Source organism: Streptomyces sp. NPDC042259 (assembly GCF_055582085.1).
Window position 1 is genome coordinate 109,915 of the sequence record NZ_JBVJDW010000001.1, and the last position, 115,343, is coordinate 225,257.

89 protein-coding genes and 1 tRNA gene (2 of these 90 only partly in view) are annotated in these 115,343 nt (G+C 71.0%); 35 read left to right on the forward strand and 55 right to left on the reverse strand.

Annotated features, from left to right (window positions below):
* The 5 genes in view from tkt to pgl are tightly spaced (at most 34 nt apart) and all read left to right on the forward strand, a layout consistent with a single transcriptional unit that may run on beyond the window.
* A protein-coding gene (tkt, locus tag ACZ6MA_RS00575) for a transketolase (RefSeq protein ID WP_469429898.1) crosses the window boundary here: on the forward strand, positions 1-1,746 show its 3' portion. Its footprint begins 342 nt before the window's first position; 1,746 of the gene's 2,088 nt are visible here — the last part of the coding sequence; its start codon lies beyond the left edge, outside the window; it ends in the stop codon at positions 1,744-1,746.
* A 34-nt stretch (positions 1,747-1,780) separates the two neighbouring features.
* On the forward strand, positions 1,781-2,896 hold the full coding sequence (gene tal, locus ACZ6MA_RS00580; RefSeq protein ID WP_469429900.1) for a transaldolase: 1,116 nt from the start codon (positions 1,781-1,783) through the stop codon (positions 2,894-2,896).
* 1 nt (position 2,897) lies between these two features.
* The gene (zwf, locus tag ACZ6MA_RS00585; protein ID WP_469429901.1) at positions 2,898-4,424 is read left to right on the forward strand and encodes a glucose-6-phosphate dehydrogenase; all 1,527 of its coding nucleotides are present in this window, start codon (positions 2,898-2,900) and stop codon (positions 4,422-4,424) included.
* Positions 4,421-5,491, forward strand: coding sequence for a glucose-6-phosphate dehydrogenase assembly protein OpcA (gene opcA, locus ACZ6MA_RS00590; protein ID WP_469429903.1), 1,071 nt, complete (start codon positions 4,421-4,423; stop codon positions 5,489-5,491). The genes zwf and opcA overlap by 4 nt, the downstream gene beginning before the upstream one ends.
* Positions 5,488-6,270, forward strand: coding sequence for a 6-phosphogluconolactonase (gene pgl / locus ACZ6MA_RS00595; protein ID WP_469429905.1), 783 nt, complete (start codon positions 5,488-5,490; stop codon positions 6,268-6,270). Before opcA ends, pgl begins: the two co-directional genes overlap by 4 nt.
* Positions 6,271-6,430: 160 nt before the next feature.
* Here pgl and pgi read toward each other — a convergent pair whose 3' ends face one another.
* From pgi to ACZ6MA_RS00655, 12 genes are all read right to left on the reverse strand, one after another.
* Positions 6,431-8,083 carry a glucose-6-phosphate isomerase gene (gene pgi, locus ACZ6MA_RS00600; protein WP_469431137.1) on the reverse strand — a complete coding sequence of 551 codons (1,653 nt, stop codon included), beginning with the start codon at positions 8,081-8,083 and terminating at the stop codon, positions 6,431-6,433.
* Positions 8,084-8,276: 193 nt separating this feature from the next.
* Positions 8,277-8,612, reverse strand: coding sequence for an RNA polymerase-binding protein RbpA (locus tag ACZ6MA_RS00605; RefSeq protein ID WP_003957010.1), 336 nt, complete (start codon positions 8,610-8,612; stop codon positions 8,277-8,279).
* 159 nt (positions 8,613-8,771) lie between these two features.
* Positions 8,772-9,002 carry a preprotein translocase subunit SecG gene (gene secG, locus ACZ6MA_RS00610; RefSeq protein WP_184730779.1) on the reverse strand — a complete coding sequence of 77 codons (231 nt, stop codon included), beginning with the start codon at positions 9,000-9,002 and terminating at the stop codon, positions 8,772-8,774.
* Between the two features lie 162 nt (positions 9,003-9,164).
* On the reverse strand, positions 9,165-9,941 hold the full coding sequence (gene tpiA, locus ACZ6MA_RS00615; protein ID WP_469429907.1) for a triose-phosphate isomerase: 777 nt from the start codon (positions 9,939-9,941) through the stop codon (positions 9,165-9,167).
* Positions 9,942-9,947: 6 nt separating this feature from the next.
* Positions 9,948-11,159 carry a phosphoglycerate kinase gene (locus ACZ6MA_RS00620; RefSeq protein WP_469429909.1) on the reverse strand — a complete coding sequence of 404 codons (1,212 nt, stop codon included), beginning with the start codon at positions 11,157-11,159 and terminating at the stop codon, positions 9,948-9,950.
* Positions 11,160-11,279: 120 nt separating this feature from the next.
* Positions 11,280-12,284 carry a type I glyceraldehyde-3-phosphate dehydrogenase gene (gene gap, locus ACZ6MA_RS00625; RefSeq protein WP_356450756.1) on the reverse strand — a complete coding sequence of 335 codons (1,005 nt, stop codon included), beginning with the start codon at positions 12,282-12,284 and terminating at the stop codon, positions 11,280-11,282.
* A gap of 353 nt (positions 12,285-12,637) precedes the next feature.
* The gene (gene whiA / locus ACZ6MA_RS00630; protein WP_215083160.1) at positions 12,638-13,645 is read right to left on the reverse strand and encodes a DNA-binding protein WhiA; all 1,008 of its coding nucleotides are present in this window, start codon (positions 13,643-13,645) and stop codon (positions 12,638-12,640) included.
* Positions 13,636-14,685 carry a gluconeogenesis factor YvcK family protein gene (locus ACZ6MA_RS00635; protein WP_469429912.1) on the reverse strand — a complete coding sequence of 350 codons (1,050 nt, stop codon included), beginning with the start codon at positions 14,683-14,685 and terminating at the stop codon, positions 13,636-13,638. Before ACZ6MA_RS00635 ends, whiA begins: the two co-directional genes overlap by 10 nt.
* Positions 14,682-15,614, reverse strand: a complete 933-nt coding sequence (gene rapZ, locus ACZ6MA_RS00640; protein ID WP_466899547.1) for an RNase adapter RapZ — start codon at positions 15,612-15,614, stop codon at positions 14,682-14,684. Before rapZ ends, ACZ6MA_RS00635 begins: the two co-directional genes overlap by 4 nt.
* A gap of 139 nt (positions 15,615-15,753) precedes the next feature.
* Positions 15,754-17,802 (reverse strand): excinuclease ABC subunit UvrC, encoded by a 2,049-nt coding sequence (uvrC, locus tag ACZ6MA_RS00645; protein ID WP_469429914.1) that lies wholly within the window; start codon positions 17,800-17,802, stop codon positions 15,754-15,756.
* A gap of 163 nt (positions 17,803-17,965) precedes the next feature.
* Complete coding sequence (locus ACZ6MA_RS00650; protein WP_469429916.1) at positions 17,966-18,832, reverse strand: hypothetical protein; 867 nt, start codon at positions 18,830-18,832, stop codon at positions 17,966-17,968.
* 4 nt (positions 18,833-18,836) lie between these two features.
* The gene (locus ACZ6MA_RS00655; protein WP_469429918.1) at positions 18,837-19,463 is read right to left on the reverse strand and encodes a papain-like cysteine protease family protein; all 627 of its coding nucleotides are present in this window, start codon (positions 19,461-19,463) and stop codon (positions 18,837-18,839) included.
* A 228-nt stretch (positions 19,464-19,691) separates the two neighbouring features.
* On the opposite strand from ACZ6MA_RS00655, the gene ACZ6MA_RS00660 reads away from it, so the two are divergent.
* Positions 19,692-20,636: a hypothetical protein gene (locus ACZ6MA_RS00660; RefSeq protein WP_469429920.1), complete on the forward strand. Its 945-nt coding sequence runs from the start codon at positions 19,692-19,694 to the stop codon at positions 20,634-20,636.
* A 48-nt stretch (positions 20,637-20,684) separates the two neighbouring features.
* Here the strand turns inward: ACZ6MA_RS00660 and ACZ6MA_RS00665 are convergent, their stop codons facing one another.
* Complete coding sequence (locus tag ACZ6MA_RS00665; RefSeq protein WP_469429922.1) at positions 20,685-21,107, reverse strand: Rieske (2Fe-2S) protein; 423 nt, start codon at positions 21,105-21,107, stop codon at positions 20,685-20,687.
* Between the two features lie 121 nt (positions 21,108-21,228).
* Between ACZ6MA_RS00665 and ACZ6MA_RS00670 the strand changes: the two genes are divergently transcribed.
* On the forward strand, positions 21,229-22,164 hold the full coding sequence (locus tag ACZ6MA_RS00670; protein ID WP_469429923.1) for a carbohydrate kinase family protein: 936 nt from the start codon (positions 21,229-21,231) through the stop codon (positions 22,162-22,164).
* A 300-nt stretch (positions 22,165-22,464) separates the two neighbouring features.
* On the opposite strand, the gene uvrA is transcribed toward ACZ6MA_RS00670, so the two are convergent.
* Positions 22,465-25,452 (reverse strand): excinuclease ABC subunit UvrA, encoded by a 2,988-nt coding sequence (gene uvrA, locus ACZ6MA_RS00675; RefSeq protein ID WP_469429924.1) that lies wholly within the window; start codon positions 25,450-25,452, stop codon positions 22,465-22,467.
* 247 nt (positions 25,453-25,699) lie between these two features.
* On the opposite strand from uvrA, the gene ACZ6MA_RS00680 reads away from it, so the two are divergent.
* The 3 genes from ACZ6MA_RS00680 to ACZ6MA_RS00690 all read left to right on the forward strand — a co-directional run bounded on the left by ACZ6MA_RS00680 (position 25,700) and on the right by ACZ6MA_RS00690 (position 28,666).
* Complete coding sequence (locus tag ACZ6MA_RS00680; protein WP_469429926.1) at positions 25,700-26,398, forward strand: maleylpyruvate isomerase family mycothiol-dependent enzyme; 699 nt, start codon at positions 25,700-25,702, stop codon at positions 26,396-26,398.
* 9 nt (positions 26,399-26,407) lie between these two features.
* Entirely contained in the window at positions 26,408-27,064 is a 657-nt protein-coding gene (locus ACZ6MA_RS00685) for an MBL fold metallo-hydrolase (protein ID WP_469429928.1), read from the forward strand.
* A 318-nt stretch (positions 27,065-27,382) separates the two neighbouring features.
* A complete protein-coding gene (locus tag ACZ6MA_RS00690; protein ID WP_469429930.1) occupies positions 27,383-28,666 on the forward strand; it encodes an MFS transporter in 1,284 nt (427 codons plus the stop codon).
* A 131-nt stretch (positions 28,667-28,797) separates the two neighbouring features.
* Here the strand turns inward: ACZ6MA_RS00690 and ACZ6MA_RS00695 are convergent, their stop codons facing one another.
* The 4 genes from ACZ6MA_RS00695 to uvrB all read right to left on the reverse strand — a co-directional run bounded on the left by ACZ6MA_RS00695 (position 28,798) and on the right by uvrB (position 34,969).
* The gene (locus tag ACZ6MA_RS00695) at positions 28,798-29,784 is read right to left on the reverse strand and encodes a TerC family protein (protein ID WP_469429931.1); all 987 of its coding nucleotides are present in this window, start codon (positions 29,782-29,784) and stop codon (positions 28,798-28,800) included.
* A gap of 177 nt (positions 29,785-29,961) precedes the next feature.
* The gene (locus ACZ6MA_RS00700; protein ID WP_469429932.1) at positions 29,962-31,974 is read right to left on the reverse strand and encodes a TerD family protein; all 2,013 of its coding nucleotides are present in this window, start codon (positions 31,972-31,974) and stop codon (positions 29,962-29,964) included.
* Positions 31,975-32,090: 116 nt separating this feature from the next.
* On the reverse strand, positions 32,091-32,669 hold the full coding sequence (locus ACZ6MA_RS00705) for a TerD family protein (RefSeq protein WP_469429934.1): 579 nt from the start codon (positions 32,667-32,669) through the stop codon (positions 32,091-32,093).
* A gap of 167 nt (positions 32,670-32,836) precedes the next feature.
* Positions 32,837-34,969: an excinuclease ABC subunit UvrB gene (gene uvrB, locus ACZ6MA_RS00710; RefSeq protein WP_469429935.1), complete on the reverse strand. Its 2,133-nt coding sequence runs from the start codon at positions 34,967-34,969 to the stop codon at positions 32,837-32,839.
* Between the two features lie 215 nt (positions 34,970-35,184).
* Between uvrB and ACZ6MA_RS00715 the strand changes: the two genes are divergently transcribed.
* The 4 genes from ACZ6MA_RS00715 (at position 35,185) to ACZ6MA_RS00730 (ending at position 40,865) form a co-directional block, all read left to right on the forward strand.
* Positions 35,185-36,120, forward strand: a complete 936-nt coding sequence (locus tag ACZ6MA_RS00715) for a glycerophosphodiester phosphodiesterase (protein WP_469429936.1) — start codon at positions 35,185-35,187, stop codon at positions 36,118-36,120.
* Positions 36,121-36,483: 363 nt separating this feature from the next.
* Positions 36,484-37,098, forward strand: coding sequence for a methylated-DNA--[protein]-cysteine S-methyltransferase (locus ACZ6MA_RS00720; protein ID WP_469429937.1), 615 nt, complete (start codon positions 36,484-36,486; stop codon positions 37,096-37,098).
* A 98-nt stretch (positions 37,099-37,196) separates the two neighbouring features.
* Positions 37,197-38,627: a WGR domain-containing protein gene (locus ACZ6MA_RS00725; protein WP_469429939.1), complete on the forward strand. Its 1,431-nt coding sequence runs from the start codon at positions 37,197-37,199 to the stop codon at positions 38,625-38,627.
* A gap of 168 nt (positions 38,628-38,795) precedes the next feature.
* Positions 38,796-40,865, forward strand: coding sequence for a TerD family protein (locus ACZ6MA_RS00730; RefSeq protein WP_469431139.1), 2,070 nt, complete (start codon positions 38,796-38,798; stop codon positions 40,863-40,865).
* Between the two features lie 87 nt (positions 40,866-40,952).
* Here ACZ6MA_RS00730 and ACZ6MA_RS00735 read toward each other — a convergent pair whose 3' ends face one another.
* The gene (locus ACZ6MA_RS00735; RefSeq protein ID WP_469429941.1) at positions 40,953-42,146 is read right to left on the reverse strand and encodes an SWIM zinc finger family protein; all 1,194 of its coding nucleotides are present in this window, start codon (positions 42,144-42,146) and stop codon (positions 40,953-40,955) included.
* A 10-nt stretch (positions 42,147-42,156) separates the two neighbouring features.
* On the reverse strand, positions 42,157-45,033 hold the full coding sequence (locus ACZ6MA_RS00740) for an SNF2-related protein (protein ID WP_469429943.1): 2,877 nt from the start codon (positions 45,031-45,033) through the stop codon (positions 42,157-42,159).
* 276 nt (positions 45,034-45,309) lie between these two features.
* Here ACZ6MA_RS00740 and ACZ6MA_RS00745 point away from each other — a divergent pair, with 276 nt between their 5' ends.
* The gene (locus ACZ6MA_RS00745) at positions 45,310-45,627 is read left to right on the forward strand and encodes a DUF6343 family protein (RefSeq protein ID WP_469429945.1); all 318 of its coding nucleotides are present in this window, start codon (positions 45,310-45,312) and stop codon (positions 45,625-45,627) included.
* A gap of 303 nt (positions 45,628-45,930) precedes the next feature.
* On the opposite strand, the gene coaE is transcribed toward ACZ6MA_RS00745, so the two are convergent.
* From coaE to rpsA, 3 genes are all read right to left on the reverse strand, one after another.
* A complete protein-coding gene (gene coaE, locus ACZ6MA_RS00750; protein ID WP_469429946.1) occupies positions 45,931-46,539 on the reverse strand; it encodes a dephospho-CoA kinase in 609 nt (202 codons plus the stop codon).
* 25 nt (positions 46,540-46,564) lie between these two features.
* A complete protein-coding gene (locus ACZ6MA_RS00755) occupies positions 46,565-47,509 on the reverse strand; it encodes a PAC2 family protein (RefSeq protein WP_469429947.1) in 945 nt (314 codons plus the stop codon).
* Between the two features lie 299 nt (positions 47,510-47,808).
* Positions 47,809-49,323 (reverse strand): 30S ribosomal protein S1, encoded by a 1,515-nt coding sequence (gene rpsA / locus ACZ6MA_RS00760; protein ID WP_130877236.1) that lies wholly within the window; start codon positions 49,321-49,323, stop codon positions 47,809-47,811.
* Positions 49,324-49,711: 388 nt separating this feature from the next.
* Here rpsA and ACZ6MA_RS00765 point away from each other — a divergent pair, with 388 nt between their 5' ends.
* Positions 49,712-50,515 carry a class I SAM-dependent methyltransferase gene (locus tag ACZ6MA_RS00765; RefSeq protein ID WP_469429948.1) on the forward strand — a complete coding sequence of 268 codons (804 nt, stop codon included), beginning with the start codon at positions 49,712-49,714 and terminating at the stop codon, positions 50,513-50,515.
* A gap of 192 nt (positions 50,516-50,707) precedes the next feature.
* Positions 50,708-53,275 carry an ATP-dependent helicase HrpB gene (gene hrpB / locus ACZ6MA_RS00770; RefSeq protein ID WP_469429950.1) on the forward strand — a complete coding sequence of 856 codons (2,568 nt, stop codon included), beginning with the start codon at positions 50,708-50,710 and terminating at the stop codon, positions 53,273-53,275.
* Positions 53,276-53,414: 139 nt separating this feature from the next.
* On the opposite strand, the gene ACZ6MA_RS00775 is transcribed toward hrpB, so the two are convergent.
* The 4 genes from ACZ6MA_RS00775 to polA form a co-directional block, all read right to left on the reverse strand.
* Positions 53,415-53,606 carry a hypothetical protein gene (locus ACZ6MA_RS00775; protein ID WP_469429951.1) on the reverse strand — a complete coding sequence of 64 codons (192 nt, stop codon included), beginning with the start codon at positions 53,604-53,606 and terminating at the stop codon, positions 53,415-53,417.
* Between the two features lie 104 nt (positions 53,607-53,710).
* The gene (gene pgfA / locus ACZ6MA_RS00780) at positions 53,711-54,679 is read right to left on the reverse strand and encodes a cell envelope lipid trafficking protein PgfA (RefSeq protein WP_469429953.1); all 969 of its coding nucleotides are present in this window, start codon (positions 54,677-54,679) and stop codon (positions 53,711-53,713) included.
* A 14-nt stretch (positions 54,680-54,693) separates the two neighbouring features.
* Complete coding sequence (locus tag ACZ6MA_RS00785; RefSeq protein WP_469429954.1) at positions 54,694-54,828, reverse strand: SPW_0924 family protein; 135 nt, start codon at positions 54,826-54,828, stop codon at positions 54,694-54,696.
* A gap of 190 nt (positions 54,829-55,018) precedes the next feature.
* On the reverse strand, positions 55,019-57,676 hold the full coding sequence (gene polA / locus ACZ6MA_RS00790; protein ID WP_469431140.1) for a DNA polymerase I: 2,658 nt from the start codon (positions 57,674-57,676) through the stop codon (positions 55,019-55,021).
* A gap of 233 nt (positions 57,677-57,909) precedes the next feature.
* Between polA and ACZ6MA_RS00795 the strand changes: the two genes are divergently transcribed.
* The 7 genes from ACZ6MA_RS00795 (at position 57,910) to ACZ6MA_RS00825 (ending at position 67,010) form a co-directional block, all read left to right on the forward strand.
* A complete protein-coding gene (locus ACZ6MA_RS00795) occupies positions 57,910-60,192 on the forward strand; it encodes an FdhF/YdeP family oxidoreductase (protein ID WP_469429956.1) in 2,283 nt (760 codons plus the stop codon).
* An 85-nt stretch (positions 60,193-60,277) separates the two neighbouring features.
* Entirely contained in the window at positions 60,278-60,751 is a 474-nt protein-coding gene (locus ACZ6MA_RS00800; RefSeq protein WP_469429957.1) for a PaaI family thioesterase, read from the forward strand.
* A gap of 555 nt (positions 60,752-61,306) precedes the next feature.
* Positions 61,307-62,524 carry a branched-chain amino acid ABC transporter substrate-binding protein gene (locus ACZ6MA_RS00805; protein ID WP_469431141.1) on the forward strand — a complete coding sequence of 406 codons (1,218 nt, stop codon included), beginning with the start codon at positions 61,307-61,309 and terminating at the stop codon, positions 62,522-62,524.
* A gap of 121 nt (positions 62,525-62,645) precedes the next feature.
* A complete protein-coding gene (locus tag ACZ6MA_RS00810; RefSeq protein WP_469429958.1) occupies positions 62,646-63,575 on the forward strand; it encodes a branched-chain amino acid ABC transporter permease in 930 nt (309 codons plus the stop codon).
* Positions 63,576-63,580: 5 nt separating this feature from the next.
* Positions 63,581-65,395, forward strand: coding sequence for a branched-chain amino acid ABC transporter permease (locus ACZ6MA_RS00815; RefSeq protein ID WP_469429960.1), 1,815 nt, complete (start codon positions 63,581-63,583; stop codon positions 65,393-65,395).
* 5 nt (positions 65,396-65,400) lie between these two features.
* Positions 65,401-66,297, forward strand: coding sequence for an ABC transporter ATP-binding protein (locus tag ACZ6MA_RS00820; protein WP_469429962.1), 897 nt, complete (start codon positions 65,401-65,403; stop codon positions 66,295-66,297).
* Positions 66,294-67,010: an ABC transporter ATP-binding protein gene (locus tag ACZ6MA_RS00825; RefSeq protein WP_469429963.1), complete on the forward strand. Its 717-nt coding sequence runs from the start codon at positions 66,294-66,296 to the stop codon at positions 67,008-67,010. The genes ACZ6MA_RS00820 and ACZ6MA_RS00825 overlap by 4 nt, the downstream gene beginning before the upstream one ends.
* A 58-nt stretch (positions 67,011-67,068) precedes the next feature.
* On the opposite strand, the gene ACZ6MA_RS00830 is transcribed toward ACZ6MA_RS00825, so the two are convergent.
* Complete coding sequence (locus tag ACZ6MA_RS00830) at positions 67,069-67,728, reverse strand: ANTAR domain-containing response regulator (protein WP_469429964.1); 660 nt, start codon at positions 67,726-67,728, stop codon at positions 67,069-67,071.
* Positions 67,729-67,827: 99 nt separating this feature from the next.
* On the opposite strand from ACZ6MA_RS00830, the gene ACZ6MA_RS00835 reads away from it, so the two are divergent.
* A tRNA-Leu gene (locus ACZ6MA_RS00835) sits at positions 67,828-67,900 on the forward strand.
* Positions 67,901-68,009: 109 nt separating this feature from the next.
* Positions 68,010-68,780, forward strand: coding sequence for a transcriptional regulator (locus ACZ6MA_RS00840; RefSeq protein WP_469431142.1), 771 nt, complete (start codon positions 68,010-68,012; stop codon positions 68,778-68,780).
* A gap of 9 nt (positions 68,781-68,789) precedes the next feature.
* Here ACZ6MA_RS00840 and pyk read toward each other — a convergent pair whose 3' ends face one another.
* Both pyk and ACZ6MA_RS00850 read right to left on the reverse strand, forming a co-directional pair.
* On the reverse strand, positions 68,790-70,214 hold the full coding sequence (pyk, locus tag ACZ6MA_RS00845; RefSeq protein WP_469429965.1) for a pyruvate kinase: 1,425 nt from the start codon (positions 70,212-70,214) through the stop codon (positions 68,790-68,792).
* A gap of 155 nt (positions 70,215-70,369) precedes the next feature.
* Positions 70,370-71,071, reverse strand: coding sequence for an SIMPL domain-containing protein (locus tag ACZ6MA_RS00850; protein ID WP_469429967.1), 702 nt, complete (start codon positions 71,069-71,071; stop codon positions 70,370-70,372).
* Positions 71,072-71,252: 181 nt separating this feature from the next.
* On the opposite strand from ACZ6MA_RS00850, the gene ACZ6MA_RS00855 reads away from it, so the two are divergent.
* Together ACZ6MA_RS00855 and ACZ6MA_RS00860 are read left to right on the forward strand one after the other, a co-directional pair.
* Positions 71,253-73,058, forward strand: coding sequence for a bifunctional metallophosphatase/5'-nucleotidase (locus ACZ6MA_RS00855; RefSeq protein WP_469429968.1), 1,806 nt, complete (start codon positions 71,253-71,255; stop codon positions 73,056-73,058).
* Between the two features lie 267 nt (positions 73,059-73,325).
* Entirely contained in the window at positions 73,326-73,871 is a 546-nt protein-coding gene (locus ACZ6MA_RS00860) for a hypothetical protein (RefSeq protein WP_469429970.1), read from the forward strand.
* A gap of 99 nt (positions 73,872-73,970) precedes the next feature.
* Here the strand turns inward: ACZ6MA_RS00860 and ACZ6MA_RS00865 are convergent, their stop codons facing one another.
* From ACZ6MA_RS00865 to ACZ6MA_RS00915, 11 genes are all read right to left on the reverse strand, one after another.
* Positions 73,971-74,591, reverse strand: coding sequence for a LysE family translocator (locus ACZ6MA_RS00865; protein WP_469429972.1), 621 nt, complete (start codon positions 74,589-74,591; stop codon positions 73,971-73,973).
* Between the two features lie 25 nt (positions 74,592-74,616).
* Positions 74,617-75,411 (reverse strand): indole-3-glycerol phosphate synthase TrpC, encoded by a 795-nt coding sequence (gene trpC / locus ACZ6MA_RS00870; protein ID WP_469429974.1) that lies wholly within the window; start codon positions 75,409-75,411, stop codon positions 74,617-74,619.
* Between the two features lie 47 nt (positions 75,412-75,458).
* Complete coding sequence (gene trpD, locus ACZ6MA_RS00875; RefSeq protein ID WP_469429976.1) at positions 75,459-76,472, reverse strand: anthranilate phosphoribosyltransferase; 1,014 nt, start codon at positions 76,470-76,472, stop codon at positions 75,459-75,461.
* 114 nt (positions 76,473-76,586) lie between these two features.
* Complete coding sequence (locus ACZ6MA_RS00880; RefSeq protein ID WP_469429978.1) at positions 76,587-78,698, reverse strand: oxidoreductase; 2,112 nt, start codon at positions 78,696-78,698, stop codon at positions 76,587-76,589.
* Between the two features lie 58 nt (positions 78,699-78,756).
* Entirely contained in the window at positions 78,757-79,458 is a 702-nt protein-coding gene (locus tag ACZ6MA_RS00885) for a YggS family pyridoxal phosphate-dependent enzyme (RefSeq protein ID WP_469429980.1), read from the reverse strand.
* Between the two features lie 23 nt (positions 79,459-79,481).
* Positions 79,482-80,174, reverse strand: coding sequence for a B3/B4 domain-containing protein (locus ACZ6MA_RS00890; protein ID WP_469429981.1), 693 nt, complete (start codon positions 80,172-80,174; stop codon positions 79,482-79,484).
* A gap of 20 nt (positions 80,175-80,194) precedes the next feature.
* Complete coding sequence (gene pdxH / locus ACZ6MA_RS00895) at positions 80,195-80,827, reverse strand: pyridoxamine 5'-phosphate oxidase (protein ID WP_469429983.1); 633 nt, start codon at positions 80,825-80,827, stop codon at positions 80,195-80,197.
* A gap of 88 nt (positions 80,828-80,915) precedes the next feature.
* Positions 80,916-82,151: a hypothetical protein gene (locus ACZ6MA_RS00900; protein ID WP_469429984.1), complete on the reverse strand. Its 1,236-nt coding sequence runs from the start codon at positions 82,149-82,151 to the stop codon at positions 80,916-80,918.
* Between the two features lie 399 nt (positions 82,152-82,550).
* Positions 82,551-83,165: a phosphoribosylanthranilate isomerase gene (locus ACZ6MA_RS00905; protein WP_469429985.1), complete on the reverse strand. Its 615-nt coding sequence runs from the start codon at positions 83,163-83,165 to the stop codon at positions 82,551-82,553.
* 137 nt (positions 83,166-83,302) lie between these two features.
* Entirely contained in the window at positions 83,303-84,730 is a 1,428-nt protein-coding gene (locus ACZ6MA_RS00910) for a lysine N(6)-hydroxylase/L-ornithine N(5)-oxygenase family protein (RefSeq protein WP_469429987.1), read from the reverse strand.
* Positions 84,727-86,148, reverse strand: a complete 1,422-nt coding sequence (locus tag ACZ6MA_RS00915) for a pyridoxal phosphate-dependent decarboxylase family protein (protein ID WP_469429989.1) — start codon at positions 86,146-86,148, stop codon at positions 84,727-84,729. The genes ACZ6MA_RS00910 and ACZ6MA_RS00915 overlap by 4 nt, the downstream gene beginning before the upstream one ends.
* A 527-nt stretch (positions 86,149-86,675) precedes the next feature.
* Here ACZ6MA_RS00915 and ACZ6MA_RS00920 point away from each other — a divergent pair.
* Entirely contained in the window at positions 86,676-87,227 is a 552-nt protein-coding gene (locus ACZ6MA_RS00920; protein ID WP_469429991.1) for a F0F1 ATP synthase subunit B, read from the forward strand.
* A 72-nt stretch (positions 87,228-87,299) separates the two neighbouring features.
* Here ACZ6MA_RS00920 and pepN read toward each other — a convergent pair whose 3' ends face one another.
* From pepN to ACZ6MA_RS00940, 4 genes are all read right to left on the reverse strand, one after another.
* Complete coding sequence (gene pepN, locus ACZ6MA_RS00925; protein ID WP_469429992.1) at positions 87,300-89,894, reverse strand: aminopeptidase N; 2,595 nt, start codon at positions 89,892-89,894, stop codon at positions 87,300-87,302.
* A gap of 211 nt (positions 89,895-90,105) precedes the next feature.
* Positions 90,106-90,438, reverse strand: coding sequence for a chorismate mutase (locus ACZ6MA_RS00930; protein ID WP_469429994.1), 333 nt, complete (start codon positions 90,436-90,438; stop codon positions 90,106-90,108).
* An 11-nt stretch (positions 90,439-90,449) separates the two neighbouring features.
* On the reverse strand, positions 90,450-91,340 hold the full coding sequence (locus ACZ6MA_RS00935) for a helix-turn-helix domain-containing protein (protein WP_469429996.1): 891 nt from the start codon (positions 91,338-91,340) through the stop codon (positions 90,450-90,452).
* A 356-nt stretch (positions 91,341-91,696) separates the two neighbouring features.
* Entirely contained in the window at positions 91,697-94,822 is a 3,126-nt protein-coding gene (locus ACZ6MA_RS00940; RefSeq protein ID WP_469429997.1) for an endo-alpha-N-acetylgalactosaminidase family protein, read from the reverse strand.
* A gap of 233 nt (positions 94,823-95,055) precedes the next feature.
* Between ACZ6MA_RS00940 and ACZ6MA_RS00945 the strand changes: the two genes are divergently transcribed.
* Entirely contained in the window at positions 95,056-95,454 is a 399-nt protein-coding gene (locus tag ACZ6MA_RS00945; protein WP_469429999.1) for a VOC family protein, read from the forward strand.
* 41 nt (positions 95,455-95,495) lie between these two features.
* Here ACZ6MA_RS00945 and ACZ6MA_RS00950 read toward each other — a convergent pair whose 3' ends face one another.
* From ACZ6MA_RS00950 to ACZ6MA_RS00970, 5 genes are all read right to left on the reverse strand, one after another.
* Complete coding sequence (locus ACZ6MA_RS00950; RefSeq protein WP_469430000.1) at positions 95,496-96,191, reverse strand: MBL fold metallo-hydrolase; 696 nt, start codon at positions 96,189-96,191, stop codon at positions 95,496-95,498.
* A 108-nt stretch (positions 96,192-96,299) separates the two neighbouring features.
* On the reverse strand, positions 96,300-97,463 hold the full coding sequence (locus ACZ6MA_RS00955) for a sensor histidine kinase (RefSeq protein WP_469430002.1): 1,164 nt from the start codon (positions 97,461-97,463) through the stop codon (positions 96,300-96,302).
* Positions 97,460-98,137, reverse strand: a complete 678-nt coding sequence (locus tag ACZ6MA_RS00960) for a response regulator (RefSeq protein ID WP_469430003.1) — start codon at positions 98,135-98,137, stop codon at positions 97,460-97,462. Before ACZ6MA_RS00960 ends, ACZ6MA_RS00955 begins: the two co-directional genes overlap by 4 nt.
* A gap of 159 nt (positions 98,138-98,296) precedes the next feature.
* Positions 98,297-99,073, reverse strand: a complete 777-nt coding sequence (locus tag ACZ6MA_RS00965; protein WP_469430005.1) for a hypothetical protein — start codon at positions 99,071-99,073, stop codon at positions 98,297-98,299.
* Positions 99,074-99,379: 306 nt separating this feature from the next.
* Entirely contained in the window at positions 99,380-100,183 is an 804-nt protein-coding gene (locus ACZ6MA_RS00970; protein WP_469430007.1) for a S1 family peptidase, read from the reverse strand.
* A gap of 207 nt (positions 100,184-100,390) precedes the next feature.
* Between ACZ6MA_RS00970 and ACZ6MA_RS00975 the strand changes: the two genes are divergently transcribed.
* Positions 100,391-101,263 carry a hypothetical protein gene (locus ACZ6MA_RS00975; RefSeq protein WP_469430009.1) on the forward strand — a complete coding sequence of 291 codons (873 nt, stop codon included), beginning with the start codon at positions 100,391-100,393 and terminating at the stop codon, positions 101,261-101,263.
* A gap of 328 nt (positions 101,264-101,591) precedes the next feature.
* On the opposite strand, the gene ACZ6MA_RS00980 is transcribed toward ACZ6MA_RS00975, so the two are convergent.
* Positions 101,592-102,680, reverse strand: a complete 1,089-nt coding sequence (locus ACZ6MA_RS00980) for a glycoside hydrolase family 113 (RefSeq protein ID WP_469430011.1) — start codon at positions 102,678-102,680, stop codon at positions 101,592-101,594.
* Positions 102,677-104,626 carry a DUF2334 domain-containing protein gene (locus tag ACZ6MA_RS00985; RefSeq protein WP_469430013.1) on the reverse strand — a complete coding sequence of 650 codons (1,950 nt, stop codon included), beginning with the start codon at positions 104,624-104,626 and terminating at the stop codon, positions 102,677-102,679. The genes ACZ6MA_RS00980 and ACZ6MA_RS00985 overlap by 4 nt, the downstream gene beginning before the upstream one ends.
* A 368-nt stretch (positions 104,627-104,994) precedes the next feature.
* Here ACZ6MA_RS00985 and ACZ6MA_RS00990 point away from each other — a divergent pair, with 368 nt between their 5' ends.
* From ACZ6MA_RS00990 to ACZ6MA_RS01005, 4 genes are all read left to right on the forward strand, one after another.
* The gene (locus tag ACZ6MA_RS00990; RefSeq protein ID WP_165451512.1) at positions 104,995-105,159 is read left to right on the forward strand and encodes a hypothetical protein; all 165 of its coding nucleotides are present in this window, start codon (positions 104,995-104,997) and stop codon (positions 105,157-105,159) included.
* Positions 105,156-106,409, forward strand: a complete 1,254-nt coding sequence (locus tag ACZ6MA_RS00995) for a glycosyltransferase (RefSeq protein ID WP_469430015.1) — start codon at positions 105,156-105,158, stop codon at positions 106,407-106,409. Before ACZ6MA_RS00990 ends, ACZ6MA_RS00995 begins: the two co-directional genes overlap by 4 nt.
* 173 nt (positions 106,410-106,582) lie before the next feature.
* Positions 106,583-107,776 carry a non-hydrolyzing UDP-N-acetylglucosamine 2-epimerase gene (gene wecB / locus ACZ6MA_RS01000; protein ID WP_469430018.1) on the forward strand — a complete coding sequence of 398 codons (1,194 nt, stop codon included), beginning with the start codon at positions 106,583-106,585 and terminating at the stop codon, positions 107,774-107,776.
* Positions 107,773-108,444, forward strand: a complete 672-nt coding sequence (locus tag ACZ6MA_RS01005) for a calcium-binding protein (protein WP_469430020.1) — start codon at positions 107,773-107,775, stop codon at positions 108,442-108,444. The genes wecB and ACZ6MA_RS01005 overlap by 4 nt, the downstream gene beginning before the upstream one ends.
* 115 nt (positions 108,445-108,559) lie before the next feature.
* On the opposite strand, the gene ACZ6MA_RS01010 is transcribed toward ACZ6MA_RS01005, so the two are convergent.
* The 3 genes from ACZ6MA_RS01010 to ACZ6MA_RS01020 all read right to left on the reverse strand — a co-directional run.
* Entirely contained in the window at positions 108,560-110,020 is a 1,461-nt protein-coding gene (locus tag ACZ6MA_RS01010; protein ID WP_469430021.1) for a glutamate synthase subunit beta, read from the reverse strand.
* Positions 110,013-114,602, reverse strand: coding sequence for a glutamate synthase large subunit (gene gltB, locus ACZ6MA_RS01015; RefSeq protein WP_469430022.1), 4,590 nt, complete (start codon positions 114,600-114,602; stop codon positions 110,013-110,015). Before gltB ends, ACZ6MA_RS01010 begins: the two co-directional genes overlap by 8 nt.
* 285 nt (positions 114,603-114,887) lie before the next feature.
* Positions 114,888-115,343: the 3' portion of a VIT1/CCC1 transporter family protein gene (locus tag ACZ6MA_RS01020; RefSeq protein ID WP_469430024.1), read on the reverse strand. The gene runs 276 nt beyond the window's last position; only the last 456 of its 732 coding nucleotides appear in the window; its start codon lies beyond the right edge, outside the window — the gene reads right to left on this strand; it ends in the stop codon at positions 114,888-114,890.

The window sequence follows — 115,343 nt, forward strand, 5'->3', positions numbered from 1 at the left end:
CACGGCCACACCCGCGGCGTGGAGACCACCACCGGCCCGCTGGGCCAGGGCATCGCCAACGCGGTGGGCATGGCCATGGCCGCCCGCTACGAGCGCGGTCTGTTCGACCCGGAGGCGCCGAAGGGCGAGTCCCCGTTCGACCACACCATCTGGGCGATCGTCTCCGACGGCGACCTGGAGGAGGGCATCTCCGCGGAGGCGTCCTCGCTGGCCGGCCACCAGAAGCTCGGCAACCTCGTCGCGCTCTACGACGACAACCACATCTCGATCGAGGGCGACACCGCCACCGCGCTGAGCGAGGACGTCCTCAAGCGGTACGAGGCGTACGGCTGGCACGTCCAGCGCATCGAGCAGTCCCCGAGCGGCGACTTCGACATCCAGGCGCTGTACGCGGCGCTGAAGGCGGCGCAGGCGGAGACCGAGCGCCCCTCGATCATCGCCGCGCGCACGATCATCGCCTGGCCCGCCCCGAACGCGCAGAACACCGAGGCCTCGCACGGCTCGGCGCTGGGCGACGAGGAGGTGGCCGCGACCAAGAAGGTGCTGGGCTTCGACCCCGAGCAGACCTTCCAGGTCGACGAGGACGTCTTCGCCCACGTCCGCACGGTCGTCGACCGCGGCCGCGAGGCGCACGCCACGTGGAGCAAGCGGCTGGAGGAGTGGCGCGCGGCGAACCCGGAGCGTGCCGCCCTCTTCGACCGCGTCGACGCGGGCGAGCTGCCCGACGGCTGGGAGAAGGCGATCCCGTCCTTCCCCGCGGGCAAGGACGTCGCGACCCGCAAGGCCTCGGGTGAGGTCCTCAAGGCGCTGGGCGGCGTGATCCCCGAGCTGTGGGGCGGCTCCGCCGACCTCGCCGGTTCGAACAACACGACCATCGACGCGTCGTCGTCGTTCCTCCCGGAGGGCAACCCGCTGCCGGAGGCGAACCCCTACGGCCGCACGGTGCACTTCGGCATCCGTGAGCACGCCATGGGCTCGACCATGAACGGCATCGCGCTGCACGGCAACACCCGCATCTACGGCGGCACCTTCCTGGTGTTCTCCGACTACATGCGCCCGGCCGTGCGCCTGGCCGCGCTGATGAAGCTGCCGGTCACCTACGTGTGGACGCACGACTCCATCGGCCTCGGCGAGGACGGCCCGACCCACCAGCCGGTCGAGCACATGGCCGCGCTGCGCGCCATCCCGGGCCTGAACATGGTCCGCCCGGCCGACGCCAACGAGACGGCGATCGCCTGGCGCGAGATCACCAAGCGGCACGCCACCCACCCGGCGCCGCACGGTCTGGCGCTCACCCGCCAGAACGTGCCCACCTACGAGGCCAACGAGGGTGTCGCCAAGGGCGGCTACGTCCTGTTCGAGGCCGAGGGCGGCCGGCCGCAGGTGATCCTTATCGGTACCGGTTCCGAGGTCCAGCTGGCCGTCGAGGCCCGTGACGTCCTCCAGGCCGAGGGCATTCCGACCCGGGTCGTCTCGATGCCGTGCGTCGAGTGGTTCGAGGAGCAGGACCAGGCGTACCGCGACGGCGTGCTGCTGCCCGACGTCAAGGCGCGGGTCGCGGTCGAGGCCGGCATCGGTCTGACCTGGCACCGCTACGTCGGCGAGAGCGGCCGGATCGTCTCGCTGGAGCACTTCGGCGCCTCCGCCGACTACAAGGTGCTCTACCGCGAGTTCGGCCTGACCACCGAGGCCGTGGTCGCCGCCGCGCGCGAGTCGGCCGAGCACGTCGACGCCAACCGCCGCTGACGCCCGTCAACAATCAGTAGGAGATGCAATCCCCATGACAGACGCACTCAAGCGCCTCTCCGACGAAGGCGTCGCGATCTGGCTGGACGACCTGTCCCGCAAGCGCATCACGTCGGGCAATCTGGCCGAGCTGATCGACCAGAGCCACGTCGTGGGCGTCACGACCAACCCGTCGATCTTCCAGAAGGCCATCTCCAGCGGTGACGGCTACGAGCAGCAGCTCGCCGACCTCGCCGTGCGCGAGGTGACCGTCGAAGAGGCCATCCGCATGATCACGACGGCGGACGTCCGCGACGCCGCCGACATCCTGCGTCCGGTCTTCGACGCGACCGACGGCCAGGACGGCCGGGTCTCCATCGAGGTCGACCCGCGCCTGGCGCACAGCACGGCCGCCACGGTCGCCGAGGCCAAGCAGCTGGCGTGGCTGGTGGACCGTCCGAACACCCTCATCAAGATTCCGGCGACCCTGGCGGGCCTGCCGGCGATCACCGAGGTGATCGGCAAGGGCATCAGCGTCAACGTCACGCTGATCTTCTCCCTGGAGCGCTACCGCGCGGTCATGGACGCGTACCTGGCCGGTCTGGAGAAGGCCAAGGCCGCGGGCCTGGACCTGTCCCTGATCCACTCGGTCGCGTCCTTCTTCGTGTCCCGCGTGGACACCGAGATCGACAAGCGCCTCGACGCGCTGGGCACCGACGAGGCCAAGGAGCTGCGCGGCAAGGCGGCGCTCGCCAACGCCCGTCTGGCCTACCAGGCGTACGAGGAGGTCTTCTCCTCCGACCGCTGGGCCGCCCTGGAGAAGTCGGGCGCCAACAAGCAGCGCGCCCTGTGGGCCTCGACCGGCGTCAAGGACCCGGCCTACAAGGACACGCTGTACGTGGACGACCTGGTCGCCCCGAACACGGTCAACACCATGCCGGAGGCCACCTTGGAGGCTGCCGCCGACCACGGGCAGATCACCGGTGACACGGTGCGCGGCACGTACGAGCAGGCCAAGGCCGAGCTGGACGCGCTGGCGAAGGTCGGGATCAGCTACGACGACGTCGTGCAGGTCCTGGAGGACGAGGGCGTCGAGAAGTTCGAGGCGTCGTGGAACGACCTGCTGAAGTCCACTGAGGCGGAGCTCAAGCGCCTCGCTCCGGAGGCGTGAATTGAGCACAAGCAGCAATCCGCTGCGTGACGCTCAGGACCGACGGCTCCCGCGTATCGCGGGGCCGTCGGGCCTGGTCATCTTTGGCGTCACGGGCGATTTGTCCCGTAAAAAGCTGATGCCTGCCGTCTATGACCTGGCCAACCGCGGTCTGCTGCCGCCGGGTTTCTCGCTGATCGGCTTCGCGCGCCGCGACTGGGAGACCGAGGACTTCGCCCAGATCGTGCACGACGCGGTCAAGGAGCACGCCCGCACCCCCTTCCGTGAGGAGGTCTGGCAGCAGCTGGTGCAGGGCTGCCGGTTCGTCCAGGGCGACTTCGACGACGACGAGGCGTTCGAGACGCTCAAGGACACCATCCACGAACTCGACAAGGCACAGGGCACGGGCGGCAACTTCGCCTTCTACCTGTCGGTGCCGCCGAAGTTCTTCCCCACGGTCGTCCAGCAGCTCAAGAAGCACGGCCTGGCCGACCAGAAGGAGGGCTCCTGGCGGCGCGCCGTCATCGAGAAGCCCTTCGGGCACGACCTGGCCAGCGCCCAGGAGCTCAACCGGATCGTCCACGAGGTCTTCCCGGCCGAGGCGGTCTTCCGCATCGACCACTACCTGGGCAAGGAGACCGTCCAGAACATCCTGGCGCTGCGCTTCGCCAACACGCTCTTCGAGCCGATCTGGAACCGGTCCTACGTCGACCACGTGCAGATCACCATGGCCGAGGACATCGGCATCGGCGGCCGGGCCGGCTACTACGACGGCATCGGCGCCGCCCGTGACGTCATCCAGAACCACCTGCTCCAACTGCTCGCGCTGACCGCGATGGAGGAGCCCGCCTCCTTCGACGCGGACGCGCTGGTCGCGGAGAAGACCAAGGTGCTCGGCGCCGTGCGGCTGCCGAAGGACCTCGGCAGGCACACCGTGCGCGGCCAGTACGCACACGGCTGGCAGGGCGGCGAGGAGGTCGTCGGCTACCTCGAAGAGGAGGGCATCGACCCGCAGTCGAAGACCGACACCTACGCCGCGGTCAAGCTGGAGATCGACAACCGCCGCTGGGCGGGCGTCCCCTTCTACCTCCGCACAGGCAAGCGGCTCGGCCGCCGCGTCACCGAGATCGCGGTGGTCTTCCAGCGCGCCCCGCACTCGCCCTTCGACCACACCGCCACCGAGGAGCTGGGGCAGAACGCCCTGGTGATCCGGGTGCAGCCGGACGAGGGCGTCACCCTGCGGTTCGGCTCCAAGGTGCCGGGCACCTCGATGGAGGTCCGGGACGTCTCGATGGACTTCGCCTACGGCGAGTCCTTCACCGAGTCCAGCCCGGAGGCGTACGAGCGGCTCATCCTCGATGTGCTGCTGGGCGACGCCAACCTCTTCCCGCGTCTGCGGGAGGTCGAACTGTCCTGGGAGATCCTCGACCCGATCGAGCGCTACTGGGACAAGCACGGCAAGCCCGCGTCCTACCAGGCCGGCACCTGGGGCCCGGTCGAGGCCGACGAGATGCTCGCACGAGACGGACGGAGCTGGCGGCGGCCATGAAGATGGACCTCACGGACACCACGTCCAGCAAGATCAACAACGCGCTGGTCCAGGGCCGCCGCGCCATCGGCACCCCCGCCGTCGGCATGGTGCTCACCCTGGTCATCGTCACCGACGAGGAACACGCCTACGACGCGCTCAAGGCCGCCAACGAGGCGTCCCGCGAGCACCCCTCGCGCAAGCTCGTCGTCATCAAGCGGGTCAGCCGCTCGATGCGCGACCGCGCCAAGGCCCGTCTCGACGCCGAGGTCCGGGTCGGCACCAGCGCGGGCACCGGCGAGACGGTGGTCCTGAGGCTGTACGGCGACGTCATCGACCACGCCCAGTCGGTCGTGCTGCCGCTGCTGCTGCCCGACGCCCCCGTGGTCGTCTGGTGGCCGGTGGGTGCCCCGCTCAACCCGGAGAAGGACCCGCTGGGCGCGCTGGCCCAGCGCCGGGTGACCGACACCTACGCGGCCGAGGACCCCCTCGCGGAGGTCTCGGCCCGTGCCGCGCACTACACGCCGGGCGACACCGACCTGGCCTGGACCCGGATCACGCCGTGGCGCTCGATGCTCGCGGCCGCCCTGGACCAGCAGCAGGTCGACGTCGTCTCCGCCGAGGTCGAGGGCGAGGGCTACAACCCGAGCGGCGAACTGCTCGCCATGTGGCTCGCGGACCGTCTCGGCGTGCCGGTGAAGCGGACCGTCTCGGACGGCCCGGGTCTGACCGCCGTGCGGATGGAGACCAAGAACGGCCCGATCGTCCTGGACCGCCCCAACGGCACCCTGGCCACCCTCTGCATGCCCGGTCAGCCGGACCGTGCCGTCGCGCTCAACCGGCGCGAGACCGCGGAACTCCTCGCCGAGGAGCTGCGCAGGCTCGACCCGGACACCACGTACGAGGGCGCGCTGAAGTACGGCGTGGAGCGGCTCTCCGAGCAGGCCGCGAAGCCGGCCGGCGCGTCGGCGTCCGCGCCGGAGGAGGCCGGGAGCGACAAGACCGCCGAGGCCGCCTCGGAAGCGGCTCCGGCCGCTCCCGCCGCTCCGGCCAAGAAGGCGTCCGGCAAGAAGGCGGCGGGCAAGTGAGCGCTCCGCAGATCGTCGTCCACCGGGACAAGGAGCTGATGGCGCAGGCCGCGGCGGCCCGGCTGATCACGAAGATCGTGGACGCCCAGGCCGCCCGCGGTTCGGCCTCCGTCGTCCTCACGGGCGGGCGCAACGGCAACGGCCTGCTCGCGGCCCTCGCCACCGCGCCCGCGCGGGACGCCGTGGACTGGTCGCGGCTGGACCTGTGGTGGGGCGACGAGCGGTTCGTCCCGGACGGCGACCCCGAGCGCAATGTGACCCAGGCGCGCGAGGCACTGCTGGACTCGGTGCCGCTGGACGCCGCCCGGGTGCACCCGATGCCGCCGGCGGGCGGCCCGTACGGCAACGACGTGGACGCGGCGGCGGAGGCCTACGCGGCGGAGCTCGCCGCGGCGGCCCGGCCGGAGGACCACGGGCCGGTGCCGTCCTTCGACGTCCTGCTGCTGGGCGTCGGCCCCGACACGCACGTGGCGTCGCTCTTCCCCGAGCTGCCGGGCGTCCGGGAGACCGAGCGCACGGTCATCGGCGTCCGGGGCGCGCCCAAGCCGCCGCCGAACCGGGTCTCCCTGACCCTGCCGGCGATCCGCGCGGCCCGCGAGGTGTGGCTGCTCGCGGCGGGCGAGGACAAGGCGAACGCGGTGGCGCTCGCGCTGAGCGGCGCGGGCGAGATCCAGGCCCCCGCGGCGGGCGCGTACGGCCGCAGCCGCACGCTGTGGCTGCTGGACGCCGCCGCGGCGGCTCGCCTTCCGCGGGATCTGTACCCTCCGGCGACGTCCTGACGGCTGTTCGCACGACGGCGATGGCCCGGTTCCCCCTTCGTGGGGAACCGGGCATCGTGCGTTTTCCGGGCTCCGCCCGGACCCGGTCCTCAATCGCCGGACGGGCTCGAATTAAGCCCGTCCGGCGATTGAGGACGCGCCCGCAGGCCGAAGATCCGGCCTAGCGCCCGCGCAACGAGCGGTAGCGCGCGACCAGCGCCGCCGTGGACGCGTCCAGGCCCGGCACCTCGTCGCCAGCCGTAAGCGCGGGCTCAACCCGCTTCGCGAGGACCTTGCCGAGTTCGACGCCCCACTGGTCGAAGGAGTCGATGTTCCAGATCGCGCCCTGGACGAACACCTTGTGCTCGTACAGCGCGACCAGCTGACCGAGCACCGACGGCGTCAGCTCGTTCGCGAGGATCGTCGTCGTCGGGTGGTTGCCCTTGAACGTCTTGTGCGGAATCAGTTCCTGCGGGACGCCCTCCGCCGCGACCTCGTCCGGGGTCTTGCCGAAGGCGAGTGCCTGGCCCTGGGCGAAGAGGTTCGCCATCAGCAGGTCGTGCTGGCCGACCAGATCCGGCAGCAGGTCGTCCACGGGCTTGGCGAAGCCGATCAGATCCGCGGGGATCATCTTCGTGCCCTGGTGGATCAACTGATAGTAGGCATGCTGTCCGTTGGTGCCCGGGGTGCCCCAGACGACCGGACCGGTCTGCCAGTTGACGGGGTGGCCGTCGCGGTCCACCGACTTGCCGTTGGACTCCATGTCCAGCTGCTGCAGATACGCGGCGAACTTCGACAGGTAGTGGCTGTAGGGCAGCACCGCGTGGGACTGGGCGTCGTGGAAGTTGCCGTACCAGATGCCCAGCAGCCCGAGCAGCAGCGGGACGTTCTCCTCCGGCGGCGCACAGCGGAAGTGCTCGTCGACCAGGTGGAAGCCGGCCAGCATCTCGCGGAAGTGGTCCGGGCCGATGGCGAGCATCAGGGAGAGGCCGATGGCCGAGTCGTACGAGTAGCGACCGCCGACCCAGTCCCAGAACTCGAACATGTTGGCCGTGTCGATGCCGAACTCGGCGACCTTCTCCTCGTTCGTCGACAGCGCCACGAAGTGCTTGGCGACGGCCTCCTCACCCGCGCCCAGGCCGGTCAGCAGCCAGTTGCGGGCGGAGGTGGCGTTGGTGATGGTCTCGATGGTGGTGAACGTCTTCGACGCGATGACGAACAGCGTCTCGGCCGGGTCCAGGTCGCGCACGGCCTCGTGCAGATCCGCGCCGTCGACGTTCGACACGAAACGGAAGGTCATGTCCCGTGCGGTGTAGGCGCGCAGCGCCTCGTACGCCATGGCGGGGCCGAGGTCGGAACCGCCGATGCCGATGTTGACGACGTTCTTGATGGGCTTTCCGGTGTGGCCCTTCCAGCCCCCGGAGCGCACCCGGTCGGCGAAGACCTGCATCTTCATCAATACGGCGTGCACAGCGGGGATCACGTTGACGCCGTCGGACTCCACGACGGCCGATTCCGGGGCGCGCAGGGCGGTGTGCAGCACCGCGCGGCCCTCGGTGTTGTTGATCTTCTCGCCGCGGAACATCGCGTCCCGCAGCGCGGCCACCCCGGTCGCGGCCGCCAGCTCGCGGAGCAGCCGCAGCGTCTCGTCGGTGACCAGGTGCTTGGAGTAGTCGACGTACAGATCGCCGACGGAGAGCGCGTAGCGCTCGGCCCGCGAGGAGTCCTCCGCGAACAGCTTCCGCAGGTGCACCTCCCCCAGTTCTTCCCGGTGCTTGGCCAACGCGTTCCACTCAGGCGTCTGGTCGAGCCTGCTCCGGCCTTCTGTGTTCATCTCGGACATCAGCCCACTTCTTCTCGTAGCCGCCCCGCCATCCTCCAACCTAATTGATCAGGCTTCGGTATGAAGGGTCCGCCCGTCCCCGGCGCGGTCCCGGGCAGGGGCGGCAGGGGGGACGACGACGGCCCGGCCGCGCACTCTCGGGGAATGCGCGACCGGGCCGCTTCACGTGTTTCGGTGCCGCTGTTCAGATCTCGCCGCGGAGCTTGGCGAGCGCCTCGGCGAGGATCGCCTCGCCGTCGGCGTCGCTGCGCCGCTCACGGACGTACGCCAGGTGCGTCTTGTACGGCTCGGTGCGCGGCGGGTCCGGCGGGTTGTCCCGGTCCTGACCGGCAGGGAAGCCACAACGCGGGCAGTCCCACGTGTCCGGCACCTGCGCGTCGCTGGCGAAGCTCGGCTGCGTCTCGTGCCCGTTGGAGCACCAGAAGGAGATGCGGAGGCGCGGTGCGGACTCGCCCCGCTCGGCCTCCCCCATCGGCCCCGCTCCGACCCGACTTCCTCGGATCGCGTTGCCACTTGCCACGGTCGTAACTCCCTGCGTGATGGTGCTGCGAAGCGACGAGAGGCAGCTCCGCGGCGGGCGCCCCAGTCTACGTAAGGCCCAACGCGCGTCCAGTGCCAGGAGTTACAGCCCGGCCGTGAGGACGCGAGCCCCATGATAGGCCGAGCCGGCGACGGTACGTCAGCTATCGAGCTTCATCAGCAGGCCGAGTGCCACGATGCACGCGAACCACAGCAGACCGACGACCACGGTGATGCGGTCGAGGTTGCGCTCGGCGACCGAGGAGCCGCCGACGGAGGACTGCATGCCGCCGCCGAACATATCGGACAGGCCGCCGCCCTTCCCCTTGTGCATGAGCACCAGCATCATCATCAGCAGGCTGAAGACGATGAGGGCGATCGAGAACCCCATGACCACGGCTTGACCAACTCTCTCGGACTGAAGAATCTCTCGGACTGTAAAACGTGCGGGGCCGGGCGGCGTGAAAACGCCGGTCCCGGCCCCGACAGGGTACGCCGCGGAGCACCCGTCGTCATAGCGGCCGCTCGGCGGCGGCTACGCGCTTGCCGTCCCCTACTGGTCCCGGAACCGGACGATCTTGACGAACTCGTCCGCGTCCAGCGCCGCGCCACCGATCAGCGCACCGTCGACATCGGGCTTGGCCATGATCGCCGCGACGTTCCCGGACTTGACCGAGCCGCCGTACTGGATGCGGACCTTGTCGGCCAGCTCCTGGCTGTACAGCTCGGCCAGGCGGCCGCGGATCGCCCCGCAGACCTCCTGCGCGTCCTCGGGGGTCGCGACCTCGCCGGTGCCGATGGCCCACACCGGCTCGTAGGCGATGACGATCGACTCGGCCTGCTCGGCCGGGATGTCCTTCAGACCGCCGTCGACCTGGGCCAGCGTGTGCCGGACCTGGTTGCCGGCCTTGCGGACGTCCAGGCCCTCGCCGACGCACAGGATCGGGGTGAGCCCGTGCCGGTAGGCGGCCTTGACCTTGGCGTTGCAGACCTCGTCGGTCTCGGCGTGGTACTGGCGGCGCTCGGAGTGCCCGACGGCCACGTAGGCGCACTTGAGCTTGGCGAGCATCGCGCCGGAGATCTCGCCGGTGTACGCACCGGAGTCGTACGCCGAGATGTCCTGGGCGCCGTACTTGATCTTCAGCTTGTCGCCGTCGACCAGGGTCTGCACGGAGCGCAGATCGGTGAACGGCGGCAGGACGGCTACCTCGACGGCGTCGTAGTCCTTGTCGGCGAGGGCGAAGGCGAGCTTCTGGACGTGCGCGATGGCCTCGAGGTGGTTGAGGTTCATCTTCCAGTTGCCCGCCATCAGCGGGGTACGGTCACTCACGTTGGTTCAGTCCTCCAGTGCTGCGAGGCCGGGGAGCGTCTTGCCCTCGAGGTACTCGAGGCTGGCGCCGCCACCGGTCGAAATGTGGCCGAAAGCGTTCTCGTCGAAGCCCAGGATGCGCACGGCCGCGGCCGAGTCGCCACCGCCGACGACGGTGAAGGCGGGGCTGTCGAGGAGACCCTGCGCCACGGCCTGGGTGCCGTTGGCGTAGTCGGGGTGTTCGAAGACACCCATGGGACCGTTCCAGAAGACCGTGCCCGCGTCGGCGAGCTTCTTCGCGTACAGCTCGCGGGTCTTCGGGCCGATGTCCAGGCCCTCCTTGTCGGCCGGGATGGCGTCCGCGGCGACGAGTTCGGGGTGGGCCGGGGCCTTGGTCTTCAGGTCCGGGAAGTCGGCCGAGACGAGGACGTCGACGGGGAGGACGAACTCCACACCACGCTTCTCGGCCCGCGCCAGGTACTCCAGGCAGACCGGGACCTGGTCCTCCTGCAGCAGCGAGATGCCGACCTCGTGGCCCTTGGCCTTGAGGAAGGTGTACGACATGCCGCCGCCGATGAGGATGCGGTCGGCCTTCTCCAGCAGGTTGTCGATGACACCCAGCTTGTCGGAGACCTTGGCACCGCCCAGCACCACGACGTAGGGGCGCGCCACCTCGTCGGTGAGCTTCTTCAGGACGCCGACCTCGGTGGCGATCAGATCGCCGGCGGCGTGCGGAAGGCGCGCCGGGAGGTCGAAGACCGAGGCGTGCTTGCGGTGCACCGCACCGAAGCCGTCACCCACGTACAGGTCGGCCAGGGCCGCCAGCTCGTCGGCGAAGGCACCGCGCTCGGCATCGTCCTTGCTCGTCTCGCCCGCGTTGAAGCGGAGGTTCTCCAGCAGCGTGACCTCGCCGTTCGCCAGTGCGGCAACGGTGGCCTTCGCGCTGTCGCCCACCGTGTCGGTGGCGAACGAGACGCTCTTGCCCAGGATCTCGCCGAGCCGCTTCGCGGCCGGGGCGAGGGAGTACCGGGGCTCCGGGGCGCCCTTGGGACGGCCCAGGTGGGAGGCGACGATCACCTTGGCGCCCGCCTCGGCGAGCTTCGCGATCGTCGGGGCGACGGCGCGGATCCGGCCGTCGTCGGTGATGGTCGTGCCGTCCAGCGGGACGTTGAGGTCGGCGCGGACGAAGACCCGCTTGCCCTCGATGCCGTCCTGGAGGAGTTCGTCGATCGTCTTCATGCAGTGACTCCGGTGACTTCCATAGGGGTCAGTCATGGAACGGGGCCCGCACGACGCCCCATCGCGTCGTGCGGGCCCCGTCCCCTACATCTCGGTGCTGACGTCGCGGTCAGACGGAGATCAGAGCTGGCCGCCGACGAAGACCGTCAGGTCGACCAGGCGGTTGGAGTAGCCCCACTCGTTGTCGTACCAGCCGACGACCTTGACCTGGTTGCCCTGGACCATGGTCAGGGAGGAGTCGAAGGTGCAGGAGGCCGGCCAGTTCACGATGTCGGAGGAGACGATCGCGTCCTCGGTGTACTCGAGGATGCCCTTGAGCTGACCCTCGGCGGCCTTCTGGAAGGCGGCGTTGATCTCTTCCTTGCTGGTCTCGCGGTCGAGCTCGAGGACCAGGTCGGTGACCGAGCCGGTCGGGACCGGGACGCGCATGGCGATGCCGTCCAGCTTGCCCTTGAGCTGCGGGAGGACCAGGGCGGTGGCCTTGGCGGCACCGGTCGAGGTCGGGATGATGTTCTCCGCGGCGGCGCGGGCGCGACGCAGGTCGGAGTGCGGGAAGTCCAGGATCCGCTGGTCGTTGGTGTACGCGTGGACCGTCGTCATCATGCCCTTGACGATGCCGAAGCCCTCGTCGAGCACCTTGGCCATCGGCGCCACACAGTTGGTGGTGCAGGAGGCGTTGGAGATGACGTGGTGGTTGGCCGCGTCGTACTTGTCCTGGTTGACGCCCATGACGATCGTGATGTCCTCGTCCTTGGCGGGCGCGGAGATCAGGACCTTCTTGGCGCCGGCCGCGAGGTGCTTCGCGGCGTCGGCCTTCTTGGTGAAGATGCCGGTGGACTCGATGACGATGTCGGCGCCGAGCTCGCCCCAGGGCAGGTTGGCGGGGTCGCGCTCGGCCATCGTCTTGAAGGTCTGGGAACCGACGGTGATCGAGTCGTCGGTGTGGCTGACCTCCTGCTTCAGCCGACCCAGGATGGTGTCGTACTTCAGCAGGTGGACCAGGGTGGCGTTGTCGGTCAGGTCGTTGACACCGACGATCTCGATGTCCGCGCCCTGCTCCAGCAGTGCGCGGAAGTAGTTACGACCGATACGGCCAAAGCCGTTGATGCCTACGCGGATCGTCACGAACCGATCTCCTCGTTGGTTTGCCGGTCTGGACGCCGGCGAGCTGTATGGGATGTCCCCGACCAACACCGACCCTACCTCTAACCACAGGGCTACGTGACATTGGCGGTGCGGACCGGCCGGGCCGAACGGAGGGCTGCGGTCCGGCTCCGCCGAAGGGCGTACAGCCCAGTCCCCCCAAGGATTTCGCCGCGCCCAGAGGAGGGCCGACCGGCTCGTGTGAGCGGCCCACCGGAGGGGTAGTCGGCTCGTATGAGCGGACCCCGTCGGGGCCCCGCACAAGGCCGCCCCCGACGTCCGTGCGGGACGTCGGGGGCGGCTTCCGGGGTGGGTGCGGCCGGAGGGCGGGCGGCTCAGCCGACCAGGCCCTCGGCCATCTCCTCGGACAGGTCGGAGAGGTCCGACAGGTTCGACTCGGTGCCGGGGATGCCCAGGTCCTGGGCGCGCTTGTCGGCCATGGCGAGCAGCCGCCGGATCCGGCCGGCGACGGCGTCCTTGGTCAGCGGCGGGTCGGCCAGCGCGCCCAGCTCCTCCAGGGAGGCCTGCTTGTGCTCCATGCGCAGCCGGCCCGCGGCGGCGAGGTGCTCGGGCACCTCCTCGCCGAGGATCTCCAGCGCCCGCTGGACCCGGGCGCCCGCGGCGACGGCCGCGCGCGCCGAGCGGCGCAGGTTGGCATCGTCGAAATTGGCCAGCCGGTTGGCGGTGGCCCGCACCTCGCGGCGCATCCGCCGCTCCTCCCAGGCCAGCACCGACTCGTGCGCGCCCAGCCTGGTCAGCAGCGCGCCGATGGCGTCACCGTCACGGACGACGACCCGGTCGACGCCCCGCACCTCGCGCGCCTTGGCCGCGATCTGCAACCGGCGGGCCGCGCCGACCAGCGCGAGCGCGGCCTCCGGGCCCGGGCAGGTCACCTCCAGGGACGAGGAGCGGCCGGGCTCGGTGAGCGAGCCGTGGGCGAGGAACGCGCCCCGCCAGGCGGCCTCGGCATCGCAGGTGGCCCCGGAGACGACCTGGGGCGGCAGCCCGCGGATCGGCCGGCCGCGGCCGTCGACCAGCCCGGTCTGCCGCGCCAGCTGGTCACCGCCCGCCACCACCCGCACCACGTACCGGCTGCCGCGGCGCAGCCCGCCGGGGGCCATCACCACCAGGTCGGAAGCGTGCCCGAAGATCTCCAGGATGTCCTTGCGCAACCGCCGGGCCGCGATCCCGGTGTCCAGCTCCGCCTCGATCACGATGCGCCCGCTGACCAGGTGCAGCCCGCCCGCGAACCGCAGGATCGCCGAGACCTCCGCTTTCCGGCAGCAGGTCCGGGTGACGGGAAGCCGGGAGATTTCGTCCTTCACCGCTGCCGTCATCGCCATGGGCCGATCCTTCCATGCATCCGAAAAATACGGTCGTACGCGGCGGCCAACAGCTCCGGGTCGTGCGTCGGGCAGCCGTCGGGGGAGGCGACCGGCGCCAGCTCGACCGTTGCCCCCAGCCGCTTGGCGGCGTCGGTGAGGCTTTCCCGGTCGGGCACGGCGGCCTCGTCGGCCAGCACCACGTCCAGGGCGAGTTTAGGGGCGTGTCGGGCCAAAACCTCCAAATGACGCTGCGGGGAGAAGCCATCTGTTTCGCCGGGTTGCGGTGCGAGGTTCAACGACAGGACCCGGCGGGCCTTCGTTTCCTGCAGCGCCTGGAGCAGTTCGGGCACCAGCAGATGCGGGATGACGGAGGAGAACCAGGAGCCGGGACCGAGTACCACCCAGTCGGCGTCGAGCACCGCCTCGACGGCCTCGGGCACCGCGGGCGGGTCCTCCGGGACGACGTGCACGGACTGCACGTCGCCCGGGGTGAGCGCCACCGTGGCCTGGCCGCAAACGGTGCTGATGGCGTCGGGCTCGGCCGGATCGTGGCCCCGCACGAGCGCCTGGAGCTCCAGCGGGACCGCGGACATGGGCAGCACCCGGCCGTGGGCGCCGAGCAGCTTGCCGACCAGGTCCAGGGCGCTGACGTGGTCGCCGAGCTGCTCCCAGAGGGCGACGATCAGCAGATTGCCGACGGCGTGGCCGTGCAGGTCGCCCTCGCTGGCGAAGCGGTGCTGGATCACCCGGGCCCAGGTCTGGCCCCAGTCGTCGTCCCCGCACAGGGCGGCGAGGGCCTTGCGCAGATCGCCCGGGGGCAGGACGCCCAGCTCGTCGCGGAGCCGGCCACTGGAGCCGCCGTCGTCGGCGACGGTGACGACGGCCGTCAGATCGCCGGTGATGCGGCGCAGCGCGGCGAGCGAGGCGGACAGCCCGTGGCCGCCGCCGAGGGCGACGACCTTGGGCTGGGCACCGGTGTACGCCCGGCCGTCACGGCCGCGGGCCCGGCCGGGGACGAGTCGGCGTACCCGGCGCAGGCGGGAGGTACGGCCGGTCACTCGCGCCCCATGTCCCGGTGCACGACGACGGTCTCGACGCCTTCCGAGACGAGGCGGTGGGCGAGCTTCTCCGACATGGCGACGGAGCGGTGCTTGCCGCCGGTGCAGCCGACCGCGATCGTCACATAGCGCTTGCCCTCGCGGCGGTAGCCGGCGGCGATGAGCTGGAGCAGCTCGGTGTAGCGGTCGAGGAACTCCTTGGCGCCGGGCTGGTTGAAGACGTAGCCCGAGACCTCCTCGTTGAGACCGGTGAAGGGGCGCAGCTCGGGGACCCAGTGCGGGTTGGGCAGGAAGCGGCAGTCCACCACCAGATCGGCGTCGACGGGGAGGCCGTACTTGTAGCCGAAGGACATGACGGTGGCGCGCAGCTCCGGCTCCTCCTCGCCGGCGAACTGGGCGTCCATCTTGGCGCGCAGCTCGTGGACGTTGAGGCTGGAGGTGTCGATGACCAGGTCGGCGTCGCCCCGCAGTTCGCGCAGGAGGTCGCGCTCGGCGGCGATGCCGTCGACGATGCGGCCGGAGCCCTGCAGCGGGTGCGGCCGGCGCACGGACTCGAAGCGGCGCACCAGGGCGTCGTCGGAGGCCTCCAGGAAGATGACCCGGCGCTTGACCTTCTTGGCGGCCAGGTCCGCGAGGGACTCGCGCAGATTGTCGAAGAAGCGCCGGCCGCGGACGTCCACGACCACGGCGATGCGGGCCACGTTGCCCTGGGAGCGGGCGCCGAGGTCCACCATGGTGGGGATCAGGGCGGGCGGCAGGTTGTCCACGACGAACCAGCCGAGGTCCTCCAGGCACTTCGCGGCGGTGCTGCGGCCCGCCCCCGACATGCCGGAGATGATGACCAGCTCGGGGATTCCCGCTGTCTCGCCGGCCGCGTCCACCGTCGTGCCCGTACTCACCTGTGCTCCGTCTCCGTCGGTGCCGTTCATGCTGTCTTCCCCCGTTCCGCTGACGGCGCCGCGGGTGCGGCTCCGTCTTCCATACTGCGGCCTTGGCGTGCCCAAGGCCCAAACTCCGGGCGTCCTGATCCCGCGCGTCCGAGGACGGGCAGGTGCCGGGTCCCCGCCGTCATTCCGCCGCCTCGTCCATGATCTCGCCCGTCGCGGTGTTGACGGCAGGGGCGGGGGCCGAGGCGGCGAGGGCGGCCGCGATCGTCTCGGCCGTCTTGCGCCCGATCCCGGGTGTCTCGCAGATCTGCTCGATCGTCGCGGCGCGCAGCCGCTTGACCGAGCCGAAGTGCTTGAGCAGGGCCTGCTTGCGCGTGTCGCCGAGGCCGGCGACGGCGTCCAGCGGGCCGGCCTTCATCGACTTGGCGCGCTTGGTGCGCTGGTAGGAGATGGCGAACCGGTGCGCCTCGTCGCGGACGCGCTGCAGGAGGTACAGGCCCTCGCTGGTGCGCGGCAGGACGACGGGGTCCTCCTCGTCGGGCAGCCAGACCTCTTCGAGGCGCTTGGCGAGTCCGCAGACGGCGACGTCTTCTATACCCAGCTCGTCCAGCGCCCGCTTGGCGGCCGCGACCTGCGGCCGGCCGCCGTCGACGACGACGAGCTGCGGCGGGTAGGCGAACCGCTTGGGACGGCCGTCGTCCTCCCGGCCCCCGGCGGGGACGGCACCTTGGGTGACGCCCTCGATCGCGTTCTCCGGCGCGTTCCCCAGCGCGGTTTCCGGGGCTCCTTCGGCCGCTCCCTCGGGGCGCTCCTCCCACTCCCCCGTCTTCTGCTTCTCCGTGAGGTAGCGGCGGAAGCGGCGGCCGATGACCTCGTGCATGGACCGGACGTCGTCCTGTCCGGCGAAGGACTTGATCTGGAAGCGGCGGTACTCGCTCTTGCGGGCGAGACCGTCCTCGAAGACCACCATCGAGGCCACCACGTCCTGCCCCTGGAGGTGGGAGATGTCGAAGCACTCCACGCGCAGCGGCGCGGAGTCGAGCCCGAGGGCCTCGGCGATCTCTTCGAGGGCGCGGGAGCGGGTGGTGAGGTCGGAGGCGCGCTTGGTCTTGTGCAGGGCGAGGGCCTGGCCGGCGTTGCGCTGGACCGTGGCCATCAGGTCCTTCTTGTCACCGCGCTGCGGGATGCGCAGGTCGACGCGGGCGCCGCGGCGCTCGGTGAGCCACTGGGCGACGGGCTCGACCGGGTCGGGGAGGGCGGGGACGAGGACCTCCTTGGGGACCGAGTCGCCCTTCTCCTCCCCGTACAGCTGCTGCAGGGCGTGCTCGACCAGCCCGGCCGTGTCGACGGCCTCGACCTTGTCCGTCACCCAGCCGCGCTGGCCGCGCACCCGCCCGCCGCGCACGTGGAAGATCTGCACGGCGGCCTCCAGCTCGTCCTCGGCGACGGCGATGAGGTCGGCGTCGGTGGCGTCGGCGAGGACGACCGCGTTCTTCTCCATGGCGCGCCGGAGGGCTTCGAGGTCGTCGCGGAGCCGGGCGGCCCTCTCGTACTCCATCTCCTCCGCGGCCTCGTGCATCCGCTGTTCGAGGCGGCGGAGGTAGGTGCCGGTGCGGCCGGCCATGAAATCGCAGAAGTCCTCCGCGAGTTCGCGGTGCTCCTGGGGGGTGACCCGGCCGACGCAGGGTGCGGAGCACTTGCCGATGTAGCCGAGGAGACAGGGGCGGCCGATCTGGGCGGAGCGCTTGAACACCCCGGCCGAGCAGGTCCGTACGGGGAAGACCCGCAGCATCAGGTCGACGGTCTCGCGGATCGCCCAGGCGTGGGCGTAGGGGCCGAAGTAGCGCACGCCCTTCTTCTTCGGCCCGCGCATGACCTGGACGCGCGGGAATTCCTCGCCCATGGTGACGGCGAGCGAGGGGTAGCTCTTGTCGTCGCGGTATTTGACGTTGAACCGCGGGTCGAACTCCTTGATCCAGGAGTATTCGAGCTGGAGCGCCTCGACCTCGGTGGAGACCACGGTCCACTCGACGGAGGCGGCCGTGGTGACCATGGTGCGGGTGCGCGGGTGCAGCCCGGCGAGGTCCTGGAAGTACGAGGAGAGCCGCTGGCGCAGGCTCTTCGCCTTCCCGACGTAGATCACCCGGCCGTGTTCGTCACGGAATTTGTAGACCCCCGGCGAGTCGGGGATCTGTCCCGGCTTGGGTCGGTAGCTGCTGGGGTCGGCCATGTCACACACCCTACTTGCGGGCAGTGACAACGCGGTCGCCCAGCCGCCTCGGCGCGCACCACGGGCCCGCTTCCCGCGGGTTGCGGGGAGCGGGCCCGTGCCGGGCCCCGGTGGGGGGTCGTGCGCGGGGCCCGGGGCGGGACGGCCTTGCGTCGGCGGTCCGTCAGCGGCGGCGCAGCCCGCGGCCCGCCACGGCGGCGGCGCCGAGGACGGCGAGCGCCCCCGCGGCCGTCGCCGCCGAGGCCGCGGTGAGCGGGCCCGTGCCGCCGTCCCCCGCCGCCCGCGCGGCGGCGGGGGACTCCGCAGGGGCGTGCTGCTCGCCGTAGCCGCCCGCCTGGCCCTTCTTCGCGTAGGCGGAGCCGGGCAGCTTGTCGCCGTACGCCCGGTGGACCCGGTCGCGGTAGCGGTCCAGGGTGGTCCCCCCGGCGCCGATCGCCCGGGTGGCGTCGGGGTCGAGGGGCAGCACCCGGTCGCCGCGCTGGACGTACCAGGCGTCGATCTGGGGTTCGCGGAAGACGGTCCCGCCGCCCTTGGCGGCGCCCTCGGCCGCGTAGCGCGTCTCGTCGTCGCCGGTCGCGATGTTGACGACCTTCCAGGTGTCCCCGGCCCGCGCGGTCCACACCGACGCCTTCCGCCCGTCGGCGGAGACGGCCTCGCTGGCGAGGAAGTCGAGCGAGGCCACGGGGGCGCCCGCCGTGCCCGCCACGAACCGCGGGGCGAGCGTGTAGACGGGCACGGTCTTCCCCGCGATCCTCGGTTTGACCTTCGCCGGGGCGACGGCGCCGTCCCGGGCGAAGAAGCGGGAGAGGGTGTCGAGGGTCGCCGGTGCCGTCGCCGCGTCGTGGGCGGCGGCGATCCCGGAGGCCGGCGGGGGTGTGGGGGCCGGCGGGGCGCCGGCCGCCTGCGCGAGCGGGGCGAGGCCGAGGAGGGCGGCGGTGAGCGCGCCCGCGGCCGCCGCACGGGCCGCGATGCCGCGCACGGTGCTCGGCGGTGTCTGTGTCGGGGTGTGCTTCGGGGTCTTCCCGGTCATGACCTCACGCCCCGATCCGGTAGAGCGAATGCGTCCACGAGAACTCGTTGTTGTCGACGTACCAGTCGTGCGCCGCCCAGTTGTAACGGCTGTTGGAGCCCCACGGGTCGCCCCAGTAGACCCAGCTCTTGGCGTCGTCGAAGCCGTACAGGACGTGCATGTGCCCACCGCCGGAGGACCACTGGATGCGGGTTTCGACGGGCCGGCCGGCGTTGATCTCGCCCTGCACGGTCGGGTAGCGCAGCCACCCGGTGACGTACGAGCCGGGGTTGATGCCGGCCCAGCGCAGGGCGGTCTGGACATTGGCCAGGTTGGCCTGGCTGTTGGGGCATTCGGTGCCCTGCTGCCGGTTGAAGGCCGCGTTGCAGAACTGGTTCTGGCTGTAGGCGCGGCCGAGGAAGGTGGCGATGGTGTTGCCGGAGGCGGCCCAGCACCAGTTGCTCTTCTGCTGGACCTGCATGGTGATGGCGAGCCGCTTGCTCGCCTGCGTGCCGGCTCCGTCGCCGGTCGCGGCACTCGCCGTGGTGGGGACGGCGAACAGCGCGGAGGCGAGGAGGACGGCCGCGGACAGGGCCGTCAGCCGTCTGCCGCGTATGCGGGTCGATGTCGGTTGTGCCGAGGCACGGGTCATGGCGTTCCTCCCGTGGCGGGGGGTTGTGGTGGAGGAGCGCGTCCGGACGCTGAGGGGAGCATCAAGGTGTTGTCGGTGACCGGTCAACCAGCTTCAATGCGGAGTGAGACAGCGGTGTGAACAGCTCGAACCGGAAGTGAACGGCCCGTGCCCACACAGGAGGATCACGGCGGTCCCGGCGACCGGAGATCTCTCCACCGCTCGTGAATATTCACTAAGGAGCGGCGGATGGAGTGGAGCGGCACTCAGGCCGAGGCGGCCGAGGCGGAACTCGCGCGGGCGTTGCGCTCGGGCCCGTTCCATCTTGCCCTGCGGACGGCACTGACGGTACGGGGCCTCGCGCTGCACCGAGTACAGCACCGGCTCGCGCAGCGCGGGGTGAAGGTCGGTCTGACGAGCCTGAGTTACTGGCAGCAGGGCGCCCGGCGGCCGAGACGACCGGAGTCGCTGCGGGCGGTGCGGGCGCTGGAAGAGGTCCTGGACCTGCCCCCGGAGTCCCTGACCCGGCTGCTCGCCCCCTCGGCCGCCGAGGAGGCCGGACGGCCCGCGGCGCGGTCGCTGCGCTCCCTGGTGGACGGCCCGCGGGCGGTGGAGCGGCTCCTCGCGGAGCTGGAATCGCCCGCCGACGGCGGGCTGCACACCGTCTGCCATCTGGAGCGGGTGCTCATCGGCGACCGGCGTGAGCTGCGCGGCCGCGACTCCCACCACGTGGTGCGGGCGCACCGCGACGGCGTGGACCGCTATCTGGCCATCCACCGCGGGGACACCGGCTGCGACCCCGGGCGGGTGACCGTGCGGGCGTTCGACAACTGCCGGGTCGGCCGGGTGCGGTGGCACGCCGGGTCGGGTGTCCTCGCCGCCGAGCTGCTCTTCGACGTGCGGCTGCGGTCCGGGGACACCTACGTCTTCGGCTACGGCTTCGACGACGGCACCGGCGGCACGAGCGGTGAGTACGTCCGCGGGTTCAGCTTCGCGGGCGGACAGTACGTGCTCCAGGTCCGCTTCGACGCCGCCGCCCTGCCGGTCCGCTGCCGCCGCTTCACCCAGGCCTCGGCCAACGCGCCCCGCACGGGGCAGCAGGAACTGACGCTGGCGGGTCGGCACCGGGGGGTGCATCTGGTGGAGCAGGGGGTACGCCCGGGAATCCTGGGGATCGCCTGGGACTGGACCTGAGCGGACGGGGGCGGGCGTCAGGCGATCCGGGCGTCAGGCGTCCGGGCGTCAGGCGTCCGGGCCGGCGATCAGCTTGCCGCCGGCGGCCTTGACGGGCACGGCCGGCAACGGGGCGCCGGCCGGCCCCTGGATGACCTTGCCGGTGGTGGCGTCGAAGAGGCTGCCGTGGCAGGGACAGTGGATCCTGCCGTCCTCGACCTTGTCGACCACACAGCCCGCGTGCGTGCACACCGCGCTGAACGCCTTGAACTCGCCCTTGGCGGCCTGGGTGACGACCAGCCGCTGCTCCCGGTAGAGCCGCGAACCGCCGACCGGGACCTCCGAGGGCGCGCCGAGGTCCACCGGGGCGGTGGGCGTCGGGGGGCCCTTGGGCGCCGTCTCGCCCCCGCAGGCCGCCGTGCCGAGCCCGGCGGCACCGGCCAGCGCCGCTCCTCGCAGCACGGTACGGCGGGAGGCTGGCTGGCTGGTCATGGAGGCTCCAACGGCTGAGCTGCGAAGAGGACGCCTCGACGATACCGGCACCCCTTCGTCCGGTTGCGACGTGGCAGGCTGGTCACCCCGATCGGCCTGTCGCAGGAAGGGACGCCCTCTCGTGATCGTCGTAGCCGGAGAAGCCCTGATCGACCTGGTGCCCGGTGGTCCGGGGGGTGACGGCGACCTGCCGGCGCTGCTGCCCCGGCGCGGCGGCGGCCCGTACAACACGGCGGTCGCGCTCGGCCGGCTGGGCACCCCGACGGCCTTCTGCTCACGGATCTCGACGGACGGCTTCGGCGACGCCCTGCTGGACGGCCTGCGGGCGGCGGGGGTGGACGTCTCGTCGGTACGGCGTGGTCCCGAGCCGACGACGCTGGCCGTGGCGGCCGTCGGCGCGGACGGCTCGGCGGGCTACCACTTCTACGCCGACGGCACGGCGGACCGTCTCTTCGAGCTGCCGGGACCGCTGCCGGAAGGGACCGCGGCCCTGTGCCTGGGAACCTGCTCGCTGGTGCTGGAGCCGGGGGCGAGCGCGTACGAGGCGCTGCTGCGGCGGGAGGCCGCACGCGGGCTGTTCACCCTGCTCGACCCCAACATCCGGCCCCGGCTGATCCCCGACGCCGACGCCTACCGGGCCCGGTTCCGCTCCTGGCTGCCCCATGTGTCACTGCTCAAGCTGTCCGTGGAGGACGCCCGGTGGCTGGGCGGTTCGCCGCGGGAATGGCTGACGGCCGGTCCGGCGGCGGTGGTCCTCACGGACGGCGCTACGGGACTGAGCGTGCTGACCGGGGACGGCGAGCGGTACTCCGTCCCGGCGGCGGTCGGGGGCGGGGTCGTGGACACGATCGGTGCCGGTGACACGGTGAACGCCGCGCTGCTGCACCGCCTCGCGGGCCACGGCGCGCTGTCGTCCGCCGCGGTGGCCGGCCTGACCCGGGCGGACTGGCTCGACACCCTGACCTTCGCCGCCCGGGCGGCGGCACTCACCTGCTCCCGCCCGGGAGCGGAGCCGCCGTACGCGGCGGACCTGGAACCTGCCCGCCGAACCAGGTGAACGGCGCTGTGCGTGTGTCCTCAATCGCCGGACGGGCTTGCTGTGCTGTGTCCTCAATCGCCGGACGGGCTTTGGGGGCCGAACGTAGCCACATCCAGCCCGCCCGGGCACGGATTGAGCTGAGCCCAGCCATATCCAGCCCGCCCGGGCATGGGTTCAGCTGAGCCCAGCCATATTGAGCCCGCCCGGGTACGGATTCGGCTGAGCCCAGCCATATCCAGCCCGTCCGGCGATTGAGGACGCGCCCGCAGGGCGCTCACCGCCGCAGGCGGTAAGACGACCCGCGGGCCAAAAACAGGCTCAGGCGCGCCGCGCCGCCTTCTTCGCCGCGCCAGGCGCAGCCTTCTTGGCCGGGGCGGCCGCAGCCTTCTTCGCCGCAGCCTTCTTCGCCGGCGCGGCCTTGCGGCCACCGTTCCCGCGCCCCTTCGTCACGGCCGCGTCGCTCACGCGGTCGCCCAGCAGCTCCCGCAGGAACTTGCCGGTGTGGCTGCCGGGGACCGAGGCGACCTCTTCGGGCGTGCCTTCCGCGACGACGAGTCCACCGCCGCTGCCGCCCTCCGGGCCCATGTCGACGACCCAGTCCGCCGTCTTGATCACATCGAGGTTGTGCTCGATAACGATCACACTGTTGCCCTTGTCGACCAGGCCGGACAGCACCTTGATCAGCTTGCTGATGTCCTCGAAGTGCAGCCCGGTGGTGGGCTCGTCGAGCACATAGACCGTGCGGCCCGTCGAACGCTTCTGCAGCTCGCTCGCGAGCTTCACCCGCTGGGCTTCGCCGCCGGAGAGCGTCGGCGCGGACTGGCCGAGCCGGACGTACCCGAGCCCGACCTCGTGGAGCGTGCGCAGATGACGCGCGATCGTCGGGACGGCCTCGAAGAAGTCCAGCGCCTCCTCGATGGGCATGTCCAGCACCTCGGCGATGGACTTGCCCTTGTAGTGCACCTCCAGGGTCTCCCGGTTGTAGCGCGCGCCGTGGCAGACCTCGCACGGCACGTACACGTCCGGCAGGAAGTTCATCTCGATCTTGATGGTGCCGTCGCCGGAGCAGTTCTCGCAGCGGCCGCCCTTGACGTTGAAGGAGAAGCGGCCGGGCAGATAGCCGCGGACCTTCGCCTCCATGGTCTCCGCGAACAGCTTGCGCACATGGTCGAAGACGCCGGTGTACGTGGCCGGGTTGGAGCGCGGCGTACGGCCGATGGGCGACTGGTCGACGTGTACGACCTTGTCGACCAGGTCGTCGCCGTCGACGCGCGTGTGCCGTCCGGGGACGGTCCGCGCGGCGTTCAGCTCACGGGCCAGGTGGGTGTAGAGGATGTCGTTGACCAGCGTCGACTTGCCCGACCCGGACACACCGGTGACGGCCGTGAGCACGCCGAGCGGGAAGGACACGTCGATGTCCCGCAGGTTGTTCTCGCGGGCGCCGCGCACCGTCAGCCTGCGGCTCGGGTCCACCGGCCGGCGGGTCTCCGGCATGGCGATGGACTTCTTGCCGGCCAGGTACTGGCCGGTCATCGACTCCTTGTTGGTCAGCAGCTCCTTCAACGGACCGCTGTGCACCACCTTGCCACCGTGCTCGCCCGCGCCGGGGCCGATGTCGACGACCCAGTCCGCGATCTTGATGGTGTCCTCGTCGTGCTCGACGACGATCAGGGTGTTGCCCATGTCGCGCAGACGGACGAGCGTCTCGATGAGGCGGTGGTTGTCCCGCTGGTGCAGGCCGATCGACGGCTCGTCCAGCACGTAGAGCACGCCGACGAGGCCGGAGCCGATCTGGGTGGCGAGCCGGATGCGCTGGGCCTCGCCACCGGAGAGGGTGCCCGCGGCCCGGTTCAGCGAGAGGTAGTCCAGGCCGACGTCGACCAGGAACCGCAGCCGCTCGTTGACCTCCTTGAGCACTCGCTCGGCGATCTTCTTCTCGCGGCCGGTGAGCTTCATCCCGCGGAGGAAGTCGGCGCACTCGCTGATCGACATCGCGGCGACCTCCGCGATGGAGCGCCCCTGCACGGTGACCGCGAGCACGATCGGCTTGAGCCGCGTGCCCTCACAGGTCGGGCAGTGCACCTCGCGCATATAGCCCTCGAAGCGCTCACGGCTGGAGTCGCTCTCGGCCTCCGAGTGCCGCCGCTTGACGAACGGCACCGCGCCCTCGAAGGACGTGGTGTACGCGCGCTCGCGCCCGTAGCGGTTGCGGTAGCGGACCTCGATCTGCGTCTTGTGGCCGCGCAGCAGCGCCTTTTTGGCCCGCTGCGGGAGCCCCGCCCAGGGGATGTCCGTGCGGAAGCCCAGCTCCTCGGCCAGGGCGCCGACCAACCGGCTGAAGTAGTCCTTGGTGTGACCGTGCGACCAGGGGCTGATCGCGCCCTCGTCGAGGGACTTGTCCTCGTCGGGGACGATCAGCTCCGGGTCGACCTCCATGCGGGTGCCGATGCCGGTGCAGTCCGGGCAGGCGCCGAAGGGCGAGTTGAAGGAGAAGGAACGCGGCTCCAGCTCCTCGAAGGACAGGTCGTCGTAGGGGCAGTAGAGGTGCTCGGAGTACATCCGCTCACGCTCGGGGTCGTCCTCGGCGAGATCGACGAAGTCGAGGATGACCATGCCGCCGGAGAGACCGAGCGCGGTCTCCACCGAGTCCGTCAGACGACGCTTCGCGCTGTCCTTGACGGTGAGGCGGTCGATGACCACCTCGATGGTGTGCTTCTCCTGCTTCTTGAGCTTGGGCGGCTCGGAGAGCTGGATCGTCTCGCCGTCGACCCGGGCGCGGCTGTAGCCCTTGGTCTGGAGGTCGGAGAAGAGATCGGCGAACTCGCCCTTGCGCTCGCGCACCAGCGGCGAGAGCACCTGGAAGCGGCTGCCCTCGGGCAGCTCGAGCACCCGGTCGACAATCGCCTGCGGCGACTGCCGGGAAATGGGCCGCGCGCACTCGGGGCAGTGCGGCTTGCCGATGCGGGCGAAGAGCAGCCGGAGGTAGTCGTAGACCTCGGTGATGGTGCCGACCGTCGAGCGCGGGTTGCGCGAGGTCGACTTCTGGTCGATGGAGACGGCCGGGGACAGGCCCTCGATGAAGTCCACATCGGGCTTGTCCATCTGGCCCAGGAACTGGCGTGCGTAGGAGGAGAGCGACTCGACGTAACGACGCTGCCCCTCGGCGAAGATCGTGTCGAACGCGAGGGACGACTTGCCCGACCCCGAGAGTCCGGTGAAGACGATGAGGGAGTCACGCGGAAGGTCGAGCGAGACGTTCTTGAGGTTGTGCTCGCGAGCGCCACGGACGATGAGACGGTCTGCCACGCCGGTCGGCACCTTTCTTGAGAGTCGGCTCCGGGGAGCTTCCGAGGGGCTGCGGACAGAGCCGCCGTCCCTCGATCCAGAGTACGGGGGGCCACTGACAATCGAGGGTCGAGCGAGGGCGGGCACCGGAAAGGCGCGGCCCCGCGGTGCCGTCAGCGACCCTCCCGACCATATAGCACGTACATTCGATTTAGGGGCGGGATCGGACACCTTCACCCGAAGGAGTGGCCCGGCTATCGTCGGCGCCATGATTGATCATGTGCACGACCTCGCCTCCGTACGCGAAGCCACCGACCGGCTGCTCTCCGCGATCGGCGCACTGGACAACGCGGCCGTCGCCGAGCCGTCACGGCTTCCCGGCTGGACCCGCGGCCATCTCCTCGCCCACCTCGCGCGGAACGCGGACGCCCTCGTGAACGTCCTGGAGGGCCGCCCCATGTATGTGAGCGGCGAGGCCCGCGAGGCCGACATCGAGCGGGACGCGCCCCGTCCGCTCGACGTCCAGCTCGCCGACCTGCGCGACAGCTCCGCCCGCTTCCTGCGGGCGGCCGACGCGCCCGCGGACTGGAGCCGCACGATCGAGATGCGCAACGGCGTGACCGACTCCGCCGCGCGCGTCCCCTTCCGCCGCCTCGTGGAGGTCGAGCTGCACCACGTCGACCTCGGCATCGGTTACGAACTGACGGACCTTCCCGAGGAGTTCACGGCCCGGGAGATCGAGTTCCTCGCCGAGCGCTTCACCGGCAACCCCGCCGTCCCCGCGCTGACACTGACCGCGACCGGCGGCGCACACGACGGCAAGCAGTGGTCCACCGGCCGGCGCGAAGGCAAGCCCGCCCCCGTCACCGGCCCGCCGGCGGCACTGATGGGCTGGCTCGCCGGACGGTGCGACGGCTCGCAACTGGAAACCGGTGGCGCTCCGCTGCCCGTTCTTCCGCCGCTATAGGGTGATCCCATGACGTACAGCGGAGCGGTAGAGGTCGGCGGACCTGCGGACGTACACGAGTTGGCCGATCTGATGATCTCCAAGGTCGCGGTCGGCCCCATGAACAACAACGCCTACCTGCTGCGTTGCCGGGCGACGGACGAGCAGCTGCTGATCGACGCCGCCGCCGAGCCGCACACCTTGCTCTCCCTCATCGGCGACGGCGGCATCGCCTCCGTGGTGACCACCCACCAGCACGCCGACCACTGGGGCGCGCTGGCCGAGGTGGTGGACGCCACCGGCGCCCGCACCTACGCGGGCCGTGAGGATGTCGAGGGCATCCCGGTGCCGACGGACGTGCCCGTCGAGGACGGGGACACCATCCGGGTCGGCCGCGTGGAGCTGACGGCCCGCCACCTCGTCGGCCACACGCCGGGCAGCATCGCGCTCGTCTACGACGACCCGCACGGCCACGCGCACGTCTTCACCGGCGACTGCCTCTTCCCTGGCGGCGTGGGCAACACGCACGACGACCCCAAGGCCTTCACCAACCTCCTCGACGACGTCGAGACCAAGATCTTCGGCACGCTGTCCGACGAGACCTGGGTCTACCCGGGCCACGGCAACGACACCACGCTGGGCGCCGAGCGCCCGCACCTCGCCGAATGGCGCGAGCGCGGCTGGTGACACCCCCCGGCTCGACGGCCGGGCGCACGAGAACGTCGAGAACGCACTGAACGGTAAGGACCGGCGGCCATGGCCGCCGGTCCTTACCCCTCTGCGCTGCCCGAGGGGGCGGCAGCGCGGAGGTACCGCCAGGGGGGAACCGGCGCGGAGCCGTGATCAGGGCCGGAGGGGGACGGAGGGGGCGCTGTCGGCGCCGTACCGCCGGACCGGCCGAGATCCGCCGCGCCCCGCGCCGTGCTCCCCCACGCCCCGTTGCCTGCCATCTCCATGGAAGTTGGGCATTACATGCAACGAGACCGTTCACCCGATTCACCGTCCATGTTCCGGCTGGCGGCCGCCTCGCTGGCCGGTACCGCCATCGAGTTCTACGACTTCTTCGTCTACGGCACCGCCGCGGCGCTCGTCCTCGGCCCGCTCTTCTTCCCCACCGTCTCCCCCTTGATCGGCACGCTCGCCGCCTTCGGGACCTTCGGCGTCGGGTTCCTCGCGCGCCCGCTCGGCTCCATCCTTTTCGGCCATATCGGCGACCGCCACGGGCGACGCCCGGTCCTCATCGCGTCGCTGCTCCTGACGGGCATGGCGACGGTCGCGGTCGGCCTGGTGCCCACGTACGACAGCATCGGCATCGCCGCGCCGGTGCTGCTGCTCGTCCTGCGTTTCGTCCAGGGCCTCGGGCTCGGGGGCGAGTGGGGCGGGGCGGTGCTGCTGACCGCCGAACACGCGCCCGCCCACCGCCGTGTCCTGTGGTCGAGCTTCCCGCAGGTCGGCCCTTCCGTGGGCTTCGTCCTGGCCAACGGCCTGACACTCACCCTGTCGGCCACGCTCACCGACGCGCAGTTCCTGTCCTGGGGCTGGCGGGTGCCGTTCTGGGCGGCCGGCCTCCTGGCGGCGGCCGGGCTGCTGCTGCGCACCCAGCTCAGCGAGACCCCGGCGTTCCAAGAACTGGCCGCCAGTGAGAACCGTGCCTCGCTGCCGCTGGCCGAGATCGTCCGCGGCCACTGGCGGCTCGTCCTGCTGACCGCCGGCGGCCTCGCGGCCGGCTACGCCGTCTTCTACACGGTCACGACCTGGTCGCTCGCCTACGCCACCGAGCGGCTGCACGTCGACCGCACGGTCATGCTCGCCTGCATCATGGTCGCGGTCGCCGCCTCGGGCGTGGCCACCCCGCTGGTCGCGCTGCTGGGCGACCGCTACGGCCGTCGTCCGCTGTGCCTGATCGGCTGCGCCGCGGTGGTGCTGTGGATGGCCCCGCTGGTGGCCTTGCTGCAGACCGGCCGGCCGGTGCTGATGCTGGTGGGCTTCGTCGTCGCGATGCTGGCCTTCACGACCACGTTCGCCGTGACCGGTGCCTATCTCCCGGAGCTGTACGAGCCCCGGGTGCGCTGCACGGGGGCGGCCGTCGGCTACAACCTGGCGGGCGTCCTGGGCGGCGCCCTCACCCCGCTCGTGGCGACCGCGACGTCCCAGGGCGACGGGCCGCCCTGGGGCGTCGCCGGCTATCTGACCGCGGTCGCCCTGCTGAGCCTCGGCTGCTTCGCGCTCCTGCCGGACACCCGCCCGACGCCGGCCGCCGCCCCAACGGCCGAATACGCTCCCGCGTAGGGATGCCGGACGGGCTGGCTCCGGCCGAGTTCAGCCGAAACCAGCCCATCCGGGGGCACCTCCCAGCGGTAGCCGGGGGAGATTGAGGACGGCGCCCCTGGGGCGCCCGTCGCCATGGGCGGTACGGGCCCTCAGACCAGGCTGCTGTCCTTGCCCTCGGACGGCTCCGCCGCCCCCCGCTTCCTGGAGGCGTAGAGGCTGGTGACGGTCGTGACGACCAGCACCGCGCAGATGACGCCGAGCGAGACCGGGATGCTGATCTCGGGGACCCCCACACCGTTCTCGTGCAGGGCGTGCAGCACGAGCTTGACGCCGATGAAACCGAGGATGATCGACAGCCCGTAGGAGAGGTGGACCAGCTTCCGCAGCAGGCCGCCGATCAGGAAGTACAGCTGGCGCAGGCCCATCAGGGCGAACGCGTTGGCCGTGAAGACGATGTACGGGTCCTGGGTGAGGCCGAAGATGGCCGGAATCGAGTCCAGGGCGAAGAGCACATCGGTGGTGCCGATCGCCAGCATGACGATCAGCATCGGGGTCATCAGACGCTTGCCGTTCTCGACGACGAACAGCTTGGTGCCGTGGTACTTGTCCGTGGACGGGAAGCGCTTCTCGACCATCTTCAGGAAGCGGTTCTCCTCGAACTCCTCTTCCTCCGCGTCGGCCCGCGCCTCCTGGATGAGCTTCCAGGCGGTCCAGATGAGGAAGGCGCCGAAGAGGTAGAAGACCCAGGAGAAGTTGGCGATGATCGCCGCGCCCGCCCCGATGAATCCGGCTCGCAGGACGAGGGCTATCAGCACACCGACCATGAGCACGCGCTGCTGGTAGATCGGCGGAACCGCGAACTTCGCCATGATCAGGACGAAGACGAAGAGGTTGTCGACGCTCAGGGACTTCTCGGTGATGAAGCCCGCGAAGAACTCGCCGGCCGGCTGACCGCCGCCGAAGAGCAGCAGCCCCAGCCCGAAGAGCCCGGCGAGGGCGATCCAGACGGCGGTCCAGATCCCGGCCTCCTTGAGGGAGACCTCATGGGGCTTGCGGCCCCCGATGAAGAAATCGGCGGCGATGAGGGCGCACAGACCAAGAATGGTCAGCACCCACAGGGTCAGGGAGACGTCCACTGTTCCTCCGGCACTCGGTACGGCAACTACCAGCGTCGTCGCTGCCGGAGGAACGCTCCACCCGTACGCGGTCCACGGGCCCTTCCTCCGTACAAAAACAGTACAGGAAGACCCAAGAAACAGTAAAGGAAAGACCAAGTTAGCTGGTCAGAGGCTTTTGCTTATGCCGGACCCGGCCTAGAGGCCATACGCCTGCCGGGCCTGGCCGACCTGCCAGAGCACCTGCCGCAGCACCTCGCTCCCGGCGGGGGCGAGCGAGGGCTCGTAGGTCCAGGCGTGGCCCACCCACGGGTCGGCCAGGTGGTCGGAGGGCACCGGCGTGATCCTCAGCAGGGCACGCCAGAGCGGGTCCAGCACCGGCCCGTAGACCCGGGAGTCCTCCCGGTCGGCCACCATCATCAAGTGCACCCCCACGGCCGGTCCCTCGTCCGCGAGGTAGCGCAGCTGGGTGACGGCCCGGTCGTCGAAGCCGTGCGGGAAGTCGTTGACGATCAGCAGCTGCTCGGCGACGTCGAGGTCCGGCGGCAGGGAGTCGACGGCACCGCTGCGGACCGCCATCTGCACCAAGTCGACCCGCTTGGTCAGCCGGGACAGCAGCGCGGTCACCCCCTGGACGCCGGCCGCCGGCGGCTCCTTCAGGGCCCCGGACCGCAGCAGCGGCGTCAGGGCGGCACCGGCGGCGCCCGCCGGGTCGATGACATGCACCGTGAGGTCGCCGACCGGGTAGGCCGCCAGTAGCCGCGCGGCGTGCGCGACCGCCGTGTCCATGGCCAGCCGGCGCAGCTCGGCGGAGTCGGCCAGGCCGGGGTCCGTGCCGTCCGACCGGCCGCTGTCGATCCACAGCCCGCGCTCCAGCGGCAGCCGCACCAGCATGGGGATCCGCAGATCCGCACGCTCCGGCAGCCGCAGATCACCCAGGCGCAGCGCCATCGGGGTCTCCAGCGGCACCTGGTAGCCCTGCCAGACCGGGCTGTCCCAGCGGGCGAAGGCGGGCGGCAGGGCGTGCTCGACGACCTCGGACTCGGCGGCGAGCTGGGCGAGGTCCCGGTCGAGCGCGGCGCGGGCCTGCTCGACGAGCGCGTCCCGCTTGGCGCGCGCTTCCTGCCGGGCCGCGTCGGCGGCGGGCCCGACCCGGGTGCGCGGGTCGGAGAGCACCCGGTCCAGCTCCTGTTCCAGGCGGGACTCGGCGAAGTCGACCGCGCTGCGGTAGGCGGCGGTGGTGCGGGCCAGGTCCTCGAACATGCCCCAGACCTGGTTGTAGAGCCGCTCGTTCATCGTCCAGCCGCTGGCGTCGCCCGCCACGGGCGGGGCGGGCCGGCCCGGCTCGGCCGGCTGGACCGGGGGCGCCGGCTCCGGCGGCGTCGCCGTGCGACGTCGGGGGTGCTGGTAGCTGACGGGGCCGCCCGCGGCCGGGGGCTGCTGGGCCGCCGGAGTGTCCGCGCGGAGGTCGCCGGGTGCGGCCGTCCCGGGGTCGTGGCCGGGCCGTACGGCCGCCCGGCCGGCGTCCGGGGCACTGTCGGCGCCGTTGCCGGCGCCGTCCCTGGCGCCGTCCCTGGCACTGGCTCCGGACGCTGCCGCGCGGCGCGCGGCGCCGTCCCCCTGGGCCAGGTGGGCCGGCGGTGGGGCGATCGAGCGGGCCATGCCGCCGGTGACGGCCTCCTCGATGGCCTTGGCCGTCTCGGCCGCCCGGGGCAGCCCCTGGTCGGCGAGCATCGCGGCCAGACCGCCCGCGTACCCCTGGCCGACGGCCCGTACCTTCCAGGCACCCTGCCGGCGGTAGAGCTCCAGGGCGACGACGGCCGACTCCGACCGCAGATCGGTCATGGTGTAGCTGGCGACCTCGACGCCCTCCAGCGAGGTGACCGCGACGAAGGGCGCCGCCAGGTCACCGAAGCGGGCCGGTCCGTCCGCACCGGCCGGCAGGGCGAGCAGCACGTTGACGTGGTGGACGGCGTCGGGGACGGCGCCCAGGTCGACGGCCAGCCGGTGGTCGGCGGCCGCCTGTCGGGACACTTCGAGGCCGGGGAGCCGGTGCGAGGCGGGGTGCGCGACCCACGCGGCATCGGCGATCTTGCCGTCGGCGTCACCGAGGGTGGCACCCGCCACCACCGGAGTGCCCGCCGAGATCCTGATCTCCAGGCGGCTCTCGGACAGCGGGTGGTTCTGCCCCCGCACCAGCTCGGCCGTCATCGCCGTTCCCCCTTGTTGTGCCGCGCTCGCCGCGCCGCGCTCGTGTGTGCCGACGGGCCCGGCGGAACTGTCTCCGCCGGGCCCGGTCCTGCCGTCGACTGTCGTGCCGTCGAGCCCTACAGGCTCGCCTGGACCGCCGGGATCAGGTCCTGGAAGGTCCGGCCGTTGGCCGGGGCGCCGATGGCCGTCATCTGCCAGCCGTTGCCGGAGCGGTGCACCTTCGCCATGATCTGCGCGGTGTACTGGCCGCCGCCGTCGAGGGTGTAGCGGGCCAGCTCCTGGCCGGTCGTCTCGTCGACCAGGCGGCAGAACGCGTTCTGCACCTCGCCGAAGGTCTGGCCGGTGAAGGAGTTCACCGTGAAGGCGATCTCGTTGATGTGCACGGGCACGCGCTGCAGGTCGACGAGGATCGCCTCGTCGTCGCCGCCCTGGCCCGCACCGCCGACGCGGTTGTCACCGGTGTGCCGCACCGAGCCGTCGTCGCTGACCAGCTTCTGGAAGAAGACCACGTCGACCGGCTGCTTGTCGGCGAAGAGCAGCGCCGACGCGTCGAGGTCGATCTCCCTCGTGCGCGACCCGAACAGTCCGCGGCGGGGGGCGGCCTGCCAGCCCAGCCCCATCCGTACCGCGGTCAGGGTGCCCCCGTCGGCCTTCTGCAGGCTGATGCCCTGACCCTTGGACAAGTTGACCGTCACGCGCAGTCCCTTCTCGTTTTTCTCTCGTGTTGCCCCGTGACCGCGCGCTCGGCGTGGTCTCCTCCCACGACCCTATGCACTGTCACCGGCCACGAGCACACCCGAGGTGGGGTTTGTGGCGGTCTTGCAACATCTCCCGCCGGCCCGGCCGGCGGGAGCCCCTCCCGTCAGGCCAGACCGGCCTCGCGCATCTGCCGCAGCTCCTTCTTCAGCTCGCCCACCTCGTCGCGCAGTCGCGCGGCGACCTCGAACTGCAGCTCCGCCGCGGCCGCCCGCATGCGGTCCGTCATGTCCTCGATGAGCTGCGCCAGTTCCGCCGCGGGACGGTCCGTCGCGACGACCGGCTTGGCCTTGCCCCTGCCCTTGGCCGCCTTGGCGCCCGCCTTGCCGGAGGCGACCGTGGGGACGGGGGCCTTGCCCTGCTCGGCCTGGCGGTAGCCGGAGCCCAGCAGCTCCTGGGTGTCGATCTCCTCGCGGGCGATCGTGGCGACGATGTCACCGATCTTCTTGCGCAGCGGCTGCGGGTCGATGCCCCGCTCCTTGTTGTACGCGATCTGCTTCTCGCGGCGGCGGTTGGTCTCCTCGATGGCCTTCTCCATCGCCGGAGTGATCTTGTCGGCATACATATGGACCTGACCGGAGACGTTGCGCGCCGCGCGGCCGATGGTCTGGATCAGGGACGTGCCCGAGCGCAGGAAGCCCTCCTTGTCGGCGTCCAGGATGGCGACCAGGGACACCTCGGGCAGGTCGAGGCCTTCCCGCAGCAGGTTGATGCCGACCAGCACGTCGTACTCGCCGGCGCGCAGCTCGCGCAGCAGCTCGATACGGCGCAGCGTGTCGACGTCACTGTGCAGATAGCGCACGGCGATGCCCAGCTCGAGGAAGTAGTCCGTGAGGTCCTCGGCCATCTTCTTGGTCAGCGTGGTGACCAGGACCCGCTCGTCCTTCTCGGTACGGGTGCGGATCTCGTGCACCAGGTCGTCGATCTGCCCCTCGGTGGGCTTGACGACGACCTCGGGGTCGACGAGGCCGGTGGGCCGGATGATCTGCTCGACGAAGCCGTCGCCGCGGGACAGCTCGTACTTGCCCGGTGTCGCGGAGAGATAGACGGTCTGGCCGATCCGCTCGACGAACTCCTCCCACTTCAGCGGCCGGTTGTCCATGGCCGACGGCAGCCGGAAGCCGTGCTCGACGAGGGTGCGCTTACGGGACGCGTCCCCCTCGTACATCGCGCCGATCTGCGGGACGGTGACGTGCGACTCGTCGATGACCAGCAGGAAGTCTTCGGGGAAGTAGTCGATCAGGGTGTTCGGCGGGGAGCCGGGCTCGCGGTCGTCCATGTGCAGCGAGTAGTTCTCGATGCCGGAGCAGGAGCCGACCTGGCGCATCATCTCGATGTCGTACGTGGTGCGCATGCGCAGCCGCTGGGCCTCCAGGAGCTTGCCCTGCTTCTCCATCCGGGCGAGGGTCTCCGTCAGCTCCGCCTCGATCCCCGCGATGGCCTTCTCCATCCGCTCGGGGCCCGCGATGTAGTGGCTGGCGGGGAAGACGTACAGCTCCCGGTCGTCGGAGATGACCTCGCCGGTGAGCGGGTGGAGCGTGGAGAGGGCCTCGATCTCGTCGCCGAACATCTCGATCCGGACGGCCAGTTCCTCGTAGACCGGGAAGATCTCGATGGTGTCGCCGCGCACCCGGAACGTGCCGCGTGTGAAGGCCACGTCGTTGCGGGTGTACTGGATCTCCACGAAGCGGCGCAGCAGCTGGTCACGGTCGATCTCCTCGCCGACCTTGAGCGGCACCATGCGGTCGACGTACTCCTGGGGCGTACCGAGGCCGTAGATGCAGGAGACCGAGGCCACCACGACCACGTCACGCCGGGTGAGCAGAGAATTCGTCGCGGAGTGGCGCAGCCGCTCGACCTCCTCGTTGATCGAGGAGTCCTTCTCGATGTAGGTGTCCGACTGCGGGACGTACGCCTCGGGCTGGTAGTAGTCGTAGTACGAGACGAAGTACTCGACGGCGTTGTTGGGCAGGAGTTCGCGGAACTCGTTGGCGAGCTGGGCCGCGAGGGTCTTGTTCGGCGCCATGACGAGCGTCGGCCGCTGGAGCTTCTCGATCATCCACGCCGTGGTCGCCGACTTTCCGGTGCCGGTGGCACCGAGCAGGACGACGTCCTTCTCACCGGCGCGAATGCGCCGCTCCAGATCGGCGATGGCCGTGGGCTGGTCACCGCTGGGCTGGAAGGGGCTGACGACCTCGAAGGGCGCCACCGTGCGTTCGATCTTTGATACGGGCCGCATGAGACCACCGTACGGCCCACCACTGACAATGGCCGGGCTCCTCGCGTTCGGCCCCTGTTTTCCGGGCGAACGGGCGGCGAAGAGTCGGCAAAGGTCCGCGGCTCGGGGTGTCCGCGGCGTCGCGATCGCGTACTTGTCTTCTGTACATCTTTTCCGTAGACACAGGGCCTGGACGCCACCGCGTCCGCGATCCCAGACGCCGCGAGGAGCCCCCTATGCGCATCCGCCCCGTCTCCACCGTGAGCAGCGCGATCCTCGGATTGTCCCTGCCCGCTCTGCTCCTCGCGGGCCCCGCCGAGGCGCGGCCCGCCGCCTCCGCTGCCGCCGCGCGGCCGAACACCATCGCGATCGGCCACCGGGGCGTACCGGTCGAGGCACCGGAGAACACCCTCGCGTCGATCGACAGAGCCGCCGGGCTGGGTATCGAATGGGTGGAGAACGACGTCCAGCGCACCAAGGACGGCGCCCTGATCGTCATGCACGACACCACCCTGGCCCGGACGACCGACGTCGAGCAGCGCTATCCGCGCCGCGCGCCCTGGAAGGTCGCGGACTTCACGCTCGCCGAGATCCGGAAGCTGGACGCGGGCAGCTGGTTCGACCGGCGGTTCAAGGGCGAGCGGGTGCCCACGCTGCGGGACTACCTCCGGCGGGTGGACCACAACCAGCAGAAGCTGCTGCTGGAGGTCAAGGAGCCCGCCCTGTACCCGGGCATCGAGACGCAGCTGGTCACGGAGCTGCGCCGGGCGGGGTGGCTCGACCGGTGGCACGTGGCGCGAGGGCTGGTCGTGCAGAGCTTCGACGCGAACTCCCTGAAGACCTTCCACCGGCTCCGCCCGGACGTGCGGACGGGCTTCCTGGGTGCCCCCAAGGTCGCGCAGCTGCGCGCGTACGCGTCGTTCGTCGACCAGATCAACCCCAATCACAAGAGCGTCACCGCCGACTGGGTGAAGGCGGTGCACGCGCTGAAGGGCCCGCAGGGCAAGCGGATGACGGTCTCGGCGTGGACGGTCGACGACGGACGGCGTGCGGTGGCCCTCGCGCGCCTGGGCGTGGACGGCATCATCAGCAACGCGCCGCACGTGGTGGAGGAGGCGCTCGACGAGGAATCCGGCATCATCTCGGCCATGGGCTCCGGGGGTGCGTTCTAGGCCGTGTCCGACGGATCCTCGGCTACCGGCCGTCTTTGCCGCCGGCGGCGGCTGGGCGCCCTGCGGGCGCGTCCTCAAGCTCCCCCAGCTACCGCTGGGGCCCCCAGCGGGCTGAAATCAGCCCGTCCGGCGATTGAGGACACAGCACAGCAGCCCGTCCGGCGATTGAGGACACCGCCGCGCAGCGGTGATGCGCACGCCACGGGCCGCAGCGCCCGCCCACATGATCCGCCGGACACGGCCCAGGGCGCGCCGGAGGCCGCCGCGAACCGTCCGGTGGGCCGCTGGGGCCGGGACGGGCCGAGCCCGGGTTCGGGCGGCTGGGGAGCGGACAGGTCCGGGTGCCCGTTCTAGGCTGATGGTGTGACGGACACCGAAGTGACGGACGTGACCGATGTGACGGGCGCCGGGCAGGCGGCGGCGGCCGGGCCGCAGGAATGGGCCTGGGCCACGGTCGGCACCCGCGTCGGCACCCTGGGGATCGCGGCGACGCCGAAGGGCCTGCTGTGCGTCGCCTTCCACGCCGACGGGGCGACGGCGGACGAGACGGTCGACCGGCTGACCCGCCGCCTGGGCTCCGGGCCCGTACCGCCGCCGTCGCCGCACTGCGCGGCGCACGAGGTCCTCGCCACGGCGTCGGCCGAGCTGACGGCCTACTTCGACGGCAGACTGCGCGCCTTCTCCGTCCCGCTGGACTGGTCGCTGGCCTCGGGGTTCAACCGCCTGGTGCTGCGCGAGCTGGCCGCCCACGTGCCCTACGGCACGCTGGCCAGCTACCAGGACCTCGCCGACCGGGTGGGCGAGCGGGGCGCGGCGCGCGCGGTGGGGGTGGCCATGGGCAGCAACCCGCTGCCCATCGTGGTGCCCTGTCACCGCGTCATCGAGAGCAACGGCGGCCTGGGCGGCTTCGGCCCGGGCCTGGCCGCCAAACGGGACCTGCTGGCCCTCGAAGGGATCCTGCCCGAGCCGCTCTTCTGACGGCTCTCCCCCAGGTCAGGGCCGATTGTCAGTGGTGGGCCCTAGCGTTCTCGGCATGTGGAGACCGGCCGTGGCGGCCGGTGGGAGAGGGGCATGTCGTGACGGGGACCAAGACGTATCTGGAGCTGTCCCAGGACGGCGGCGGGGCACACAAGTTCTACGAGGTGACGGTCTCCGGTACGACCGTCGCGGTGCGCTACGGCCGGATCGGCGCGGCGGGGCAGACCCAGACCGCCACGTTCCCCACGGCGGAGAAGGCGAAGGCCGCGGCGGCCCGGAAGATCGGCGAGAAGGTCCGCAAGGGGTACGCCCCCGCCGTGGCCGGCGGCCGCGCGGCCCGCCCGGTGACCCGCCGTGAGGTCACCTCCGCCCCGTCGACCGCCCGCGCCGTCGCCCCGGTGCTGTGGCGGTTCAACACCGGTGCCGCCGCGTTCGGCATCCACATCGGCGAGGACCGTTGCTGGGTCGGCAACCAGTCGGGTGACGTCTACACCCTCGGCCACGACGGGGAGGTGCTGGCGCGCTACCGGCTGCCGGACGGCGTCAAGTGCCTGGTGGCGGACGACTTCTGGATCTACGCGGGCTGCGACGACGGCACCGTGTACGACCTTTCGGCCAAACTTCCCTTCGCCGCCTACGAGATCGCCTCCGACGTCGACATCTTCTGGCTCGACATCCGCGAAGGCGTCCTCGACGTCGCCGACCGCGCCGGCGGGCTGACCGTCATCGACCACGAGGACGAGTACCAGTGGTCCCGCAAGAGCGCCGGGGCGCACGCGTGGATGGTCCGCCGGGACGAGGACGCCGTCTACCACGGCCACACCGAGGGAGTGACCGCCTACGCCCCGGACGGCGGCGGCGAACTCTGGCACACCCGGACGAAGGGCGCGGTGCTCTTCGGCTGGCAGGAGGACACGTCCGTCTACGCGGGCACCAACCACCGCGTCGTCCAGCGCCTGTCGAAGACCGACGGCACCGTCGAGGCCACCTACCTGTGCGACACCGCGGTCTACTCCTGCGCCACGGCTCCCGGCGGCCGCTACGTCTTCGCCGGTGACTCCGCCTCGTCCGTCTACTGCTTCGCCGCGGACGGCACCCGGCTGTGGAAGCTCGGCACGGGCGGCGGCTCGGCGCTGTCGATGCAGTACCTCGACGAGAAGCTCTACATGGTGACCACGGACGGCTCGCTGGTCTGCGTCGACGCCACCGAAGCGGCCGTCACCGCCGCCCGCACCGGCCGTGTCCCGGTCCCCCTGGACGTCAAGTCGGCCGCGGCCGTCCCCACCTACGCCCCGGCCACCGCCGTCCAGACGGTCACCACCGCGACCGCCACGGGCATCGTGGTCGAGTGCGCCCAGCAAGGCGGCCGCCTCCGCGTGCACGTCGTCTCCGACGGCTACGACCCCACGTGGAACGTCCAGTTCCCCCGCCACATACGCCAGCCGGGCGCCCGCTACGTCGTCGACGCCCTCTCGCCCTCCGCGAGTGGCTTCTACCGGGTGCGCGGGGAGATCAAGCGACTGGTCTGAACGCTCCGCGCACGTCCCCCGGCTTCTGGCATATGCCCTTGATTTGACGATCAGCTCGCTAGGATCGCCACCATGCGCGCGGGCTTCGCCCCGCCTCGTCAAAGGGGGGTTCCCGGCCGCGGTGCCGGGCAGCCAACGCTTCACGCCCAGGGGGGCTTCGTGCACGAGATGATCAAGGGCGCCAACGTCGGTCTGGCGGCGCTCAGCGACAACGCGGAAACCATCGTCGTCAGCCTGGGCTGGAGCAGCCCCGACGGTGACGGGGACGCCGATGTGTCGGTGCTGCTGCTCGGCGAGAACGGCAAGGTGCGCGGCAACGCGGACTTCTTCTTCTACAACAACCCGGCCGCCGCGGACGGCAGCGTGCAGTTCCTGGGCCAGACACCGTCGGAGAACGTCAACGAGGACCGGATACAGCTCGACCTGAGCGCCATGCCCACCGATGTCGTCCGCATCGTCGTCTCGGCCAGCCGTCACCAGCGGGCCGCATTCGGCGAGTTGGAAAACCTGCGGCTGACGCTGAGCGACGCCGACGGGGAGGGGATACTCGGCTTCTCCATCACCGACGCGAAGTCCGAGAGCGCCTTCGTGTTCGGGGAGATCTACCGGCGCGGGGACGCATGGAAGTTCCGGGCCGTCGGCCAGGGCTACGACACGGGCCTCGCGGGCCTGGCCACCGATTTCGGCATCGAGATCGACGAGGACGACGACCAGGAAGCGGAGGCTTCACAGGCCCCGGCGGACCTGCTCGCGGAGCCCTCCGTCACCCCCGCCGATACGGCGAGCCCCCGGGCGCCGGGCACGGCGGAAACCGTGAAGGCAGCCCCGGGGCCCACGGTGGAGAAGGCGTCCGCTCCCGCGGCCCCCGCCGGGCCCATACCGCCGGCCGCCCCGGCCCGTCGGCTCCGCACCGCCAAGAAGAAGGTGACGCTGCCGAAGGAGCCCAAGCAGTCACTGGCCGAGAACGACGCCTGGCGCGCCGCCCGGCTCTTCCCGGCGTCCTCCCTCAAGAGCGACCGGGAGCGGGAAGCGCGAGCGACGTCCGTCCTGCTGTCCGTGATGGCCCAGGTGCCTGAATTCGGCCGGCGGCTCACCGCGGGGTTCGGGGCGCCTTCCGGCCGCATGGAGACCTTCACAGAGGTCACCCTTCCGCACGGGGAAAGCCCCAAGCGACCGGACGGCGTCATCCGGGTGGAGCGCGCGGGCAAACTGTGGACCGCCCTGGTCGAGACCAAGACCAACGGCAACGCCCTGAAGGACGAGCAGATCCAGGACTACATGGACATCGCGGCCCGGCGGGGCTACGAGGCCGTGATCACGCTGTCCAACGACGTCGCCCTGGAGGGCAGCCCGCTCGTCCACGTCAAGATCGACGGCCGGCGCAAGCACAAGGTCGCCCTGCGCCACCTTTCCTGGGCCGAAGTCGTCCATCAGGCCCAGATACTGATCCGCCACGAGGGTGTCCGCCAGGAGCCCCACGCGTGGCTGCTGCAGGAACTCCTCCACTACCTCCAGCACGAGAACTCCGGCTGCCACGGCTTCCAGAACATGGGCCCCGCCTGGGTGCCCGTCCGCAACGGCATCGACCAGGAGACCCTCTGCCAGGGCGACGAGCGCGCCGTCCAGGTCGTCGAGAGCTGGGAGCGGCTCATCCGCCAGGTTTGTCTGCGCCTCGGCGGCGAGCTGGGCGAGAAGGTCATCCCCGTCCAGCGCGCCAAACGCGGCACAGACCCGCAGTCCCGCCGCGCGGAACTCGCCGACCATCTCTGCGAGGACGGCCGGCTGGACGCGGAGATCCGCATCGACGGCACGCCCGGCGCCCTGGCCATCGTCGCCGATCTGCGCACCGGACGGCTACGGACCTCCATCGAGATCCCCGCGCCCGAGCAGGGCTACCCGCTCGCCTGGGCCAAACGGCTGGTGAAGCAACTCGCCGAGGCGCCTGCCGATCTGCACGTCCAGACCTTGCTCGACGGCCCCGTCGCGGGACCGCGCGGCACCCTCGAAAAGCTCCGGCCCGAGCCCGGCGACCTCCTTCCGAAGGACAGCGCGCGGATCACGGGCTTCCGGCTCTCGCTGTCCAAGAGCATGGGCAGCGCCCGGGGGAACGCCGAGTCCGGTTTCATCCGGAGCGTCGACGCGGCGGTGGACCGCTTCTACTCCGGCGTGGTCGTCCACCTCGTGAAGTCCGGCCCGAGCAGGCCGAGGACCACATCGGCGGGTCCCACACCCCGCTGACCTGGGAGCCGGGTCGTTCGTCCGGCGCTGAACAAGTCGCCGCAGGCGGCGGGAGGGGCTCGCCGCCGAAGATACGCCGGACGCGGTCTAATCCGACGCTTCGAGCAACTCCACCAGCGCGCCCACCGGGTCCTCGGTGGCCACCCCCGTCGGCCACCAGACGGGGGTGGGGGCCGGGTCGGCCTCGTAGGGGTACCAGCGGGCGTCGTGGCCGTAGCGGAGCTGGATGCCGCGGGATTCGTCCGTCAGGTGGTTGTGCCGGGGGCGGAGTGGGGGGAGGCCGGCCGCGGTGAGGGCGGAGCGGGCGCGGTCGAAGGGGCCGGCCGGGGGGTCCCAGGGGGTTTCCAGGACGGACAGGCCCTCCGGGCCGCCCTGGCGCCAGGCCGCCACCGAGCGGGCCACGTCGGTGGGCGTGCGTCCGGTGCCCGCCGCGAGGGCGCGGTAGAGGGCGCGGGTGGAGGAGGTCAGCCCGGAGGTGGGGTGCGCGGCGGCGAGTCGTACCGCGTCCTGCCAGGGGGTGAGGTCCGGGAAGGGCGAGGCGCCGGTGGTGAGGAAGGCGTGCGCCCGGGTCACCGCGTCCGAGGCGACGAGTTCGAGGGCGTCCGGGTCCAGCGGCAGGTCCCGCGCGGCGGGGAGGGCCGGCGGCGGTCCGGGGTGGGCGGGCACCGGCAGCGGCGGCGGAAGCGGCGGGCGGCCGGCGGTCATCAGGGCCGCGCGGGCGCTGACGCCGGCGGGCGGGGCGGAGGCTTCCCGGGCCGCGTGGGCGGCGTTGCGGCGGGCGAGGTCGTCGAGGAGTTCCCGTTCGTCGCGGCCGCGCATCAGCAGCAGGAGGAAGGAGTCGCCGTCCAGCAGCCGGGCCGTCTCGTAGCAGAGGGCCGCCGCGTGCTTGCAGGGGTGACCGCGGTCGGGGCAGGTGCAGTGCGGGGACAGGTCGCCGGGGCCGGGCAGGAGGCGGACGCCCGCGGTGGCGGCCGCGTCGGCCAGCGCCTGGGGCATGTCCTTGTCGAGGAGTGCCGCGAGCTGGTCGGGGTGGACGGCGACAGCGGCCAGGAAGCGGTCCCAGTCGTCGTCGGAGAGCGTCCGCAGCCCGATGCCCGTGCGGTACGGGCGCGAGCGGCTGCCCTCGACCCGCGCCGTGACCCGGCCCGCGGCGACCGTGATGTCGCGGACATGGCCTCCACGGGCGTAGGAACGGCCCCGGGAGAGCCGGCCCTCGTCGAGGGACATGGTCTCCAGGGCCTCGATCCACGCACGGCCCCACCAGGACGTGGCACCGGTCATCGTGGTCTCCTCATGCCGGCCTCCGCAGGGCGACGAGATCGGCGAGCTGGGCGTCGCTCAGTTCGGTGAGCGCGGTTTCGCCGCCGCTCAGTACTGCGTCGGCCAACGCGCGTTTGCTCTCCAGCATGTCGGCGATCCGGTCCTCGACCGTGCCCTCGGTGACGAGGCGGTGCACCTGGACCGGCTGGGTCTGCCCGATGCGGTAGGCGCGGTCGGTGGCCTGCTCCTCGACCGCCGGGTTCCACCAGCGGTCGTAGTGCACGACATGCCCCGCCCGGGTGAGGTTCAGGCCCGTACCGGCCGCCTTCAGCGAGAGCAGGAACACCGGCACGCCACCGGACTGGAACTCGTCCACCAGCTCCTGGCGCCGTGCGACCGGCGTCCCGCCGTGGAGCAGCCGGGACGGCACGCCGCGCGCCGTGAGGTGCGCGGACAGCAGCCGGGCCATCGAGACGTACTGGGTGAAGACCAGGACGGAGCCGCCCTCGGAGAGGATCGTGTCCAGCAGCTCGTCGAGGAGTTCCAGCTTGCCCGAACGCCCCGCCAGCCGGGTGGCGTCCTCCTTGAGGTACTGGGCCGGGTGGTTGCAGATCTGCTTGAGGTCCGTCAGCAGCTTCATCACCAGGCCGCGGCGCGCCATCCCCGCGGACTCCTCGATGTGCGCGAGGGTCTCCCGCACGACCGCCTCGTAGAGCGCGGCCTGTTCGCGCGACAAGGGGACCGGGTGGTCGGTCTGCGTCTTCGGCGGCAGCTCCGGGGCGATGCCGGGATCGGACTTCCTGCGGCGCAGCAGGAAGGGCCCGACGAGCCGGCCGAGGCGCTCCACCGCCTCCTCCCGCTCGCCCTGGTCCTCGCTCTCGATGGCCCGGGCGTAGCGGGCGCGGAAGTTCTTCAGGGATCCCAGCAGGCCGGGGGTGGTCCAGTCCAGGAGGGCCCACAGCTCGGAGAGGTTGTTCTCCACCGGGGTGCCGGTGAGGGCGACCCGGGCGGGGGCGGGGATGGTCCGCAGGGCGACGGCGGCCCGGGAGTACGGGTTCTTGACGTGCTGTGCCTCGTCCGCCACGACCAGGCCCCACGTGTGCGCGGCGAGCGGGCCGGCGCCGGCGCGCATCGTGCCGTAGGTGGTGAGGACGAAGCCGTCCGTCATCGCCTCCAGGGACCGGCCGGTGCCGTGGAACCGGTGGACGGGGGTGCCGGGCGCGAAGTGTTCGATCTCGCGCTGCCAGTTGCCGAGGAGGGAGGCGGGGCAGATCACCAGGGTCGGGGGCATCGGGCCCGCCATCCGGGACGCGCGGTGCAGGTGCAGGGCGATGAGGGTGACGGTCTTGCCGAGACCCATGTCGTCGGCGAGGCAGCCGCCCAGGCCGAGTGAGGTCATCAGGTCCAGCCAGGCCAGCCCGCGCAGTTGGTAGTCGCGCAGCGTCGCGTGCAGCCCGGGCGGCGCGACCACCGGGTGCGCCCGGCCGGTGATCCGGTCGCGGAGGGCGGCGAGCGCGCCCGTCGGTACGACCTCGGTGCGCTCGCCGTCGATGTCGGCGCTGCCGGTGAGGGCCACGGACAGGGCCTCGGCGGCGTCGAGCCGGCCGAGGCGGCGTGCGCGCGCCTTGCGGACGAGCGCGGGGTCCACCAGCACCCATTGATCGCGCAGGCGCACCACGGGCCGGTGCGCTTCGGCGAGGGCGTCCATCTCCCGCTCGGTGAGCGCTTCCCCGCCCAGGGCGAGCTGCCAGCCGAACTCCAGGGTCCGCGTGGCGTCGAAGAAGGCGGGCTCGTCGGACGCGGTGCCCGGCGCCATCCGGACGACGGCCGTGGCGGTCAGCCCGCGGGCGAGCTCCCGGGGCCAGTGCACGGCGATCCCCGCGCCGGACAAGCGCTGGGCGACGGGCCCCAGCAGCTCGTACAGCTCGTCCTCGGCGAGGGCCAGGACATCGGGCACGGGCCGGTCCAGGAGCCGGGTGAGCGGTGGCCAGAGCCGGGCCGCGCGGCGCAGGGCGAGGACCGTGTCGATGCGGCTGCGCGCGCCGAAGCGCTCTCCCGCCCGCCCCGCCCACAGCTCGGCCGCGTCGGTCAGCAGGGTGGGGTCGGCGAGGCTGTGGACCTGCACCACGACCGCCGCGGGGCAGCCCTCCTCGTCGTAGAGATCATGCGCTCCGAGGTCCAGGCGCAAGGAGATGCGCACCCCGGAGTCCACACCGGCGGCCGCTTCGGCGCACCAGGAGTCGAGGGCCGGCGAGTGGGGCGTGCGGGTCGGGTGGCCCGGGGCCGCGTAGAGGTCCCCGGCCGCGTGGACGGCGGCGGGTGTGCGCGGCAGGCAGTCGGCGACCGCGTCGAGCAGCTCCCGCACGAGCCCCTCTGGGGCGGGCAGCCGCAGGGGGCCGGCGCCCGGCACGGGCACCGCGTGGGCCTCGGGCGGCATCGCGGCGGCGATCGCCCGGACGTGGGTGACGTCCTCGGCGTCCAGCGGACCGGCCCGCCACGCGTCGTACCCGCCCGGGGTGAGCCCCGGCAGGAGGCGTCCCCGCGCGACGAGGCGCGTCGCGTGCAGCACGGCCGCTCCCCAGCAGGCGGCCGCCGGGTGGGCGCGCGGGTCGTGCCGGGCCCCGGCGAGGACCGGCACGGCCTGGGCCAAAGGGAGCACGATCGCGGGCACGGCACGGCGCCGGATACCGCTGCCGTGGGGGCGTACCACCGTCAGTTCCGTGGCCGTGCCCGTGGCCCCCGGTGCGGGCAGGGGGCCGCCGTCGGGCCGCCAGAAGGCGACCGTGGTGGCGCGCGGCGGGTCGGCGGGCAGCAGGATCGCGGCGCAGCGCGCCAGCGGCTCGGCCGGCCCGTCGGCCTCGGCCGGACGCTCGGCCCCGGCCCGCCTCTCGGGCCCGACCGGTCTCACGGGCCCGACCGGTCTGCCGGGCTGGAGGGGGCGGTGGTCCGCCCATGCCCGTGGGGGCAGCCCCTGTGCCACTCGCCCACCGCCTCGCCCGTTCCGTCCGACCCACCGCTGCCCCGATCGCGTGATCGCCGGACTTCCGTGGCCCTGATGGCCACAGGCTTCGAGTCTACGGAGAGGCTCTGACATCACCGGCGGTCGCCCGCCCCGGCCCGGTCGCGAACCCGGTTCCGTCTTCGCCGGGCCGGGTGGATCCTGGAGGGTGGGAGAGGTGCCGTGATGCGTACGGGCAACGAACCGATGACAGCTCGCAGCCCCCTGCGGCTCAGATGTGTCCTGGCGGCGTGGGGCCTGGTCTGCGCGGCGGCCGGTACCGCCGCGTTCACCGCCGCCGGCCGGGTGGGGTGGGCGGTCGCCTGCGGCGTCCTGATGGTGGTGACGGCTGTGGACCTGGCCCTGGTCGTCCGGCACCTCCGGCAGGGACCGCACTACCAGCCGGGCCGTGACGTGCCCCCGTACGAGCCGGTCGAGGAACTCCGGGACACGCGGAGGGACGTGCCGTCACCTCGTCCGTACAGGAACCGACCGAAGCGGTAGCCGTACCCGGCGGGTCGACGGGTACGCACCGCCGCCGCGCGGCGGTTGTCCTCAAGCGCCGGACGGGCTGGATTTGGCTGAGCCTGTCCCCCATGAGCCCGCCCGGGCTGGATTTGGCTGAGCCCAGCCCAATCGAGCACGTCCGGCGCTTGAGGACGCGCCCGCAGGGCGCCTCGCCGCCGCAGGCGGCACCACCGGCCGTCAGCCGAAAACCGCCGGAGGCCTGCGGCACCACCGCTGCGCGGCGGTCGTCCTCAAACGCCGGACGGGCTGAATTTGGCCGAGCCCGGCCGAATCGAACCCCTAAGCCGCGCTGTCCCCCGTCCGCGCGAGCAGTTCCGTCCAGACCTCTTCGACCCGTGGTGCCAGCGCTTCGAGCGGGCCGTCGTTGTCGATGACGAGGTCGGCGACCGCCAGCCGCTCCTCGCGGGTGGCCTGGGCGGCCATCCGGGCCCGCGCCTCGTCGGGGGTCATACCGCGCAGCCGGACGAGCCGGTCGAGGCGGGTGTCCTCGGCGGCGTCGATGACGACGACCAGGTCGTAGAGGGGGGCGAGGCCGTTCTCGGCGAGGAGGGGGACGTCGTGGACGACGACGGCGTCCGGGGCCGCCGCCGCCTCGATCTCGGCGGAACGGGCACGCACGAGGGGGTGCACGATGGCGTTGAGGGCGGCGAGGCGGCCGGTGTCGGCGAAGACGATCGAGCCGAGCTTGGGCCGGTCGAGGGTGCCGTCGGCCGTGACGACGCCAGGGCCGAACTCGGCGACGACGGCGGCCAGTCCGGGCGTGCCCGGCTCGACCACCTCCCGCGCGATGCGGTCGGAGTCGACGATCACCGCCCCGTACGCGGCGAGGAGCCGCGAAACCTCGCTCTTGCCCGATCCGATACCGCCCGTGAGGCCCACCTTCAGCATGGGCCCCACGCTATCGGCCCGGCCGTCAACGGCCGCCCTCGCCCTCCCTGTCGGCGAGGAAACGCTCGAATTCCGCGCCCAGTTCATCGGCCGAGGGCAGTTGCACCGGCTCGGCGACGAGGTTGCCGCGGGACTCGGAGCCGGCCATCGCGTCGTACTGGTGCTCAAGGCCACGGACGAGCGTGACCAGTTCCTCGTCCCCCTCATCGATCTGCCGCTCGATCTCCTCCTGGGTGCGCAGCGCCTCTGTGCGCAGAGCGTGCGCGGCGTTCGGCAGGACCAGGCCCGTGGCGGCGGTGACCGCCTCCAGGACGGTGAGCGCGGCGTCCGGGTAGGGCGAGCGGGCGACGTAGTGCGGGACGTGGGCGGCGACACCGAGGACGTCATGGCCGGCCTCCGCCAGCCGGTATTCGACGAACGACTCGGCGCTGCCGGGCACCTGGGCCTCGTCGAAGTAATTACGGTGACCGGGCATCAGGTCGGTGCGGTTGCCGTGCGGGGTGATGCCGACGGGCCGGGTGTGCGGGACGCCCATGGGGATGCCGTGGAAGTTGACCGAAAGCCGCACGCCGAGGCGCTCCACCAGCTGCCGCACGGCCGCCGCGAACCGCTCCCACTCGACGTCCGGCTCGGGGCCGGTCAGCAGCAGGAAGGGCGCGCCCGTGGCGTCCTGCACCAGGTGCAGTTCGATCTTCGGTGTCTCGTAGGCACTCCAGTGGTCCCGCTCGAAGGTGAGCAGGGGGCGGCGCGCCCGGTAGTCGATGAGCCTGTCGTGGTCGAAGCGGGCGACGACCTGGTGCGGCAGGCCGTCCAGCAGCCGCTCCACGATCTGTTCGCCGGTATCACCCGCGTCGATGTAGCCGTCGAAGTGATAGAGCATGACCAGACCGGCCGAGTCCTGGGCCAGGGCCAGGTCGGCCACGGCGAGCCCCTTGGGCTCCCATTCGTACAAACCCTGCGGATCCAACACAGTGACCGTTCCTCCTCATGTTCCGTATCAGGGAACGCCCGTGGAGGCCCGGCTCATTCCCGTCCGCCCTTGCGTCCCGCAGAAGGAGACGGAGCGTCATGAGGCTGGAATCGCCTCATGAGGTTGACGAGGCATCAGGAGCATTCAAGGGGCGGAAGCGATCAGGGGCGAGCATCGTGGGGCAGCGGCCCGACGCTCCCCTGCCCCACGATGCTCGCCCCTGGACATGCGGTAAGGCCCGCTCCCCAAGGGGAACGGGCCTTACCTCAGTCAGCTGTCAGCTGCTGCCGGTCAGAGCCTCAGCTCTGGCCGCCGGCGAGCTTCTCGCGGAGCGCGGCGAGCGCCTCGTCCGACGCCAGGGCGCCGGAGTTGTCGGCCGACTCCGAGGAGTACGAACCGCCGGAGACGTTGCCGCCGCCGGTCGAGGAGGAGGCACCGGCCGGAGCGGCAGCGCCCTCGGCCGCGGCCTGCTCGTCGGCCTCGCGGGACTTGATGACCTGCGCCTGGTGCTGCTCGAAGCGCTGCTGCGCCTCGGCGTACTGGCGCTCCCACTCCTCGCGCTGCTTCTCGTAGCCCTCGAGCCAGTCGTTGGCCTCGGGGTCGAAGCCCTCGGGGTAGATGTAGTTGCCCTGGTCGTCGTAGGACGCGGCCATGCCGTACAGGGTCGGGTCGAACTCGACCACGGACGGGTCGGCACCGAAGGACTCGTTGGCCTGCTTCAGCGAGAGGCTGATGCGACGACGCTCGAGGTCGATGTCGATGACCTTGACGAAGATCTCGTCGTTGACCTGGACGACCTGCTCCGGGATCTCCACGTGGCGCTCGGCCAGCTCGGAGATGTGGACCAGGCCCTCGATGCCCTCGTCGACGCGCACGAACGCACCGAAGGGAACGAGCTTGGTGACCTTACCCGGGACGACCTGACCGATCTGGTGGGTCCGGGCGAACTGCTGCCACGGGTCTTCCTGCGTCGCCTTGAGCGACAGGGAGACACGCTCGCGGTCCATGTCGACGTCGAGGACCTCGACGGTGACTTCCTGGCCGACCTCGACAACCTCGGACGGGTGGTCGATGTGCTTCCAGGACAGCTCGGAGACGTGGACGAGACCGTCGACGCCGCCGAGGTCCACGAACGCACCGAAGTTGACGATCGAGGAAACGACGCCGGAGCGGACCTGGCCCTTCTGCAGGGTCGTGAGGAAGGTCTGACGGACCTCGCTCTGGGTCTGCTCCAGCCAGGCACGGCGGGACAGGACCACGTTGTTGCGGTTCTTGTCCAGCTCGATGATCTTGGCCTCGAGCTCCTTGCCCACGTAGGGCTGGAGGTCGCGGACGCGGCGCATCTCGACCAGGGAGGCCGGGAGGAAGCCACGGAGGCCGATGTCGAGGATGAGACCACCCTTGACGACCTCGATGACGGTACCGGTGACGATCCCGTCCTCTTCCTTGATCTTCTCGATCGTGCCCCAGGCACGCTCGTACTGAGCGCGCTTCTTGGACAGGATGAGACGACCTTCCTTGTCCTCCTTCTGGAGAACCAGGGCCTCGATCTCGTCGCCGACCTTGACGACCTCGTTCGGGTCGACGTCGTGCTTGATCGAAAGCTCGCGGGAAGGGATGACGCCTTCGGTCTTGTAACCGATGTCGAGCAGGACCTCGTCCCGGTCGACCTTCACGATGACGCCGTCGACGATGTCGCCGTCGTTGAAGTACTTGATCGTCTCGTCGATCGCGGCGAGGAAGGCTTCCTCGTTACCGATGTCGTTGACCGCAACCTGCGGAGTGGTGGCGGTGGTCTCGGTGCTGCTCGTCATGTGGGAAAGGGCTCCGGTACGGACAGTGAGTCGTAGGTACTGCTACGCCGAGAGCCCGTATCGCACTGCCGAAGCCGGACAGCCTTGGAGGCGCCCGTTCCGAAGGCTTCGGACGAATCCGAAGACACCGGGAGCACCTCGACAACCGAGGGGACATACAACAAGTGCGAGCGCGGCCTGCTCTGTCTGAGGCGCGCAGGCCCGCAGCGCAACTTGTAGCATACGGGGGCAGCCGGACAGGGTCAATGCGCGAAGGCGCACACCCGGGACGAAACACCCCATAACCGGCACAACTCATGTGTCGCGTGGCCACGAAGGCCCCGCCGCAGCCCGAAGCTCCCGCTCGGGTGAAGACGAAGAGACTACTGCCAAGGGCGCCACGGTCGAAATGATTGACGAGTACGAGCCGGAAGCGACACGGCGGGACAGCGACGAGACGGAGAGCAGCCGGGCCAGCCGGGGCTGGTGGGACCGCCACGCGGACGAGTACCAGAGCGAGCATGGCGGCTTCCTCGGGGACGACCGCTTCGTCTGGGGCCCGGAGGGCCTCGACGAGGCCGAGGCGGCCCTGCTGGGCCCGGCGGCCGGCCTCAAGGGCCTCGACGTCCTGGAGATCGGCGCGGGCGCGGCACAGTGCTCGCGCTGGCTGGCCGCCCAGGGCGCGCGCCCCGTGGCCCTCGACCTCTCCCACCGCCAGCTCCAGCACGCCCTGCGCATCGGCGGGGACGTCCCCCTGGTGGAGGCGGACGCGGGCGCCCTGCCCTTCGCCGACGGCTCCTTCGACCTCGCGTGCTCGGCCTACGGCGCGGTGCCCTTCGTCGCCGATCCGGTGCGGGTGATGCGGGAGGTACACAGGGTGCTGCGCCCGGGCGGCCGCTGGGTCTTCTCCGTCACGCACCCGATCCGCTGGGCGTTCCCCGACGAGCCGGGCCCCGAGGGCCTCTCGGTCGCGGCCTCCTACTTCGACCGCACCCCTTATGTGGAGCAGGACGAGCATGGCCGGGCCGTCTATGTGGAGCACCACCGCACCCTCGGTGACCGGGTCCGCGACGTGGTCGCCGGCGGCTTCCGACTGATCGACCTGGTCGAACCGGAATGGCCCGCCTGGAACCGTCAGGAGTGGGGCGGCTGGTCCCCGCTGCGGGGGAATCTGATCCCGGGCACGGCGATTTTCGTCTGCGAACGGGACTAGGACCTGTCCGGCCCTTCTTCCAGGTGTGCGCTTGGCCCTGCGGACCGTGGCCTGCGCACCTCCGCTGCGCGGCGGTGTCCTCAAGCGCCGGACGGGCTGATTTCGGCCCCGTCCGGCGCTTGAGGACGAAACGGCGGGTGAGCCGCCGACCCACGATCCGGCCGTGCGCGCTGCTGGGCGAGACTGGGCCGTGTGATCCGGACCGAAGCCCTCGACCGCCTCCCCGTACGCGACGTGCTGCCCGCACTGACCCAGGCGCTGGAGGAGCACGGCGTGGCCGTGCTGTGCGCTCCCCCGGGGACGGGCAAGACGACCCTGGTGCCCCTCGTGCTCGCCGGGCTCACCCGGCCCGGCGAGCCCGTCCGGCGTGTCCTGGTCGCCGAGCCGCGCCGGATCGCCGCGCGGGCCGCCGCGCGGCGCATGGCGTGGCTGCTCGGCGAGAACCAGCCGGGAGGGCGGGTCGGCTTCACCGTGCGCGGGGAGCGCCGGGCCGGCCCACGGACCGTGGTCGAGGTGGTCACGACGGGTGTGCTGTTGCAGCGGCTCCAGCGTGACCCCGAGCTGGCCGGCGTCGACGTGGTCGTGCTCGACGAGTGCCACGAGCGTCATCTCGACGCCGATACCTCGGCCGCCTTCCTCCTCGACGTACGGGACACCCTCCGGCCGGACCTGCGGCTCGTCGCGGCCTCCGCCACCACCGACGCGGAGGGCTGGGCGCGGCTGCTCGGCGGCGCGCCGGTAGTGGAGGCCCCGGGCGTCTCGCACCCGGTGGAGGTGGTGTGGGCCCCGCCGGAGCGGCGGGTCCGGCCGCCGCACGGCATGCGGGTGGACCCCGTGCTGCTGGAGCACGTCGCGGGCGTGGTGCGGCGGGCCCTGCGCGAGCGCGACGGTGACGTGCTGTGTTTTCTGCCCGGCGTCGGGGAGATCGCCCGGGTGGCGGGGCGGCTGGGCGGGGCCGAGGCGCTGGGCGCCGAGGTGCTCCAGGTCCACGGCCGGGCCCCGGCCGCCGTGCAGGACGCGGTGCTGGCGGGTGGCTCGGGTGGCCGGCGGGTGGTGCTGGCGACGTCGGTCGCGGAGTCGAGCCTGACCGTGCCGGGCGTACGGGTCGTGGTCGACGCGGGGCTCGCGCGAGAGCCGCGCACGGACCACGCGCGGGGGCTGAGCGCGCTCACGACCGTACGGGCGTCCCGGGCGGCCGCCCGGCAGCGGGCGGGGCGGGCGGGGCGTGAGGCTCCGGGCGCGGTGTACCGCTGCTGGGCGGAGGCGGACGACGCGCGGCTGCCGCGGTTCCCGGCGGCGGAGATCACGGTGGCGGACCTGACGGCGTTCGCCCTGCAGGTCGCCTGCTGGGGCGAGCCGGACGCGTCGGGGCTGGCGCTGCTCGACCCGCCGCCGTCCGGTGCGATGGCCGCCGCGCGCGAGGTCCTCGTGGCCACCGGCGCGGTCTCGGCGGACGGCCGCCCGACGCCGCGGGGCCGGCGGATGGCCCGGGTGGGTCTGCATCCGCGGCTGGCCCGCGCCCTGCTGGACGGCGCGCGGGAGGTGGGCGCGCGCCGGGCGGCGGAGGTGGTCGCGCTGCTGAGCGAGGAGCCGCCACGCGAGTACGGGGACGACCTGGCGGCCGCGTGGCGCTCGGCGCGGCGCGGCGGTGACGCGTACGCCGCGCGCTGGCGGGCGGAGGCCCGGCGGCTGGAAGGCGCGGCCCGCGGCACGGATGACGACGGCAACGGCGACGGTGACGCGCGGGGTGCCGGCGCGGGCACCCCGCACACCGACGACGCCGTGGCCGGGCTCGTCGCCGCGCTGGCGTTCCCCGAGCGGGTGGCGCGGGCGCGGGGTGAGGGGGCGTACCTCATGGCCTCCGGGACGGGGGCCGAGCTGGGCGAGGGGTCGCGGTTGCGCAGCGCGCGCTGGCTCGCGGTGGCCGTGGCGGACCGCCCGGTCGCGGCCGCGTCGGCCCGGGTGCGGCTCGGCGCCGTGATCGACGAGGGCACCGCCCGGGCGGCCGCCGCGGCGCTCCACGCGCGGGACGAGGAGATCGCCTGGTCCGAGGAGCGGCGCGACGTGGTGGCCCGGCGGGTCGAGCGGCTGGGGGCGCTGGAGCTGGCCGAGCGTCCGTTGCCGTCCCCCGACCCGGAACGCGTCGCGGCGGCCCTGCGGGACGGGCTGCGGCGCGAGGGACTGGAGCTGCTGCGCTGGACGCCGGAGGCGGTCGGGCTACGGCAGCGGCTGGCCTTCCTGCACGACGCGCTGGGCGCACCGTGGCCGGACGTGTCCGAGGCGGCCCTGCTGGAGGGCGCGGACGACTGGCTCGGCTGGGATCTGACCCGGGCCCGCAAGCGGGCCGATCTGGAACGGCTGAACGCCGGCACGGCCCTGGAACGGCTGCTTCCGTGGGCGACCGGTGACGCCGCCCGCCTGGACGAGCTGGCCCCGGAGCGGATCGAGGTGCCGAGCGGCTCCCGCGTGCGGGTGGATTACGGGGGTGCGCAGCCCGTCCTGGCGGTCAAGCTCCAGGAGCTGTTCGGCTGGCAGGAGACGCCGCGACTGGCCGGCGGGCGCGTCCCCCTGCTCGTCCACCTGCTGTCACCGGCCGGTCGCCCGGCGGCCGTCACGGCGGATCTGGCGTCGTTCTGGCAGGGCGGCTACCGGTCGGTGCGGGCGGAGTTGCGGGGCCGCTATCCGCGGCATCCGTGGCCGGAGGACCCGTCCACGGCCGCGCCCACGCGCCGGACCAACGCTCGTCGGCCCGGGGCGTAGGCCTCTCCGGCGGATCATGGGGCGCACCACCGCCGAACGGTGGTGTCCTCAATCGCCGGACGCGCCCGCAGGGCGCCTCGCCGCCGCAGGCGGCACCACCGGCCGGTAGCCGTCGAACCGCCGGCCAGGCGAGAGGCGTTCAGGGGAGGTACCTCTCGATGGCGGCGGAGCCCTGTTCCTCCATGAGGCGCTTGGCGGCCTCGACGCGCTCCGGGGTGACGTCCCGGCCGGACGCCATGACCAGATCCTCGGGATCGAACGGCCGCTCTCCCCCGGTGAACAGCCGCTGGGGCCTGGATGCGGTGGACTGGTCCTTAGGACTCTCCTTCACGGTGAGCCTCCTTGATCGGCGTGCCCCTGCCCGGGGCCCGGCGCTCGGGGTTTTCCTCCATCCTGTGCCCGTTCCCCGACAACCGCACGACGATCTCCGCCGAATCAAGCCCGTCCGGCGATTGAGGACGCGCCCGCAGGGCCCCGGCGAGCAACCTCGAGGGCGACCGACAGCGCCAGCAGAGCCGCGCCCAGGGCCAGGAAGCCCCAGGGGAGATACGTGGTGAGCAGCAGCACCAGCTGCCGCTGGGACTTAACGAGCGCGACGGTGTCGTCGGCGTAGTCCGGGCGCATCTTCACATGGCCGGCGAAGGCGGTGATCGGTTTCTTCTCCGGGTGACCGGTCCAGCGCATCTCCGTCCGGTGGAGTTCCTCGGCGTTGACGGGGGCGCCCGTGGTGGGGTCGACCCAGAACATGCGCTTGGTGGTGTACCAGTTCTCCAGGCCGAGCCGGCGGACCGTGTCGGGGCTGATGCCGAGCGGCAGCGTCCGGGGCAGCGGGACCTTGGTCCAGGGGACGGTCTGCTCGAAGTAGTAGACGTCGAGTCCACGGTAGGTGCGGGTGCCCCGGTAGTGGATGGGCGCGGAGGTGCGGGTCTGCATGTCGAAGTACCGGTAGTCGCGCTTCTCGACGAGGAAGGGCCACTTGTACGCGATGCCGTCGCGGCGTACGGGTGTGCCGTCGACGTGTTCACCGCCCGCGTGCACGGGCTGCTGGGTGTGGCCGTCGAAGACATAGCGCTCGGGGATCCGGGAGACCATCTTTCCGTCGGGCCCCGCTATATAGGTGAGGGTGTCCCAGACGACGGCGTCCCGGCCGGTCTCCTTCTTGACCTTCCTGGCCTGCTCCACGTTGCCCTTGAGGGTCTGGATCACGGTGACCTTGGAGACCTTCTTGGGTTCGAGGGTGGCGTAGTCGACGAGGGTGGCGTCCTTCGCCTCCGTGACGACCGCCTGGTAGCGGCCGGCGGGGACCTTCGCCAGCCGCGGGAAGGCGTACCAGCGCAGCAGCGGCGACAGGGCGGCGAAGAAGACGGCGAGGGCGAGGAGGACCAGGCTCGCTGTGCGGCGCATGACGGGCCTCCCGCTCAGGGGTGCGCGGGAGGGGAGGTCAGCAGGGGTTTCGGCGAGGTCTCGCCGTCGGGCGGGCCGAGGGCGGTGAGGGTGAGGACGAGCGCGAGAGCGGCGGCGAGTCCGATGGCCGCGGCGGCCAGTGCGCGCATGCGCGACCTCCCGGAAGCTGATGGGGCGTCAGGGAAAGCGGGTGCGGGCACCGTAGCAACGCCGGGCACGGAGGGGAACACGCGCCGACGAGGGAACTCCCCCACCGACGCCCCGCCGGCCGACACACCACCGCCCCCTCGTCGGCGCGCGGCGAGGGGGCGGTGACGACACCGGCGAAAGGCGGCCGTGTCAGTGCGCGGCGGACTCCCAGTCCCCACCGACACCGACCGACACGTCCAGCGCCGCACGCAGCTCCACTGCCCCCGCCATCTCGCGGCGGACCAGCTCCTCCACCCGCTCGCGCTCGCCCGGGGCGATCTCCAGCACGATTTCGTCGTGCACCTGGAGCAGCATCCGCGACGTGAGCTTCCCGGCCTCCAGAGCCTCGCCCACCCGCAGCATCGCGATCTTCACGATGTCGGCGGCCGTCCCCTGGATCGGGGCGTTCAGCGCCATCCGCTCGGCCATCTCACGACGCTGCCGGTTGTCGCTGTTGAGATCCGGCAGATAGCGACGACGGCCCAGCATCGTCTCGGTGTAACCCGTGGCACGGGCCTCCTCGACGACCCGCTGGAGGTAATCGCGCACCCCGCCGAACCGCTCGAAGAACGTGTCCATCAACCGGCGCGCCTCGTCCGGCGCGATATTCAGCTGCTGCGACAGGCCGAACGCCGACAACCCGTACGCCAACCCGTACGACATGGCCTTGATCTTGCGGCGCATCTCCGGGTCGACCTCGGTCTTCGCGACCCCGAAGACTTGCGAGGCGACCGTGGTGTGCAGGTCCTCACCGGACGCGAACGCCTCGATCAGCCCCGCGTCCTCGGACAGGTGCGCCATCACCCGCAGCTCGATCTGGCTGTAGTCGGCCGTCATTAGCGACTGGAAACCCTCGCCCACCACGAAGCCCCGGCGAATGGCCCGGCCCTCGTCCGTACGCACCGGGATGTTCTGCAGATTCGGGTCGGTGGACGACAGCCGGCCCGTCGCCGCCACCGTCTGGTTGAACGTCGTGTGAATGCGCCCGTCGGGAGCGATGGCCTTGATCAGGCCCTCGACCGTGGACCGCAGCTTCGACTGCTCCCGGTGCCGCAGCATGATCACCGGGAGTTCGTTCTCCGTCTGGGCCGCGAGCCAGGCCAGCGCGTCCGCGTCCGTCGTGTACCCGGTCTTGGTCTTCTTCGTCTTCGGCAGACCCAGCTCGCCGAACAGCACCTCCTGCAGCTGCTTGGGCGAACCGAGATTGAACTCCCGGCCCGCCGCCGCGTGCGCCTCCCGCACGGCCTGCTGCACGGCCGCCGCGAACTGCTGCTCCATCCGCTCCAGCCAGCCCCGGTCCGCGGCGATGCCCGCCCGCTCCAGCCGGGCCAGCATCGCGCTCGTCGGCAGCTCCACATCCGTGAGCAGCTCCGCCGCGCCCACGTCCTTCAGCCGGCCCGTGAAGGCCTCGCCGAGATCGAGGACCGTACGGGCCCGGCCCATCAGGGCATCGGCCTCCGCCTGCTCGTCGGCACCGAAGGCCAGCTGGCCGTCACCGGCGGCGGCCGTGGCCAGCTCGCGGCCCAGATACTCCACCGACAGCGCGTCCAGGGCGAACGAACGGCGCCCGGGCTTGACCAGGTAGGCGGCCAGCGCGGTGTCCATCGTGACGCCCTCGACCGACCAGCCGTGCTCCGCGAAGACCCGCATGGCGGCCTTCGCGTCATGCATCACCTTGGGCCGGGCGGCGTCCGCGCTCCACGCCGCGAACGCCCGCTCATCGGCCTCGTCCAGCTGCGAGGGGTCGAACCAGACCGCCGGCCCCTCCCCCGTCGCCAGAGCGATCTCGGCGACCCGGCCGCTGCCCTGCGACCAGCTGTCGACCATGGCCAGACCCAGCGGGGCCGCGCCGTGCCCGGCCAGCCACGGCGCCAGCTCCCCCGCGCCCAGCACCACACCGTCCACCTCGGCACCGGCGGCCGGAGCGACCTCCTCCGCCTGCTCCGCCCCCGGGTCCGCCGCCAGCAGCCGGTCCCGCAGGCCCTGGTTACGGATCTCCAGCCGCTCCAGGAACGTCGTCAGCGCCAGCCGGTCGTACGGCTCACGGCACAGATCGTCCGGATGCGTCGACAGCGCCACATCACGCACCATCTCGGTGAGCCGGCGGTTCAGCTTGACGGCCTCCAGATGATCACGGAGATTCTGCCCGGCCTTGCCCTTGACCTCGTCGACCCGCTCCACCAGCTCGGCGAACGACCCGAACTGGGTGATCCACTTGGTGGCGGTCTTCTCCCCGACCCCCGGAATGCCCGGCAGATTGTCCGACGGGTCACCGCGCAGCGCGGCGAAATCCGGGTACTGCCGCGGCGACAGACCGTACTTCTCCTCGACCTTCGCCGGCGTGAAACGCGTCAGCTCCGAGACGCCCTTCGTCGGATACAGCACCGTGACCCGGTCACTGACCAGCTGGAAGGAGTCACGGTCACCCGTGACGATCAAAACGTCGAAACCCTCGGCCTCGGCCTCGGTGGCCAGCGTGGCGATGACATCGTCGGCCTCGAAGCCGTCCACCGCGAACCGCCGCACCGACATCGTGTCCAGCAGCTCGCCGATCAGATCGACCTGCCCCTTGAACTCGTCCGGCGTCTTCGAACGCGTCGCCTTGTACTCCGGGAACTCCTCCGACCGCCACGTCTTGCGCGACACGTCGAACGCCACCGCGAAATGCGACGGCCGCTCGTCACGCAACGTATTGGCCAGCATCGACGCGAAGCCGTACACCGCGTTCGTCGGCTGACCGCCGGACGTCGTGAAATTCTCCGCCGGCAGCGCGAAGAACGCGCGATACGCCATGGAGTGCCCGTCCATCAGGAGCAGACGCGGACGGCCTCCCTCCACTGCCTCGGTGCCGGTCGTCTCGTTCGTCTTCGATGCCTTTGCTGCCACGCCCCCGATCCTGCCACGGCCCACTGACAATCCCGGCCACACGCCCGCCCCCGGCACCCCGCCGGACCGCCTCGGCGACCCGGCCGTCAGCGGGCCGTGACAGGATCGCCCCGTACGACTCCACGTACACCCCGACCCGCTCAAGGGGGAGCGAGATGGCAGGCAAGCCGCCCACAGGCGATCCCGTCCAGGACGCACCCGACGTCGCCGCCCCGCAGCACGCCGCCGCCGGGCTGCCCGCGATCGCCCACACCCTGCGCGTCGCGCAGAAACAGATGGGCGTGCGACGCACCGCACTCACCCTCCTCAAGGTCAACCAGAAGGACGGCTTCGACTGCCCCGGCTGCGCCTGGCCCGAGCCCGACAAGCGCCACGCCGCCGAATTCTGCGAGAACGGCGCGAAGGCCGTCGCCGAAGAAGCGACCCTGCGCCGCGTCACCCCCGACTTCTTCGCCGCCCACCCCGTGGCCGACCTCGCCACCCGCAGCGGCTACTGGCTCGGCCAGCAGGGCCGCCTCACCCACCCCATGTACCTCGCCGAGGACGCCGAGACCTACGAGCCGGTGACCTGGGAGCGCGCCTTCGACCTCATCGCCGAAGAACTGCACGCCCTCACCTCCCCCGACGAGGCCCTCTTCTACACCTCCGGGCGCACCAGCAACGAAGCGGCCTTCCTCTACCAGCTCTTCGCCCGCGAGTTCGGCACCAACAACCTGCCGGACTGCTCCAACATGTGCCACGAGTCCTCCGGCTCCGCCCTCACCGAGACCATCGGCGTCGGCAAGGGCAGCGTCCTGCTGGAAGACCTCTATCAGGCCGACCTGATCATCGTCGCCGGGCAGAACCCCGGCACCAACCACCCCCGCATGCTCAGCGCCCTCGAAAAGGCCAAAGCCGGCGGCACGAAGATCATCACGGTCAACCCGCTGCCCGAAGCCGGCCTGGAGCGCTTCAAGAACCCGCAGAACGCCCGCGGCCTCGCCGGCGGCGGCACCCCCCTCACCGACCTCTTCCTCCAGATCCGCCTCGGCGGCGACCAGGCCCTCTTCCGCACCCTGGGCCGCCTCGTCCTCGAAACCGAAGGCGCCCTCGACACCGACTTCATCCGCGAACACACCCACGGCTTCGAGGAATACGCCCGCACCGCCCGCACCGCCGACTGGGACGAAACCCTGCGCGCCACCGGACTGCGCCGCGAGGAGATCGAGGAAGCGCTCCGCATGATCCTCGCCTCCCGGCGCACCGTCGTGTGCTGGGCCATGGGCCTCACCCAGCACAAACACGCCGTCCCCACCATCAAGGAAGTCGTCAACCTCCTCCTGCTGCGCGGCGACATCGGCCGCCCCGGCGCCGGCGTCTGCCCCGTCCGCGGCCACAGCAACGTCCAGGGCGACCGCACCATGGGCATCTTCGAACGCCCCTCCCCCGCCTTCCTCGACGCCCTCGAGAAGGAATTCGACTTCACCCCGCCCCGCGCCCACGGCCTCGACGTCGTCCGCGCCATCCGCGCCCTGCGCGACGGCGACGCCAAGGTCTTCTTCGCCATGGGCGGCAACTTCGTCGCCGCCTCCCCCGACACCGACGTCACCGAGGCCGCCATGCGCCGCGCCCGGCTGACCGTCCACGTGTCCACCAAACTCAACCGGTCCCACGTCGTCACCGGCGCCCGCGCCCTGATCCTGCCCACCCTCGGCCGCACCGAGCGCGACCGGCAGCGCGGCGGCGACCAATTCGTCACCGTCGAGGACTCCATGGGCATGGTCCACGCCTCCCGCGGCCGCCTGGAACCCGCGAGCCCCCACCTGCTCTCCGAACCCGCCATCGTCTGCCGCCTCGCCCGCCGCGTCCTCGGCACCGAGAGCACCACACCGTGGGAAGAGTTCGAGAACGACTACGCGACGATCCGCGACCGCGTCAGCCGCGTCGTCCCCGGCTTCGAGGACTTCAACGCCCGCGTCGCCCGCCCCGGCGGCTTCACCCTGCCCCACGCCCCCCGCGACGAACGCCGTTTCCCCACCGCCACCGGCAAGGCCAACTTCACCGCCGCCCCCGTCGAATACCCCACGGCACCCGAGGGACGACTGCTGCTGCAGACCCTCCGCTCCCACGACCAGTACAACACCACCATTTACGGCCTCGACGACCGCTACCGCGGCATCAAGAACGGCCGCCGCGTCGTCCTCGTACACCCCGACGACGCCCACGCCCTCGGCCTCGCCGACGGCACCTACGCCGACCTCGTCAGCGAATGGACCGACGGCACGGAACGGCGCGCACCGGGCTTCCGGGTCGTCCACTACCCCACCGCCCCCGGCTGCGCCGCCGCCTACTACCCGGAGACGAACGTCCTGGTCCCGCTGGACCACACCGCCGACACCAGCAACACCCCCGCCAGCAAATCCCTGGTCATCAGGCTCGAACAGACGGACCCGGCCTGAGCGCGGGCGGGGCGACCTGGTAGGACGGTTCCTCTGGACAGGTGGTTCGCACCGCGACCACCGAGAACGATCGGAGCCGCGACGCATGGGCGAGCAGATCACGACCACGTTCCCGCAGGAGATCCTGGACGAATGGGCCGGCAGCGGCCTCGACCTGGCCGCCCTGTTCTCCGCCGGGGATCTCGGCAAGCGCATGGGGGTCACCGTCGTGGAGGCGGCCCCCGAGCGCATCGTCGGCACCCTGCCCGTCGAGGGCAACACCCAGCCGTACGGGCTGCTGCACGGTGGCGCCTCCGCCGTGCTCGCCGAGACCCTCGGCTCCGTCGGCGCGATGCTGCACGCCGGCCCGGGACGGTTCGCCGTCGGCGTGGACCTCAACTGCACGCACCACCGCGGTGTGCGCTCGGGCATGGTGACGGGCGTGGCCACCCCCGTCCACCGCGGCCGTTCCACCGCCACGTACGAGATCGTCATCACCGACGAGCAGGACAAGCGCGTTTGCACTGCCCGCCTCACGTGCCTCATCCGTGACAACGAGGGTGCGGACGCGAAGTCCTAGCCTCTCGCCTTGCCGGCGGATCTTCGGCTGACGGCCGGTCTTGCCGCCTGCGGCGGCTTAGCGCCCTGCGGGCGCGTCCTCAATCGCCGGACGGGCTCAATTCGAGCCCGTCCGGCGATTGAGGAGAGAGCACAGCCCCCGCCCACTGATAACGGTGCGTGACATTCCCGCACCACACCCCCCGCAGATCCACTCCGCCCGGACCAGCCCCCGGTGATCTCCCGCAGGCGCAGCCGCACCCCGCATTGGCGACTCCTTAGCGGAACTGCACATTCACGATATCCGGACAGCGGTTATCGCCCGACACACCCCAATCGTCCGGTCAATTCCGCTACACGGACGCCATCGAGTGACCTTCGTCATAACAAGACAGTCACATCATCGACAGCACCTCTGCCCCAGATCGCCGCCCACCCCTAGAGTCACGGCCAGTTACCACCCCGCCGGGCGGTTTTCGCACATCACGCACGCCTTCACCACGCCGCCCGGCAAGCGAACGGCACCTCAGCAGAGGGGGCCTCGCCAGGGAAAGGAAGCACCGTGCGACACCGTTCCTTGCTCATCCTCACCACCGCGCTCACCACCGGGGCCCTCACCCTCAGCGCCTGCGGATCACGCGACGACAGCGGCGGCAACGACACCGGCGGCGGCAAGAACACCACCGTGGTGATCGGCGTGGACGCCCCGCTGACCGGAGATCTCTCCCCGCTCGGCCAAGGCATCAAGAACGCCACCGACCTCGCCGTCAAAAACGCCAACAAGGCCAAGGAAGTCCCCGGCGTCACCTTCGAGATGAAAGCCCTCGACGACCAGGGCCAGCCCACCTCCGGCCAGCAGAACGCCACCAAACTCTCCGGCGACAAGAACGTCATGGCCGCCGTCGGACCGCTCAACTCCAGCGTCGCCCAGTCCATGCAACAGGTCGCCCAGTCCCACGGCATGGCCCTCATATCCCCGGCCAACACCACCCCCGACCTCACTCAGGGCAAGGACTGGAAGCAGAACAACCGTAAGCGCCAGTTCACCACCTACTTCCGCACCTCGACCACCGACGAGGTCCAAGGCGCCTTCGGTGGCCAGTACGCCTACGAAAAGATCAAAGCCAGGACGGTCTACGTCATCGACGACCAGAAGACCTACGGCGTCGGCCTCGCCGCCGCCTTCGCCGCCAAATTCACCGCCCTCGGCGGAAAGGTCGTCGGCACCGAGCACGTGAACCCCGAGGACCGCGACTTCAAGGCCATCGTCTCCAAGGCCAAGAGCACCAACCCCGACCTCGTCTTCTACGGCGGCGAATACCCCGCCGCCGCCCCGCTGAGCCAGCAACTCAAGGACGGCGGCGTAAAAGCCCCCCTCCTCGGCGGCGACGCCCTCTACAGCCCCCACTACATCAACCTCAACAAGAAGGCCGACCGCGACTACGCCACCTCCGTCGGCAAGCCCGTCGAGCAACTCGACTCCGCCAAGAAATTCATCTCCGACTACAAGGCCGCCGGCTACAAGGACGCCTACGAGGCCTACGGGGGCACCGCCTACGACGCCGCCTGGGCCATCATCCAGGCCGTCAAGGCCACCGTCACCGAAAACGGCGGCAAGCTGCCCACCGACGCCCGCGCCAAAATCGTCGAAGCCCTCAACAAGGTCAAGTTCGACGGCGTCTCCGGCCCCGTCTCCTTCGACAAATACGGCGACACCACCAACACCATGATCACCGCCTACCAGGTCGACGGAACCACCTGGAAAGCCCGCCACAGCGCGGAGTACAAGGGCTGATCCCGCCCCGCCCGGCACCACACACCGACAGCCCGGGCCGTGCGGCACGACACCACCCCGCACCCCGCACGGCCCGCGTCGACCGGCCCAGTACCCCTTCTCCCACCACGGAGGCCCGGCGGTGCACGAACTGCCGCAACAGCTGGCCAACGGACTCATCCTCGGCGCGATGTACGGCCTCATCGCGATCGGCTACACGATGGTCTACGGCATCGTCCAGCTCATCAACTTCGCCCACGGCGAGATCTTCATGGTCGGCGGCTTCGGCGCACTGACCGCCTACCTCGTCCTCCCCGACGGCACCGGCCTGCTGCTCGCGCTCCCCCTCATGATCCTCGGCGGCGTCGCCGCCTCCACCGCCATCGCCGTGGCCGCCGAACGCTTCGCCTACCGGCCCCTGCGCGGCGCCCCCCGGCTGGCCCCCCTCATCACCGCCATCGGCCTGTCCATCGCCCTCCAGCAAGCCATCTGGAAGTGGTACCCCGACGCCAAGAAGGCCCGCGTCTTCCCCCAGTTCCCCGGCGACGCCATCGACATCCTCGGCGCCACCGTCCAACGCGGCGAGATCTTCCTCCTCATCGCCGCCCCCCTGTGCATGACCGCCCTCGGCCTCTTCGTCGCCAAGACCCGCACCGGCCGCGGCATGCAGGCCACCGCACAGGACCCCGACACCGCCAAACTCATGGGCATCAACACCGACCGCATCATCGTGATCGCCTTCGCCATCGGCGCCGCCTTCGCCGCGATCGCCGCCGTCGCCCACGGCCTCAAATACGGCCAGATCGACTTCCGCATGGGCTTCATCACCGGCCTCAAGGCCTTCACCGCCGCCGTCCTCGGCGGCATCGGCAACATCTACGGCGCCATGCTCGGCGGAGTCGTCCTCGGCGTCGCCGAAGCCCTCGCCACCGGCTATATCGAGGAGATCCCCGGCATGACCCAGTTCGGCGGCGGGTCCTGGAAGGACGTCTGGGCCTTCGTGCTCCTCATCCTCGTCCTGCTGCTACGGCCCCAAGGCCTGCTCGGCGAACGCGTCGCGGATCGGGCGTGATCCCCATGACCGACAAGAACCCCACCCCCGACTCCCCTCCACAGAAGGCCACTTCACTCATCCCCCTCCCTACCAACATCGCCCGCATCACCACCATCACGGGCGCCACACTCACCATCATCTCCACCTTCCTCGCCTGGACCTGGACCACCGCCTTCCCCGGCAACCTCACCGTCACCGGCTACCCCGGCGGACTCCAGAACATCACCCTCACCGGCGGCATCCTCACCCTCCTCCACGCCCTCACCACCTACCGCCCCCGCGGCCTCCGCTGGCTCACCCCCGCCGGAACCACCGCACCCACCCTCCTCCTCGCCCTCGGCACCCTCGCCACCACCTGGTACACCCTCGGCTCCATCAGCACCCAACTCGGCGGCCTCGCCAACCTCGAACCCGGCGGCCACCTCGCCGCACTCGCCACCCTCCTCACCCTCACCGGCGCCCTCGCCCTCCCCGCCGACCGCCCCTACGACCACCACAGCGACACCAAGCCCCCCACCCCATGGCACCGCTTCCGCCACACCCTCACCCCAGGCCGACCACCCCGCGCCGGCGAACTCCCCACCTGGGCCGAAATCCTCATCATCGCCGCCGCCTTCGCCACCGGCCTCTACGCCTTCACCTACGGCATCGACACCGAATACGGCGAACTCTTCGTCGGCTACCTCCTCCTCGCCTGCTTCACCATCGCCGCCCTCGGCCGCTCCGGACTCACCGCCCGCCTCAGCCACCTCACCGCCAAACACCGCAACACCACCCTCGCCGCCGCCTTCACCGCCGCCGCCTGCTTCCCCCTCACCCAGACCAACGACACCTACAGCAACCTCGCCACCAGCATCCTGATCTTCGCCACCGTCGCCCTCGGCCTCAACGTCGTCGTCGGCCTCGCCGGCCTCCTCGACCTCGGATACGTCGCCTTCCTCGGCGTCGGCGCCTACGCCGCCGCCCTCGTCTCCGGCTCCCCCGAATCCGCCCTCGGCGTCCACTTCCCCTTCTGGGCAGCCGTCCTCACCGGCATCGGCGCCTCCCTCGTCTTCGGCGTCCTCATCGGCGCCCCCACCCTGCGCCTACGCGGCGACTACCTCGCCATCGTCACCCTCGGCTTCGGCGAGATCTTCCGCATCACCATGCTCAACCTCAACGGCACCACCGGACCCGACATCACCAACGGCTCCATGGGCATCCCCAACATCCCCGACCTCGAAATCCTCGGCTTCGAATTCGGCACCACCCACCACATCCTCGGCACCCCCATCGGCCGCTTCGGCAACTACTACCTGCTGATGCTGCTCGCCACCCTCGTCGTCGTCCTCGTCTTCCGCCGCGCCGCCGAATCCCGCATCGGCCGCGCCTGGGTCGCCATCCGCGAAGACGAGACCGCCGCCACCGCCATGGGCATCAACGCCTTCCGCCTCAAACTCCTCGCCTTCGCCCTCGGCGCCGCACTCGCCGGACTCGCCGGCACCGTCCAAGCCCACGTCATCACCACCACCACCCCCGACAGCTACCAATTCGCCGGGACCGTACCCCCCAACTCCGCCTTCCTCCTCGCCGCCGTCATCCTCGGCGGCATGGGCACCATCAGCGGCCCCGTCATCGGAGCCGCACTCCTCTACCTCATCCCGAACAAAATGGAATTCATGCAGGACTACCAACTCCTGCTCTTCGGCCTCGCCCTCGTCCTCCTCATGCGCTTCCGCCCCGAAGGCATGGTCGCCGACCGCCGGAAACAACTCGAATTCCACGAGACCGACCAACTCGCCGTACCCGAACCACGCCTCCCCGAAGGGGCAACCGGCGTCACCAAGGCGGAGGCGTGACCGGCATGACGACCACCCCCACGAAAACCCCGGCCCCCGACGGCACCCACCCCGTACTCCACGCCACCGGCGTCACCATGCGCTTCGGCGGACTCACCGCCGTACGATCCGTCGACCTCACCGTCCACCCCCGCGAAATCGTCGGACTCATCGGCCCCAACGGCGCCGGAAAAACCACCTTCTTCAACTGCCTCACCGGCCTCTACACCCCCACCGAAGGCACCGTCACCTACCGCGACACCGTCCTACCCCCCAAACCCCACCTCGTCGCCCAAGCCGGCATCGCCCGCACCTTCCAGAACATCCGCCTCTTCGCCAATATGACCGTCCTCGAAAACGTCCTCGTCGGCCGCCACACCCGCACCAAAGAAGGCCTCTTCTCCGCCCTCCTCCGCGGCCCCGCATTCCACCGCGCCGAAACCGCCTCCATCCAACGCGCCATGGAACTCCTCGACTTCACCGGCCTCACCGCCAAAGCCGACCACCTCTCCCGCAACCTCCCCTACGGCGAACAACGCAAGCTCGAAATCGCCCGCGCCCTCGCGAGCGACCCCGGCCTCCTCCTCCTCGACGAACCCACCGCCGGCATGAACCCCCAGGAAACCCGCGCCACCCAAACCCTCGTCCGCGCCATCCGCGACCAAGGCATCGCCGTCCTCGTCATCGAGCACGACATGCGCTTCATCTTCAGCCTCTGCGACCGCGTCGCCGTCCTCGTCCAAGGCGAAAAACTCACCGAAGGCACCTCCGACACCGTCCAAGCCGACGAACGCGTCATCGCCGCCTACCTCGGCACCCCCTTCGACGGCGCACCCGGACAGGAAGAACTCGCCGAAGTCGAAGCCGCCGAAGCCCACGCCGACGCCGACACCCACGCCGACCTCACGGAGGACACCCCATGACCCCCCTCCTCGAAGTCGACAACCTCCGCGTCGCCTACGGAAAGATCGAAGCCGTCAAAGGCATCTCCTTCACCGTCGAAGCCGGCCAGGTCGTCACCCTCATCGGCACCAACGGCGCCGGGAAAACCACCACCCTGCGCACCCTCTCCGGACTCCTCAAACCCCTCGCCGGCACCATCCGCTTCGACGGCACGCCCCTCACCGGAACCCCCGCCCACCGGATCGTCGCCCGCGGCCTCGCCCACTCCCCCGAAGGCCGCCACATCTTCCCCCGGCTCACCATCGCCGAAAACCTCCAGCTCGGAGCGTTCCTCCGCAAGGACACCAACGCCATCACCCACGACATCCAGCACGTCTACGAGCTGTTCCCCATCCTCGGCGAACGAGCCGGACAAGCCGCCGGAACCCTCTCCGGCGGCGAACAACAAATGCTCGCCATGGGCCGCGCCCTGATGTCCCGCCCCAAGCTGCTCATGCTCGACGAGCCCTCCATGGGCCTCTCCCCGATCATGATGCAGAAGATCATGCAGACCATCGCCGAACTCAAGGCCTCCGGCACGACCATCCTGCTCGTCGAACAGAACGCCCAGGCCGCGCTCTCCCTCGCCGACCAGGGCCACGTCATGGAGATCGGCAAAATCGTCCTGTCCGGCACGGGGGCCGATCTGCTGCACGACGAGTCCGTACGCAAGGCGTACCTGGGCGAGGACTGATACGCGAAGGGCCCCGTCCGGCCATCGGACGGGGCCCTTCGTGCGGCGCGCCGCGGGACTACTGCTCCTTGGGGGCCGACTGCTTGTTCTGCTTCTCCTGGGCATCCTCGATGACGGCCTCGGCGACCTGCTGCATCGACAGCCGGCGGTCCATCGACGTCTTCTGGATCCAGCGGAACGCGGCGGGCTCGGTCAGCCCGTACTGCGTCTGCAGCACGCTCTTCGCCCGGTCCACGAGCTTGCGCGTCTCCAGCCGCTGGGAGAGGTCCGCGACCTCCTGCTCCAGGGCCTTCAGCTCGGTGAACCGCGAGACCGCCATCTCGATGGCGGGCACGACGTCGCTCTTGCTGAACGGCTTCACCAGGTAGGCCATGGCACCGGCGTCCCGGGCCCGCTCGACGAGGTCGCGCTGCGAGAAGGCGGTGAGCATCAGGACGGGCGCGATGGACTCGGCGGCGATGCGCTCGGCGGCGGAGATCCCGTCGAGGACGGGCATCTTCACATCGAGGATGACCAGGTCGGGCTTGTGCTCCCGCGCCAGCGCGACGGCGGTCTCGCCGTCTCCCGCCTCCCCGACGACGGAGTACCCCTCTTCTTCGAGCATCTCTTTGAGATCGAGACGGATGAGGGCCTCGTCCTCGGCGATGACGACACGGGTGGTGTGGGGAGGGGTGTGCGGCTGCTCGTCGTCGACGGGTGTGGGCTCGGCGGCGGTCACGGGTCTCCTCGCTCAGGACAGGTGGTGCCCCATGAGCCTACCTAGGTCCTGTATGTTTGACGCACAGCGGATCTCCGCTAACCTTGGTTTCATAGGCTAGCCCCGGTAGCCCAGCGGTAGAGGCCATGGATTCAAAACCCATACAGCGTCGGTTCGAATCCGACTCGGGGCACTTTCCCTTTCTTTCCAAGGTCAGCCAGTAATTGGCGATCTTCACTCGCCGTGGCGAACGCACCTTCGAATCGGCGCGCAGCGGCAAAGATCCGACGAAGCTCGTCTGCATGTACGACCTCGCTACACGCAAGCGCGCACTCGCGCTCGTCAGCCACGGCCACAGCCTCAACTCCGTAAGCAAGCGGACCGGCATATCCAGGTCCGCGATACGCGAATGGCAAACGAGGATCGAACCCCTCACTCGCTCGACCGAGTGCTCGATGTGCGACGCCGACCCGCAACCCCCGCAAGATCGCGCCGCATACGCCTACTTGCTCGGCCTTTACTTGGGCGACGGCTGCCTCAGTCTCGGCCGGAGGGGCGTTTACGCCTTACGCATCGCGTGCGCGGACGCCTGGCCCGGACTGATCGACTCCTGCCGGGATGCCATCAGACGTGTTCGCCCGGCAAACCGCGTCTGCACCGTCCGCAAGCAAGGCTGTGTCATGGTCACCAGCACCAGTAAGCACTGGCCCTGCCTGTTCCCCCAGCACGGCCCCGGCAAAAAGCACGAGCGGCTCATCGCGCTCGAACCCTGGCAGGAAGCCATCGTGGACGAGTACCCCTGGGAGTTCATACGCGGGCTCATCCATTCCGACGGCTGCCGGATCACCAACTGGACCACCCGCCTCGTCGGCGGTGAGCGCAAGCGTTACGAGTACCCGCGCTACTTCTTCACCAACAAGTCCGAGGACATCCTCTATCTCTACGCCGACACCCTCGACATCGTCGGCGTCGAATGGACGATGACGCGGCGCGGCAAGGACCCGTTCAACATATCCGTCGCCCGCAAGGACTCCGTCGCCCTCATGGACGCCCACATCGGCCCCAAATACTGACTGGCCTGCCTACTCCTCCTCCCCGATGTGGTGCACCCGCACCAGGTTCGTCGTCCCCGCCACCCCCGGCGGCGAGCCCGCCGTGATGATGACCATGTCGCCCTTCCGGCAGCGGCCGATCCGCAGCAGGTATTCGTCGACCTGGTCGACCATCTCGTCCGTCGTCTGGACCATCGGGCCGAGGAACGTCTCCACCCCCCACGTCAGGTTCAGCTGCGACCGCGTCGCCGGCTCCGGGGTGAAGGCCAGCAGCGGAATCGGCGAGCGGTAGCGCGACAGGCGCCGGACCGTGTCACCGGATTGGGTGAAGGCCACCAGGAACTTCGCGCCGAGGAAGTCGCCCATTTCCGCCGCCGCGCGGGCCACGGAGCCGCCTTGGGTGCGGGGCTTGCTGCGTTCGGTCAGCGGCGGCAGCCCCTTGGCGAGGACGTCTTCCTCTGCCGCTCGTACGATGCGGCCCATCGTCTTCACAGTCTCGACGGGGTATTTGCCGACGCTGGTCTCACCCGAAAGCATGACCGCGTCCGTGCCGTCGATGACGGCGTTGGCGACGTCGGAGGCCTCCGCGCGGGTGGGACGGGAAGCGTCGATCATGGAGTCGAGCATCTGGGTCGCGACGATGACCGGCTTGGCATTGCGCTTGGCGAGTTTGATGGCGCGCTTTTGGACGATGGGCACGGTTTCGAGGGGCATTTCGACGCCCAGGTCGCCGCGGGCGACCATGATGCCGTCGAAGGCGGCGACGATGCCGTCGAGATTGTCGACGGCCTGTGGTTTTTCGATCTTCGCGATGACGGGGAGGCGGCTGCCTTCCTCGTCCATGATGCGGTGGACGTCCTCGATGTCGTGGGCGCTGCGGACGAAGGAGAGGGCGATGATGTCGGCGCCCGTCCTGATGGCCCAGCGGAGGTCGTGGACGTCCTTGTCGGAGAGGGCGGGGACGGAGACGGCGACGCCGGGGAGGTTGAGGCCCTTGTGGTCGGAGACCATGCCGCCTTCGATGACGATGGTTTTGACGCGGGGGCCGTCGACTTCGGTGACTTCGAGGGTGACGCGGCCGTCGTCGACGAGGATGCGTTCGCCTTTGGTGACGTCGGCGGCGAGGCCGGGGTAGGTGGTGCCGCAGATGTGGCGGTCGCCTTCGGCGTCGTCGACGGTGATGGTGAAGTCATCGCCGCGTTCAAGGAGTACAGGACCTTCGCGGAAGGTGCCGAGGCGAATCTTCGGGCCTTGAAGGTCGGCGAGGATGCCGACGTTGCGGCCGGTTTCCTCGGCGGCTTTGCGTACCCGTTCGTAGCGCGTTTCGTGGTCGGCGTAGGTGCCGTGGCTGAGGTTGAAGCGGGCGACGTCCATGCCGGCTTCGACGAGTGCCTTGATCTGCTCGTACGAGTCGGTGGCGGGGCCCAGTGTGCAGACGATTTTGGCTCGGCGCATGGCATGAGCTTATGACTTACCGACGGGTAGGAAATTGGGCGTTCGCGACTGTCCAACGGCGTTTTACCGAAAGGTTGTTGACGATTAGTGAAACGTGCGCGGGGGTGCTCCGATGAGCGTCGGCGGGTGGGTCGGGTGTCCCCCGCGCGGGGGTGTCAGAGGGCGGGGCGGGTGATCGTAAACCTGGCGTTGACCTGTGCGTAGACGGATTGGCGCTGGGGTTCGAGGTCGAGGGCGGGGGCGGGGGCTTCGCCGCCGTAGCCGGCTGATCGCATCATTCCCCCGGGGGCGGGCGGGAGGCCGAGGGGGGTGGCGTTCTCGGCGCCGATGTCGGCGAGTTCCACGACGGCGACGAGTTCGGCGCCGAGCGCTCCGGCGTATTCGCGGGCGCGTTGTACGGCTTCCCGGACGGCTTGTTGGCGGGCGTCGCGGTGGGCGGGTGAGTCGGGGCGCAGGGCCCACCAGGGGCCGTCGACGCGGGTGAGGTCGAGGTCGGCGAGTCGGGTGGTGAGTTCGCCGAGGGCGGTGAAGTCGCCCACGGTGACGCTGAGGTGGACAGTGCCGTGGTAGGCGCGTACGCGTTCGTGGCGGCCTTTGTCGGTGAGTTGGGGGGTGATGGTGAGGGAGCCGGTTTCGAGTTGTTCGATTGCTTCGCCGTAGGACTTGATGAGTTCGAGGGTTTGGTTGTTGCGGTGAGTGAGGTCGGCGAGGGCGGTGCGGCGGTCGGTGCCGCGGGCGCTGACGGTGATGCCGAGGCGGGCGATTTCGGGGTCGACGTCGAGGCGGGCTTCGCCTCGGACGGCGAGGCGGGGGGCTTCGGGGGTGCCGTACGGGAGAGGTGCCGGTGGTGTGGTCATGGGCCCAGCGTCTCAGGTGGGGGGTGTGGGTAGCCGGTGTGGCGGCGTGGTGGTGCGGGGTTACTGGGGAGTCACCGGATCGCAACCTTGGGGGTCTGTCGTGTGTGGGGAGGGCTGGGTCAGAATCTACGCGCGTTGTGCTGTTTGCCGAGGTTTCGGCCGTCACTGATGGGGAGAAGAGATGCCGCTCAACCGTAGGAAGTTCCTGGGGCGTACTGCCGCGACGGGTGCGGGGGTCGCGTTGGCGGGGGCGGCGGCCGCCGGTCCGGCGGAGGCGGCCGGGGCGGGGTTCCGGGATCGGCGGAAGAAGCGGTACGCGTTCACCGTCATGGGCACCACGGATCTGCACGGGAATGTCTTCAACTGGGACTATTTCACCGATGCCGAGTTCGATGACAAGGCGCACAACGATGTGGGTCTGGCGAAGATCTCGACGTTGGTGGAGCAGGTCCGCAAGGAGAAGGGCCGGCGGAACACGCTGTTGATCGACGCGGGTGACACGATTCAGGGTACGCAGTTGTCGTACTACTACGCGAAGGTCGATCCGATTACGCGGGCCGGTGGTCCGGTGCATCCGATGGCGCAGGCGATGAACGCGATCGGGTATGACGCGGCGGCGCTGGGCAATCATGAGTTCAATTACGGGATCCCGGTGCTGCGGAAGTTCGAGAAGCAGTGTGATTTTCCGTTGCTGGGTGCGAATGCGTTGGATGCGAAGACGTTGCGTCCGGCGTTCGCGCCGTATGTGATGAAGCGGGTGTGTACGCCGCACGGTCGTGATGTGAAGGTGGCGGTGCTGGGGTTGACGAACCCGGGGATCGCGATCTGGGACAAGGCGAATGTGCAGGGGAAGATGACGTTCCCGGGGCTGGAGGAGCAGGCGGCGAAGTGGGTGCCGAGGCTTCGGTCGATGGGTGCGGATGTGGTGATCGTGTCGGCGCATTCGGGGAGCAGTGGTACGTCGTCGTACGGGGATCAGTTGCCGTACATCGAGAATGCGGCGGCTTTGGTGGCGGAGCAGGTGCCGGGTATCGATGCGATTTTGGTGGGGCATGCGCATACGGAGATTCCCGAGTACCGGGTGACGAACAAGAAGTCGGGTAAGCAGGTCGTTCTGTCGGAGCCGTTGAAGTGGGGGCAGCGGTTGACGTTGTTCGACTTCGAGTTGGTGTGGGGCAAGGGGTGCTGGCAGGTCGAGTCGGTGTCGGCGAAGGTGTTGAACTCGAACACGGTGGCCGAGGACCGGAAGGTCACGGGGTTGTTGCGTGATGAGCACGAGAAGGTCGTGGCGTATGTGAATCAGGTGATCGGTACGTCGTCGGCGGCGATGGGGGCGGCGGAGGCGCCGGTGAAGGACACGCCGATCATCGATTTCATCAACCATGTGCAGGCGGAGACGGTGAAGTCGGCGCTGGCGGGGACGGCGTACGCGTCGCTGCCGGTGCTGTCGCAGGCGTCGTGCTTCTCGCGGACGGCCGCGGTGCCGGCGGGGAAGGTGACGATCCGCGAGGTGGCGGGGCTGTATCCGTTCGAGAACACGCTGGAGGCGCGGCTGCTGACTGGTGCGCAGCTGCGGGCGTATCTGGAGTTCTCGGCGCGTTATTACGTGCGGACGGCTGCGGGTGATCCGGTGGATCCGGCGAAGCTGACGAACGCGGAGAGCATTCCGGATTACAACTATGACGCGGTGAGTGGTCTGTCGTATGAGATCGACATCGCGAAGGCGCCGGGGTCGCGGATTGTGAATCTGTCGTTCGGGGGGAAGCCGTTGGATGATGCGGCGCAGTTTGTGCTGGCGGTGAACAATTACCGGGCGAGTGGTGGGGGTAATTTCCCGCATGTGGCGGGTGCGAAGCAGGTGTGGGCGAATTCGGAGGAGATTCGCAACACGATCATCGGGTGGGTGAAGGCGCAGGGGGCGATCGATGTGGCGCGGTTCGCTTCGGTGGACTGGAAGCTGACGCGGGATGGTGTGCCGGTGTTCTGAGGTGGTGTGGGGCCGCTGCCGTTGGTGTGGTGTGGAGCGGTGATCGGGGGTGGCGGCGCCCTCGGGCGTGGGCCGGGTGTTCCGGGCGCGCGGCGGCGCCGCCGGGCCGGGGGCCGAGCCGTGGGTCCGTGGGTGAACCGGCGGTGGAGCGTTTGCGGTGGGTGCGCCAACGGGCACTCGTTCCCGCTGATTGCGGGACGTTACGTTTCTGGGGCGCGTCGTTGGCTTTTTCGAAGTCACGCGCTGAAACGGCAGGAGAACCGAACCATGCCAGTGCGCTCGTTCGTGCACCCGCTCGCCCGACGGTCCGTGAGTTGTGCGGCTGCCGCGATCATGGTGGTCCTGGCCCCGGGTGTGGGTCATGCCGCCGTCTCTCCGGCGCCCATCAAGCACGAGGGGTCGGGGGGATATCTCGACAGCGGTGGTGAGAAGTCCTCGGCCAAGGCTCCGGCGTACGCGGTGAAGTACACGGGGGATCCCGCGTCGGTGCCCGGCAATCTGAAGTGGTCCTACGATCCCGCCACGAAGCTCGTCAAGAACGAGGCGAATGGTTGGTATCTCGGGAGCGGTGGTGGCTCCTCGGCCGCCAAGTCGCCGGCGTATACGGCGAAGTACGCGGGGGATCCCGCGGCGGCTCCCCCGGAGCTGAAGTGGTCCTATGACGCGAGCACGAAGTTGGTGAAGAACGAGGGGAACGGCTGGTATCTGGGTGCCGGGGGTGATGATTACGGCAAGGCGCCCGCGTACACCACGAAGTACACGGGGAGTCCCGCGTCGGCGCCGGCTCAGCTGAAGTGGGAGATATCGTCCTAGCTTTCGGGCGCGGCTCCCTGCCGCATGCCGGGGCCCCACTGACGCACGGTCTGTCAGTGGGGCCTCGGTCTGTGCGGGGCGTCGTGCTGGGGTGTGGGGTCAGATGTTGGTGAAGGCGAGTTTGGCGCCGAGGGCGACGAAGGCTCCGGCGAAGGTGCGGCGCATCCAGGTGAGGACCTTGGGGCGGGAGATGACGTGGTCGCGGACGGCGGCGGCGAGCAGGCCGTAGCCGACGAAGATCACGAAGGTCATCAGCATGAAGACAAGGCTCAGTTCAAGCATGCGCATGACGGGGCTGGATTCGTCGGTGCTGACGAATTGGGGCAGGAAGGCCAGGAAGAAGATGGTCAGCTTGGGGTTGAGGATGTTGATCAGTACGCCGGTGACGGTGACTTTGGCGGCGGAGGGGGCCGCTTCGGTGCCGTTGTTCTCCTCGACCTTGAGGGTGCCGCTTTCGCGGAGGGTGCTCCAGGCGACGTAGAGGAGGTAGGCGACGCCGAGGTATTTGAAGATCTGGAAGGCGAGGGCGCTGGCTTGGAGGAGTGCGGCCAGTCCCATGATGGTGGCGGCCATGTGGGGGACGATGCCCAGGGTGCATCCGAATGCTGCCACGATGCTCGGCCGGAATCCTCGGGAGAGGCCGGTGGCCAGGGTGTAGAGGACTCCGGTGCCGGGTGAGGCGGTGACGATGAATGAGGTGACTAAGAATTCGATGCTCATGGGCTGCGCTCCTATGTTGCTGATGTCACTCTTGGGCGAGTAGCGCCCGGGTCGCCGTTTCGACGTCCTCGTTGCGCATGAGGCTCTCGCCGACGAGGAAGGCCGAGATGCCGACCTTAGCGAGGCGGGCGAGGTCGGGGGGGCCGGCCACCCCGCTTTCGCCGATGATCACCCGTCCGTCGGGTACGCGGGGGGCGAGGGTCTCGCTGGTGGTGAGGGTCGTCTCGAAGGTCTTGAGGTTGCGGTTGTTGATGCCGATGATGCGGGAGCGCAGGTTGAGTGCCCGGTCGAGTTCGGTTCCGTCGTGGACTTCGAGGATGACGTCCATGCCGAGGGAGTGGGCGGTGTCCTCGAGGTCCCTGGCCGTGGCGTCGTCGACGGCGGCGAGGATGATCAGTACGCAGTCGGCGCCCCATGCGCGGGCTTCGACGATCTGGTAGGGGTCGAACATGAAGTCCTTGCGCAGGGCCGGGAGTGCGGTGGCGGCGCGGGCGGCTTCGAGGTGTTCGGGTGCCCCTTGGAAGGAGGGGGTGTCGGTCAGTACGGAGAGGCAGGTGGCGCCGCCGGCTTCGTAGGCGGTGGCGAGGGCGGGCGGGTCGAAGTCGGCGCGGATGAGTCCCTTCGAGGGGCTCGCTTTTTTGATCTCGGCGATGAGCGCGTGGTCGCCTTGGGCGATGCGGCGTTCGATCGCGGCGAGGAAGCCGCGGGGGGCGGGGGCGGCCTGGGCTTCCTTTTCGAGTGCGGCCAGGGGGCGGGCGCGCTTGGCGGCGGCGATTTCCTCGCGCTTGTAGGCTTCGATCCTGGTCAGCAGGTCGGCCATGTCGGGGGTCCTCTCGTGGGGTACGGGCCGGGTTCCGCGTGGAGTGTTCAGGCGTTCGAGACGGCTATCAGGCGGTCGAGGCGGCGGTGGGCTTCTCCGGTGTCGATCGACTTGGTGGCGAGTTCGATGCCGTGGGGCAGTTCCTCGGCCCGGCCGGAGACGACGAGCGCGGCGGCCGCGTTGAGGGTGGCGATGTCGCGGTAGGGGCCCTTTTCTCCTTGGAGGACTCCGCGGAGGGCTGCGGCGTTGCCTTGGGCGTCGCCGCCTTTGAGCATGTCGGGGGTGGCGCGTCGCAGGCCCAGCTCCTCGGGGGTCACCTGGAAGGTGCGGATGTCGCCGTGGTCGAGGGAGGCGATGGTGGTGGGGCCCGTGGTGGTGATTTCGTCGAGTCCGTCGGAGCCGTGGACGACGTAGGCGCGGACGGAGCCGAGTTCGCCCAGTACCTGTGCGAGGGGTTCGACCCAGTGCTGTGCGTAGACGCCGACCATCTGTCGTCGTACGCCGGCCGGGTTGAGGAGGGGGCCGAGCAGGTTGAAGATGGTGCGGGTGCCGAGTTCGATCCGGGTGGGGCTCATGTGTTTGAGCGCCGGGTGGTGGTCGGGGGCGAACATGAAGCCGATGCCGGCTTCGGCGAGGCAGCGTTCGATGGCGTCGGGGGCGAGGTGGACGCGGACGCCGAGGGCGGCGAGGACGTCGGCGGCGCCGCAGCGTGAGGACAGTGCCCGGTTGCCTTGTTTGGCGACGGGGACGCCGGCTCCGGCGACGATGAAGGCCGCGCAGGTGGAGATGTTGTAGGAGCCGGAGGAGTCGCCGCCGGTGCCGAGGAGGTCGATGGCGCCGGGGGGTGCGTCGACGGTGCGCATCTGGGAGCGCATGGTGGTGACGGCTCCGGTGATCTCCTCGACGGTCTCGCCGCGCATGCGCAGCGCCATCAGCAGGGCGCCCATCTGGGAGGGGGTGGCTTCGCCCGTCATCATGCGGTCGAAGGCCCGGGCGGATTCCTCGCGTGTCAGCGTGGCGCCGGTCGCGACCTTGCCGATCAGGGCCTTGAATTCTTCCATGGGCTTCTCCTTGGGGCGGGCCCCGGTCCGACGGCACGATGTGCGTTCTGCCCCGGCGTCATCGGTCGTCGGGGCCATGGTGGCGTTCGTGTGGGGTCGGTCGGGCGTGGTGTTTCAGCCGAATACGCCGCTCGGGGTGAGGGGGTCGTCACCGGTGGCGGGCAGGGGCTGGTCCCAGCCGAGTTCGACGTTCTCGCGCCGGAAGGGTGTCCGGTCGGTGAGCGCGGTGTTCAGGGTGCGGGCGAAGAGATGGCCGCTGTGGACGGCCGCGGCGATGATGCCGGGGGCGAGGCAGTCGCCGAGGCGGACGACGCGGCGGATGCCGACGGCCTTCAGGGCGTCGTCGCCGAGGTCCAGCAGGCCGGTGTAGAGCTCGTCGCGCGGGGTGGAGCCGGTGACGACCACGAGGGCGTCGGCGGGCGCGGTGGTTTCGCGGCCGGTGTAGACGCAGGTCAGGTGGGCGGTGCCGGCTTCGGTGCGGCTGAGCGCGGTCGCGGTGCGGACGTGGGCGCACTTCTCCATGACGCGTCGTTGGACGCGTTTTTGCTCGGCGGTGAACTGGGTGTAGGCCGAGACGGTGCTTTCGGGCGTGACGAAGGTGACCTCGCAGCCGTGGGCGGCGAGGCGTTCGGCGATGACGCCGCCCATGTAGTAGTGGTCGTCGTCGAAGAGGACGACGCGGCCGGTGGGCAGGCGGGAGTCCATGATGTCGTCCGGTGTGAAGACCGGGAGCTGCCCGAGGCCGGCGATGGGGTCGCTGTGGGTGCGGCCCACGCCGTCGGCGCGCCAGGTGGCGCCGGTGGCGAGGGCGATGAGGGTGGACTCGGCTTCGAGGACCATGTCGGCGCTGATGTCGTTGTCGGGCAGCAGCTGGACGTTGGGCATCTTGCGGAGCTGGGTCAGGCGCCAGTCGCGGACGCGGGCCCAGGTGCCGAGGCCGGGCAGGCGGCATTCGCGGTTGACGCGGCCGCCGAGTTCGCGGCCGCGGTCGGCGAGCATGACGCTGTAGCCGCGCTGGCCGAGGGCGCGGGCCGCTTCGAGGCCGGCGGGGCCGGCGCCGACGATGAGGACGGTGTCGTCGGTGTCCTTGGGCGGGATGTGTTCGGGGTGCCAGCCGCGGCGCCATTCCTCGCCCATGGTGGGGTTCTGGGTGCAGCGCATGGGCACGCCGGCCCGGTCGCCGGCGACGCAGATGTTACAGCCGATGCATTCGCGGATGTCGTCGAAGCGGCCTTCCTGGATCTTGCGGGGCAGGAAGGGGTCGGCGATGGAGGGGCGGGCGGCGCCGATGAGGTCGAGGGTGCCGCCCTTGATCATGGAGACCATGGTGTCGGGTGAGGTGAAGCGGCCGACGCCGACGACGGGTTTGCTGGTGACGCTTTTGACGAACTTGATGTACTGCTCTTGGTATCCCTCGTCGCTGAAGCGTGCGGTGCTGCCGTCGTAGTCGAAGTTGCTGAGGTTGACGTCCCACAGGTCGGGGAGTTCGGCGAGCATCTCGATGACGTCGCGGCCCTCGTCCTCGTCGCCGCCGGTGCCCATGAGTCCGTCGACGCCGAAGCGGATGGCGACCGCGCAGGTGTCACCGACGGCCTCCTTGGCGTCCTCGACGAGTTCGCGCAGGAAGCGGGCGCGGTTCTCGAGGCTGCCGCCGTATTCGTCGGTGCGGTGGTTGTGGCGGCGGGAGAGGAAGTGGATGGGCAGCGTCATGTCGTGGCCGGCGTAGACGTAGATGATGTCGAAGCCGGCGCGTTGGGCGTTGACCGCGGCGGTGCGGTACCAGCGGCGGGCCGCGCGGATGTCGTTCTTGTCCATGGCGCGGGCGGTGGCCGGGAAGACGCCCCGGGTGGGCCGCAGGCTGGGGGCGATGGGTATCGCCCGGCTCTCCAGGTTGCCGACGTGGGAGCCGTTGTGCACCAACTCCACCGCCGCCAGGGCCTCGTGTTCGTGGATGAGACCGGTGGCGCGGGCGAGGTAGGGGATGTCCTTCTCGTCCCAGAGGCGGAGTTCGCGTTGGTGGTTTCCGGAGTAGTGCACGTCGCACTGTTCGGTGGAGACGACGCCCCAGCCGCCTTCGGCCTTCACCCCGCGCATCGCGGCCATAGAACTGGGAAAGGCACGTCCCATGCCGTTGCAGTGGGGTACCTGGAAGAAGCGGTTCTTGGCGGTGACGGGGCCGATCCGTAAAGGTTCGAAGAGAATGTCGTAGCGGGTGGGGCGGGTCATTGGTTCTCCGTTGCGTGGCGCAGCTGTCGCGGTGTTCCGGGTTCTGCGGCGGGCGGTGCTACGGGGTGGGGTAGGCCCGCGCGCCGAATATGGCGCTGCCCACGCGGACGTGTGTGGCGCCGGATTCGATGGCGGACGCGTAGTCCGTGCTCATGCCCATGGACAGGCAGTCGAGTCCGTTGCGGGCGGCGATCTTCGCGAGTTGGGCGAAGTGCGGCTCGGGCGGTTCACCGGCCGGGGGAATGCACATGAGGCCCACGACGTCGAGGGCGTAGCTTTCCCGGCAGGTGGTCAGCAGGCTGTCGGCGTCGTCGGGCAGGACGCCGGCTTTTTGCGGTTCGGCTCCGGTGTTGACCTGGACGAACATCTTCGGCCGGCGGCCTTGCTTGTCGCATTGTTTGGCGAGGGCCTCGCAGAGGCCGGGGCGGTCGACGGAGTGGATGACGTCGAACAGTGCCACGGCTTCACGGGCCTTGTTGGACTGCAGGGGCCCGATCAGATGCAGTTCGACCTCGGGGAACCGCTCCCGCAGGGGCGGCCATTTGGCCTTGCCCTCTTGGACGCGGTTTTCGCCGTAGACGTTGTGGCCGGCCAGGATGGTCTGCTCGATGGTGTCCGCGGGGACGGTTTTCGAGGCGGCGACGAGGGTCACCGAGGCGAGGTCGCGCTGGGCCCGGGCGCAGGCGTCGGCGATGGCGCGTCGTACTGTCGCGAGCCCGTGTGCCGGGTCGGTCGGGCTTATGTTGCCGGGTGTGGACATCAGAGGGTCTCCTCACACACGTATCAGAATTCCAGCCGGCGCTCCGCGGTGCTGATCCGCAGGGCGCCGGTGAGGTGCACGCCGGCTTCGGTCAGCCCGGATTTCAGCTCGCGTTCGAGCGCGTCGAGGTCCTCCGGGGCAGTGGCGTGGTGTGCCTCGGCGACGATCAGTACGCGGTCGGTCTGTGCGGATACGACGGATCGGGCGCTTTGCCGGAAGGTCCAGCGCCGGGAGTGTGCGTGGTTTTCCGGGTCGGCGAAGACGACCTCGTTCGGCAGGGGGTTCTCGATGTCGCCCTGGAAGGTCTCGTAGGTCTCGGTGCCGTCGGCGTGGCGGACGGTGATGCCTTCGGAGATCTTCGCGCAGTCGAATGCGGCGATGGGGATGGCGGAGGACATCGAGGCGTAGTTGAGGTAATCCACGAGGGGGTGGAAGCTCGGCATGCTGCGCTCTTTGCGGTAGCGCCTGAGCAGTGCTTCCGAGGCGCACCGGTACTGGGTGGGCTTCAGTCCCATTTTCGAGAAGGCTTCGCGCCAGGAGGCGATGGCGGGCATCTCGGATTCGGGTCCCGAGGCCAGTCGTTGTTCGACCTTGGGGGTGAGTTTTTCGATGCGGGCCGGGTCGCTCTTCATGTCGAGGACGTTGTCGATGACCATCGTCAGGGCGTGCAGGCTCGGGTGAGCGGTCCAGACGGAGTCGGCGTGCGTGAAATACATGTGTGCTGTCCTCGATTGCCTTACGGGTAGAGCCGTGTGGTGTTCCAGTCGCCTTCCGGCTTGTCCCTTTGGAAAACGAGCCGGTCATGCAGACGGAACGGCCTGTCCGTCCAGAACTCGATGGACAGCGGCCTGATGCGGTAGCCGGACCAGTGCGGCGGGCGCGGTACGTCGTCGGGGAATCGGGTGGCTTCGCGGGCCACGGCTTCCTCGAGTTCGGCGCGGCTGGCCAGGGGCTGGGACTGCCGGCTGGCCCAGGCGCCGAGGCGGCTGTCGCGGCGGCGGGAGGCGAAGTAGGCGTCGGCCTCGGCGGCGGTGGTGGGCTCGACGGGGCCGCGGAAGCGTATTTGCCGTCGCAGGGATTTCCAGTGGAGTACGCCCGCGGCCTGCATGTTGTCGCGGAGTTCGGTGCCCTTGCGCGACTGGGTGTTGGTGTAGAAGACGAAGCCGTCGGCGTCGAAGCCCTTGAGGAGGACCATGCGGACGTCGGGCAGGCCGTCGGTGTCGGCGGTGGCGATGGCCATGGCGTTGGCGTCGTTGATCTCGGCGGCTTCGGCCGCTTCGAGCCATTGGCCGAAGAGGGTGATGGGGTCGGTGGCGTCGTGCGGTGAGGGGATGTCGTACGCCGGGGTGTCGGGCGTCGGGGGCTGCATGGGTGTCGCTCCTCGCTGGGGCATCGCGTGGGTGAAGGAGGGAAGCATCGGGCGCCGGGGGTGTGGTCCCCCGGCGCTCCGGAGTGCTTCAGCGCTTGAGTTCCTTCTTCTCCGCGAGGAGGTTGCGCCATTTGTCGAGGTCGTCGCCGCGGGAGGTGACCATGTGTGCCGTGCCGGCGGTGTCGACGAGTACTTCCGCGGCCGGCGGGATGTTGAGGAATTCCATGTGCTGGGTCGCGCAGTAGGCGCCGACGTCGAGGATGACGAGGTGGCTGTCGGCGTCGACTCCGGCGGGGACCCGGTATTCGCCGGGGAGGATGTAGTCGTGGCGCAGGATGCTGCGGCCGCGCAGTGCCGCCGAGATGCCGTCGGTGTCGTCGGCGAGGGGGATTTCCTTCATGTCCGCGTCGAGGAAGACCACGTTGTGGCGGCGGTCCCGCAGCTGTGCGGAGGGCATGAGCATGCGGGAGCCGTCGGTGACGACGAGGCTGCCGACGGCGTTGGTGATGACGTTGCGCTTGACGCCGAGCAGCAGGGCGCCGGTGTCGGCGAGTACGTCCCGGGCGGGCTCGAAGAGGAACTTGACGTGGTCCGGGATCTCCATGCGGTCCGCGATGTCCCGCAGCGCCTTGAAGTATTCGTTCCAGTCGAAGTGCTTGGTGGTCTCGTCCCAGGCTTCGTAGACGAAGCCGTGGCCGCCGGCGAAGTTGATGGACTTCGCGTGGGGGAAGTGGGTCTTGAAGATCTCGAACTGCTTCTCGATGACGCCGATCATCTCGTCGCGCGAGTTTCCGCTGCCGCAGTAGACCTCGAAGCATTCGAGTTCGCGGTCGTACTGCTCGAGCAGGTCGGAGAGGCGCTTGAGTTCGCTGTACTTGATGCCGGGCTTGCCGGAGTCGAGGCTGTCGATGCGGGCGCTGATGGTGGGGGCATTGGTCCGCAGCGAGTAGGCGACCTCGTCGAGGCTGGAGAGGAAGGTCGGGTGGCCCGCCTGGTCCCAGAAGCCGATCTCTTCGTCGGAGACGTGGCCGGGGGAGACGATGAACTTGTCGAATCCGTACTCGCGCAGGATCCGGTATTCGCTGGGCAGTTGCAGAAGCAGGCCGACTCCCATCTGCTGGAGCGGCCTCAATACATGGGGATTAGAGTTCGGGAAGAAGGGGACATACAATTCGACTCGGGAGTCGAGTCCGACGGCTTTGGCGGCGTCCTGGATGCGGCCGACGTTCTTTAATATCTGGGCTTCGCTGTAGATAAAGACCGGTGTACCCACCTGGTCGGCGATCGCTTTGAGGTCGATCTCGTTGACCCAACAGTGGGTCAATTTACAGGAGTTCGCGGTGGTCACGTACCCTCACTCTCCGGTGGCGCAAGATCTCTGGCCATGGATGATCTTGTTTTGAGATCTTGGGGTGCTGAAATACAGATTTATCAGTGTCCGGCCCGGGAACACAAGACTTCAAGAAGATCCACTTACCGCTTCAGAACCGGGAGCGCTGATTCCGAATTAGGGGCGATACGAAGCGGCTTTGCCGCATCGGCTGAGTACGCGCGCACGTGCTTTCAGTGGCCGACAGGGACGGTACGAAGCGTCGACGGGACGCTGAGGGATGAGATCGTCCGTAAGCGGGCAGGCGGATGGTGGCCGCTCACCGGTGGCCGAAGTCTACATCCACACAGGCGAGTTGGCGCCGGATCAAGACAGTCCGATCTTCGGCTCCGGTCACCGCGCCGAGCGGGCGGCTTCGATGAACTCCCTGATCAGAGCAGGGTCCTTGACGCCTCGACGGGCCTCCACCCCGCTGGAGACGTCCACGCCCCACGGCGCGATCGTGCGCATGGCCCGCGCTACGTTCCGCGGGGTGAGGCCGCCTGCGAGAAGCCAGCGTCCGGTGGGCGGGGTGAAGCGGTCGTCGGCCCAGTTCCACGGCAGGCCCGCGCCGGGGTCGGGGGCGTCGAGCAGGAGGTGGTCCTCCCCCAGTTCGCCGCAGCGAGGGATCCGCCCGCCGTCGGAGGAGGTGGCACGGATCAGCGTCCACCCGTGCGGCCGCAAGGTGTCGTAGTAGTCACGGCCTTCGTCGCCGTGCAGTTGTACGGAGCGGACCCCGCTCGCGAGCGCGAGGTCCCGCACCCGGTCCACGGGCTGTCGGCGGAAGACACCGACGGTCAGTACCCGCTCGGGTACCCGCCGGGCCAGCCTTTCCGCTGTGGCGGCGTCCACCTGGCGGGGGCTGTCGGCGAAGACGAAGCCGATCGCGTCGGCTCCGGCCTCGACCGCGGTGTCCACGTCCTCGGCGGTGCGCAGGCCGCAGATCTTGATGAACGGCGACGGGCTCATGGTTACTGTCCTTCCTCGACCACCGCCCATCCAAGCGCGGCCGGCCCCCTTGCGCCAGTGGCCGGAAGGGCCCGCCCTGCGGCGTGTCCCCCGGCTACCGCTGGGAGGTGCACCTCCACGGCCCGCCGGAGGGGAAGTCAGTGGACGGGCAGTTGGCGCGGAATGGTGCGCCGGTTCTCCGGTGTCCGGTGCTGCGGGCGCGGCTGGGGGCGCGGCTCCAGCCCGAACGTCGAGAAGGCGGTCCGTTCTGGCAGGTCGTAGGCCGTCTTCCCGGTGATGGAGTTGAGGATGACGGCGCTGCGCCAGGCGGCGAGGCCGAGGTCGGCGGCGCCGACGCCGTGGGTGTGGCTTTCGGCGTTCTGGACGTGGACGGCGCCCTTGACGTGGGGGTCGAGGACGAGCCGGTGGTGCTCGTCGATCCGGGGGCGGTCGGCGGAGTCGCGCCGGATGTAGGGGTCCAGGGAGGCGAGGAGTGTGTCGACGCGGCGCTCGCGGTAGCCGGTGGCCAGGACGACGGCGTCGGTGGTGAGGCGGGAGCGGCTGCCCTGCTGGGCGTGTTCGAGGTGGAGTTCGACGCGGGTGGTGCCGACGCGCCCGGCGGTGCGGACGAAGACGCCGGGGGTCAGGACGGTGTCCGGCCAGCCGCCGTGCAGGCTGCGGCGGTAGAGCTCGTCGTGGATGGTGGCGAGGGTATCAGCGGCGACGCCCCGGTGGAGCTGCCACTGACGCGGCAGGGCCTGGTCCCGTACGGACTCGGGCAGGGCGTGGAAGTAGCGGGTGTAGTCGGGGGTGAAGTGCTCCAGGCCGAGCTTGCTGTATTCCATGGGGGCGAAGGAGGGGCTGCGGGCGAGCCAGTGCAGCTTCTCGCGGCCGGCGGGGCGGCGGCGGAGGAGGTCGAGGAAGACCTCGGCGCCCGACTGGCCCGCGCCGATGACGGTGATGTGGTCGGCGGCTAGGAGTCGCTCGCGGTGGTCGAGGTAGTCGGCGGAGTGGATGACGGGGACGGCGGGGGCGTCGACGAGGGGCCGCAGGGGGTCGGGGACATATGGGGTGGTGCCGACGCCGAGGACGAGGTTGCGGGCGTAGCTGCGGCCGAGGGCCTCGGCTTCGCCGTCGGTGTCGAGCCGGGTGTAGTCGATCTCGAACAGGACCCGCTCGGGGTTCCAGCGGACGGCGTCGATCTGGTGGCCGAAGTGGAGTCCGGTCAGGGATTCGCTGACCCAGCGGCAGTAGGCGTCGTACTCGGCGCGCTGGATGTGGAAGCGCTCGGCGAAGTAGAAGGGGTAGAGGCGCTCGCGGGTCTTGAGGTAGTTGAGGAAGGTCCAGGGGCTGGCGGGGTCGGCGAGGGTGACGAGGTCGGCGAGGAAGGGGACTTGGAGGGTGGTGTCGTCGATGAGCAGGCCGGGGTGCCATTGGAAGACCCGACTCTGGTCGTAGAAGGCGGTGCGCAGGTCCGGGAGGGAGTGGGCGAGGGCGGCGAGCGAGAGGTTGAAGGGGCCGATGCCGATGCCGGCGAGGTCGAAGGGCTGGTCGGGGGCGGTGACGGGGGGCGGAGGGTTGGTCATCGGGGCGTGTGGCCTTCCACGAGTGCGAGCAGGGTGTCGAGATCGTCGGGGCGAGTGTGGGGGTTGAGGAGGGTCGCCTTGAGCCAGAGGCCCTCGCGGGTGGTGGCGCGGCCGAGGACGGCGGCGCCGCGGTCCAGAAGGCGGCGTCTGGTGGCGGCGACGGTGCGGTCGTCGGTGCCGGTGGGGCGGAAGAGAACCGTGCTGAGGGTGGGGCGGGCATAAAGCTCGAAGGCGGGGTGGGCCTCGATGCGGTCGGCCAGGAGCTGCGCGGTGGCGCAGACCCGCTCGACGAGATCGCCCAGACCGCGGCGGCCGAGGGCGCGGAGGGTGACGGCGATCTTGAGGATGTCGGGGCGCCGGCTGGTGCGCGGGGAGCGGCCGAGGAGGTCGGGGTGGCCGGCCGCCAGGTCGTCGGCGGGGTTGAGGTACGGGGCCTGGTGGGCGAGGGGGGCGAGCCGGGTGGCGTCGGGCACGGCGAGGAGGCCGGCGGCGATGGGCTGCCAGCCGAGTTTGTGGAGGTCGAGGGTGACGGTCCGGGCGCGGTCGAGGCCGTCGAGCGCGGGGCGCAGGGTGTCGCTGAACAGCAGCGGTCCGCCGTAGGCGGCGTCGATGTGCAGAGGGGTGTCGTGGGCGTCGCAGAGGTCGGCGAGTTTGGGGAGCGGGTCGATGCGGCCGGTGTCGGTGGTGCCCGCGGTGGCGACGACGAGGGTGGGGGCGCCCTGACGGCCGCGGAGGTCGTCGAGGGCGGCGGCGAGGTCGGCGGGGTCGAGGACGCCGGTGGGGGTGGGCAGGATCCGCGGGGCGGGCAGCCCGAGGAGCCAGGCGGCGCGCTGGACGCTGTGGTGGGCGTTGGCCCCGCAGACGACGGTCAGGGGCGTGGCGGTGTGGGTGCGGGCGGCTTCGCGGGCGAGGAGCAGGGCGAGCTGGTTGGACTCGGTGCCGCCGGTGGTGACGAGGGCGTCGGGGGCCGGCCCTGTGGGGTGGACGAGGGCGGCGAGGGCGCGGGTGGTGAGGGTTTCCAGGGCGGAGGCGGCGGGGGCCTGGTCCCAGGAGTCCAGAGAGGGGTTGAGGGCGTCGGCGGCGAGATCGGCGGCGACGGCCAGGGCGAGCGGCGGGCCGTGCAGATGGGCGGCGCAGCGTGGGCCGGCGGGGTCGGCGGAGCCTTCGGCGAGGGCGCGGACGAGGGTGCGCAGGGCTTCGTGCGCGCCGGTGCCGTGCTCGGGGAGCGCGGGGCCGACGGCGGTGCGCAGCCGGGCGGTGACGGCGTGCGGGCCACCGGGCGGGAAGGGGCCGCCGCGGGCGGTGGCGCCCTGGCCGAGGGCGTGCAGGACGGTGTCCAGCAGGGGGCGCAGCGCGCGGGGTCCTTCGGTGCCGCCCGCGAGGGGTGCGGGGGTCTGGTCGGCGCCGGGCGCAGGCATGGGCGTGCCCCTTATGGGTTGGGTTATCGCATGTTCCGACTGGTCCGGGCAGGGCTAATCGCCTCAAGTTACTGGCGTCGCACACTCGGTGACCATGGGGCCTCGGGGTTTCGCCCGATGGTGGTACGCGGGGTTGGGACGGTGTGCCAGTCCGTACCACCGCTGCGCGGTGGTTTGTCCTCAATCTCCCCCAGCTACCGCTGGGAGGTACCCCCAGGGGCTGGTGTGGGCTGGGCTCAGCCACCTCCAGCCTGTCCGGCGCTTGAGGACGCGCCCGCAGGGCGCCCGCCGCCGCAGGCGGCACCACCGGCCGGTGGCCGACGAACCGCCGGAGGCCGCTGGCACCGCCGCTGCGCGGCGGTCGTCCTCAAGCGCCGGACGGGCTGGGTTTGGCTGAGCCCAGCCGAATCAAGCCCGGCCCGTAGCCGAAGAACCGCCGGAGGCTGCCGGCACCACCGGCCGGTAGCCGGAGATCCGCCGGACAGGCCGAAGCGGACTCGGGGCGCGGCTTCGACTAATCTGCACCCATGGCCATGAAACTTGCTATCGACGTCGGTCCGCTCAAGCCCGAGCTCGCGCCGCTCATCCTGGGGCTGGTGCTCTTCTTCATCCTTTTCGCCGTGATGGCGAAGCTGATCCTGCCCCGGATCAACAAGGTCCTCACCGAGCGTGAGGAGGCCACCGACGGCCGCTTCGAGGAGGCCGAGGAGACGCGTGCCGAGGCGGCGCGGGTCCACGCCGAGTACCAGGAGCTGCTGGCCGAGGCGCGGCACGAGGCCGCCCGGCTGCGTCAGGAGTCGGTCGAGCAGGGCACGGCGATCATCGCCGAGCTGCGGGCCGAGGGCCAGCGTCAGCGCGAGGAGATCATCGCCGCGGGTCACGCGGTGATCGACGCGGAGCGTGCGGTCGCCGAGGCCGAGCTGCGTCAGCAGGTCGGCGTGCTGGCCACCGACCTGTCGGGCCGCATCGTCGGCGAGTCGGTCACGGACTTCGCCCGCGAGAGCGGTGTCGTGGACCGCTTCCTGGAGGAGCTGCGTACGGCCCAGCCGTCGGACGCCGCGACCGACAAGCGCGTCTGACCGTCGAGACAACCGGCCAAGGCTCCCGCACCCCCTGAAGGGGTGCGGGAGCCTCGTCGTTTTCCGGGGCGTCTACGCCCGCGCCCGGTCGCCGTTCCTGATCTTCAAGGCGCGGCGCAGGTCGTCGAGCTGGTCGGCGAGCTTGCGGCGCAGGGCGGGGGTGGGGTCGCCCTCGCGCAGGCAGGTCTCGCCGAGGCGCAGGGTCTCGGCCTCTACCAAGGGGTGCGGAAAGCCGTGGAAGCCCGCCGCGATGGCGAGGGCGGGGCCGCGGCGGGCCGCGAGGGTGACGGCGGCGGGGAAGTAGCGCTCGCGGTAGGGGCGGACGAGGTCGAGCTGTTCGGGCTGCCAGAAGCCTTGGGCGGTGGCGGTGAAGAGGTAGTTGGACAGCTCGGCGGGCTCAGCCGGTTCGCCGGGGCCGCCGGGGCGGTCCTCGCCGGGGTACATGGCCCGCCAGGCGGCGGCCTTGGCGGTGGCATCGGGGAGCGCGGCGTGGCATCGGGCGGCGCCCTCCTGGCCGGTGGCGCTGGGGTCGCGGGCGAGTTCGGCGTCGATGGCGTCGGGGGTGGTGGCGCCGAGGACGGCGAGGCGGGCGAGGGCGCGCCAGCGCAGTTCGGGGTCGAGGGCGGGGCCGCCGGGGACGGTGCCGGCGGTCAGCCAGTCCTGGAGGGTGCCGGGGGCGGTGGCGCTGTCGATGAGGGTGCGGACGGCGGTCAGGCGTAGCCCTTGGGCGTCGGTGCGGCCGGTGCCGTCGGTGCGGCTCAGCAGGTCGTGGGCGAGGTCGGTGAGGGTGTCCAGGGTGGTGGGGCGGTCGGTGGCCGGGGTGTAGCGGTCGGCGATCTGGGTGCGGGCGAAGCCGAGGACGCCTTGGGCGATGGCGATGTCGCTCTCGTGCGGGATGTGCGCGCGGGCGGCATCCAGGTAGGCGGCGGGGGCCAGCTCGCCGTCGCGGACCATGTCGCGGGCGGCGTTCCAGACGACGGCGCGGGCGAGGGGGTCGGGCAGGCCGGAGAGCGTGCGCAGGGCGGTGTCCCAGGAGCCCGCGTCGAGGCGCACCTTGGCGTAGGTGAGGTCGCCGTCGTTGACGAGGAGCAGGGCTGGGCGGGGACCGGTGAAGGTGCGGGTCACGGTGCCGCCGCCGGCGGGCACGTCGGTGGGGAGGCGGTCGCGGCGGACGAGGGCCCGGGGGTCGTCCGGGGCGTGGTCGTAGAGGCCGATGGCGAGGTGGTGCGGGCGGCTGCCGTCGTGGTGGAGGTCGAGCTGCCAGCCGGCCGGGCCGTCGGCGGCGGCCTCGCCGGGGCCGTCCTCGGTGATGTGGGGGGTGAGGGTGTCGACGCCGCTGGTGCGCAGCCAGGTGTCGGCCCAGGCGTGGACGTCGCGGTCGGAGGCGCGGGCGAGGGAGTCGATGAAGTCGGCGAGGGTGGCGTTGCCGAAGCGGTGGCGGGCGAAGTGGTCGTTGATGCCGGCGAGGAAGTCCTTCTCGCCGAGCCAGGCGACGAGTTGCCGCAGGGCGCTCGCGCCCTTGGCGTAGGAGATGCCGTCGAAGTTGAGCAGGGCCGAGGCGGTGTCGCGGACGGCGTCGGGGGCGGGGGCCACGGGGTGGGTGGTGGGGCGTTGGTCGGCGTCGTAGCCCCAGCTCTTGCGGGCGACGGCGAAGTCGGTCCACGTACCGGTGAAGGGGGTGGCTTCGGAGAGGACCTGGTAGCCCATGTATTCGGCGAAGGACTCGTTGAGCCAGATGTCGTCCCACCACTGGAGGGTGACGAGGTCGCCGAACCACATGTGGGCCATTTCGTGGGCGATGACCATGCCGCGGGTCTGGCGCTCGGTGTCGGTGACGGCGGAGCGGAAGACGAATTCGTCGCGGAAGGTGACGAGGCCGGGGTTCTCCATGGCGCCGGCGTTGAACTCGGGGACGAACGCCTGGTCGTAGGAGTCGAACGGGTAGGGCTCGTCGAAGATCTGGTGGTAGCGGTCGTAGCAGCGGCGGGTGATGTCGAAGAGTTCGTCGGCGTCGGCGTCGAGGTGGGGGGCGAGGGACCGGCGGCAGTGGAGGGCGAAGGGCAGTCCGGCGTGTTCGGTGCGCACGGTGTGCCAGGGGCCGGCGGCGAAGGCGACGAAGTAGGTGCTCAGTGGTGCGGTGGTGGCGAGCTGCCAGCGGCCGTCGGCCGGGTCGCCGACGCGGGTGGCGATGGCGTTGCCGAGGACGGTCCACCGGGGCGGGGCGGTGACGGTCGCGTCGAAGACGGCTTTGAGGTCGGGCTGGTCGAAGGCGGCGAAGACGCGTTGGACGTCGTCGAGGAAGCACTGGGTGTAGAGGTAGGTCTCGCCGTCGGCGGGGTCGGTGAAGCGGTGCATGCCCTCCCCGGTGCGGGAGTAGGCCATGTCGGCCTCGACGCGCAGTTCGTGCTCCCCGGGGGTGAGGGTGAGGGGGAGCCGGTTGTCGTCGAGCGTGGTGAGGTCGAGGGGGTGGCCGTCGAGGGTGGCGCGGTGCAGGGCCGCGGGGCGGACCTCGACGAAGGTGGTGCCCGCCGCGCGTGCGGTGAAGCGGATGACGGTGGTGGAGCCGAAGTGCGCGTCGCCGCGCGTGAGATCGAGGTCGATCGCGTAGCGGTGGACGGTGAGCAGTCGGGCTCGGTGCTGCGCTTCTTCGCGCGTGAGTACGGGCATGGGGTCATGCTGCCGTATCGCTGGGCGCTGGCCCATGGTGTTTCGGGTCCCGCCCCCGGGGGGGGGCTTGCCGCGCCGCGTGCGGTGCCCGTGCTGTGTCCTCAATCGCCGGACGGGCTGGAAACCCAGCCCGTCCGGCGATTGAGGACACAGCACAGCAGCCCGTCCGGCGATTGAGGACCGGGGTCCGGGGCGGAGCCCCGGTGGTGGGCTATGCCCGGGCGATCGTCTCGTGGTGGCGGATGACCTCGGCGATGATGAAGTTGAGGAACTTCTCGGCGAACGCGGGGTCGAGCTTGGCGTTCTCGGCCAGCTCGCGGAGCCGGGTGATCTGCCGGGCCTCACGGGCGGGGTCGGCGGGCGGCAGTTTGTGGGCGGCCTTGAGGTGGCCGACCTGCTGGGTGCATTTGAACCGCTCGGCGAGCATGTGGATCACCGCGGCGTCGATGTTGTCGATGCTGTCGCGCAGCCGGCCCAGCTCGGCGCGCACGGACTCGTCGTCGGTGCCGTGGGCACCGCTGAAGCTGTTGGCACTGTCGGTCATGTCCACCGACCCTATGCGGGCGGGAGCGGTCCGATGACCGGTGGGTGCTCCGGGTCGGGTACGCACCGGCTCCAGCCGCCGGGGACGCTGCGGCCCTGGCGCTCGCGGAACCGTACCGGGGCGGTGCCGACGCGGCGGGCGAAGAGCCGGCTGAAGTAGGCGGGGTCGGTGTAGCCGACGCGGCGGGCGACGGCGGAGACGGGCAGTTCGGTGGCGGCGAGGAGTTCCTTGGCGCGGCCCAGGCGGATGGCCAGGAGGTAGTCCTTCGGGCTGCATCCGGCGCCGCGTTTGACGGCGGAGCGCAGTGCGGCGGGGGTCATGCCGTGCCGGGCGGCGTGTTCGGTGACGGACAGCGGCAGGAACGCGTCGCGGGCGAGGGCCCGCAGGACGGGTTCGCCGTCGTCGCCGAGGTCGGCGCGGGCGTGGTGGAGGGCGACGAGGAGTTCGTGGACGGCGGCGGAGGTCTCCACTTCGAGGAGGGGGTTGCCGCGGTGGGCGGCGCGGGCGATGCGGGCGACGGCGGCGCGGGCGGCGGTGGTCTCGGTGAGGGGGACGAGGGGCCGGCCGGGTTCGATGAGGCCGAGTTCGGTGTAGGCGGCGACGGCGGGGCCGGTGAAGTCGACGAAGCTCTCGTCCCAGCCGCTGCCGGGTCCGGCGCCGTAGTGATGGGAGACGCCGGGGCTGAGCCACAGGAGTGCGGGTGCGGTGACGGTGCGGGTGCGGCCGTCGGGGGTGCGCAGCCAGCCGGTCCCGGCGCTGACGACGACGGCGACGTGGTGGTCGAGGGTGCGGGGTCCGACGGCGGGGAGGGCGCCGTGCTGGAGGCCGACGCCGAGGCAGACCAGGCCGAGCCGGTGGTGGACCGGGCCGGGCGTGAAGTACCGCATCCAGGTGTGATACACGCGTGTGGGCCTCCTGCTCCGCCTGCGTTCCGGCACGCAGCGCCGATCTTCGCCGATGGGCCTCCCGCCCGCCAGGGGGCGGGGGCGGTCGGCCGGACGGCGTGAGCGGCGGTGGCGGGAGGGGCCCGGGGCCCGAGGTCCCCGTTGGTCACCGGCCGATGGCGGTGACCAACGGGGCGGGCCCCGGGTCGTGTCCGCGAAGGAGCGCCGTACGCCCGCGGGGCGTGGCCCGGGGCGTCTGGTGCGTGCGACCGCGAGGCGGAGGGCCGCCCTGGTACTGGACGTACTCGGGCGGGCCCGACAACGCGCCGTTCGCCCGCCGGGCCAGGCGGGACTTCGCGGACCCGGCCTGGGGGCTACTGTCCGAGGTCGTGCACGGTGAAGCCGTCGAGGACGAACTCCGCGGTCTGGCTGTCCCCTGTTTTCCGCAGGCCCACCCATGCCTCGCCGGCCCCGGGTGCGGTGAATTCGTGGGTGTGGGTGGTGGGGCGGGTGGCGACGGGCAGGGGGGTGCGGGTGAGTTCCCGCGCCCGGGGTTCGTCGACGGCCGTGACCCAGGCGTACTGGCCGGCCGCCTCGTTCTCGTAGCGGAAGGCCACCCGGTAGCGGTGTCCGGGGAGGAAGCGGACGGTGTGCGGGACCGTGCGGTAGACCAGGCCCGGGTTCTCGCCGCGTGATTTGAGGGACTGGGTGCCGTCGATGACGTCGTCGACGGCTTTGCCGTTCCAGCCGCGTTGGGTGTAGGGGGCGTGCCGTTGGGCGATGTGGGTGCGGGGGTCGGTGGTGCCGCCCGCGTCGCCCTTGACGAAGGGGCCCCATCCTTGGGGGACGTTCTCGAAGTCCTCGTGGACGAGGGCGTCGTGGACGAGGGCGTCGTGGGCCGGGCGGCGGTGGGTGGCCACGATCCGGACGTTCGCGAAGCGGACCCGTGCCCGGCCGGCGGCGGCCGTGAGGGACAGCGTCACCCCTCCCCCGCCGCGGGCCACGGTGAAGTGGGTGAACATCCGCTGGTAGCGGGTGCCGTGCTTGCCGTCCGCCGCGACGTGGTTGCCGGCGGTGGAGGTGTCCGTCCAGTTCACCGCCGTGATCCCGTCGGCGGTGCGGACCCGCAGGGCCGCGCGGCGGCGCTCCCCCGCCGTGGCGCCCACCTCGACCTGTACGGACGCGGCGTAGGTGCCGGGTCTGAGCCGGGCGGGCCGTTGGCTCACGGTGGCCGCGGCTCCGGCGCCGATGACGAGTTCCCACTCGCCGCGTTCGCCGCGGGCCGCGGTGGCGGGGCCGGTGACCGTCCAGGCGTTCAGGGTGCCGGAGTGGAAGCCGGGGTCGCGCAGGGGGGTGCCCTCGCCCCAGGCGGGGTCGCGGCGGGTCCGGGTCCGTTCGCGGGTGAGGACGTAGGGCTGTTCCGCCGCGGCGTGGACGGTGATGTTCCCCCCGTGCACGGGCAGTTCGACGGGGTCGGTGCGGCCCTGGTCGGTGAGGCGGTGCAGGATCACGGTCCGCAGCCCGGCCCAGCCGCGGGGCAGGGTCCAGATCGTGCGGCCGCCGTGGGGGTTGTAGTGGTAGAGCTTGGCGGGGTCGGTGGCCTCGCGGGGTTCCCACGGCAGGAGGTAGGTGTCACCGTCGTAGACCGTGCGGCCGTCGGTGGTGATCCGGCGGGTGCCGTCCTCGCCGGGCCGGGCGGTGACGGTCGTCCTGGTGGGGCCGGCGAAGGTGATGCGGTGTTCCTCCCAGGTCTGGATGGGGAACGCCTGCAGATATTTGGCCGGCAGGTTCTCCGTCCACAGCAGGCGGTGGAACGGCGCCCAGTCGGTCTTGCCCTGCCAGCCTTCGAACGTGCCGAGCTTGGCCGTGCCCAGGAGGGGCCATTTGTCGGCGAAGACGTCCTTCTGGTGGTGGCGGACGAAGCGGATCAGCCGGGAGTTGATGCCGCGGGAGGTGTCGGGGCCGTAGTCGGTCTCGGCGGCCCAGTGGGACCACAGCGCCGAGCGTTCCAGGCCGTGGCCCCATTCGGTGGTGATCTGCCAGCCCTGGTCGCGCAGATGGCGTTGGAGGCGGTCGGAGTTCCAGCCGGATTCCCGGAAGACGTCGATGTAGAGGGTGTTCAGGGCGGGGTCGGTCTCCTCGCGCAGTTGCCGGAAGCGGCGGGCGATGTCGCCGGAGACCAGGTCGCGGCGGGCGTCGATGCGGTAGGACTGGTCGAGCCAGTCCCACTGGCGGTCGCCGGGGTCGACGAGGGTCTCGGAGAAGGCGTGGGCGACGGGGTAGGACTCGGTGGTGTTGACGTGGACGGCGAAGTCGCTGTGCCAGGTCTTTCCGGCGCGGACCAGGGTGTTGAGGTCGTCCAGCCCTCCGGCGCGGGTGTTGTGGTTGCCGCCGTAGTCGGGGTGCGCGCTGTCGTGGCCTTCGGACTGGTAGCCCTTGAGGAGCGTGAACTGGCGTAGCCCGTCGGTGGCGAGACTGACGCGTTTGACGTTGTCGAGGGTGGCCAGGAAGGGGTTCGTGGCCTGGCTGGCGAAGTTGAACGCGATGTGCGGGACGACGCGCAGGTGCTGTTCGTCGGCGCCAAGCGGGTTGACCATGATGTCGCGCAGGGCGATGGCGGCGTCCTGCCAGTCGACCTTGCCGTCGCCGTTGCGGTCGCCGGTGACGATGACCGTCGCGTAGGGCAGCGGCTCGGTGGCTTCGACGGGGGCGGTGGCGGCCCGGTGGGTCCACTGGCCGCAGCCGAGCCGGGCCTCGGTGTGGCCGGGGCGTTCGCGGGTCTGCCGCCACAGGCGGCCGTTCTCCCAGGCGGTGGCGGCGTCGGGGGTGTCGTACACGGTGTTGGTCTCGATGGCGGCGGCGAGCCGGTCCGTGCTGACGACGGCGTACGCGCAGCCGGTGGGGGTGGGTTCGGCGGGGGTGGCGGGGGTGACGGCGATGAGGGTGTCACCGCTCTTGGCCTTGTCGAGCTGGACGCGGGCGGCGAGGAGGGTCGCACCCGGCTGGGTGCTGCGGACGCTGAGCAGGGCCAGCCCGGGGATCCGGAGGGTGCCGACGCGGAGGGCGGGGGTGTCGGCGATGCGGGTGACGCGCCAGTCCACCCGCAGTCCGGTGACCTGGATCTCGATGTGTATCCGGGTGCCGCCGCCGAAGGTGAGGGCGTACGCCGCCAGGTCACCGGAGGGGGCGACGGTGTGGGTGACGTCCGGCGTGTGCGGGATTTCGTCGATGAGGACGGAGGTGACGGGGTCCTCCTGTCCGTGGAGCACGGCGCGGCCGGCGCGTTCGGTGTAGGACAGGATCCGGGGGAAGGCGGTGTCGAGGCGTACTTCCAGGGCGGGTGAGCGCAGGGTGGTCTCGCCGGTGGTGCGGGCGTGGGCCCTGCCCGCGGCGGTGAGCGTGGTGGTGAGTCCGGCGAGCGCGGTGGTGACGACGGTCCGGCGGCCGGGGCCTTCGGCCGTGGAGGGTTCCGCCCGGTTCGGTACGCCTTCGGGGTCCACGCTGCTCGCTCCTTCCGTACCCCGGCGGGTCGCCCGCGCCCGAGGGGGCGCGGCACTGCGCCGGGTGCTGACGGCGTCCGGGTGCTGACGGCGTCGGGGGATGACGACGTAGGGACACCTTGGGGCGGTGGCGGCGGTGGGCCCATGGACAAAGGAGGGCGGGCTGTTGGACAAACGCGGGCGGGGCGGGGCCGGTGCCGGGACGACCGGTCCGGCTCGGGCAGGATCTCCTCATGATCGCGAAACTTCAGTGCACCGTCATCGACTGTCCCGACCCCCTCGCGCTGGCGTCCTTCTACGCCGCGATCCTCGGCTGGCGGGTCGAGGAGGAGGACGCGGAGTGGGTGTGGCTGACCGCCGGGGACGGCCGGCGGCTCGCCTTTCAGCTCGCCGCGGACCACCAGCCGCCGCGCTGGCCGGACCCCGGCCGTCCGCAGCAGATGCATCTGGACTTCGACGTGCCCACGATCGAGGACATGGAGCGGGCGCAGCGCGAGGTGATCGCGCTGGGGGCGACGTTCCTGCACGACAGCGGAGGGAAGACGTCCGGTTTCCGGGTGTTCGCCGATCCCGCCGGCCATCCTTTCTGTCTCTGTTACGGGCAGGAACTTGAAGCCGGCGGGCAGGGCTGACGAAAGAGGCCGGGCAGCCGGGGAGGCCCTCGGCCCCCGGGTCAGTTCAGCTGTGCCGCGGCGGCGCGCAGGGCGTCGCCGGCGCCCTTGACGACCGGGTCGCCGTGGCCGAAGCAGGCCGTTTCGATGTCGAGGGCGGCCTGGCGGTGGAAGGAGGCTATGGCCTGCTCCCGGTCGACGTTGAAGACGCCGAGTATGACGGCGCCCTCGTGGGAGGCGATGGTGTCGCCGGTGAACAGCACCCCGTCCGCCGGGAGGTGCACGGCGATGCTGCCCGCCGTGTGGCCGGGGACGTGCACGACGCGGGCTTCGCGGCCCCAGTCGAGGGTGTCGCCGTCGGCCAGCTCGCGGTGGACGGGGGACGGCGGGGCCGCGGGAACGGAGGGGGTGATGGTCTCGTAGAGGGGGATCTCGAAGTCGAGGAGGACGGGCGGCGGTTCGGGGGCGTCACCGCGGATGACCGGGGCGTCGGCGGCGCCGGCCAGCACGCGGGCGCCGGTGGCGGCGGCGACGGCGGCGGCCGAGCCCGCGTGGTCCGCGTGGCTGTGGGTGAGGACGATGTCGCGCAGATCGCCGGGGGCGCAGCCGAGGCCCGCGAGGGCGTCGAGGATCTCCCCCTCGCGCCCGGCGCTCCCGCAGTCCACGAGCGCCCAGCCGTCGGGCAGCCGTACGGCGTAGGCCTGGCCGACGGCGAAGCGCAGCATCCAGATGTCCTGGGTGATGTGAGAGATGTCCATGGTGATCACGCTACTGATCAGGGCCGGGTCCCCAAATGGTTTGCGCCGAGGGCGGATTGAGCCCCGGGCGAACGGCCCCGTTCGCCCAGCCGTCCGCCCGCCCGGTGGTCAGCGCGGTGTGGGGCGGCGGTGGTCGAGGGGGAACAGCGCGGTGACTTCCCAGCCGCCCTCCGGTGCGGGGCCGGCGTGCAGCCGGCCGCCCATGGCCTCGGCCCGTTCGCTGAGGCCGGCCAGGCCGAAGCCGCCGCCCCGGGCCTGTTCGGCGAGTTCGGCCGCGTTTCGGCCGTCGTCGGCGACGCGCAGTTCGACCCCCGCGGTGACGCCGCGTACCGCGACCCGTACGGCCGTGGCGTCGGCGGCGTGCTTTCGGATGTTGGTCAGGGCCTCGCGGACGACGCGGTGGACGCCCGCGGCGATCTCCGCGGGGATCCAGGACTCCATGCCCTGTTCGATGGAGAGGACGACGGGCGGGCCGGTGCGGGCGAACGCCTCGGTCAGGGCGCGCACCTCGGGCAGGCCCGCGACGGGCGCGGTCTCGGCGTCGCCCTCGCGCAGGACGCCGACCAGCCGTCGCATCGCGCCGAGGGCCTCGCCCGCCGAGGTCTCGATCCGTTCGAACGCCGTGGCGGCGGCCGGCCCGTCGAGGGCCGTGAAGCGGGCGGCCTGGGCCTGTACGACGATTCCGGTGACGTGGTGGGCGACGAGATCGTGCAGTTCGCGGGCGAGTTCGAGGCGTTCGGCGGTGCGGACGGCCGCGAGGTCGCGTACCCGTTGCCCGGACTGGTGGCGCAGCAGCAGGGAGTAGGCGCCGACGACGGCGGTGAGCACCGCGAACAGGGCGGTGAAGCGGCCCGGGGCGAGATCGCGCATGGGGGCGACGACGCAGGCGGTCGCGAGCACGGGGCCGAGGACGGCGGCCGTCTGGGCGGTGGAACGCTGGACGACGGCGGTCAGCAGGACGAGCAGGGCGATGTCCTCGCCCATGCCCCATACCGCGGTGGGGTGCGGGCCGGCCGTGAGGGCGACGGTGGTGCCCCAGGAGACCACGGCGGCGGCGGTGGCCCGTGCCTCCAGGGGGATCCGGCGGTAGGGGACGGCGCACAGGCAGACGGCGACGCCCGAGGCCAGGACCATGGCGTGCGGGGGGCTGGGCTGCCGGGCGAGGGCGATGCTCTCGAAGCCGACGAGGAAGAGCAGGAAGACCGCAAGGGCCGTCTTCGCGGCCGCCGCGCGCCGGGGGTGCCGGGTGGCCCACCCGGCCAGGGTGTTCATGTGCCGCCCGTGGCCAGCCCGCTCTCCCAGGCCCAGGCCGCGATCTCGACCCGGTTCCGGGCGTCGAGCTTGAGCTGCACGTTGGCCAGGTGGGTCTTCACCGTGGACAGGGAGACGAACAGTTCGGAGGCGATCTCGGCGTTGGTGGCCCCGCGCGCCAGGCAGCGGACGACGTCCGCCTCGCGTTCGGTGAGCGGTTCCGAGGGCTGCCGGGCCGGGTTCGCCGTGGCGCCGGGGGCCATGTCGCGCAGCAGCCGGACGGTGATCGCGGGCGAGATGAGGGAGTCGCCGACGGCGGCGGCGTGGACGGCCTCGACGAGCATGGCGGGGCTGGCATCCTTCAGAAGGAAGCCGCAGGCGCCGTTGCGGAGGGCGGTGTGGACGTATTCGTCGAGGTCGAAGGTGGTGACGATGACGACGCGCGGACGCGGGCCGCGCTCGGGGTGCGCGGCGGCGAGGGCCGAGAGCCGGCGGGTGACCTCCAGGCCGTCCAGCTTGGGCATGCGGATGTCGAGGAGCAGCACGTCGGGCAGGTGTTCCTCGACGGCCGCCAGGGCGGCCTCGCCGTCGACGACGTCGGCGACGACGTCGATGTCGGGCTGGCTCTCCAGGATCATCCGGAAGCCGGTGCGGACCATTTCCTGGTCGTCCGCGATGACCACGGTGATCGCCATGCTGTCCCCTTGCCTGCGTTCGGCTGGTGGGCTGGTCCGTACGTGCCGGAAGGGTGGTGGAGGGGGCGCGGGCCGCCCCGGGGCGGGGCGTTCTTCCATGTCACCGGGGGCGCGGTGGTGTCGCAACCGCAGCGGGGCGGGTGCGGGCGTGCGGGCCGGTCAGGCGTCGGCGCGTCCGGAGCGGCGGACCGCGAAGCGGACGGCGTACGCGCCGCCGCCGAGGGTCAGCAGGGCGATGCCCGCGAGGGCGGGTGTGCCGATGTGGTGCCGGCCGTTGATGGCCGCGCCGGCCTGGACGACGCGCTTGACGGGGTTGCTGGACGTCGCCAGCCGGGTGGCGCGCTCCGCGCCGGCCTTCGCGCCGGCGGTGTCGCCGCCCTTGTCGTGGTCGTCCTCGCGTACGTCCGGGTGGGTGCCGTGTGCGCCGGTGCGGGTGTCCGTGCCGAGGCCGGCGCGGGCCGCCTCACCGGCGGGGGTGGCGGGGGCCGCGGCGGGCCTGGCGCCGGTCCGGTAGTCCTCCAGCCTGTCGCCGGTGGCGGCGAGGCGATCGAGGTCGGAGCCGTCGGGTGTGTACCGCAGGGAGCCGGAGGCGAAGTCGTAGTAGTGGGTCAGCCGGGAACCGTCGAGCGAGGCGCGCAGGGTGGGGTGGGTGCCGTCGCCGCCGAGGATCCGCAGGTGCAGCCGGTTGACGTCGGCCGTCGGCCGGGTGGTGTCGAGGGTCCGCAGCGTGCCGCGGGAGGTCACGTCGACGCTGGTGCCGGCGCTGCCGGAGTGCAGCCGGGCCCGGCTGCCGTCGGGCAGCAGCACCTGCCGGGTGACGGTGTGGCCGGTCCGGGTGTCCTTGTCCGTCGCGAAGGCGCCGGCCGTCGGCCAGAGCACCGCGCCGGCGGCGGCGGTGAGGACGGTGACGGTGACGACGCGGGACGTGGCGGACACGGAGTGCCTTCCGTTCGTGGGGCTCGGACGGCGGTGCCGGCTCCCCGGAGCACGCCGCTTCCGCGTGCCTTCCGGTCGCCGCCGCACCACACCCTTCACGTTACGGACGTTCACCCGCCGCACACCTCGACTGTCCGACCCATTTAAGGCCCGGTCCGTCTCGGCCGAAAGGATGAGCGGGACCCGTCCGCGTCATACCGGAGTCGCGCGGGCGGGCCGTCTCACGTCGTACCCCTTTCGTCGCCGGCTTGCGCCGACGCGTCACCGACCGGCACAAAGCACCAGGTCAGCGGGGTGGTGCCGGGGTCAGCCCAGGCTCGCGGCGGCGCTCTTGATGTTCGCGGCGAAGGTGCTCACCTCGGAGTAGACACCGGGGTACCCGGGCCGCGCGCAGCCCTGGCCCCAGCTGACGATGCCGACCTGGATCCACGCTCCGGCGTCGTCCTTGCGGAACATGGGGCCGCCGGAGTCACCCTGGCAGGTGTCGACGCCGCCCTGCTCCATGTATCCGGCGCATATCTCCTCGTCGTCGACGAGGTTGCCGTAGGCGCCCTTGCAGGTGGCGTCGTCGACGAAGGGGACGGTGGCCTTGAGCAGGTAGCGCTGCTGGCTGCCGCCCTCCCGGTTGGCGCCCCAGCCGGCGATGGTGAAGGTGCCGGAGTTGTACGCGGCGGTGTCGGCGATCTTGAGGGTGGGCAGGTCGATGGGCTTGGCGAGCTTGATCAGCGCCCAGTCCTTGCCCTGGCCGTCGTAGCCGGGTGCCTGCAGGACCCGGGTCGACTTGACCTTGACGGCGGAGGAGGAGTTGAGGTCCGCGACACCGGCCGTGGCGGTGATCGAGGTGTTCGCGCCGCTGCCGTTCACACAGTGCGCGGCGGTCAGGACGATCTGCTTGGTGTAGAGGGCGCCGCCGCAGCCCATGGACAGCCGCACCATCCACGGGAACTCGCCCTGCTGGGCGCGGGTGCCGCCGACGACACCGGGGCTGGGGCGGGCACCGGGGTCCCGGTCCTGGGCCGCCTGCGCGCTGCCGGGCTGGAGGCTGAAGACGGCGAGGGCGACCGCGCCGACCGCCGCCGCTCTCTTGAACGCCTTGAGGTAGTTGCGCAACGTGGTTCCTTTCGTGGGAGGTTGCGCGCTTGTCAGGATCATGTCAATCCGATATCCGGACATGCCCCTTCGGAGCGCGGTGCGATTATGAGGGCGTGTGACAGCAGCAACAAGGGTGGCGTTTCGGCCAGCCGTATCGGGTCGGGGCACCCTTCCGTGCGGCGCTCACGTCCGTACAGTGGGACACGGCCGGGGAGGTGACGCGAGGTGGCCGCGAACATCGATATCGAGCACGGATTCCCGCACCTCGAGACCGTGCGCGCCGCGATCACCGCGCTGTACAAACGCCTCTCCGCCGACGCCGTGCGGGGCTTCGGCGTCAGCGTGCTCCCCGTCGACGTGGCCTTCTCACCCGACGAGGACCCGTATCTGGGGGTGCAGCGTGTCGCCGGCGCCATGGTGCGGCACCTCCGGCTGCCCGATGCCCGGATGATCGTCTCGTTCCGTGAGATGCGGCACGCGGGAAGCGTCGAACTCACCGCCGGGCCCGAGTACTTCATCGAACTCAACGCACGCTTCAAGTCCCACCGCGAGGACATCGGCGCGGCCCTCGCCCACGAGGTGACGCACGTCTGGCTGCACCGCCTGGACCTCGCCTTCGCCGGTACCCGCGACAACGAGATCCTCACGGACACCGCCGCCGCCTACCTCGGCGCGGGCTGGCTGCTGCTGGACGCCTACCGGGAGTCCTCGGTCTCGACGCAGAAGCTCGGCTATCTCACCCCGGAGGAGTTCGGTTACGTCCTCGCCAAGCGCGCGCTGGTCTTCGGCGAGGACCCCTCGCCGTGGTTCACCAGCCCGCAGGCGTACGAGGCGTACACCCAGGGCCTGGCGCGGGCGCGGCGGGACGAGCGGCGCCCGCCGCTCGCTGCCGCGGGACGGCTCGGCCGTCACCGCTACATCCGCGACCGCCGCACCGGGCGCGGTTCCGCCACCGACGGTTACGCCTTCGAGAGCCAGGACCCGTCGCGCGTGAGCTTCCCCTGCCCGACGTGCCACCAGCGCGTCCGGGTCCCGGTCCGGGGGCGGCTGCGCGCGCGGTGCGCGCTGTGCCACTCGGTGCTGGACTGCGACACGTAGTGCCGTCCGGCGGTTCTTCGACTGCCGACCACCGTGCCGCCTGCGGCGGCGGGCGCCCTGCGGGCGCGTCCTCAAACGCCGGACAGGCTTGAGGTGGCTGAGCCATGGCAGCCAAGCCCAGCCCAAACCAGCCCGCTGGGGGTACCTCCCAGCGGTAGCTGGGGGAGCTTGAGGACTACCGCCGCGCAGCGGTGGTGCCGACAGCCTCCGGCGGTTCGTCGGCCAGCGACCACCGTGCCGCCTGCGGCGGCGGGCGCCCTGCGGGCGCGTCCTCAAACGCCGGACGGGCTTGTTCGGCTGGGCTCACGCACATCAAGCAGCGGCGGGGTCACTCCCGGCCGCCCGACGGGCCGGCGGGTGACCACCAGCGGCGCAGCACCTTCTCGGCCGGTTTGCCGTGCGGGGTGTAGGCGAGCCGTTTGGCGGTCTCGCCGCTGTCCGGCCAGTCGTCCCACATCCACCAGCAGACCCCGGCCCACCAGGGTTTCTTGTCGAAGGCCGCGAGCAACGCCTCGTAGGCGGCGGCCTGTTCGTCCTCGCCCGGGCGTTTGCTGACGGTCCAGGAGTAGGGGGCGGTGGTGGTGCCGCGCTGGCTGACGTAGCCGGCCTCGGTGAAGAGGATCTTGCGGTCCCGGCGGGCGGCGAAGGCCGCCAGTTCCTCGGTGATCGGCTGCCAGGCCCGGCGCAGCCGGGCGGCGTCGGCGGTGGCCTTGCCGGCCAGCGGCCAGTAGGCGTCGATGCCGATGACGTCGAGTTCCTTCCAGAACGGGACCTTGCGGTACTCGTCGTAGTTGGCGGCGTAGGTGAGGGGGCCGTGGTAGCGCTCGCGGACGGCGGCGATGACGTGCCGCCAGCGCGGGCCGTCGCCGGAGGTGCCCGCGAGTTCGGTGCCGACGGCGAGCTGCTCGGCGCCGGTGTCGGCGGCCAGGCGGGCGTAGTGCGTGATGAAGCGCTCGTACGCGGTGAACCAGGCGTCGGTGTCGCGGGGCCGGATCTCCGCCCGGTCGCCGCCGCGCACGAGGTCGACGTGCGGCTTGACCATGGTCTTGAGGCCGGCGGCGTGGGCGAGTCCGATGATGTGGCGCAGGCTCTTGTCGTCGGCGGTCTCGTCCGTGGTGCGCAGGGCGGAGTCGGTGACGCGGTTCTGGTACCAGGTGGGGGTGAAGGTCACCCAGCGGGCGCCGGTGGCCGCGATCTGGCGCAGGTAGCCGGCGGCTTCGGGGCTGCTGTAGTCGTCGGTGTTCCACGAGGGCAGGGTGATGCCGCGCAGTCCGCTCACCTTCCTGTCGGGTGTCTGGCCGCGGCCGGTCGCCCGGCCGGTGGGCGCGTCCCGCCCGGCCGTGCCGTCGGACTGGCAGGCGGCGAGGAAGAGGACGGCCGCCGCCAGCAGGGCGGCCGTCCCCTTCTTCGCACTCACTGGCCGAGGTCCGCTGGGGCGACGAAGGTGTAGCCGAGGGCGCGGATGCCGTCGATCGTCTGCTTGAGCGGTTCCACCGCGAAGTACGGGTGGTAGAAGAAGCTGGCCACGCCGTCACGCACCGCCAGGTTGGCCTTGGCGGAGTTGATCAGGTCGGCGGGCAGCCGGGCCGGGTGGTTGTTGTAGGGCTCGGGCTCGTAGTTGCCGAGGTTCTCGGGGAGCACGGTCGTACCGTAGACGTCCTTCACCGCGTACGGGAAGAACTGGCCGAGGTATCGGCTGGGATTCACGGTGCCGCCGCTGAGTGTGCCCGCGAAGTACAGCGACCGTTCGAGGCGGGCGGTGTAGTTCTGTCCGAAGACGCGGTAGTCGGTGGCGGAGGCGGCGTAGTGCGGGGTGGTCCACAGGGTGGGCTTGGGCAGTCCGGCGGCGGCGAACGCGGCGAGGCCCGCGGTGACGCGGCTCTGGGCCCACGCGGTGGAGTCCCCGGGGACCGGTCCGTCGTAGACGACGTTGTCGGCGGCGTCGACGTGGGCGCGGAAGAACTCGAAGTCGTCGCCGGTGACGCCGTTGTAGGGGTTGGCGACGTTGGAGTACTGGTGGGTGTAGCCGTGGTTCATCAGGACCGCGCCGCGTTGGAGCATGTACTTGATGGCGGATACGACCTGGGGGCGCTGGGCCAGGGTGGAGGTCTTGGGCACACCGTTGTTGTAGGTGCCCTTGGGGTCGGTGTAGACGGGGATGACGTTGATGCCGTAGGGGACCTGCGCGGAGTGCAGGTAGTCGGCCGCGGCCCGCAGCTGGGCCGGGTCGGCCTCGGGGCTGATGTCCTCCAGCCGGACGAAGGCCCGGTGCCGTTCGGCGGTCTGCGGGGCGAGCACGTCGAAGAGCAGGTCCTCGAAGGCGATGACGCGGTCGGTCTCGGAGACGTAGCTGAAGGGGATCTCGCCGAGGTAGGTGAGATTGCGTGAGCGGATGGCCCAGGGGGTGGTGTCGCCGGAGATGGCGTCCGTGGCCTGGGCGAGCTGGGTGACCTGGGGGTAGCCGGGGCCGGTGGAGAGGGCGGGGTGCAGGACTCCGCTGTCGAAGCCGGTCGGGATCTTCCGGGTCAGCCGCTGTCCCTTGTAGTCGACGGCGTCGATCCGCCCGACGGTGCCGCCCTGCTCGTAGTACGAGTTGGTGGGGTCCCAGCCGTAGGCCTGCTGGAAGGCGGGGACGCCGATGGCGTTGGCCATGCCCCAGATGTTGTCGCCGATCCAGGTGACGGGGCGGCTGGTGGCCAGGGTGTCGCGGTAGAAGGCGGCGGGGATGGCGTCGGGGAGGGAGCCCCCGTAGTAGGTGGAGCCGAGGTAGATGGTGGCGGTGTACTTCTCGACCAGTCCGGCGGTGTAGGCGGAGACGGGTTTGGCGGTGACGGTGCCGAAGTGGCCGGCCAGGTTGGCCGCCGCCATCGCGTACAGCTCGCCGAGGTATCCGTAGGGGCCGGTGGTGTCGTACAGGACGAGGGCCGTGGTCCCGGCGGGGGCGGCGGCCTCGGTGAGTGCCGCCGGTGCCGCGGCCGGGACGGCCCGCGCCGCCGTCCTGGCGGGGGTGGCCGGGCGGGTGAAGAGCGCGGTGTGTGCCGTGGTGGCGCCGGACGGGCTCACGGGCCCTGCCGCGGGTGCGGCGGGGGCGGCGGCCGTGGTGGCGGGCGCGGTGGGCCCGGGGGCGAGGGTGCCCGCGCGGCGCAGCTTGTCGTTGGCCAGCCGGGCCTTGGCCCAGGCCTTCAGGTCCGCGGGTGCGGGGCCGGACATCGAAACGGGGTCGATGCCTTTCAGGTGCTGCGGCCACTGCCGGTCGCCCGGGTCTTTTGCCGCTTGTGCGCTGGAAAGCGCGACGCCGCCCCATAGGGCGGCGATAAGCATGAAGACGATGGAGATCCGGGAAATCCCTGATCTCCTTCTCATTTTCCACACGGTGGCGGTCCCCCCTGTTTCACTGAACCATGTCGCCACCCCCGGGAGTTCGGAGGCCCGACGGTGGACAGATTCTTCTTGTGGGGTTTGACCGGTGTCAATAGACAACATCGATCCAGAGCGTTCAGTTCCCGACAAGCGCATTGGTACAGACCATAGATCACATCCGTCACACACTCGCCTCAACTGGCCTAATTACCGTTAGGTCCATTGAATTTGAGATTCCGATCAAACAACTCCCACCAAGTCCGACAAGAAGACCGGTTGAGTCTGATACTTTCCCTCCGCACGCCTCAAGCGAGGCGAAAAATGGGGGGGAACCCATGTACGGAAAACCCGCTCTGGGGACAGTCCTGCCTATGGCCGGGCTGACGGCGGCGCCCGAGGTCCTGCCGGGCATCCCCTTTGCCCGGGGGCTACAGGAAGCGGCCGGGGCCGGATTCCTGCTGTACTGCGCGATCGCGCTGACTCTTATATCGGTCAAACTGTGGTTCGCCGTGCGAAATCTCGGTGAACGCTCATGATCTCCGCAATCCTCATCTGGGCCAGCATTGCCATCATCGTGATGGCCGGCGGCTACAACACCACGCTCTTCATTCTCTCCAGACGCCGCACACGACGTAAGCGCGGCCCCCGGGCGGAGCGTTTCTACGTCTTCCTCCTCGCCTGTCTGAACGAGGAGACGGTACTCGCCGAAAGCCTCGCCCGCATTACTGCCCTGCCAGCCGGTAAATTCATCGCCCTCGTCATCGACGACGCCTCGGACGACGGCACCGCCGACATCGCGCGGGCCGCCGACCCCGAGCGGGTCCATCTGCTCCAGCGGTATTTACCTGACGCCCGTAAAGGAAAAGGCGCGGCCCTCAACAACGGCATCCGCCATCTCCGTGCCTCGGGCATCCTCGACGGCCACGATCCGCGCGATGTCATCGTGTGCGTCGTGGACGCCGACGGCCGGCTGGACCAGCACGTGGTCCAGTCCGTCGACCCCTTCTTCGACAACCCCCGTACCGGCGGCACCCAGATCGGTGTCCGGATGTACAACCGGGACAAGGGCCTGCTCGCCCGGCTCCAGGACATGGAGTTCGTGATCTACGGGGACATCTTCCAGAAGGCCCGCCGCTACATCGGCAGCGTCGGCATGGGCGGCAACGGCCAGTTCATGCGGCTCGCCGCGCTCGACAGCCTGATGGGCGAGGACGGCAGCGGCCCCTGGAGCGACTCCCTGACCGAGGACCTCGACCTCGGGGTGCGGCTGATCGCGCACGGCTGGACCAATCAGCACTGCACCGCCGCGGCGGTCTCCCAGCAGGCCGTCCTCGACGTACGCCGCCTGGTGCGCCAGCGGTCGCGCTGGTTCCAGGGCCATCTGCAGTCGGCGGGGCTGGTGCCGACGATCCTGCGCGAGATCCCCACCCGGCCCGCGCTGGACCTGCTGTACCACCTCTCCAGCCCGGTGCTGATCCTGCTCACCTCACTGCTGCCGCTGTCCTTCCTCGTCGCCACGGCCGGCACGGTCGTCGGCTCCTTCCAGGCCGGGCACCCGCTGATCTCCCCGATGTGGATCCTCGGCCCGTACGTCCTGTCCTTCACGGCCGCCTACGCGTACGGGTTCGTCTACCACCGGCGCGAACGCGACCTCACGCTGTGGCGCGCCATCCTGCTCTCGCACGTCTTCGTCTTCTACGGCTACATCTGGTTCGCCGCCGGATGGATGGGCCTGTGGCGGATGCTCACCGGCAAGCAGACCTGGCTCAAGACCGCGCGCACCTAGAGCCCGTCCGGCGGTTCTTCGCGGGCTCCCGACGCCCGGCACCGGTGACACCTCCCGCCCGAAGAACCGCCGGACAGGCCCCCCGCCGCACACGTCGACCACGCGTACGTCGACCACGCGCACATCCACTGCCCGACATCCGCCCGCAGTCACCGCCCTGCCTAGGGAGACCCATGTCCCCGAACATCATCACCGCGCCCGTACGGGCCATGCTCGTACTGGGCACCCGCCCGGAGGCCATCAAACTCGCGCCCGTGGCACGTGCCATGGCCGCCTCCCCGCTCTTCGAACCTCTCGTCGTCACCACCGGCCAGCACCGCGAGATGCTGCACCAGATGCTGGACCTCCTGCGGGTCGAGGTCCGCACGGAACTCGACGTGATGCGCGACCGGCAGGACCTGTCGAAGCTGACCGCCCGCCTCATCGACGGCCTCGGCGACGTGGTCCGCGAGCACCGCCCGGACCTCGTCGTCGTCCAGGGCGACACCACCACCGCGCTGACCGGCGCGCTCGCCGCGTTCTACGAGCACATCCCCGTCGCCCACGTGGAGGCCGGGCTGCGCACGGGGGTGCTGGACAACCCCTTCCCCGAGGAGGCCAACCGGCGGCTCATCGGGCGGCTCGCGCGCTGGCACTTCGCCCCCACCCCCCGCGCCGCCGCGCATCTGACCGCCGAGGGCATCCCCGCGACACAGGTGTTCACCACCGGCAACACCGTCATCGACAACCTGCTGTGGGTGCTGGAGGAGGGCACGGGGCAGAACCTCTTCCGCACCGGGCTGCGGCGCGTCCTGCTCACCCTGCACCGCCGGGAGAACCAGGGCGACAAGATGCGGGCCATGGGCAAGGCCATGCGGCGGCTCGCCGACCGCGGCGACGTGGAGATGGTGGTGCCGCTCCACAAGAGCCCGGCCGTGCGCGAAGCGCTGCTCCCGGAGCTGACCGGCCACCCGAACATCCGGGTCGTCGAACCGCTGGGCTATCTCGACTTCTCCGCGACCCTCGCCGCCTGCGATCTCGTGCTGACCGATTCCGGCGGCATCCAGGAGGAGGCGCCGAGCCTCGGCAAACCGGCCCTGGTCCTGCGGACGACCACCGAGCGGCCCGAGGCCGTCGAGGCCGGCGCGGCGAAGCTGGTGGGCACCGAGCCGGACGTCATCCTCGACGCCGCCATCCGCCTCCTGGACGACGCGGAGGAGTTCCAGCGGATGGCGACCGCCGGCAATCCCTTCGGGGACGGGCACGCCACCGACCGGATCCTCGCCCAACTCGCCGAGGACTTCGGGGCGGACACCGGCACGAAACCGCCGTCGGCTCCGCTGATCGCCAGCCGGCCCGACGGTCCGGGGTCATACTCGACGGCATGACGAGAGTTCACCGGCTCCTCGGTCTCACGCTGCTCGCCGCCGCCGCGGTCGTGGGTGTCGCCCTGGCGGTGGGCGGTCTGTGGGGAGGCGGTGACCAGGCGCCGGACCGGCCGTGGGCCGAGGGATCGGTCCACGGGCCGTGGCGGTCGGTGTTCGACGGCCACGGGGAGAACGTGGGCCGCGAGGACGCCCTCGCCCTCTCCCCCATGCCGTCCCGGGTGCCCGAGGAAACCCACGCGGGGCTGATCGTCTCCACCGCCGTCTACACGGATGTGGACTTCCGGGCCAGGATGCGGACGGTCGCCCAGCTGCGCGTGCCCCGGCCCAACCCGTGGGAAGTGCCGTGGCTGGTCTGGGCGTACACCGACCCGGAGCACTTCTACTACATCACGCTCAAGCCGAACGGCTGGGAGCTGGGCAAGCGCGACCCCGCCTACCCCGGGGGGCAGCGCTTCCTGGCGACGGGCGGGGGCAAGTTCCCGATCGGCTCGTGGTCCGAGGTGCGGGTCGCCCAGCGGGGCGCCCGGATGGAGGTCAGCGTCGACGGGCGGGGGCTGGTCTCCTTCGCGGACCGGGAGCGTCCGCTGCTGAGGGGGAACGTGGGGGTGTACACGGAGGACGCGCGGGTGGAGTTCGAGGACCTGGTGGCACGGGTGCCGGACGACTGACCGGGCCGCCCCGCCCGGCGGCCCGGTCAGCGGCATCCGGGGCCCCGGCCCGGGAAAGACCGCGGCACCCGCCCCCGGTCGGGGAAAAGGCGGGTGCCGCGTGCTGGGGGGTGGGTCAGACGGTCAGTGCCCGGTCCGTCGGCCGCACCGGGGCCGGCAGGGTGCTGGTACCGGTGAGGAAGCGGTCCACCCCGCGGGCCGCGGAGCGGCCTTCGGCGATGGCCCACACGATGAGTGACTGGCCACGGCCCGCGTCGCCCGCGACGAACACCCCGGGCACGTTCGTGGCGTACTCGCCGTCGCGCGCGATGTTGCCGCGCTCGTCCAGCTCCAGGCCGAACTGGTCGACGAGGCCGTTCTCCCGGTCGGTGCCGGTGAAGCCCATCGCGAGGGTGACCAGCTGGGCGGGGATCCGCCGCTCGGTACCGGGCTTGGGCTCCGGCTTGCCGCCGGTGAACTCCACCTCGGTCAGGTGCAGCCACTGGACGTTGCCGTCCTCGTCGCCCTCGAAGTGGGTGGTGGAGACGGAGTAGACCCGCTCGCCGCCCTCCTCGTGCGCGGAGGTGACCTTGTAGAGCATGGGGAACGTCGGCCAGGGCTGGTTCGCGTTCCGCTCCTCCCCCGGCCTGGGCATGATCTCCAGCTGGGTGACGGAGGCCGCGCCCTGGCGGTGGGCCGTGCCCACGCAGTCGGCCCCGGTGTCGCCGCCGCCGATGACGACGACGTGCTTGCCCTCGGCGCTGATCGGGGAGACCGTCAGATCGCCCTCCTGCACCTTGTTGGCGACGGGCAGGTACTCCATGGCGAAGTGGATGCCCCGCAGATCACGGCCGGGGACGGGCAGGTCGCGCGAGGTGGTGGCGCCGGCGGCGATCACGACGGCGTCGTAGCGCTTGCGCAGCTTCGCCGCGTCGATGTCCCGGCCGATCTCCACCTCGGTGCGGAACTTGGTGCCTTCCGCGCGCATCTGCTCGATGCGGCGGTTGATGTGCCGCTTCTCCATCTTGAACTCGGGGATGCCGTAGCGCAGCAGACCGCCGATGCGGTCGGCCCGCTCGTACACGGCGACCGTGTGGCCGGCCCGGGTCAGCTGCTGGGCGGCGGCGAGGCCCGCCGGGCCGGAGCCGATGACGGCGACGGTCTTGCCGGACAGCCGCTCGGGCGGCTGCGGGGTGACGTCACCGGTGTCCCAGGCCTTGTCGATGATGGTGACTTCGACGTTCTTGATGGTGACGGGGGGCTGGTTGATGCCCAGCACACAGGCGGCCTCGCAGGGTGCGGGGCACAGCCGGCCGGTGAACTCGGGGAAGTTGTTGGTGGCGTGCAGCCGCTCGCTGGCCGCCCGCCAGTCCTCCCGGTAGGCGTAGTCGTTCCACTCGGGGATGAGGTTGCCGAGCGGGCAGCCGTTGTGGCAGAAGGGGATGCCGCAGTCCATGCAGCGCCCGGCCTGCTTGCCGATGATCGGCAGCAGCGCACCGGGGACGTAGACCTCGTTCCAGTCCTTGACGCGCTCGTCGGCGGGACGGGTGCGGGCGACCTCGCGGCCGGTGGTCAGGAAGCCCTTGGGGTCAGCCATGAGTCGCCGCCTCCATCATCTTCTCGTGGGTCTCCGTCTCGGAGAGCCCCGCTCGCTCGGCGGCGTCCTTGGCGGCGAGCACTGCCTTGTACGTGGCCGGGATGACCTTGCTGAAGCGGGTCACGGCCGTGTCCCAGTCGGCGAGGAGCTTCGCCGCGACGGTGGAGGCGGTCTCCTCCTGGTGGCGGCGCACGACGTCGTGCAGCCACCGCTGGTCGTCGGCGTCGAGGCTGTCGACGGCGGCGGTCAGTTCCTTGTTGACCTGGCGCGGGTCCAGGTCGATGACGTACGCGACGCCGCCGGACATGCCGGCCGCGAAGTTGCGTCCGGTCTCGCCGAGGACGACGGCCCGGCCGCCCGTCATGTACTCGCAGCCGTGGTCGCCCACGCCCTCGGAGACGACGGTGGCACCGGAGTTGCGGACGCAGAACCGTTCGCCGACCCGGCCGCGCAGATACATCTCACCGCCGGTGGCTCCGTAGGCGAGGGTGTTGCCCGCGATGACGGAGTACTCGGCGAGGTGGTCGGCGCCGCGGTCGGGGCGGACGACGACGCGGCCGCCGGAGAGGCCCTTGCCGACGTAGTCGTTGGCGTCGCCCTCCAGGCGCAGCGTGACACCGCGCGGCAGGAAGGCGCCGAAGGACTGGCCGGCGGAGCCGGTGAAGGTGATGTCGATGGTGTCGTCGGGCAGTCCCGCGCCACCGAACTTCTTCGTCACCTCGTGGCCGAGCATGGTGCCGACGGTGCGGTTGATGTTGCGGATCGCGACCTGGGCCCGGACGGGCTGGGCCTCCTCGGCGGTGGGGGCGGAGAGGGCGTCGGCGGAGAGCTTGATCAGCTCGTTGTCGAGGGCCTTGGCCAGGCCGTGGTCCTGCTCGGTGACCCGGTGCCGGACGGCGCCGGCGGGCAGCTCGGGCACGTGCAGCAGCGGGGCCAGGTCCAGGCCCTGGGCCTTCCAGTGCGTCACGGCCTTGGCGGTGTCGAGGAGTTCGGCGTGGCCGACGGCCTCCTCCAGGGTGCGGAAGCCCAGCTCGGCGAGGAGTTCCCGGACCTCCTCGGCGATGAACTCGAAGAAGTTGACGACGAATTCGGCCTTGCCGGAGAACCGCTCGCGCAGCACCGGGTTCTGGGTGGCGATGCCGACGGGGCAGGTGTCCAGGTGGCAGACGCGCATCATGACGCAGCCGGAGACGACCAGGGGGGCGGTCGCGAATCCGAACTCCTCGGCGCCGAGGAGGGCGGCGATGATCACGTCGCGGCCGGTCTTGAGCTGTCCGTCGGTCTGCACCACGATGCGGTCGCGCAGTCCGTTCAGGAGCAGCGTCTGCTGGGTCTCGGCGAGGCCCAGCTCCCAGGGGCCGCCGGCGTGCTTGAGGGACGTCAGCGGGGAGGCGCCGGTGCCGCCGTCGTGGCCGGAGATCAGCACGACGTCGGCGTGGGCCTTGGAGACGCCCGCCGCGACGGTGCCGACGCCGACCTCGGAGACCAGCTTCACATGGATGCGGGCCGAAGGGTTGGCGTTCTTCAGGTCGTGGATGAGCTGGGCGAGGTCCTCGATGGAGTAGATGTCGTGGTGCGGGGGCGGGGAGATCAGGCCGACGCCGGGGGTGGAGTGCCGGGTCTTCGCGACCCAGGGGTAGACCTTGTGGCCGGGCAGCTGGCCGCCTTCGCCGGGCTTGGCGCCCTGCGCCATCTTGATCTGGATGTCGTCGGAGTTGACCAGGTATTCGCTGGTGACGCCGAAGCGGCCGGAGGCGACCTGCTTGATGCTGGAGCGCCGGGCGGGGTCGTAGAGGCGGTCGGGGTCCTCACCGCCCTCACCGGTGTTGGACTTGGCGCCGAGCTGGTTCATGGCGATGGCGAGGGTCTCGTGGGCCTCGCGGGAGATCGAGCCGTAGGACATGGCGCCGGTGGAGAAGCGCTTGACGATCTCGCTGACGGGCTCGACCTCGTCGAGGGGCACGGGGGTGCGGTCGCTCTTGAGGGCGAACAGCCCGCGCAGGGTCATCAGCCGCTGCGACTGCTCGTTCACGCGCTCGGTGTACTGCTTGAAGATGTCGTAGCGCCGCGAACGGGTGGAGTGCTGGAGGCGGAAGACCGTGTCGGGGTCGAAGAGGTGGGGTTCGCCCTCGCGGCGCCACTGGTACTCGCCGCCGATGTCCAGCCGGCGGTGGGTCGCGGCGATGCCGGTGGCGGGGTAGGCCTTGGCGTGGCGGGCCGCGACCTCCTGGGCGACGACGTCCAGACCGGCTCCGCCGATCTTGGTGGCGGTGCCGTGGAAGTAGGTGTCGACGAAGGTCTCGTCGAGGCCGACGGCCTCGAAGACCTGCGCGCCCCGGTAGGAGGCGACGGTGGAGATGCCCATCTTGGACATCACCTTCAGCACGCCCTTGCCGAGGGCGTATATGAGGTTGCGGATGGCGGTCTCGGGCTCGATGCCGGGCAGGAAGGTGCCGGCCCGGACCAGGTCCTCGACGGACTCCATCGCCAGGTAGGGGTTGACGGCGGCGGCGCCGTAGCCGACGAGCAGCGCGACGTGGTGCACCTCGCGGACGTCACCGGCCTCGACCAGCAGGCCCACCTGGGTGCGCTGCTTGGTGCGGATGAGGTGGTGGTGGACGGCGGAGGTGAGCAGCAGCGAGGGGATCGGCGCGTGCTCGGCGTCCGAGTGCCGGTCGGACAGGACGATCAGACGGGCGCCGTCCTCGATGGCGGCGTCGACCTCGGCGTGGATCGCGGTGATCCGGGCGGCGAGTGCCTCGCCGCCGCCGTGCACCCGGTAGAGGCCGGAGAGGGTGACGGCCTTGAGGCCGGGCAGGTCGCCGTCGGCGTTGATGTGGATGAGCTTGGCCAGCTCGTCGTTGTCGATGACGGGGAAGGGCAGGGTGACGCTGCGACAGGACGCGGCGGTCGGCTCCAGCAGATTGCGCTGCGGGCCGAGGGAGGAGATCAGCGAGGTGACCAGTTCCTCGCGGATGGCGTCCAGTGGCGGGTTCGTGACCTGCGCGAAGAGCTGGGTGAAGTAGTCGAAGAGCAGCCGGGGGCGCTCGGAGAGGGCGGCGATGGGCGAGTCGGTGCCCATCGAACCGATGGGCTCGGTCCCGGACTTGGCCATGGGCGCGAGGATGACGCGCAGCTCTTCCTCGGTGTAGCCGAAGGTCTGCTGGCGGCGGGTGACCGAGGCGTGGGTGTGCACGATGTGCTCGCGCTCGGGGAGGTCGGCCAGGTCGATCAGGCCGCTCTCCAGCCATTCGCCGTAGGGCTGCTCGGCGGCGAGCTGCTCCTTGATCTCGTCGTCCTCGATGATGCGGCCCTGGGCGGTGTCGACGAGGAACATCCGGCCGGGCTGGAGGCGGCCCTTGCGGACGACCTTTGCGGGGTCGATGTCGAGGACGCCGACCTCGGAGGAGAGGACGACGAGGCCGTCGTCGGTGACCCAGTAGCGGCCGGGGCGCAGACCGTTGCGGTCGAGGACGGCGCCGACGAGGGTGCCGTCGGTGAAGGTGACACAGGCCGGGCCGTCCCAGGGCTCCATCAGGGTGGAGTGGTACTGGTAGAAGGCGCGCCGGGCCGGGTCCATGCTGGCGTGGTTCTCCCAGGCCTCGGGGACCATCATCAGCACGCTGTGCGGCAGGGAGCGCCCGCCGAGGTGGAGCAGTTCGAGCACCTCGTCGAAGGAGGCGGAGTCGGAGGCGTCCGGGGTGCAGACGGGGAAGATCCGCTCCAGGTCCAGGTCCCCGAACAGCTCGCTGGCCAGCTGGGACTCGCGGGCCCGCATCCAGTTGCGGTTGCCCTTGACCGTGTTGATCTCGCCGTTGTGGGCGACGAAGCGGTACGGGTGGGCGAGCGGCCAGGAGGGGAAGGTGTTGGTGGAGAACCGGGAGTGCACCAGGGCGATGGCGGTGGCACAGCGGCGGTCGGAGAGGTCCGGGAAGAACGGCTCCAGCTGCCCGGTGGTGAGCATGCCCTTGTAGACGATGGTGCGGGCGGAGAGCGAGGGGAAGTAGACACCCGCCTCCCGCTCGGCGCGCTTGCGCAGCACGAAGGCCTTGCGGTCGAGGGCGAGGCCCTCGTTCTCGCCGTCCGCCACGAACAGCTGCCGGAAGGCGGGCATGGTGGCGCGCGCGCCGTTGCCGAGCAGCTCGGGGGCGACGGGGACCTCGCGCCAGCCGAGGACGGTGAGGCCTTCCTCGGCGGCGATGGTCTCGATCTGTGAGACGGCGGCGTCCGCCCGCGGGCCCGTCCCGTCCTCGCCCGCGGGGAGGAAGGCGATGCCGACGGCGTAGGCGCCCGCCGCGGGGAGGTCGAAGGTGACGCTCTCGCGCAGGAAGGCGTCGGGAACCTGCATAAGAATGCCCGCGCCGTCGCCGGAGTCGGGCTCGGAGCCGGTGGCGCCGCGGTGTTCCAGGTTACGCAGGACGGTGAGGGCCTGCTCCACGAGCGCGTGGCTCGCCTCGCCGGTGAGGGTCGCGACAAAGCCCACGCCACAGGCGTCGTGCTCATTGCGCGGGTCGTACATCCCCTGCTGGGCGGGGTGGGATGCGGCAAAAAAGGGGCGCATCGGCTCTCCCGTCGTCGTCATGGCATTTGGGGTGCCGAGGGACGACGTTGGCCCTCTGCGAAAGAATTTGGTGCAGGTTACAGGATGGCCCGCTTCTCGAAAAGCGGATACTTCGTTCCAACATGTGGACGCCGTCGTGCGGGGCGGGGCGTCCCTGGAGTGGTGGGAGCAACCCGGCCCGGCCCGTACCGGACGTCGGCGCGGCCGGTGGCGACATTGCCTGCGGCGCTTCCGGACTATGCCCGGACCGCACGGACTTGAAACAGTGCGGTTACCCGCTTGTTATGCGGCTGCGCGCATAAAGCATCACCCCAAGGTGGCGCCGAAGGCAATACCCAGGGCGTACGTCACACCCGCCGCGGCCCCGCCCAGCAGCAGCTGGCGCAGCCCGCTGAACCACCACGAGCGTGCCGTCACCCGTGCCACCACGGCACCGCAGGCGAACAGCCCCAGCAGCGCCAGAAGCACGGCGGGCCACAGCTGGGTGGCGCCCAGCAGATACGGCAGGACGGGCAGCAGGGCGCCCAGGGCGAAGGATCCGAAGGAGGAGACGGCGGCGACCGTGGGCGAGGGCAGGTCGGAGGGGTCGATGCCCAGCTCCTCGCGCGCGTGGATCTCCAGTGCCTGCTCGGGGTCGGCGGACAGCTGCCGGGCGACCTCCCGCGCGAGCCGGGGCTCGACGCCGCGCGACTCGTACAGCGCGGCCAGCTCCTCCAGCTCGTCGGCGGGGTGCTTGCGCAGCTCGCGCCGCTCCACGTCCAG

Bases quoted from the DNA above. Each gene is read 5' to 3' on its own strand.
- gltB (WP_469430022.1), bottom strand. From the start codon at position 114,602: ATGACGACGACGGGAGAGCCGATGCGCCCCTTTTTTGCCGCATCCCAC.
- ACZ6MA_RS00930 (WP_469429994.1), bottom strand. From the start codon at position 90,438: ATGACCGACAGTGCCAACAGCTTCAGCGGTGCCCACGGCACCGACGAC.
- pgfA (WP_469429953.1), bottom strand. From the start codon at position 54,679: ATGCGCCGCACAGCGAGCCTGGTCCTCCTCGCCCTCGCCGTCTTCTTC.
- ACZ6MA_RS00620 (WP_469429909.1), bottom strand. From the start codon at position 11,159: ATGAAGACGATCGACGAACTCCTCCAGGACGGCATCGAGGGCAAGCGG.
- ACZ6MA_RS00855 (WP_469429968.1), top strand. From the start codon at position 71,253: ATGCCGCTCAACCGTAGGAAGTTCCTGGGGCGTACTGCCGCGACGGGT.
- ACZ6MA_RS00745 (WP_469429945.1), top strand. From the start codon at position 45,310: ATGCGTACGGGCAACGAACCGATGACAGCTCGCAGCCCCCTGCGGCTC.
- ACZ6MA_RS00685 (WP_469429928.1), top strand. From the start codon at position 26,408: ATGACGTACAGCGGAGCGGTAGAGGTCGGCGGACCTGCGGACGTACAC.
- pgi (WP_469431137.1), bottom strand. From the start codon at position 8,083: ATGAACACAGAAGGCCGGAGCAGGCTCGACCAGACGCCTGAGTGGAAC.
- ACZ6MA_RS00665 (WP_469429922.1), bottom strand. From the start codon at position 21,107: ATGACCAGCCAGCCAGCCTCCCGCCGTACCGTGCTGCGAGGAGCGGCG.
- ACZ6MA_RS00815 (WP_469429960.1), top strand. From the start codon at position 63,581: ATGACCGACAAGAACCCCACCCCCGACTCCCCTCCACAGAAGGCCACT.
- ACZ6MA_RS00985 (WP_469430013.1), bottom strand. From the start codon at position 104,626: ATGAGAAGGAGATCAGGGATTTCCCGGATCTCCATCGTCTTCATGCTT.
- secG (WP_184730779.1), bottom strand. From the start codon at position 9,002: ATGGGGTTCTCGATCGCCCTCATCGTCTTCAGCCTGCTGATGATGATG.
- coaE (WP_469429946.1), bottom strand. From the start codon at position 46,539: ATGCTGAAGGTGGGCCTCACGGGCGGTATCGGATCGGGCAAGAGCGAG.
- ACZ6MA_RS00880 (WP_469429978.1), bottom strand. From the start codon at position 78,698: ATGACCCGCCCCACCCGCTACGACATTCTCTTCGAACCTTTACGGATC.
- ACZ6MA_RS00905 (WP_469429985.1), bottom strand. From the start codon at position 83,165: ATGAGCCCGTCGCCGTTCATCAAGATCTGCGGCCTGCGCACCGCCGAG.
- rapZ (WP_466899547.1), bottom strand. From the start codon at position 15,614: ATGAACGGCACCGACGGAGACGGAGCACAGGTGAGTACGGGCACGACG.
- trpD (WP_469429976.1), bottom strand. From the start codon at position 76,472: ATGGAAGAATTCAAGGCCCTGATCGGCAAGGTCGCGACCGGCGCCACG.
- ACZ6MA_RS00990 (WP_165451512.1), top strand. From the start codon at position 104,995: ATGGCCGGGCTGACGGCGGCGCCCGAGGTCCTGCCGGGCATCCCCTTT.
- ACZ6MA_RS00850 (WP_469429967.1), bottom strand. From the start codon at position 71,071: ATGACCACACCACCGGCACCTCTCCCGTACGGCACCCCCGAAGCCCCC.
- rpsA (WP_130877236.1), bottom strand. From the start codon at position 49,323: ATGACGAGCAGCACCGAGACCACCGCCACCACTCCGCAGGTTGCGGTC.
- ACZ6MA_RS00915 (WP_469429989.1), bottom strand. From the start codon at position 86,148: ATGCCTGCGCCCGGCGCCGACCAGACCCCCGCACCCCTCGCGGGCGGC.
- ACZ6MA_RS00920 (WP_469429991.1), top strand. From the start codon at position 86,676: ATGGCCATGAAACTTGCTATCGACGTCGGTCCGCTCAAGCCCGAGCTC.
- ACZ6MA_RS00890 (WP_469429981.1), bottom strand. From the start codon at position 80,174: ATGTATTTCACGCACGCCGACTCCGTCTGGACCGCTCACCCGAGCCTG.
- ACZ6MA_RS00660 (WP_469429920.1), top strand. From the start codon at position 19,692: ATGGAGTGGAGCGGCACTCAGGCCGAGGCGGCCGAGGCGGAACTCGCG.
- uvrC (WP_469429914.1), bottom strand. From the start codon at position 17,802: ATGGCCGACCCCAGCAGCTACCGACCCAAGCCGGGACAGATCCCCGAC.
- ACZ6MA_RS00860 (WP_469429970.1), top strand. From the start codon at position 73,326: ATGCCAGTGCGCTCGTTCGTGCACCCGCTCGCCCGACGGTCCGTGAGT.
- ACZ6MA_RS00715 (WP_469429936.1), top strand. From the start codon at position 35,185: ATGCGCATCCGCCCCGTCTCCACCGTGAGCAGCGCGATCCTCGGATTG.
- opcA (WP_469429903.1), top strand. From the start codon at position 4,421: ATGAAGATGGACCTCACGGACACCACGTCCAGCAAGATCAACAACGCG.
- pdxH (WP_469429983.1), bottom strand. From the start codon at position 80,827: ATGCAGCCCCCGACGCCCGACACCCCGGCGTACGACATCCCCTCACCG.
- pyk (WP_469429965.1), bottom strand. From the start codon at position 70,214: ATGCGCCGAGCCAAAATCGTCTGCACACTGGGCCCCGCCACCGACTCG.
- ACZ6MA_RS00945 (WP_469429999.1), top strand. From the start codon at position 95,056: ATGATCGCGAAACTTCAGTGCACCGTCATCGACTGTCCCGACCCCCTC.
- whiA (WP_215083160.1), bottom strand. From the start codon at position 13,645: ATGGCGATGACGGCAGCGGTGAAGGACGAAATCTCCCGGCTTCCCGTC.
- ACZ6MA_RS00700 (WP_469429932.1), bottom strand. From the start codon at position 31,974: ATGACGGCCGAGCTGGTGCGGGGGCAGAACCACCCGCTGTCCGAGAGC.
- ACZ6MA_RS00910 (WP_469429987.1), bottom strand. From the start codon at position 84,730: ATGACCAACCCTCCGCCCCCCGTCACCGCCCCCGACCAGCCCTTCGAC.
- ACZ6MA_RS00680 (WP_469429926.1), top strand. From the start codon at position 25,700: ATGATTGATCATGTGCACGACCTCGCCTCCGTACGCGAAGCCACCGAC.
- wecB (WP_469430018.1), top strand. From the start codon at position 106,583: ATGTCCCCGAACATCATCACCGCGCCCGTACGGGCCATGCTCGTACTG.
- polA (WP_469431140.1), bottom strand. From the start codon at position 57,676: ATGGACGGGCACTCCATGGCGTATCGCGCGTTCTTCGCGCTGCCGGCG.
- ACZ6MA_RS01010 (WP_469430021.1), bottom strand. From the start codon at position 110,020: ATGGCTGACCCCAAGGGCTTCCTGACCACCGGCCGCGAGGTCGCCCGC.
- uvrB (WP_469429935.1), bottom strand. From the start codon at position 34,969: ATGCGGCCCGTATCAAAGATCGAACGCACGGTGGCGCCCTTCGAGGTC.
- ACZ6MA_RS00650 (WP_469429916.1), bottom strand. From the start codon at position 18,832: ATGACCGGGAAGACCCCGAAGCACACCCCGACACAGACACCGCCGAGC.
- ACZ6MA_RS00765 (WP_469429948.1), top strand. From the start codon at position 49,712: ATGATTGACGAGTACGAGCCGGAAGCGACACGGCGGGACAGCGACGAG.
- ACZ6MA_RS00795 (WP_469429956.1), top strand. From the start codon at position 57,910: ATGGCAGGCAAGCCGCCCACAGGCGATCCCGTCCAGGACGCACCCGAC.
- ACZ6MA_RS00995 (WP_469430015.1), top strand. From the start codon at position 105,156: ATGATCTCCGCAATCCTCATCTGGGCCAGCATTGCCATCATCGTGATG.
- ACZ6MA_RS00655 (WP_469429918.1), bottom strand. From the start codon at position 19,463: ATGACCCGTGCCTCGGCACAACCGACATCGACCCGCATACGCGGCAGA.
- ACZ6MA_RS00735 (WP_469429941.1), bottom strand. From the start codon at position 42,146: ATGACCGGTGCCACGTCCTGGTGGGGCCGTGCGTGGATCGAGGCCCTG.
- trpC (WP_469429974.1), bottom strand. From the start codon at position 75,411: ATGGCCGACCTGCTGACCAGGATCGAAGCCTACAAGCGCGAGGAAATC.
- ACZ6MA_RS00955 (WP_469430002.1), bottom strand. From the start codon at position 97,463: ATGAACACCCTGGCCGGGTGGGCCACCCGGCACCCCCGGCGCGCGGCG.
- ACZ6MA_RS00820 (WP_469429962.1), top strand. From the start codon at position 65,401: ATGACGACCACCCCCACGAAAACCCCGGCCCCCGACGGCACCCACCCC.
- ACZ6MA_RS00800 (WP_469429957.1), top strand. From the start codon at position 60,278: ATGGGCGAGCAGATCACGACCACGTTCCCGCAGGAGATCCTGGACGAA.
- ACZ6MA_RS00950 (WP_469430000.1), bottom strand. From the start codon at position 96,191: ATGGACATCTCTCACATCACCCAGGACATCTGGATGCTGCGCTTCGCC.
- ACZ6MA_RS00690 (WP_469429930.1), top strand. From the start codon at position 27,383: ATGTTCCGGCTGGCGGCCGCCTCGCTGGCCGGTACCGCCATCGAGTTC.
- ACZ6MA_RS00825 (WP_469429963.1), top strand. From the start codon at position 66,294: ATGACCCCCCTCCTCGAAGTCGACAACCTCCGCGTCGCCTACGGAAAG.
- ACZ6MA_RS00865 (WP_469429972.1), bottom strand. From the start codon at position 74,591: ATGAGCATCGAATTCTTAGTCACCTCATTCATCGTCACCGCCTCACCC.
- ACZ6MA_RS00840 (WP_469431142.1), top strand. From the start codon at position 68,010: ATGTACGACCTCGCTACACGCAAGCGCGCACTCGCGCTCGTCAGCCAC.
- tal (WP_469429900.1), top strand. From the start codon at position 1,781: ATGACAGACGCACTCAAGCGCCTCTCCGACGAAGGCGTCGCGATCTGG.
- ACZ6MA_RS00885 (WP_469429980.1), bottom strand. From the start codon at position 79,458: ATGTCCACACCCGGCAACATAAGCCCGACCGACCCGGCACACGGGCTC.
- ACZ6MA_RS00960 (WP_469430003.1), bottom strand. From the start codon at position 98,137: ATGGCGATCACCGTGGTCATCGCGGACGACCAGGAAATGGTCCGCACC.
- ACZ6MA_RS00785 (WP_469429954.1), bottom strand. From the start codon at position 54,828: ATGCGCGCACTGGCCGCCGCGGCCATCGGACTCGCCGCCGCTCTCGCG.
- pepN (WP_469429992.1), bottom strand. From the start codon at position 89,894: ATGCCCGTACTCACGCGCGAAGAAGCGCAGCACCGAGCCCGACTGCTC.
- ACZ6MA_RS01005 (WP_469430020.1), top strand. From the start codon at position 107,773: ATGACGAGAGTTCACCGGCTCCTCGGTCTCACGCTGCTCGCCGCCGCC.
- ACZ6MA_RS00730 (WP_469431139.1), top strand. From the start codon at position 38,796: ATGATCAAGGGCGCCAACGTCGGTCTGGCGGCGCTCAGCGACAACGCG.